The following is a 115,343-nucleotide window of genomic DNA, read 5'->3' as shown; positions in this document are numbered from 1 at the left end:
GACGTATACTCTCCCTCAACGGCAATCCGGCGTTCTTTTATCCCTGTCCTGGTGGTTATCCATTCGTCGGACGTATCCACCATTTTCTCAAGGTCAAAGTTGGTCAGCACTTTATCGGGAACTGCTGATCCGGTGCCGACAATTCTCGCTCTCAACATCCGCGTACCCCTTCTAGCCGGCAGCGACTTCCTTCACGCCGTCTCGCTGCATGTAAGCAACAAAGTCATTTTCCAGCTTCTCGACGAGACGCTGGTTGACCCCTTTGCGTGCATACTCATGAGCAAAATGGATTGCGTTCTTGATCGCCTTGACGTTGGAACCACCGTGACAAATCATTGCCACGCCATTGATTCCAAGGAGTGGTGCTCCGCCATACTCGGCGTAATCGACTTTCTTCTTGAAGCTCTTGAATGCCTTGCGTACCAGCAGATAACCGAGCTTGGAAACAACGCTCTTGACTATTTCTTCCTTGAGCATCTTCCCGATCGCCTCGGCGAGGCCTTCGGATAATTTCAACACAACGTTGCCGACAAAACCATCACAAACGACCACGTCGACCATGCCGTAAAAAATATCACGCCCTTCGACGTAGCCGCGATAATCAAACGAAATATCTTTGAGGATCGCATTGGTATCGCGGGTCAACTCGTTGCCCTTGCTGTCCTCTTCACCGTTGGAAAGGAGCCCGATCTTTGGCCGCTCCACTCCCATTACGTGCCGAGCATAGACTTCGCCCATGATCGCAAATTGCACGAGATGAATCGGCTTGCAATCGACATTGCCGCCAACATCAAGAACGAGGGTCTTTCCGCGAAGTGTAGGAAAAATCTGGGCAATCGCCGGCCGTTCGATCCCCTTGATGCGCTTGAGAACGAACATCCCTGCGGCCATGGTTGCACCGGAATTGCCAGCACTGACCACCGCATCTGCCACGCCATCCTTTACCAGTTCATACGCAACGCGAATGGAAGAATCCTTCTTGCGACGAACAGCATCAGAGGCGGCATCATGCATACCAACCACTTCACTGGCATGGTGAATGCTTATGTCAAGACCCTGAACGTTGTGCTTGGCGAGTTCCTGACTAAGACGGTCAGTATCGCCCACCAAGGTAATGGGAATGCCGTACTCGCGCGCAGCGACTACGGCTCCCTCAACCTCGATGACGGGAGCGTTGTCGCCTCCCATCGCATCTACAGCAACTCTCATGGTACCCCTGCAGAAAGGAAAATCGGCATACGGCAAAGAGATATGACTAAATCTCCTCGGACTTGATTACTTCTTTGCCTTTGTAAGTGCCGCAAGAGGCGCAGGCACGGTGGGGAAGCTTCGGCTCTTTGCACTGAGGACATACCGAGGAGGCCGGGGGAGTGAGAAAATCGTGAGCTCTTCTCATGTTCTTGCGGGATTTGGAGGTCTTTTTCTTAGGTACCGCCATCGTATTTCTCCTTTTACTTTTCTACCTTGAGATTCTTAAGCGCTGCAAATTTGATATTAAACGAGCCACGCTCGCACCCACACTCGCCCACATTAAGGTCAGCTCCACACCTGGTGCAGAGCCCCAGACAATCAACGCGACATAATGGCTTGAGAGGCAGCTCCATGACAACCTGCTCGGCTACTTCAGGCGTAAAGTCGATCTCATCACCGACATACGTTACGGAAACGAGATCCTCTTCTCCCAACTCAACCTCGTCCTCGTCCTGAAGCTCTTGCTTCCGCTCCATATAAATCATCGTAAACGCAGAACGAATATGGCTTTCAAAGGGGGTGAGGCAACGGGAGCAATTCAAGCGTACCGCAGTGGCTACGCTTCCACGAACCCGGATATGGTCATATTCACGCCAGACGGAGAGTTCCACAGTGATTGGCCCCAGAAACTCACACTCGTCCGAATCGCTCAATTCCTGCAAGACCGGAAACACCTCGGCCTTCTCCTCAAACATGAGAAGCTTTGGTTGATCCTTTATCTCGTCAATCCGTAATTTCACACTAAATTCCCTGATGGCGCTGGCGGAGCCCGAAGCCCACCAGTATATAGATGGGGTGCCAATTGTCAAGCAAAATGAGGCAAAACGAAAACCGCCCTTTCAGGCGGCTCTTGCAAAATTCATTACCTTATTCCCGTTGATTTTGCAAGCAGATTTCCCGACTGTTCTTTTGTTACCAAGCACTGGAGGTAAACAAAACATCAGATGGTCATGGTCTCTCCAGGACGCAGGATGGGGGAGTCTGGAGTACGAAACGACGCAAACAGCAGGAGAATAAATATGAATATCACCGCTCCGAGGACAATGAGGTGCGGCGCCAAACGCTCGGAAAATTCGGTGCCGTGTGGATCACCAGCAAGTAGTCCGGCAACAGCCACGACCACTCCGAAACCGCCGAATAGCCCTCCCCAAAACAGGCCGTGATAGATTACCTTGGATTCTGCGTTCCACGACAGCCCCAGCCATTCCGCAACTGCCGAATGAAAAAACGTGGTAGCGGTAATCGCGACAACCGCAGCAATTATGCAGTATATGCCAAGCCGGAGCGTCCGTTTCCTCATCGCTAGTCACCACACCAACTCACGTCACCAATTCCCCTCCGCAGCACCGTCGGAGCATCTCCGATCAGACTCACCACGGAACTGACATCAGCCGTGAGTACTCCGCCATCCACCACCATGTCAAGCCGTTTGCCCATGGCCTGATCAACCAAGAAAGGATCACCAATTGGCTCCTCCCCTGAGACGTTTGCACTTGTGGTGATGATCGGATGGCCGAGTTCTCTCACGATGGAGAGACAGATGGGGTTGTCCGGCATTCGAATCCCGACAGTCTTTTGCTTGGTCACCAGAAGGTCGGGAACGATGCTCGTGGCATCAAGAACAAACGTATAGGGACCGGGCAGATATCGCTTTATGATCTTGAATGCGTAGTTGCTCACCTTGGCATAGCGAGCGACCTCGGAGAGATCCGAGCAGATAAAGGAAAACGGCTTTTTCTTCTCTCGCTGCTTGATAAGGTAAATCCGCTCGATCCCCTTCTTGTTGAAAATACTGCAACCAATCCCATAGGTCGTGTCGGTGGGATAGGCGATAATCCCCCCCGACTTCAGGACATCAATCACCTTTGCGACAAGCCGCGGCTGGGGGTTCTCTGGGTTGATGGGAAACAGCATTCCGTTACCCCTTCGGGTTGAGATCGAGAAGATCCGTCTGAACGAACAGACCATCTTTCTGAATGAGACAATCGTCAAACCAGATCTCGCCATCTCCCCTGAGAAGCTTCACCATGTCCCAGTGTACTGCTGATCGATTCCCGTTGTCGCATTCATCATAGCACTGCCCCGGAGTGAAGTGAATGGAACCGAATATCTTCTCATCGAACAAGATGTTGCGCATCGGCTCGCGAATATTCGGATTGACCCCGATGGCAAACTCGCCGATATAGCGGGCACCTTCGTCTGTATCGAGAATGCGGTTGAGTGCCTCATCCATTCCCGTAGCGGTAGCCTTGACGACCTTCCCCTCACGGAACTCAAGACGGATACCGTTAAACTCTTTTCCCTGGTATACGGTGGGGCAGTTGTAGGTGATGTGCCCCTCGACCGAATTACGCACCGGCGCCGTAAACACCTCTCCGTCCGGGATATTGAACCGGCCGTCGCATTTTATCCCGTCGAGCCCCTTGATGCTGAATGAGAGATCCGTATCCGAAGCCTTGATTCGCACGGATTCCGTTCGATCCATGAGTCGTTTGAGTTTCTCCTGTTTGCGCGATTCCGCCTGCCAGTCGATGCAGCAGGCGGAAAAGAGATAATCTTCGTACTCCTCTAGGCTCATCTTTGCTTCCTGTGCGGCGCCATGGGTCGGATAGCGGGTGATCACCCAGCGGGTATTCTTGACGCGTCTGTCGACGATGGGTCGTGTAGTCTTGGACCAGGCAATCATGTTCGCCTGGTTCGCCTGAGCCATCACCATGGAGTTTTCCCCCGCCGAGATACCGATATAGACCGATACCTCCTTCATAAAATCGAGTTTATGTTGAGGAAAATGGGACGCTTGGGCCTTCGTGGCAGAATTGTAGAAATGGCGATCGATTTCGGGGATCTGAAAGGAGTATTCGACGTATTTTGCCCCCCGGGAAAGGCAAAGGGAATAGAGCTCTTTCACCAGTGGGATGCATTCGGTACCGGATGCATTGATGAGAACGACGTCTCCCTTTTTAACGCGGGCGGAATAGCAGACAAGAACTTCGGCAAGCTGTCGTACACGTGGATCATTCATGATAACCCCTTTTTCAGTCAGGTACCGGTATGCCCAAATCCTCCAGCGCCCCGTGCCGTATCGTCGAGCTCGGCCACCTCGGACAACTCGGCGCGCACAAACGGGGCAAAGACCATCTGGGCAATCCGCTCGCCCGGCCTTACCACAAAAGGCTCTGTACCGTGATTAATGATGATTACGCCAATTTCGCCCCGATAATCAGGGTCGATTGTTCCTGGCGAATTGACAAGTGCTATGCCGTGCTTGAGAGCAAGGCCGCTTCTGGGGCGAATCTGAGCCTCAAAGCCGTCTGGAAGCGAAATGGCGATGCCAGTAGGAATCAGCCGACGTTCTCCCGGCAGAAGCGTTATCTCTTCATCGAGAACGGCACACAGATCCATGCCGGCAGCATGCTGGGTCATGTAACAGGGGAGAGGAATACCGTGGCCGGGACGAACACGGCGAAATTTGACAAGGCAACGGTTCACGACTTACCTACAACACAAGACGCGACGGCTCGCACCTCTTTCCTTCGAGTCGTCCGGTGAGGGCAAGTGTCAGATAACGTTCGTCGAAAATCTCTTCAGCAAGGGAGAGCAGCCCCTCCGGTGTTACCGCGTCGAAACCGTCGGTGAGCTCCACCAATGGCATGTAGCGGCCGAAATAGATTTCGTTTTTGGCCAGTTTTGTCATACGGTTATCGGTGCTTTCGAGGGAAAGCAGCATGTTCCCCTTGATCTGCTCCCGGGAAGCGTTGAGTTCGAACTTGGTGACCGGTTCGGTCTTGAGACGCTTCAACTCGGTAGAGGTAATATCAAGCACATCGTCGAGCTTGGCAGGATTTGTTCCCGCGTAAATTACAAGCGAACCGGCATCAGTATGGGAAACCACATAAGAGTAAACCGAATATGCGAGGCCAAGGCGCTCCCGTATCTCCTGAAAGAGCCGGGAACTCATGCTGCCGCCAAGGATGGTGTTAATGAGGTAAACCTCGAAGCGCCGGGGATGATTCTGGGGAAGCGCCTTGGTTCCCAGACAGATATGCATCTGCTCCAGATCCTTCTCCACAATCTCCACTCGCTTCTCATAGGTCGGGAGGTGACAGAAATCCCGCCCGCTTCCCCCGGGAATAGCGCCAAAGAGCCCTTCGAGAAGGGACAGCAACTCGTCGTGTCGAACATTGCCCGCGACAGAGATGATAATGTCATCAGAGCGGTACATTGAATCTTTGTGGGCGAGGATTGCGTCGCGGGTCAGCCCCTCGATGCTGCCGGCGCTGCCAAGGATCGACATGCCCAGGGGGTGCCCCTGCCAGAAGCTGCGATGAAAGAGGTCGTGGATGAAATCATCGGGGGTGTCCTCCAGCATGCTGATTTCCTGGAGCACGACTTTCCGCTCTTTTTCGATTTCATCAGGATCAAAGGCGGAATGGAGGAAGATATCGGCGAGAAGATCGACGGTCTTCGGCAGAAACTTGTCGAGAACCTTTGCGTAATAGCAGACGTACTCACGGCTGGTAAACGCGTTGAGCACCCCGCCGACCGAATCGATCTCCCGCGCAATATCGAGAGAGGTACGACGCTCGGTCCCCTTGAACAACAGATGTTCAATGAAATGGGCGACGCCATTGAGCTCCCGCCGTTCATGGCGGGAGCCGTTGGCGACCCAAATCCCGATGGAGACGGAGTGTACATGCGGCATGTACTCGGATATGATCCGGACACCGTTATCGAGAATTGTTTTGCTGACCATGGATAAAACTATACCCTGTACAGAGGAGTTTACCAGCGGAAGTGCCGCTGGCTATTCGGGAAGAACGGCTCCCAAAGCCTCTTTCCGGGAGAGCTTTATCTTGCCCTGCTTGTCGATGCCGATGCACTTGACGAGAACCTTGTCGCCTTCCTTGAGTACATCGGTGACGTTCTTTACCCGTTCCGTGTCGAGTTCGGAGATATGGACCAGGCCGTCCGTACCGGGGAAAATCTCCACGAAAGCACCAAAGTCCATGACTTTCTTGACGGTGCCCATGTAAAGCTTCCCTTCTTCGGCTTCGGCGGTGAGATCGCGGATCATCTTGATTGCCTTGTCGCAGGCTTCCTTGCTCGTGCTGGCAATGTTGATCCGCCCCGTATCCTCGATGTCGATCGAAACGCCGGTCGCCTCGGTGATTCCCCGGACATTCTTGCCGCCGGAACCGATGACGTCGCGGATTTTGTCGGTCTTGACCCAGATGGTGGTGATGCGGGGAGCATGGGGAGAGAGTTCAGACCGCGAAGCAGCCAGGGTTTCGGCCATCTTCCCGAGAATATGGATGCGACCTTCCTTTGCTTGAGCAAGGGCAGTCCCCATGATCTCACGGGTAACACCGGTAATCTTGATATCCATCTGGATTGCGGTCACCCCTTCGGCGGTACCGGCGACCTTGAAGTCCATATCGCCCAGGTGATCTTCGTCACCAAGGATGTCAGAAAGGATGGCAACGTCATCGCCTTCCTTGATGAGCCCCATGGCAATGCCGGCAACGGGAGCCTTGATCGGCACCCCGGCGTCCATCATGGAAAGCGCACCGCCGCAGACCGACGCCATAGAGGAAGAACCATTGCTCTCCAGAATGTCGGAAACGATCCGGATCGTGTAGGGGAAATCTTCATGCTTCGGAAGCACCCGCTCCAAAGCGCGCTCGGCAAGCATCCCGTGGCCGATTTCACGGCGACCCGGGGCAAGGCGCATACTCGTTTCGCCAACGGAGAACGGCGGGAAATTGTAGTGGAGGAGGAAGCGCTTCTTGCTCTCGCCGAACAGAGAATCGATCCGCTGCTCGTCACCTGCCGTGCCGAGGGTGGCGGCAACAAGGGCCTGGGTTTCCCCGCGGGTAAAGAGCGCGGCGCCGTGGGCTCTCGGAAGAACGCTGACCTCACACGTAATCGGACGGACAGTTTTCGTGTCGCGGCCGTCGATCCGCTCTCCATCCTTGAGGATATGCTCGCGGACAAGTTCATACTCGAAGTCACCAAGAAACGCCTTGATCTCGCCTTCGCGTCCTTCAAATTCTCCGGCAAGTGCAGTCAGGGTATCTGCAGACACCGCATCAATCCGATTATGCCGCTCCTGTTTTGACTTGATGCGGACCGCTTCCTTGATGCTGGCGTGGGCAAGCTCCTTCGCACGTGCCTTGAGTGCCTCGTCGACGGGCTTTGCGACAACCTCGCGTTTGGGCACACCAGCCTTGGCGCGAAGCTGGACCTGAGCTTCGATGATCGGTTGAACCGATGCATGGCCAAAGAAAATCGCTTCGAGCAGGTCGCTTTCGGAAACCTCCGCAGCGCTCCCCTCAACCATGATCACGGCGTCGCGGCTAGCCGCCACGACCACTTCCATATCGCTCATTTTCTGCTGTTCAACGGTCGGATTGCAGACAAACTGCCCGGCGACGCGTCCAACCTTGACGCCGGCGATCGGACCGAGAAACGGAATATCGGATACTTCCAGCGCTGCAGAAGCGCCGATCATCGCAAGAATGCCGGGATCATTGTCTTCTTCGGCCGATATGACCGTGGCCATGATCTGGGTTTCATTGAGGAAGCTCTCAGGGAAAAGCGGACGGATGGGACGATCGATGAAGCGGCAGGTGAGAGTTTCGTTTTCGGTCGGGCGCCCTTCACGCTTGAAAAATCCGCCGGGAATCTTCCCCCCGGCATAGGCTTTTTCCTGGTAATTCACGGTAAGCGGAAAGAAGTCCTGTCCTTCGCGTGCGCTCTTGGCTGCCACAGCCGTCACAAGCACCATGGTGTCGCCGCAACTGACGACCACTGAACCGCTTGCCTGCTTGGCCATTTTACCCGTGGCTATGGTTATGGTCCTTCCACCCAGTTCCACATTTACTGTTTGTTCTTTCATTTCTCTCTGGCCTCCTGAGCCTGATTTGGTTCGTTGGGGCCGTCGATCGAATCACCAAGCTCCTTGGTGCCTCAATCCACGCCCCCAACAAAAATAAAAGGGCCGTTAAGCCCATGCCAATGCCAAACCTGTTAATTGACCCCCGTTCGCCGCAACCTGACGATATCAGGGCAGCAAAACGGGGATAGCGAAAAAAGGAGAGGCAATATACCCCAGAGGAGTATACTGCCCCTTCTTAACGACGAATACCGAGTTTCTCAATGATCGCCCGATACCTCTCGACATCCTTTTTCTTCAGGTAATCGAGAAGCCGCCTTCTTTGACCGACGATCTTCAAAAGGCCGCGACGGCTATGGTGATCTTTCTTGTGGATCTTGAAGTGATCCGTCAGATAAGTGATACGCTCGGTGAGAAGAGCGATCTGCACTTCCGGCGAACCGGTGTCGCCGTCGTGACGCTTATGCGAAGATATAATCTCCTTTTTCTTATCCGTTACCAGCACGTTCTGAACACCTCCTTCCATTTCTATAGTACGATCACAGACCGTTAAATTCTATGCCGCTGCAGACGCAATAGAGAGACTTTGTATCACAAAGCCAGCGATCTGTAAAGCTAAACCTCGTTAAAAACCCTGATAAGCCTGAGGTTTTTCGAATTTTCAGACCACAGCGCGCCGCGGCTTTCCGCTATGGCTAGCAGGTGACCTCCGTAGGTAAGCCGTAACTGTTCCCCCACCCGCACATTTTCAAGCATCGCCGTAAAATCACTCAACCGCGGGGCCATGCCGTGTCGAACCCGCTCTGCCCCCTCGTCCGCCAGGCATAGCATCCGGAGATGATCGAGTGCCTCGCCGGGAGCAGTGACATGTCGCTCGATATCTCCCGCTTCAGCGATCCGCCTGAATTCGTCGAGTCGAAGCGCATGGTCAATGACAAACGGACCGCTCTTTGTTCGGCGAAGTGCCGTGAGGTGGGCACCACAGCCCAGCGCCTCGCCGATGTCGCTGGCAAGTGCCCTCACATACGTCCCTCGCGAACACGAGACGGTAAAAGTTACCAGCGGCAATTCGACGAGCTCAACGGCAATCGAATATATCTCGATGTCACGGGCCGTCCGCTCGACCTCTTCTCCCTTGCGGGCAAGCTTGTAGAGCGGCACGCCGTTTCTCTTCACCGCAGAAAACATGGGGGGGAGCTGGCTCTGACGTCCGACGAACGACTGAATGGCTGCCACGATCCGCTCCGGCGCGAGATCTTCCCACTCGCTCTGACGGATTACCGTGCCGGTACAGTCCTGTGTATCGGTGACCGAACCGAGCACCATCGTAGCTTGATATTCCTTGATTCCCTCATCAAGAAATGGAATGGCCTTGGTGCCTTCTCCGATGGCTACCGGCAGAACTCCCGTAGCAAAGGGATCGAGGGTCCCCGTATGTCCGGCCTTCTTCTGGCGTAGGGTGCGGCGAACGGCCGAGACCACGTCATGGGAGGTGATACCGACGGGTTTATCCAGGACAATGAAACCGTCCATCGATCAGAGAGCCTGCTCCAAGTGCGCAAAGACCCGCTGCCTGACGTCGTTAATGGTCCCCTCAACCGTACAGCCTGCGGCATTGTGATGACCGCCTCCTCCAAACGTGGCTGCCAAACTTGAGACATCCACCGTCCCCTTGGAACGGAAACCGACTTTGAAGAGCCCTGCATTGACTTCACGGAAAAAAACCGATACTTCGACCCCACGAATGGAGCGGGGATAGTTGACGAAACCGTCGGTCAGTTCTGCACAAGCACCGGTGCGGCGGTACATATCAAGCGTAACCGTGATCGATGCAAAATCTCCCCGTTCCGAAATGGTGAGCGTGGAGAGTGCGAGCGCAAGAAGTTCAAGACGCTGCCGCGGCTGACTTTCGTAAAGTTTTTCCGCGATAGACCAAGTGCTGATGCCGGTTGCCACTAATTCGCTGGAAATGGCGAACGCCTCGGGATTGGCGTTGGAATAGCGAAAAGAACCGGTATCGGTAATAATAGCCGTATAGAGCGGCAGGGCGATTTCGTAGTCGATGAGATCACCGGTTGCTTTGATGATACGGTAAACGAGCACGCCGGTGGCGGCTGCCGAAGGATCGATGTAATTGATTGACCCAAAATTGTCGCGGGTGAGATGGTGATCGACGTTTATGAAGGAACCTACCCTCGTGCACTCCGTGACCTGGCGTCCCGCCCGACGGAATTCTCCCACATCGAGAACAAAACAGACATCGTAGTCACGGTCGGGCAAGTTCTGCACCACCGTGTCGGCAAGCGGAAGAAACGCATATAACTCGGGAACCGGATCGTTGAAATGAATCGTGACGTCTTTGCCGAGTCGCTTGAGGTAGACGGCCAGCGCCAGAGACGACCCCACCGCGTCCCCATCCGGACTCTCATGGGTGGTTACGAGAAAACTCCTGTTGGCACGAATCTCTCCGATTATGCTCTCAATCATGTTCGCCTTCCGTCGTGCCAATTTCCTTGAGAAGCTTGTCGATACGGCTTCCGTACTCGATCGACTCGTCGTACTTGAAGACGACATCGGGGACGTACTTCATGCGGAGCGACTTCCCGATTTCCTTGCGAATGAAACCGACCGCGCTGGCAAGACCGTGACGCGTCGCCTTCTTCTCGTCGTCGCTGCCGATGACCGTGTAATAAATGGTTGCCAGATGGAGATCATCGGTGACCTTCACTGCGGTTATGGTTACAAAACCGACGCGGGGATCCTTGAGCCCTTTCACGAGAAGGGCTGATACGAGCTCATGAATTGCTTCGGCTACTTTGTCAGAACGTTTATGCATGTAATTTATTCACCTGAACGGTGCGCCGTCTGACCGTGTCAACCGGCGCCTCCTGCTATCGCTACAGCGTTGCCGCCACCTTCTCGATCTCGAAGTCCTCGATGATGTCGCCGACCTTGATATCGTTGTAGTTCTCAAGGCCAATACCACACTCGTAGCCGGTTGCCACCTCCTTCACGTCATCCTTGAAGCGACGGAGGCTGGACATCTTTCCTTCGTAAATCACGACGTTGTCGCGCAGCAGACGAACCTGGGCATTGCGCTTCATGACGCCGTCCTGAACGTACGAGCCGGCCACGTTGCCGACCTTTGGCACGGAGAAGACCTCGCGGACCTCGGCACGGCCAAGGTACTTTTCACGCAGGGTCGGCTCAAGCAGGCCTTCCATCGCCTTTTTGATATCCTCGACCGCGTCATAGATGATGTTGTAAAGACGGACGTCGACCCCTTCCTTGTCCGCCAGAGCCGAGGCCTTCGGCTCGGGACGGACGTTGAAGCCGAGGATGATCGCACTGGAGGCGGTGGCGAGGTTGACGTCGGTTTCGGTAATCGCCCCGACCGACGAGTGAAGGACGTTGAGTCGTACGGCGGCAGTGGAGAGCTTGCGGAGGGATTCGGCAACCGCTTCCACTGATCCCTGTACGTCGGCCTTGACAATAACGTTGAGGTCTTTGACCTCGCCCTTCTGAATCTTGTCGTAGAGCTGCTCCAGAGACATCTTGCTGTGCTTGGCAAGCTCGGTCTCGCGCAGCTTCTGCTGGCGGTGTGAGGCTATTTCCTTGGCACGCTTCTCGTCATTCATCCCGATGAAGACGTCTCCGGCATCGGGAACTCCCGTGAAACCGATTACCTCCACCGGCATCGACGGCCCCGCCGACTGCACTTTCTCTGCACGATCGTTCTGCATGGCGCGTACCCGACCATAGTGAACGCCTGCCACGAAGAAATCGCCATTCTTGAGGGTACCTTCCTGAACGAGAACCGTAGCGACCGGTCCGCGACCACGATCCAGCTTCGCTTCAACGATGGTTCCGCGAGCTTCCTTGTCGGGATTGGCCCTGAGGTCCATGACGTCGGCCTGCAGCAGAACCATTTCCAGAAGTTCGGGAAGGTTGATCCGTTTCTTAGCCGAAACCTCAACAAAGATGGTTTCACCACCCCATTCCTCAGAAACGAGACCGAGCTCCATAAGCTCCTGCTTGACGCGCTCAGGCTTTGCTTCCGGTTTGTCAATCTTGTTGATGGCAACAATGATCGGCACGCCGGCAGCCTTCGAATGGTTCACCGCTTCACGGGTCTGAGGCATGACGCCGTCATCGGCCGCCACGACAAGGATAACGATATCGGTAACTTTTGCTCCCCGGGCGCGCATGGCAGTAAACGCCTCGTGGCCAGGTGTGTCGAGGAAGGTGATCTTGCGTCCGTTCAACTCGACGTCGTAGGCGCCGATATGCTGAGTGATCCCGCCTGCCTCACCGGCAATAACATTCGCCTCGCGAATGGCATCGAGGAGCGAGGTCTTGCCGTGGTCAACGTGACCCATGATGGTGACCACCGGGGGACGCTTCACCAGACTTTCCGGCGCATCGGGGACCGCTTCCAGGATTTCGTCCACGTCGAGGGCGACGTTTTCGATCTCGTACCCGAAATCGTTGGCAACCAGCGTAGCAGTATCAACGTCAAGAGGGTGGTTGATGGTGACCATCATCCCCATCTTCATGAGGACACGAATCAAATCGGTTGCTTTCACCCCCATCCTCTTGGCGAGCTCGCCGACGGTGATGGACTCGGAGATCTTGATGATCCGCTTAATGGCCTTCGGAACGGTAATTTCGGTTTTTCGGCCGGCGCTCACATATTCCTTGTCCCGGCGCTTCCCCTTCCCTGCTTTGGGACCGGGCTCGAACACACGCTCGCGCCGCTCGAGCATCTCGCTCTTCTTGAACGCCTCTTTCTTCTTCGCAGCCGGAGCCACTCCTTTCTTTGCACCGCGATCCGGCTCAGGCGGGGCCGCAACGAATTCCTTTTTGCGCCCCCCCTTCTTCTGGTCGGCGGAGGGAGCAGGTGCAGCAGGACGCTCGGATGGAGCGGGTGTCATGATCCGCTCCTCCATCTTGCGCTTGGGCGGGATCACGACCTCCCGTCTCTCGGCAGGCTTGGCGGCTGGTTTGGTGGTGATACCGGGAAGTTCCACCCGCCCGAGGATCCGGGCACGGTTCGCAGTCGGCATCTCAGGCTGCGGCTCCACCGCAGCGGGGGCCTCTTGAGCCGGTGCCGGCGGAACTGGCGCGACTGGTTTTTCGGGCGGAGCCGCCGGCACCGGTTCAGGTGTTACGACGGGTTCTTCAACAGGAGGCGCAATTTCCGCTGCCTCGACAACCGCTGCCGGAGCCTCAAGCGCCGGCGCCTCGGGCACTTCCGGTTGGGCTTCCACCGCTTTCGGACGGCGGCGGATAACGGTCGTCGTCACGCGAATCTCGTCCTGCTCCTTGGCTGAAACGGCCTTGGGGGGCGCAGCGGGTGCGGTCACCTTCTTCACTTCATCTTCCTCAAGAGCCGACATGTGACTCTTCACCTCGATGCCATGACTCTTGAGCCTGGCAATAAGCTCTTTATTTTCAATCCCCAACTGCTTCGCCAGTTCATACACGTGGATCTTGCTCATCCACCCCACCCCCATCAAGGAAATTACCGTATCGTTTCACTTCGTTAAGAATAGATGGAACAAAACCGCTCACCATCACTGCCAGCACACTTCTCAAACCCTTGCCGAGAAGCTCGCCGAAACGGTCCTTGTCAAGCATACGCAGACAGGGAACACCGCCTCGTTTCGCCAGACCGGCAACTTTATCTCCGATATCCCCGGAGATATCGGAAGCGAGCAGGACAAGGCCAACGCCTCCTCCCTTCCGAAGCCGCTCCATGACCATATCGCTGCCTGAAATTATCTTGCCAGCCTTGTTGGCCAAGGCAAGATAGGAGGCGACCCGCTCCGTGAGACGGGCAGCGATCTGGCTGGTGAGTTCCTCTGCAGGCGGCACCACCACATCGCAACGAAAAGCCCGGGAGAACTGTTTGCGCTCGACAGCCTTCGTCACGCAGATGCTGCTGAAACACGTATATGCGCCCCTGCCGGGAAGCTTTGCCAAGACATCGGGCACCAGCGTGCCATCGGGAGAGAGGACGAATCGGAGCAGATCTCCCTTGTCCCGCGTTTCACGACAACCGAGACATGACCTTTGGGGTGCACTTCGCGGCATCAAATATTACTCTTCGGTCTGCTCGACCGCCGCATCGCCAGGCTCTCCCGCCGGCCCCTCAACGGCATCCGCCTCAGCGGCTTCCTCTGCAGTGCCATCGTATGAAGAGAACTCTACCAACTCCGCTTCGGCAGCCCGCGTTTCGCTCTTTATGTCGATACGCCAGCCGGTCAGCCGCGCGGCAAGCCGCACATTCTGTCCGCGCTTGCCGATGGCAAGGGAAAGCTGATCGTCGGCGACGATTATCTCCATGGCGCGGTTCTCTTCGTCGATGTAAACCTTGGATACCACGGCCGGCTGGAGGGCGTTGCAGGCAAACCGCGCCGGGTCCTCGGACCAGGGAATGATGTCGATTTTCTCACCACGAAGCTCCGAAACGACATTCTGTACCCGCGAACCGCGCATGCCGACGCAGGCACCCACCGGATCTACATCCGAATCGTTGGAATAAACAGCGATCTTTGAGCGGCTCCCCGGCTCACGAACCACCGATTTGACCTCCACGATCCCCTCTGCGATCTCGGGCACCTCGGCCTCGAACAGCTTCGCGAGAACATTGGGATGGGTCCGGGACATGAGAATCTGGGGCCCCTTCGGCGTCATCCGGATATCCGTGATGAGCGCCTTTACGCGGTCGCCCTGGCGGTAAACCTCACGTTGTGCCTGCTCCTTCTGGGGAAGAAACGCTTCGGCGCGACCGAGATCAATGATCAGATCCCCCCGCTCGAAACGGCGAACGACCCCGTTCACCAGTTCTCCGATCCGATCCTTGAACTCGTTGAAGATCGTTTCGCGCTCGGCTTCACGAACCTTCTGAATGATAACCTGCTTGGCGGTCTGGGCAGCGATTCGGGAGAAACCGCTCGCATCCAGCTTCATGCCGAGGGAGTCGCCGACTTCGACATCGGGATCGATCTCCTTCGCCTCCTCAAGGTCGATCTCCTTGTAGGAATCCTGCACCTCGTCCACCACCGTGACGAATTCGAAGAGCTCGACCTCGCCGATCTCGGGATTATAGTGGGCCTCAAGATCACGGGTATTGCGAAACTTCTTGTTGGCAGCGGTAAGAACCGCCTGCTCCAGGGCCTCGACGACGACCTCGCGGTCAATACCCTTTTCCTTCACGATCTGATCGATGATGTGCTTGAGGTTGAAGGTCGTTTCCACTTCGGATTCTCCTTAACAGTCTATGATTACGACGGATCCTAAAATTCGAATTCCAGATTGGCCTTTGCAATCTTTACCAGCGGAATGCGGGCAACCTGCCCTTCGCGCAGCCTGATGACGACAACGCCATCCTGGCAACCGTCAAGGTCGCCAAGGAAGGTCTTGCGCATGTTCCCCGCCTCGTCCGCCATGAGCTCAAAGGTCTTCACCTTCACCAGGCGACCCTGATAGCGCGCATAATCGCTCTCTTTCTTCAGGGGACGATTCAATCCCGGCGACGAGACTTCCAGGGCGTACCGATCACCGATGAAATCCTCCACATCAAGCACCTCGGAGACCTCGCGGCTCACCTCGGCACAATCGTCCAGGGTAATCCCGCCCTCCTTGTCGAGAAAGAGCCGGAGCACCATCTGCCGCCCTTCCCGCTTGTACTCTACGTCGACGAGCTCCATCCCGAGGGGTGCCACGATGCCCTCGACGATACCCGCAACCCTGGACGCCACATCTTGCTGTGCCATACGAAACAAAACCTCAGAAACAAAAAAAGTGAGCTCAGGAGCTCACTTTTGAGTGAACATTAACTTGTATATAGCTGTTTATCACGAACCCCTGGCAATTGCAACTATTTTTTTATACTGAAGCCCGGCAAATTTCATTGCCTTTGATGGTTTTCACATCCCGTGATTGCCGAATTGTCAACCACGGAGCGAGACGTGGTTGACAAGCACTCTCGTTCCATGATAGATCGACGACGGGAGGTTACCAATGAGACAATTCATCGATTCGATCACCACACAGATCATTGCCGGTGTCCCGGTGCAGGAGGCGGATGCGCGGGTACTGGCAGACGCGTCAGGCAATGACCTGTTTACGCTCTTTACCGCCGCGAGCAGGATAAAGAGCCACTTCCTCGGCTCCGCCGTCCATCTCTGCTCCATCATCAACGCCAAATCAGGGCGCTGCCCAGAGAACTGCGCATTCTGTGCCCAATCGGCCCATCATGCCACCGACGCGCCGGTCTACCCGCTGGTTGACGAAGAGAAGATCGTCGCCAACGCCCGGGAGGCCGAGAAAAACGGCTCCCACTGCTACGGCATCATCACGAGCGGTACCAGCATCAGCAAAGGTGAAGAGCTTGAGCGGATCTGCCGGGCGGTTCGCCGAATCAGGCAGGAAACAAAGATTGCCCCCTCCTGCTCCCTCGGCATCATCGATTTCCCGACTGCCACCGCGCTCAGGGAAGCGGGCGTTGAAACCTATCACCACAACCTCGAGACGGCACGGAGCTTCTTCCCCAGCATCTGCACCACCCACGACTACGAAGAAGACATGGAGACGGTGCGCGTGGCTCGGCGGGCAGGACTCAAGGTCTGCTGCGGCGGGATTTTCGGTCTCGGAGAATCGGCCGCGCAGCGGATCGAGATGGCCTTGACTCTCCGGGAGCTCGACGTTGACTCGGTCCCCCTCAACTTCCTGAACCCCATCGAAGGGACGCGTCTCGCGGCAGCCGACAACCTCACACCCCTCGAATGCCTGAAGACCATCGCCCTGTACCGGTTCATTCTCCCCAGCAAAAGAATCTCGGTCTGCGGCGGCCGCGAACGGAACCTCCGCGACCTCCAGTCGTGGATGTTTTTCGCCGGCGCCGACGGAACGATGATCGGGAACTATCTCACCACCATCGGCCGGCCGGCCGAACAGGACTGGCAGATGCTTAACGATCTGGGGCTCACCGTGGAGGGATGCTGTGGCTAACCGTTCAATCTTCATAACCGGCACCGACACCGGCGTCGGCAAGACCGTCGTATCGGCGGCCCTCGCCCGGCTTTTACGCAACCGCGGCATCAACGTGGGCGTCATGAAGCCGGTGACGAGTGGCTGCATCGAACGGGACGGAGGACTCGTCTCCGAGGATGCGGAACTCCTCGCGTGGGCGGCCGGAGTCCCCCTCGACGAAGACTGCGCCCCCTACTGCCTGCGCACTCCCATCGCCCCGTCGGTGGCAGCGGCACGCGAAGGAGTAAAGATCGACTTTCCGCGGATCAGGGAATCCTACGAGCGGCTCCTGCAACGACATGACTTTGTCATTGTCGAGGGTGCGGGCGGACTTATGGTTCCGCTCACCGGGGGGATGCTCGTCGCCGATCTCGTTACGGCATTGAAACTTCCGCTCCTGGTCGTGGCCCGGCCAAACCTGGGGACCATCAACCATACCGTCCTTACCTGCTTCACGGCAAAACAGCTCGACATCGACCTGCGCGGCGTGATCGTCAATTCCTACCCTGACACCCCGGACATGGCCGAGGAATACGCCCCGCACCTGATCGATTCACTCTCCGGAGCCCCGCTCCTCGGCGTTTTCCCACTCATTCCAGGCGACAGCGCCCGTGAGCAGGTCGAACAACTCGCCGCGCGTCTGGCGACGGAGCCGACCACCAAAATTCTTCTCAGGGAGATCGGCCTTGAACAGATATGACACGAAAACTCTTCAGGAGTACGATCGGAACTACGTCTGGCACCCCTTCACCCAGATGAAGGAATGGGAGCGGGACGCTCCGGTGGTGATCGTGCGGGGCGAAGGCTCCTACCTCATCGACTCCGACGGCAACCGCTATCTGGACGGCGTCGCCGCCATCTGGACCAACGTCCACGGCCACTGTAAAAAGGAGATTAACGAGGCAATCAAGACCCAGGTCGACCTCATCGAGCATTCGACCCTTCTCGGCCTCACCAACGACAAAGCCGCCATCCTGGCGAAGCGGCTCGTCGACATCGCCCCGCCGGGCCTCTGCAAGGTCTTCTACTCCGACAACGGTTCCACCGCAGTGGAAATCGGGGTCAAAATGGCCTTCCAGTACTGGCAGCACCAGGGACGCCCCCGCAAGACAAAATTCATCTCATTCAAGAACGCCTACCACGGCGACACCATCGGTGCCGTGAGCGTCGGTGGCATCGACCTCTTCCACGGTGTTTTCCGCCCCCTCCTCTTCCCGACGATCCAGGCCCCGGCTCCGTACTGTTACCGGTGCGAATTCGGGGAGTCGGACAGCAGCAGGTGCGGACGGCGCTGTCTGCAGGAACTGGAGCGGCTTATGACCGCCCACGCCGACGAAGTCGCGGGCCTCGTGATCGAGCCACTGGTTCAGGGAGCCGGCGGCATGATCGTTCAGCCGGACGGTTTTGTCCGCGCGGTGCGCGAACTCTGCGATCGCCACGGAATCCTGATGATCGCCGACGAGGTGGCGGTAGGGTTCGGCCGGACCGGCGCCATGTTCGCCTGCCAGCGCGAGGGGGTGACCCCCGACATCATGGCCCTCTCGAAGGGGATTACCGCCGGCTACCTCCCCCTGGCCGCAACCATGGCAACCCAGGAGGTTTACAACGCGTTTCTCGGCGAATACCGGGAAATGAAAACCTTCTTCCACGGACACACCTTCACCGGCAACCCCATTGCCTGCGCGGCTGCCCTGGCAAGTCTCGCCCTGTTTGAAAGCGAGGGGCTATTGGAGTCATTGCCACCAAAAATCGGCTACATAGCAGACAGACTTCAAGTAATGATCGAACATCCATCCGTGGGAAACGTTCGCCAGTGCGGCATGGTGGCCGGTATCGAACTGGTTCGGAACAAGGAAACCAAGGAGCCGTTCCCCTGGGAAGAGCGGGTCGGCGTCCGGGTCTGCCGTGAGGCCCTGCGTCATGGCATTTTTCTGCGCCCCCTTGGCAACATCATCGTCGTCTTCCCCCCCCTTTCCTCATCCCTTGAGGAGCTGAAATTCCTGATGGACGGGATCGAAGCATCGATCGAAGCTGTCATCCTCCCGTCCGGCGCATAACGGAAACGGCAAAGGGGATGACCGCACCGCGTCATCCCCTTTGCTTACAACCGGAATTTCTGCGTCAATAGCTAGAATTTCCCCCGCAATACCTGAGCTGAAATGATTACCCCTCCCTCAGTGCGGCTTCCCCGGGCAGGGACGTAATCGGGCACGATGGTCGGCATCGCGATCTTCACCGAGCCGTTTTCCACTTCGGCCAGAGCCGTTGCCGCCCTGACGGTGCCGTATGCCGCGCCGGCCAGAATACCACCCGCAGCACCGTACCCGAGGTAGTCGAGGTGATCGGCCGGCCTGTGGGTAAACGCCAGCAGCGCTCCCCCCACCAGCGCACCGGCCAGGCCGCCGTACAGGGCATTCCTGAAAATCCCCTCAAACCCGCCTTCTTCGGCGTGGCTGGGGACGGCAGTCACCGCCAGCATTACGGCGATCAGGGCGGAAAGAATCAATGTGCGTGCAGTGTGTGTCATCAGGTATTCCTCCGATACAGGGTCTCACAGAATGAAAATTTCCTAAAGCAACGATTGGGCCAAACGCCACTAAAGCAGAAAAAACCTTTTCCTTACGGTCAGTTCCATCACGTACACACTCTGAACAACCGATTGCCCGCGATCAATCAGTTGCGCAAATGCAACACCTCTCCGCCGACCATGACGCCTTCTTGCGCATATTTTCATCAGCAATTCGGGATGTTGCCCGGTTTCAACTCCTGGCCGCCAGCCTGTGCAGATCTGCTACACTGCTGCTATTTCACCTGAAGCGATTCGAAGCTCATCATCGCGGCTGGCCGCTTCCCCGTTCAGCCGGGCAGTGAGGATGCGATCGAGGATCTCGCGATAGCGGGGACCGGCAGGGAGTCCAAGCCGCTTCAGGTCGTCTCCCGTAATGGAGGTCGTGACGCCCCGCAGCCGGGTCACGAAGAGCGAGACGAACTTCCGCACCTCGTCGCGGCGCGTTTTCGCCATGATGTAGAGGAGAACCTCGGTCGTCAGGCCGCGCAGCCAGAAATAGATGTCGCTGGGCCGGACGTCCTCCCCCCGTGCCACCTTCCGCTCCATCACCTCCAGCACCTGCTCGCCGTGGATGCGCATCTCGATGAGCCGCTCACGGTAATGCTCCGATACCGAGAGTCGTGTGCACGCCCCCCAGAAAGAGTCGTCGGAAATGGCCGTGGTAAGTGCCAAAAAGTAGACGACCCACACCTCCACCGTTTCGGCGAGGTAGAGCAGATCGAACCACGTCGTAACCTTTTTTACCTCGTCCAGGACCCGCAGGTTTTCCGCCTGGAGCACGATCTCGGGGTGAATGAAGCGCAGGAGCCCCAGTCCCGACATGCGGAGGATCGCCCGAACCGGCTCCCGTTCCTTCATGATCGCCACCAGCTCATTCAGCAGCCTCTTCCCCCCCAGCTTGTCGAGAAAGCCCATTTTAACGGCATTCTTGACGAGATTCTCGGTGTGGCGGGAGATCTGGAAGCCGAGGCGCTGCTCGAAGCGGATCGCCCGGAAGACCCGTGTCGGGTCCTCGACAAAAGAGAGATTATGCAGGACGCGGATCGATTTCTCCTGGAGGTCCCGGTAGGCGCCGAAGTAATCGAAAAGCATCCCGAAATCCGCGCCGCTCAGGCGGATTGCGAGGGTATTGATGGTGAAATCACGGCGATAGAGGTCCATCTTGAGCGAGGAGCGCTCCACCGTCGGAAGGGCGCCCGGCGTGGCGTAATACTCGAGCCGGGTGCTCGCCACATCCACCTTGAACCCGTCGGGGAAGACGATGACGGCAGTGCCGAACTTTTCGTGGCTCTTCACCCGGTATCCCATCCGAGCCGCAAAAGTCTCGGCGAAGAGGATGCCGTCTCCCTCCACCGATACGTCGATGTCGTCGTTCTCGTTGCCAAGAAGCAGATCCCGCACGAATCCGCCAACGGCATAGACCGGCAGCTCCAACTCGTCCCCCACCCTTCCGAGATCCCGAAGCAGAGAGACCACCCGTGCCGGCAGGCTCTTGTTCATCAGGTGGAGCACCTCCCGGCGCCGCACGGGGAGATTATCGCGGGCCAGATCGTAAACCGCCTCGGCGGTGCGCTGGAGCCCCGCATACATGTAGCGGAGCAGGTCGGTGCGGGTAATGACGCCGACGAGGCGTTCCTTTTCGAACACCGGGACCAGCCGCCGGTGCTGGACCACGATGTACTCCTGCAGGGCGGCGATGGGGGTGGACGGTTCGGCGCAGAGGTACTCGGTATGCATGTATTCACTGGCCGGCAGATCCCCCAGGCCGTGATAGAGGGCCTTCTCAACGATCCGGCGGGAGATGATACCGGTCATCCGCTCGCCGTCCATGACCGGCATGGCATTTACGTTGTAGCGGGTCAGGTATTCCCGCGCCTCGGCAAGCGTCGTGCCGACCGGCATGGTCATCACCGGCGACGACATCAGGTCTGCGGCGGTACGCTTGGGGTTCACCCGCTCCGGGAGAAGCCGCTGGAGTCGTTCCACCACCTGGATCACCGTTTCGCCCCGAACCGTCGCCGCTGCCGCCGTGGCATGGCCGCCGCCCCCCATCTCCCGGAGGATGGCACCCACATCCACTTCGGGGATACGGCTGCGGGCCACCAGGTAGACCCGATCCCCCATGGCCACCACCACGAAGAGCGCCTCCAGATTTTCCATATCGCGCATCATGTGGGCCAGCACGGCGATGTCTCCCACGTAATACTCGAGCGCCGCATGGGCGATGGCGACATCCACCCCGTTCACGCAGACAGTCTGGAGTGATTTGATCAGGTCGTTGAGAAGCGAAACCTGCTGGGCGGTGAGTTCCTGGGTAACGAAATCGGCGACAACGTTTAGATTCGCCCCCCGTTCCAGAAGCCAGGAGGCGGCGGCATAGTCATCGGTGGTCGTGGAGGGAAAGGTGAGGTTGCCGGTATCCTCGTAGATGCCGAGCATCATGAGGGTCGCCTCGACCGGGGTCACCTCCGTACCCCGCTCCCTCAGGATCTTTGCCAGGATGGAGGTGGAGGCTCCGCAGTCGCGGATTTCGCCGCCGCTCGGCCGGATGTCCCCCGAGGCCCCGGGATGGTGATCGTAGATATGAACCTCGACCCCGGGGCGCCCCGCCACTTCGGCAAAACGGCCAACACGGGACGAGTGCTGGCAGTCGACAAGGATGAGACGGGTAATCTGCTCGAAATCCACATCTTTCAGACGGGTAAAGGGAGGAACGTAGCTGGGTGATTTCAGGAAGAAATCCCGCATGCTTTTCTCCTGGGAGCCGGAAAAAACCATGAGGGCATCGGGGTAGAGCCGCTTCGCCGCAACCATCGCACCGAGGCAGTCAAAATCGGCGTTCACGTGGGTGGTGATGACATCCATGGGAGAGAGTGTGCCGCAGGAGCGGTAAAAGTAAAGCGCAGCCCGAACTTTCGATGCGGCTCGCGGTTGTGGCTAACGGGAGACGACGAGCGGTTTGAGCGGTGCGGACCGATATACCGGATTGGTACCGATCACCTCGACTACCGGGCCGTCTTCGAGCAGTTCCAGCTCACCGGCATCATCCTCGTATTCGTTTTCCCCCACCGCCCAATCATAGAGCTTCTTCGAATCGTGGAGCACCGCTCTGTCGGGGATGCCGTACATGCGCTTCTGCATCGGCTCGTCGTAAAGCCCGACACAGCCGTGGGATGCCGGGCGCCCCGGGAGGTCCCGCGCATGCATCCAGTACGCGACGTTGTCCTCCCCCACGTGGAAGCGTATCGCATAATCCATCGGGTACTGGGCGGTCTGGTCCTCGGTCTTGTAGAGCGACGAGGTGTGGGTCCGGTGGCGGGCGTCTACCCGAAAAACGCCGGTAGGTGTCTCGTGCCCTTCGCTGCCAGTGGCCGCTGGCATGGAAAATTTGAGCTTCCCGTTCTCGTAGGCGCCGATCCACTGCTCGGTGAGACTGATGAGGATATACTTCTCGTAATGCTTCGCCGGTTCGTACTCCCGGGGAAGCGGCGTATAGCTCCGGGCCGCGGCCATGTCCACCGGCACCTTGATGGTCATGCCGGGATAGGTATGGCGGCGGTCGATCCGGTTGAAGCGCGCCACGGTCACCCAATCGGGACCGAAGAGCGATTCGAGGCTCTCGCTGGGCTGCATGAAGTGGGGGGTCCAGTCGATGTTCCGCAGGCTGGGGTAGTCGATGCGGGAAAGGTCTTCCTTCGCCTTGTCGGCAAGGGAAGCTCCCGGCTCGGAGGTAGGAAGCGGTTCGTGAACAACGATGGCGGCAAGAATGATGAGGGCGATGAACGGCGACAGACTGCGGATCATGGGTTCAGTCCTGTGGCAAAAAAGAATGGGGCTGAAGCCCCATTGAAATACGTCCGCACCGTAGCACTTTTGCCCGCCCTGGTCAAGAGAGGGGAGTTGCTCCTGCGGCAAACCGCTCGGCAATGACCCGCTCGACGGCACTGTACGGATCGGTTCGGCGCGAGGTCATCTCCTCGACGATCTCCCGGAATCGCCCGTTCACCCTGATATGACCGTACACCTCGGCAAAGAGCCGTTCCTTGAGCAGATCCATGAAATGACGAACGCTCCGTTCTTCGCAGATCCGTTCCAGAGCTCCCGACTCCACGAGGTGCCGGCGATGGTTCCCGATCTCCTCCACCATTTCTTCGATGCCGCAGTTACGGCTCGCCTCCGTCATCAGTACCTTCGGCTGCCAGTCGCCCGGCTTGGTCTGCTTCATCTCGAGCATGGCCGCAAGCTCCCGCGCCGTCCGTTCGGCCCCGTCGCGGTCAGCCTTGTTCACGATGAAGAGGTCGCCGATCTCCAGGACTCCCGCCTTGATCGCCTGGATATCGTCGCCAAGGCCCGGCACCGAAACCACCACCGTGGTGTGGGCCATCCGGACGATGTCGATCTCGTCCTGTCCTACCCCCACCGTCTCGATGATCACCACATCCATCCCCATGGCATCCATGACGTTCACCACGTCGCCGGTGGAGCGGGAAAGCCCCCCCATGTGGCCGCGGGTGGCGAGGCTGCGGATAAAGACCCCCGCATCGTCGGCATGACGGTTCATCCTGATCCGGTCGCCAAGGATGGCACCGCCGGTGAACGGGCTGGTCGGGTCGATCGCCACCACCCCCACCGTATTCCCCCTCCGCCGGTACGCGGCGGTGAGCTGATCGACAAGGGTCGATTTCCCGGCGCCAGGAGGACCGGTAATGCCGAGGATGAATGCCCTCCCCGTGCGGGGGAAAAGCTGCTTCATCTCATCGGCGGCACTCCGAAAGCCGTCGTCGAGATCCCGCATGAGGCGGGCTGCCGCCCGAAGATCGCCCTCAAGTATTCTGCCAGCTAAAGACATGCTCGGTTCCTTCCGAAAATCCCCCATCCGCCCATGGGAACGTCTCTCCGGATACGGCGGTTTGACGCTACGCCCGCGGCGTCACGTTCTCCCGGACCCACTTGACGATATCCTCGGTGGAGGTTCCCGGCGTGAAGACTTCGCTGATGCCGGCAGCCTTGAGGCCGGGGATATCATCCTCCGGGATGACTCCGCCGCCGAAGACGACGATGTCATCGGCGGATTTTTCCCTGAACAGCTCGCAGACCCGCGGCAGGAGTGAATTGTGGGCACCCGAAAGGATCGAAAGCCCCACGGCGTCCACATCCTCCTGGATAGAGGCGGACACGATCTGCTCCGGCGTCTGGTGGAGTCCCGTGTAGATAACCTCGAAACCAGCATCGCGGAAGGCGCGGGCAATAATCTTGGCTCCCCGGTCGTGGCCGTCGAGGCCCGGCTTCCCGACGAGAATACGCAGCGTTCTTTCAGTCATGGCACACTCCTTGGCTGTATTCACTTCTCGATTCCCACCCGGGCCGGCACTCCGGCCCGGTAATAATGTTTCACTTCCCGCATCTCCGTCACCAGGTCCGCCGCGGCAATAACCCGCTCGTCGACGTTTCGCCCGGTCAGTATCAGCTCAACCTGCGAAGGCTTGTCAGCCATGAATTCAAGAACATTCTCGACGCCCAGAAGGCCGAAAGAGACCGATCCGTTGATCTCGTCGAGAATGACCATATCGTACCGGCCGCTCACCATCGCATCATGGGCCATTTCGAGAGCGGCACGGGCAAGTCGGACATCTTCCGGGTCGGGATTCTCCCGATTGACCCAGCCGGGCCGGCCGGTCGGAATAATCGTCAGTTCGGGGGCGAGGCGCTCGGCAGCGGCGTGCTCACCATAGGGCCCGCCACCCTTCATGAATTGAATCATGATGACCTTGAGCCCTCTCCCCACCGCCCGGAACGCCAGACCGAGAGCTGCCGTGGTCTTTCCCTTGCCATTGCCGGTGTACACCTGAATGAGCCCCTGCTCAAGTTTCACGCTGCGCCTCCCAGTCAAACTTCAGGTCAAAACCGTCTCCCGTTTTAGTCTCGGTAAAAACGATGAGGACGGACTATAACAACTGTCCCGACAAGCTGTCAAGCCGTATTCACGGCTTTATAACGTTTGTTTATCGAGACTTAAACACCGTCTGGGAAGTCTGGGCCGCCCCCGCCAAAATCAGCGCTTGACATGAACGGCCGCATTTGTTATCTAGAAGGTCCACTTTACGGGCGATTAGCTCAGCGGGAGAGCACTGCCTTCACACGGCAGGGGTCGTAGGTTCGAACCCTACATCGCCCACCAGAAACCATGACGGGCCAGATCGATGATCTGGCCCGTTTTTATTGTCACTTTGGCAATCCAGCCCCAGAAAACACAACTCACAATCCATTCCCGTCCATAGTAGAAACGGCAAACCGCTTAATCTTCCGCGTCGTGGTTTTCGGAAATTCGTCCGTGCGTATGGTGACTTTCTTCACCCGTTTGTAGGGCGCAAGCTTTTCGCAGGCAGCATGCACCTCGGCGCGAACGAGCACTTCAACCTCTTCCCCCGACAGGGAATCCCTGCCTTGCCTCCTCCGATAGTCGTCGAGGGCATCGCCATCGGGGTAGACCATCGCGTGGATCTCTTCGGTCACTGTGCCGACGCGGTGGCCGTGGACGATGGCCTCCGCTATGTACGGGCTCTTGAGAATTTCGTTTTCCACCTCCTCCGGGTAGACGTTTCTTCCGTTGGCGGTGACGATCAGATTCTTGACCCGCCCGCAGATCGAGAGAAATCCATCCCCATCGAGAAACCCAAGGTCGCCGGTGTGATACCAGCCGTCGACCAGAACCTCAGCCGTTGCCCGATCATTCCGGTAGTACCCCTGCATGACGTTTGGCCCCTTGACGAGGATCTCCCCCACCTTATCCTCATTGGGATTTTCCAGCTTCACCTCGACGCCGTCAAGCACCCGCCCTGCCGTCCCCGGTCGCATGGCACCGGGGCGTTCAGCCGAAATAACCGGCGACGTCTCCGTGATTCCGTATCCCTGGCAGATCGTCACCCCGAGACGGGCGAGCCCGGCGGCGATATCCGGGTCGAGCGCCGCCCCGCCACTGACGAAAATGGTACCCTCCCCCAGGGTCTTTCGGACCCGCGCCCTGATCAGCGGGCGGGTTAGGGAAAAAGCGCAGAGGAGACGAGATAACACCCTCGATTCGATGTTCCGGGTGATCCGGTCAAGGATCATCCGGTAGACCGCCGGCACACCCAGGAGAAACGTCGGCCTCACCTCGGCCAGGTTCTCGCCGAGCTTTTTAAGGGACTCGACAAAGGAGACCGTTCCCCCCAGCGAGAGCGGCAGGAGGATGCCGCAGACCTGCTCGAACACATGATTGATGGGAAGAAACGACAGGGTATGAATCCGCTCGTCCAGTTCGAAATGGAGGGTGACCGCCCGGATGTTCGAGGTGATGTTGGCGTGGCTCAGCATGGCACCTTTCGAACGGCCGGTGGTCCCCGAGGTGTACAGGATGACGGCGGTATCCAGGGGGTGGCGGCGTTCGCAAGGTCCCGAGGTCTCGCCAAGGAGCTTCTCGTAGGTGAGAATGCCCATCCGCCCGGCACGCTCCCGTTTCATGGCGCCGTCCGGGAGGTTCCTGCCGCCGGATACTCCGTCTGCACCATCTCCGGAGGCTTCGGCATCGAGGAGCTCGTTGAACTGCACGGCCAGGGTCCCCATCATGGGACCCTTCTCCAGATGGAGAGGGGAACCCTCATCCCGGTGGCGCCCCCCTTCCGAATCATGGTCCGCGTTCGTATCCCCCCTCCCCCCTTCGAGCGTCACGATGAGGCCGAGAGAGGGGATCTCCTCCCCCATGGCGGTGACGGTTTCGAGGAAAGAGCGTTCCGTGAAGAGAACCCGTGCCTCGCTGTCGGAAAGGATGTGCTGCAGTTCGAGGCTCTTCAGCTCCTTGTCGATGGGGACAACGACCCCCCCCGCCTTAAGAATCCCCAGGTAGCCCATTATCCAGCGGGGAGACGAAGGGGCCAGAAGCGCCGCATGGTCGCCTGCCCTGAAACCACTGTTCGCAAGCCCTGCGGCAATCCTGTCGGACGCGCTCCAAAGGGCTCCGTACGAAACATCCCGCCATCGGCCTCCGCTTTTGTGCCGCAGGGCCGTTCTGTCAGGAAATCTGCGACAGCTCTCATCAAGTAAATCCACGATTGTCTGCATGATAAAAAACACCCTCAGGAGTATGAGATGCCGGCCAGATGGTCGCCGTCAGTGGTGACAGCATAACGGCGCGGTACTTCGGGAATGTGTATTTTCTGCCACGACTTGGTGACTGTGGGGAAAAGCGCTGCGCGGGAGGAGAGGAGATACGTTCATCAATAGCGGGAGGCCATCTGCACCACCGTGTGGATCGCGTCGACGACCGCCAGGGCGTGCTGGCGATGGGTAACGAGGGTGACGTGGTCGGCCCCTTCGACCGTGAGATGGGTGCTGCGGGAAGAGAGGGCGGCGAGTTCCGTCTGCAGTTCATGGGCCCCCGGCAGCACATCCTTCCCGGCACTGACCACCGCCAGCGGCCTGTCGCCAAGGCTTCTGGTGCCCCGAACCTCGTCGCACACCGCATCCCAGGCGAGGGACTCGTCGCGGGTGGTTTTCAGATGGGTATACGACGAGAGAAATGCCCCCGCCTCCGCAGCGGGGCGTTCAGGCAAGCCCACGGGCCAGGAGCTGAAAAAACCGGTCGCGCGGACATATCCGAGCCTTGCCAGCAGAGGGACCGTTCTCAGCATGCGGAACCCGGAGCTCATATGCCGGCGGATTGCCGGGCTCCTTTTGTGTTGATCCGGGTGGGCCGCGTCGATCAGCACCATCCCGGCTACCTCCTCGGGATACTGATCGGCGAAAACCCGCAGGTACAGCCCTCCCATGGAGTGGCCGGCCAACACGTAGGGCCCCTCCATGCCTCCATCGTGAAGAAGCGCGCGAAGACGCCGGGCCACGTTGAGCGCCGTCCGGGGGAGGTCATCGGTGGCACTCCAGCCAAGGCCGGGGCGGTCATAGGAGACGACCCGGGTGAATTTGGCAACCTCGGGCTGAATCCATCCCCATGCAGAGGACATTCCCCCCAGTCCTGTCTCGAGAATCACTGCGGGCGCACCGCGATTGTCGGTCGCGTGCACATGCAGGTCGGTCCCCTGAATCTTCAGCAGTCGTCCGGGGGGTGGATACCTGCGCCGGTCAATGGCCGTGGCAATGGCCTGGTAGAGGCAGCCGACGCCGGTCAGACAGGGAAGCAGCGCGGAAACCATGCGGGCATACCCCGTGATGCCGGGGGCAATGTTCAGAATCCTGCGGGCAGCATAGAGCAGCTCATCCCCCCGGGCACACAACGGCGGCGCGGACGGTCTTGCCATGGCTCACCTCCGGAAACGCGGGGGATTCGGGTTCGTGGTCGGCAGCGTTCGATTGCGAACCGGTTACGGCGTCTCTCAGATGTAACTGGTATCAGAGGTGACGCGATTATCAAGGGGAGCGCGGCAATTGTAACAATCGGCGGGAATCCATCAGCTCGGCCCGCACACCCCGGCCAGGTCCAGGAGGAGCGCCGCGGTCGCACGGCAGACCTGGGCCGCGAAACCGAGGTTCAGCGTCTCAAGGGTGTCGCCCGGTTGATGATAGTGGGGATTGCGGAAATTCGTGGTGTCGGTCAGCATGATCGCTCTGTACCCGTGGTCCCAGAAGGGCGCATGGTCGGAGCGGCGCGAATCGGGAATGAGTTCTCCGTTTCCCGGGACAACCAGCGGCGCCCAAGGGAGCCCGTCTTCACAGCGACGAACCGCCCGCTCGAAACGGAGCACCATCTCCCGGGACGCTTCATTGCCAATCACCGCGATGAAGTTACCCGTCGTTGGCACCGCTACCGGGATGCCCGCAGGAACTCTCTGGACGATGCGGTCACCGGCATAGGCCACCGATTCGAGCACCACCGCTCCCTCAACCTCCCACCCCTCCCTTCGCGCCTGGGCCGCCAGCGCCCTGCTCCCCCGGGTCCCCAGGTCCTGCGGGTCCCCCTCATGCTCATTTTCCTCAAGGTTGACAGCCGCAAACTGAAGAGCGTGCTCAAACCCCAACGACTTCAGAATGGTGGCGAGTTCCAGGAGCACCGCCACACCGCTGGCATTGTCATCGGCCCCTGGAGTGGTGGAGACCGTGTCGAAGTGGGCGACAGCCAGCACCCGCCGTCCTGGTGGAGAGCTCCCGGGGTGCGTGGCGATAATATTGGCGAACTCACGACCACGGTCCGTAAACGGATGATCTGCAACAGGGTATCCGAGGGAACCGAAGACGCCCCGGATGTAGCCGGCTGCCCGCTCCAGGGCCTCGGGCGCGGCCACGGGGTGGCGGACTCCTTCGAGTGCCTTGATATGGCTGCGGATGCGATCGACGGAAACCGCCCTGAGGCATTTTTCGACACATTCAGACATGGTTTATGACTCCTTTACCGCTGGTCAAATGAGCTTCCAGCAACCACAAACTCGGCGCTGAGTAGACTTTCTCATCTGAAATTTTCTTGCCAGGGCACTAAAAAGCCTGCGACGAAGCTCGCCGCAGGCTTTCGGGATACTGCATTTTCAAACGGAGATCAGTGCGTCCCCCCCTCGCCCTCTTGCTGAGAACGCATGGCGGCCTTGTGCTGCTCGATGGCTTCCATCTCCCTCACCTTCTCCCCCAGCCAGTGGTGGAGTTCGAGAGCGGTATGATAGTTGAGAACAACGCCGGTGGGGACAAAGCGCACCAGGCTCTGGGCGAAGTCCTCGGGTTCGACTGCCGTCTCCGCACCGACGGTGCCGTTGGAGTTGATTTCGTGGGTAATCTCGTTGGGAAGCGGCGGGCGCTCCAGATAGAAATTCACCACCAGATCGCCGCGGGGTGAAACGCCGCCATGGGCGCCATTCACGTAAACCGGGTTGTAGTCGTAGGTGAAGATGTACTTGAAGGTTACCTGAGGTTTATCTGACACTTGAGTATTCCTTTCGTTATCGATTTGAGTCGATGTCTACCGTCACACGGCAACTAATTCTCGTTGACCGCTTTCTGCCGCCCCTTGTGCCGATTCAGAACAAGACCGATAATCTTCTCCCGTGGAAGGAGCTTGAGGGCTTTTTGCACATCCGCTGACTGCGTTTCCTCCGCCTTGACCGCCACGAGGATGTAGTCGACGAGCGGTGCGAACGTCAGTGCGTCGGCGCCGACAAGCACCGGCGGCATGTCAAAGATGACCGTCCGATCCGGATAGCGGTGCTTCATGTCGTGGACCAGGTTGCGCATTCCCGGCGAACCGAGCAGTTCACTCCCATCCTTGAGCAGGCGCCCGCCGGAGATCACGGTCAGCTTCTCGACCCCCGGCCAGACGAAAAGTTCTTCCACGGGGGTTGCATGGAGCAGGTAATCCACCAGTCCCTTGTTGCCGGGGTACCCCAGCAGCTGGTGGACACGCTGCTGCCGCAGATCGCAGTCCACGAGCAACGCCGTCTGCTTGAACTCCCGCGCGAACGTGAGGGCAAGGTTGATGGCGGTCAGGGTTTTCCCCTCCCCCGGCAGGGCGCTCGTCACCATAATCGTCGCACCCTGCTGATTTCCGACCTGCTGCTGGATTCTCGTCCGGAGCACGCGATACTGCTCAACCTCCGGGGCATCCGAATGGAAGGCAATGCAGCGGTTTTCCTCCATCGTCCTCGGATTGAGGGCAACGGAGCGGGAAAGGGAATAGTTGGGCGAGACCCACCCTGCCCTCTCATGGGCCTCCTGCACCACCGGCCTCACCGAGGCGACGAGGGGTGAATGAGCTTCTTGCGGCTCAGACGGGGCCTGAAGTCTCGACGACTGCGCCGGAGCGTTACGCTGTCCACCCTCCTCAACCGACGGGGTCGGTGCTGCCTCACTGACAGAAGTCTCCGCCAGCCCGCAGCATGCAGTCGGTGAAGAGCTGTCCGTAGGCGATGTACCGACGCCGGCTTGCACCTCTTCAGTACGGTCGACAGGAGTTTTCCTCCGTAGCCTCGACAAAGCTCCGCTGCGCTGTTCCATGTTCAGTACTCCTTCTTCGCTTCCGGGCCGCGGACACGGTGAAACTGTCCCAAAGACCCATGATTTCTGTATGAGGTTGCGCCTCTCTTACCCCATTCGGGCTACATTGCGTAACATCTTTGCCCAGACGATATCCAGATCCATGATGAAGAAGTGGACAACGAGGGTGGTCGCCACCAGCACCCCAACCAGACCGACGGCAAACATTCCTCGCCTGCCGAAGCCTCGGGGCGCCTCTGCACCGTTGCCGATCTCCGGAATTGTGGCGAGAACCGGAAACGAGGTAACTCTGCTGAGGGCCTCGGCAGTCCTGAAGGTCTGGTCACTCTGTTCACGAAGGGCAGTCAGGCCGACGCCACTGCCGATTCCAAGCACGAGCCCGATGAGCAGTATGGCGGGAATATTGGGACTGATCGGCTTCTCCGGCAGCCGGGCGGAATCGATGAGCGTGAAACGCTCCCCTTTCTGTTCCTGCTCCAGGCCGTGGGCAACCTTGGCCTCCATGTATTTCTTCGAAAGGTCATCGTACTTGCTCTGGAGATTGTTCCGTTCCACCACCAGATTCTTGTATCCCTCTTCGACTCCCGGTGTCGCGGCAACCCGCTGGCGGTAGCTGTCGCGCTTCCTGATGAAACTGTCTATCTGCCGCTTTGTGGATGCAATTTCGGACTTGATGCTCGCCAACTGGGACGAAAGGGTCACGTAGGCAGGATTGTCAGGCTTGCTGTCCGCCGTGTCCCGGCCGCTGGAACGAAGCTGCTTGACCAGTTCGGCAATTTCCCCTTTTACCTTTATCACGTCGGGATGCTCATCGGTAAACCGGGTCTTCAGGTCCACCATCCGGACCCTCAGCTCGTTGAGGCGGGTCTTGTCCTGACTGGCGGAGTCGGTTGGCATGCTGGCCAACTGGGCCTGAAGGTAACTCTCGCGCTCCCGCAGGTTGCCGAGCTGGCTGTTGAGCGACATGATTTCGCGGTCGGTCGTTTCAACCGCCTGCATATTGACCTGCGCCAGTTCCGGCAGCGCATTGATATTGCGCTGTTTGTAAGCAGCAATTTTTCCTTCGATGTCCTCCAGCTGCTTCTGCACCCCCTTCATCTCTTCCTCGATGAACGTGGTCGTACCGAGGGACTGTTTTTCCCGAACCTTGAGATTCTCATTCAGGTAGAGGGTGGTCAGTTCGTTGGCAACCTGCTGGACCACGGAGGGATTCTTCCCCTGGTAGGAGAGGCTGAAAGCGATGGTTGCCGGCCGGGGCTGACCCGACCGGGGGTCGATAACGTCGGCGCTGATGGTGTTGAACTTGATATCCTTGCGCATCTTCGCGACGATCTCTTCCGTGGTCCACTTGTTCTTGAGATCAGCGTAGAGGTTAAATTTTCCGATAATATCAAGGAGCTTGCTCGTTCCCATGATCCGCTGGTTTATCGATTGGAGGCGCTGGTCGGCAAAGCTCGTCACCGTGGTGTTGACGTACTCGCGGGGAACCTCCTGCTCCTCGATCAGGATCGTGGACGTGGAGCTGTAGATCGAGGGGAGCAGGAAGGCGATAACGGCCGCAACAAGAAAAATGGAGACGGTAGGGACCACGAGGGTCCATTTCCTTCGTTTGGCGATAGCGAGAACATCGTTCAGGGATTTGATTTCATGCTCCATGCGACAGCCTCATTTCGTTGGTAATTGAATTTCTTCGCAAGCAGCGATAACCACGGGGGCACGGGGCTATCGGCCCATCTCGTAGCTCAGATTCACGCGGAGCATCACAAGATTCTGGACCGCAGCCCCTCCCTCACCACCGGAATCAACATGGGTGTACTGGTAGAGAGCCTCGGCGTCCAGATACCGGGTCATGGTGTAACGGAGCGAGCCCCGTGCCGTCAGAGTCTTCTCGTTTATCTCCACGGCCGAGAACTGGTTCTGTCTGGTCCTGTTGTAAGCAAAGGAGCTTGCCACCTCTCCCCGCAGCTCTTCGGTCAGGCGTCTGCCGAGCGAAAGGTTGAGGGATGTGCGCTCCGTAACGCTCGAACCGCCTGAGGCAGTGGCAAGGTCCCGGGTGAAGCTGAGGGTACCGTCGTTCCGATCATCGGCATACCCCAGGGAAAGACTTCCGATAAGGCCGGTATCGTCGGTTCTGAAGGTGTGGCCGGATGATTCGAAAGTGGAATGGGTGAAGCGCCCACCGACCGAACCCGACATCTTCCAGAGTTCGCGGGGGGTGTACGACATTACCAGTGAAGCAGCGTAGTTATCGACCTGTGAACTGACCACATCGTCGTTTGAATACAGGAACGTTACCCCGGACCGCGTCCTTGGGAGAACCTTGTCGAGATCATGATCAAGGGCAAGGGTCACGGAATGGGTCGTTGTGGGAAGTTGCAGCGCGTTGTCGAACTTCTGTCGGTCATACCCGTAGGTGAGCGATGTGTTCGTCAGCTCATCCACCGCGAGATTCGCCCCTCCTTGGGCATTGTATCTGTCGCTCCCGGCGTTCAGCGCGATACCCGTCGCACTGAGCTGGTCGGGCCGCGAGTTACGGACGTAGCCCCCTCCTGCCGAAACACTGAGGCGTGGCGTCACGCGATACGCCAGCGAATTCCGCCCGAAGAAATCAAGGCCGTCCAGCAAGTTATGCCGCAGATAGTCGAGATAGTTGAACCCGACCGTGAGGTCGCCGTCAAAGCGCTCCGTTCTGGCGCGTCCCCGAACCCCCGGGACGATGGTGGTGATAAAATCGCTCGTGGCATTTTGAGCCGTGAGAAAGATGTTGTCGTTGTGCTCTTCCTTGAGAGTAATGCTCGGAACCAGCAAAAGCTCCGCTCCCTTCGCCACGCCAGCAAGAGCGGTCCACCCTGCGGTCATGCACACCATCAACAGGGAGAGGCGGTTACGGAACGACAATGACGTCCCCTCTCATCAGTTCGATATTCGATTCGAGGCGCTTCCCCTCTACTACCTCGCCGTACGCGAAGGAGTACATCTTGGTAGCGCCGCCATCGTTGCGGAATATCCGGATATCGTTCTTGCTGGCGAACGGGTTGAGCCCGCCTGCCATTGCCAGCGCCTGAAGGACATTGGTCCGCGCCAGCAGAACATGCCGGCCGGGGGAGTTCACCCTCCCGATAACATACACCAGCATGCTGTTCGACTGCTTCACATCCACCGACAACTGTGCGTCGGAGATGTACCGTGAAAGTTTCTTCTCCAGCTCTTCCTTCAGTTGCGCGACGGTCTTGCCACCGGCAACGACCTCACCGACGAGGGGGAAGTCGAATTTCCCGTCCGGGAGAACCACGACGGATTTTGTCAGCGCATCGTCACGCCAGACCGAGATGCCGATCACATCGCCGGCGCCGATCACGTAGTTGGAAGGAACGGCCTCCTGAATCGGGGGCAACGACTCGACTGCGGCGACTACCGACGCTTCCATGGCTGCCGGGCTGCCCTCCCCCATGCCGACGAGGGACTTGAGCGATCCCCAGAGAGACTTACGCGTACCGGCCGCAATCACTCCCCCCTTATCTCCAGATGCCGGCGCCGAAGAATCGTTCGCAGAAATCGTTTCTGTTGCTGTCTGCCGCGACGGCTGGGCGTTAATCGCCTGCGGGGCTCGCTCCGGGTTTTCGGGGCTTCCGGTCCTGGTGGGCGCCGCTGAAGTCGATTCCACAACAGGGAGTTGCCGGCCCTCGAAACGCCTCCTCCGAAGTCGCTCCTTCACCGGATCCTCCAGTGAATTGGCGCTGACCGCCGGCATGGAATCAAAACCCGCTTCCCGGTATTCCGCGGACATATCCGCATGAAGTCGCCCCACATCGGCGCAGAACAGTATCATGAGGGCCACTGCCGCAACCAACCAACGTGAATATGTCATCCTCGTCACACCTTTCATCCTGCTTTCCGTTTCCTCTTTTCCGAACATTGCGACAATTCGGCAAAATACCAGCAGACGGTTACAGCTCTGTCACGGCCCCATGAAGATTAATGGAATTAATCATTAGATTTTTGCCAGTACCCTGGCGGCTTCATCCCTGCCGGGAAACGAGGAGTTCCCTGCAAGCGCTTTCTTGAAATGCTCCCGGGCCTTGTCGTTCTTTCCCACCTTGTAAAGAACCATACCGAGGTGGTAATTGACGACCGGGGCCGCCGGGGTCTTGCTCAGTGCCTTGACGAGGAGCTCCTCGGCCTTTGCATAGTCACCCTTCCTGTAGTAGACCCAACCGAGGGTGTCACCGACGAGGAAGTCGTCGGGACGCTCCTTCTGGGCTTTCTGAGCCAGCGAAAGGGCCCGGTCCAGATCCTTTCCCATGTCGGCCAGAAGGAACGCGAGGTCGTTGCTCACCCGCCAGGAATCCGGATTGGCCTTGAACGCCAGTTCGTACTCCGCAAGGGCCTTCCCGCTGTTGTGCTGGGCCACATACAGCTCTCCCATTTTGACATGCCCCAGCGGGAGGGCTGGCACACGGCGCCTGATTTCGCTGAATTCGACTTCGGCCTTGCGATACTCCTTTTTCGCCAAAAGGATGTTGCCAAGCTCGGCCCGGGCTTCTATGTCATTGGCGTTTGCCTTGAGTATCGCCTGGAGCGTCTGCTCCGCCCCGTTTGCATCCTTCTTCAGGACGTCAAACCGGGCCATCGCCAGAAGAAGGTCACGCGACTTCGGTTCGGCCTTGAGAGCTCCCTTGAGGGTGTCCTCAGCCAGATTGAGTTCCTTGTTCATGACGTGAGCTTCGGCAAGACGGATATGTCCCTCGATGAGCTGGGGATTCTCGGAAACCACGCTCCTGAACTCTGCCACGGCCTTGGCCCCTTCCCCCTTACGGAGGTGCAGATTCCCCTTGATGAACCGGGCATCGACGTTTTTCGGGCTCTCCTTGAGGACCTCGTCCACATACTGCGCTGCCTTGTCGTTCTCGTTCCGGGCGAAAAAAATCCGGGCCAGGGCATTTTTCGTCTGAATGATACCCGGATTGGACTGCTTGCCTTCGAGGGTGAGACACTCCTTGAGAACAGCGATCGCCTGATCTTCCTTGCCGGTATTGAGATAGAGGTCACTCAGGGCGAAGCGAAGCCTGAAGCTCTTGGGGTTTTTCCCGAAACCCTCCTTGAGAAGCCGCTCACCGTCGTCGCTCCGGCCCTTGCCGAGGTAGAATCCGCTCGCCGTCAACCACCGCTCCTCATCGGTCGGCGCGGCGGCGATCATACCTTTCAGCACCTCAGCGGCCTCCTTTTCCTTGCCCGCAGCCCACTGGAGGCCCGCCAGATTAACGCGATGCGCTGGATTGTTCGGCTCCAGGTCACCGGCCTGCTTCAACAGCCCGGCAGCCTCGACGATGCGACTGGTACGGGCACAGAGCTCCGCAAGGGCAAGGACAATCGGCACTGCTTTCGGATTATCGGCGATCCCCTTCCTGAGAACCGCTTCCGCATTCCGTTGATCGTTCCGCGCGAAGTGCAGCTGGGCCAGGAGCAGGTAGAGGTCGGTCTTCCTGCACCCCTTGGCCAGAAGCCCTTCCAGGTGAGCGAGCGCCTCGGGGTTCTTCTTCTCCGCCAGAAGCGTCGCCCCCTTCAGGAGCAGCGCATCCTCGTAATTCGGGTCAATCCTGAGGATGGCATCGGCCTTTTCCATTGCCTTGTCGGTCATCCGTGCGCCGAGAAAGATCTTGCCGAGCTGGTACTGGGCATCCTTGAGGGCAGGGTTGAGCTCCACCGCTTTGGTGAAATCACCGTAGGCCTCCTTCAGATTGCCGCCCCTCAGCTCCGCATGCCCGAGCATGTAATAGGCATCCGCATACTTCGGGTCGATCTGGAGCGCGTTCTTGAACTCGAGTTTCGCCTTGACCAGGTCCCCCTTGTCGTAGAGTTCCTTCCCCTTGGTATAGAACTTCATCTTCTTGGCCTCGGGACCGCTGCACCCAAACACCAGCAGTGCGCAGCAGAACATGCTTGCCCCATTGATCCACGTGCGAATTTTCATCACGACTCCTCTCGTTGTAATTTCAGGTGATCGACAACTATAGCGCCAGCAGCGTCAAGGCTCCCGCCACGGCATAGGAGAGCCTGACGAAATTCCCTCTCATTTCCGCCATCAGCACCTCAAAACTGAAGTAGAGCATTATGATTTTTGCGGCGATCAAACCTGGCTGGTATGCGTGATTGTCGCCGCCATAGGGGAGATTGGGGAGCACCACCGCCAGGATGATGATCAGAAAATCGAGCGGGGTACTCTGGAACCCCTTGCTTCGTCGCGACAACTTGGAAATGACGATGATGCATACTGCCAATACGCCAAAGGAGGCATTGTAGATCCTTACAGGAAGCGCGGGGTGGTGGCCGACAAGGATCATGTCGCTGAAATAGACGGCAAAGGGAATTGCCAGATAGAGCGAAAATCTGATTACCGCGCCGAGGTGTCCTGGTCTGATGAATCTGACGACAAGAATGACAAGCGCCAGGAACGGCCCGATAAAAGACGCGGCGCGCCAGGGCACTACGGCAATCATGCAGGTAAGGGCGAGCAGTAACGGTATCCCGTACTCGAAGATGCGGAATGCGTGACGGATTATCGTGCCTTCCCTGCGCCAGAGCCTGAGCAGGGAGCCGACACGGAAACGGAAGTGTCCGAGAATCCTGAACCCCATTTTGTTATTCGCTGCAAGGGAAAACCCTGCGATCAGCATGAGAGAAAAGAGCAGATAGCCGAGAAGCAGTACCCAGTCCGAGTAATAGCGAAAGAGTATCGCCGCTATGATCAGAACCGTCTGGAATATGTAGATGACCAGCACCGACTCGGCGTGAGTGAAACCCAGCCGCATGAGATGGTGATGGAAATGGTTCTTGTCGGCTGAAAAGGGGGAGACCCCCCGGGAGATGCGCAGGCTCATCACCACAAGGGTATCCAGAACCGGAAAGCCGACCATGACGAGGGGCAGCAGGGGGCTCAGGGCGGTATTCCCCTGGCTCAGGCGCAACAGGAGCGCTATGGCCGAGTAGCCGAGGAACTGGCTCCCCGCGTCCCCCATGAAGATGGAGGCGGGGTGGGTGTTGAAACGGAGAAAGCCGTAGATGACGCCGCTCAGGGCCAGGGCGATGAAACCGGTCACGGGTTGATCAACCAGATAGGCAAGGTACCCGATGGCGGCAAAGATCAGGAGACAGATCCCCCCTGCCAGACCGTCGAGGCCGTCGGCGAGGTTGATGGCGTTGGTCACCCCCACGATCGTCACCAGGGTCAACGGAACGGATAGCCACGGGGCGAGTGCAAAACCGTCGGGTGCCAGAGTCCCGACCCTCGTGATCTCCACGCCGCCGAACAGAACCAGCATGAGGGCGGCGGCAAACTGCCCCGCAAACTTGACGCGGGGAGAAAGATCGCGAAAGTCGTCCACAAGGCCGATCAGCACCAGGATTGCGGAACCGCAGAGATAGGCCCGGACAAACGAATCGACCATGTGCCACAGTACAATCGGCACGAAGGCGCCGATTGCCATGGCAACGCCGCCGATCCGCGGAATCGGCTGCTGGTGCACCTTGCGTTCATTCGGCAGGTCCACCACCTGGTACCGGATGGCGACGCTGCAGAATGCCGGTGTCAGCACTATGGTGATCAGCACCGAAAGGAGCAACGTTGAAAGAAACATGAAACCCTCCAACCGGATGCAGGTTAGTTGGGGATGTATCGGGCCAGCACCGGCTCTATCTGCCTGGTAAAAGCCTGCAGGCGTGCTTCGGCGGCGCTGACGGGCTCTGACCGGTAGACGGGGGTTATGACCCTGACCAGGGCCCCGTCGGTCCGTTGCCGCGTCAGGGCGTCCCAAAAACCGTACAGCTTGAGTTGATAGATATTGGTGAGGGTCCTTCCCCGCTGGGGAAACCAGTAATAGGTCAGTTCCTGGTCATCTCCCTTCTTCATGAAGGCGCGACTCACCCTCATGGGCTGGCCGTCGGATGCATTGAAGGGGAGCCTGGTTTCTCCCGATTCCTCGAAGGCCCACCCGCTTCCGGGGAGACAGGTCGAGGGGGAATGGATCGACTCTCCCTTGCGCTGGCTGCCGTAGTACGCGGTATAGAAGCTGACCGTCTTTCCCGTGGGGGCACGGTAGTCCACCATGGCGTAACTGTCGAACTTGAGGGCATCAAGGTATATCTGCTCCATGGAGGTTCTGGTCCCCTGCCACTCCCCCACGGAAAGGGGGAACTGGTCGAGAGCGCGACTCGGCGGCACATGCTCACGGAAATTGATCCCTTGGGAGAAGGCGAGGGTTGTACCGAGCAGCAGCACCGCCGTGGCGAACTGAACCGGCATCAGGAGACCGCGCAACGGCGATCCGGCCGGCAGGGGGGTAACGGGATGGAGCGCGACACGGTCACTGTCGGGAGAATGCACGGGTCCGCCCACTGCGCCCTCGGGGAAAAAGCGCTTCAGGAGCCACATCTCCGCAAGGAGAATGGCAATGCTTGCCATGAAGATGAACCAGCCGGAGAAATCGTGGAAAAAGCCCTCCGCCACCATCGGGCCCCAGAACTGGTAGAGAATGCCGACCGACGCGATCCGGAGTCCATTGGTAAGCACTGAAACGGGAACGGCCGAGATAATGACCAGAGCGCGCTTCCATCGGGCAGCCCGGTAATAATAGGCAAGGAGGGCAGCCAGCATGAGCAGGGGGATAAAGTAGCGGAGTCCGCTGCAGGCATCGACCACCTGGAGCTTGGTGAAACCGACGTCGATGACGTTCCCCTCACGGTAGGCGGACAGACCGTAGAGCCTCATCATCTCGACCCCCAGCCGGGACGAGATGAGCTTGAGTTTCAGGGTAAGAAAGCCGTTCACCGCATTGGGAAGAGGGAACATGCCGAGGAGAAACAGGAGCGGAAATGCGGCCTTCCTGAGCTTCGCCCACCCCCAGTGCATCCAGAGAATCCCGACGAACACCATCCAGGACGAGAGGTAGAGGGTGAAGTACTCCCCCGACAGCTCCCCGAGCCAGAAGAAAACGATGCCCGGCACAATCATGAAGAACCCCCGCCAGGTGACGACTGAGGGCGTGGCGAACATCTCCGCCCGTTTCTCCCAGAGCAGATAGAGGACTATGATCGGCACCAAGAAGCAGGAGCTGTAATCGTCCCGAATCCAGTCCTTCGTGACCAGCCACTCGTAGGCGGAAGCGTAGATACCAGCACAGAGCGCGATATAGAGCGCTCCTTTCAGAAATCGGGACGGGGAAAGAACTGTCAAAGATTGCGTCATCAATTACCTCAGGTATGCGAAACGATTGGCAGATCAGTCGTCAGGGCATCCCAGATTCTCAGCGATGCCTTGCCGTCCCAGTAGAGGGGGACCGGATAGTCGCGGCCGGCCCTGCCACGCACCTTTTCGTATGCCTGGATAATGGTATCCTTCCGCGTGCCGGCAAGGGTATTGCTCCCCTGATCGATGGTGATCGGCCGCTCGGTGTTCTCCCGAAGGGTGAGGCAGGGAATTTGGAGGGCCGTGGTCTCTTCCTGGAGACCGCCGCTGTCGGTGAGAACCAGTGCCGAGTCCTTCCAGAGGTAGAGGGCCTCCCGGAATCCGAGGGGGGGAAGCAATGAGATACGGGACGAGAGGCGGATGTCGTGCTTCTCCAGCATCGAACGGGTGCGGGGGTGGACCGGGAAGACGATCGGAAGCTCCGCGGCGATTTCGTTCAGGGCTGACGCGATTTCGTTCAGGGCCTCCCGGCTGTCGACATTGCTCGGCCGGTGCAGGGTCAGGAACGCATAGTCGGACAGCCCCTCGCGCGCCATTCTCACCCTGTCGAAACGGGGATCGTTCTCCTGAAGCCGCACGATCTGGTGGAACAGATTGTCAACCATCACGTGCCCGACCTCGAAGATCCGCTCCCGGCTCTTCCCCTCATGTATCAGATTCGCCTTTCCGCTCTCCTCGGTGACAAAGAACCAGTCGGAGATACTGTCGGTGACCATCCGGTTGATCTCCTCCGGCATGGAGGGGTCGAAGCTCCTGAGCCCCGCCTCCACATGGGCGACCTCGATCTGGAGTTTCTTCGCCACGATGCTGCACGCAAGCGTGGAGTTCACGTCCCCCACCACGATGACCAGGTCGGGACGCTCATTCAGGCAGACCTCCTCGAAGGCGGTCATGATCCGGGCAGTCTGGACGGCATGGGACCCGGAACCGGCATTGAGCCGGTAGTCGGGCTCGGGGATCTCCAACTCCTCGAAAAACGCCTCGGACATCTCGTGGTCGTAGTGCTGACCGGTATGAACGATCCGGCAGGCAACCCCCTCCCGCCCGCTTCCCTCGCGGTAGAGGGGGGCGATCTTCATGAAATTGGGCCGCGCACCGGCAACAAGAAAGACTTTCATGGTCTGCTCCTTGTCTGATTATTGAAATGCCGGCGCATCGCGTCGAATTCCCGCGATACGTCTCACTTTTTCCCTGATCACCAGCAGGGCGAAGAGGGGGAGGACTTTCTGGCGCCTGATCCTCCCCGGCTCCTCCAGCAGCCGGTAAAGCCATTCCAGATTGAAGCGGCACCAGAATTCGGGCGCCCGGCGCACCGTTCCCGCGATGGTGTCGAGGGTTCCACCGATTCCCTGGCAGACCCTGACCGTGGTCAACTGGTCCCGGTGGGTGGCGAACCATTTTTCCTGGCGCGGCGAACCGAGCGCAAGGAAGAGGACCTGGGCCTGCGATTCGTTGATCCGGTTGACGAGATCGGGCATCTCCCCTTCCTTGACGAAGCCGTTGGATCTCCCGACAATCTGCAAGGATGGATAGCGCACCTGGAGCACCTCCGCCGACCGGCGGCTCACCTCCTCCGAGGCGCCGTAGATGAATACCCGGTATCCCTTGCGCGCCGACAGGCGACAGATCTCCTCCATCAGCTCGACCCCCGGCACCCTGCCGAGACGTGCCCGGTAGAGGAGGCGGGCGGCCATGACCACGCCGATTCCGTCCGGTATCAGCATGTCCGCCGCGGCAAAATGCCCGTGCAGCTCGCGGTCGCGGGGGACTGAAAAGTTCTTCTCCGGATTCACCGCGAAAATGCAGTGGGGCCGCGTCCCCTGCTCCACAAAGTGCTCGACGCGCTCCACGGCACCCTTCATGTCCACCGGATCGACCCACACATTCAGGATTTTCATTCGTATCGGGCCATGCTGCATAGCATCTCCTCCCCGTTCATCTGCCTTGTTTCTTCGCCAATGCTGACCGCGGTAACAAAGGAGACATTTCGCGGTCTCCCCTCTTCAACCCGACGAAGCACCCACGTTGGCCGCAGCACGCCGTAAGCGGGCGAATGCCACCCGAGGAGTGGCTCCTCGCCGCCGTGCACGCAGTCGAACTCACCGCCGCCAACCGTTGTCAGCACGAGCGTAATCCCGCCGACGCGGACCCGTGCCGTCGCGCCATTGAGTGTCACCTCGGCATCGGGATTGAGATGGAAATTGAGCTCGTACCGGTGCTCTCCCTCCCCCGCGAAGGTATCCCTGATGAGGAAATCGCCGCTGTCGCGGAAGAGGATCGATCGACGATGGGTTACACCTCCGGGAAGCCGGCGGTAGCCGTCGTGTTCCGCCTCGACGAGGTGGCCGTCCGGGGTTGCGACACTCCTGAGAAGCCGGCTCCGGAAGGGACGGCTCCAGATGAAGCCCGTGACCTGCAGCGCCTGGTCCTCACCGTCAATAGCCACCGTGTTGTGGGCCCGGGTTCCCTTGAAGTAGCGGCGGAACTGGTCGGCGCCGTTATAGCGGTAGGTCCCCGGGTCCACCAGAATGTGTGCCCCCCCCACGGAAAAGGTCACGGAAAGGGCGTCGGCGTGGCCGTGGTTATAAAGGGGAGCCATCCCCAGCGGCCCGTGATCGAAGGCGAGGAGTTTCCCCCCCTTTCCGCCCAAGACCGTATATCCCGAGGCGGGAAAGGTGCGGACCGGCTCCGGTGCCTTGGTGACGGGCATCCGCTTCGGCGCCAGTCCCGGCGCCAGGGCGAAGCCATCATCGGAGTCCCCCACCGGCGGAATATGCCCGCTGCCGTCCGTGAAGCAGGAGAGAAATTCCTCCCCGGCCCAGAGCCGTACCTTGAAATCATGGCATTCGCCGAGGTTGTTCTTCTCGATGAAATCGATCACGAACCAGTACAGATCGAGTACGAATCGATGGTAGGAGAACGACTGCTCCACCGGTCCGCCGTCGGCAACGACCTGATGATCGAGTTCCTGCCGCAGGAGTTCGATCCCCCGCCCGAGCCACCGCTTCCCCTCTTCCGTTTTCCGGAAGACCGCCCCGGCAAAGACGAGCCCCACGCACTCGCACACCGTGTGGTTGCCGAGGGACGAATGGAGCGAGAGACGCCTCTCGATCCACCAGGCATGGTGGTAGATGGCCTCCATGAGGCGTTGCCAGTCGTTGCCGACTGTGGTTCCGAGACACTTGAGGGCAAGAAAGAAGACCGGCACCCGGAGCCCGCACTCCATGGCGGACATGTAGTGGGGACCGGTGAACGAGGGATTTGCGTCGAGCCAGTTACCAAGGGCATCGCGGATGAACTCCCTGATTTCATCCCCCCTCTCCTCTATTCCATCAGAGACAAAGTGGGCCATGAGCAGCGTCAGATGCTGCAGACGCGCCGGTTCCCAGAGTGCCCGCACGTCGCAGCCGAGACGGTCCCTGCCGATGTCCGGCGAGTAGGTTCCCCGTGCTCCCTGTTCGCACTCCAGCAGACGGGAAGGCTCCTCGTTGAGGGTAAAGATTCTGCCGCCGAGAATCTCCTCCACCGTTGCAGCGGTGGCCATAATCCTCATGGTCGGCGCGGCAAGAGTACGCACGTCCGCCATATCCAGCTGCGGCAGCCGGGCCGGAATTCTCCGGCGCATTACCGCGCTCCTCGTCCGCCTGACGAAGAGCATCTCCCTCGTGCGGTAGGCAAGCTCCGACAGCGTCGCATTGCGAAGCCTTGAAAGGTAGAAGAGTCCGCGGCTCACGTATCCCCATTCACCGCCAGGCACCTGCCGGAGCGGATCGATTCGAGGGCGCGGAAGACCGCCAGGGGCGTGCTCCGGATCTCCTCAAAGGGGATGGGCGCCTGCCTCCCTTCGCCAATTGCGGCGATGAACGCCTCGACTTCCGCCTTCTGTCCCTTGTCCTGGGCCATGAGCTTTTTCTCTCGTTTTTTCCCCCCGGCGTAGATGGTCAGGGATCGGAAATCGTCGAGAACCGCGGAGCAGCCGTTGGCAAAGACCTCCACCCGCTCCTTCGGCAGCCCCTTGTCGCCGTTGGCGAAATAGCCGATGGTCCCGATGGAGCCGTTGGCGAAGGTAAAGGTCAGGTTGACCGTATCGAGCAGCTGCGGGGTCGCCCTCAGGGCCGTGGCATGCACCGTGATCGGCAACGATCCGTTGAGGTAGGTGAGAAAATCCACGAAGTGGCATACCTCACCGATGATCCGCCCTCCCCCCCGCTCCGGGTCCTGTATCCACGATTCAACCGGGATCGCACCGGCGTTCACCCGGTAGGTCATCGCCATCGGACCGGTGCCGAAGGCATCTCGCAGCATCCGCGCAAGAGGGGAAAACCGGCGGTTGTATCCCACCATGAGCACGCAGTGGGGGGCCTGCTCCGCGTGGATTGCCGCAATGGCGCACAGCTCCTCTTCCGACAGACAGAGGGGCTTTTCCACGAACACGTGCTTGCCGGCCCGGAGGGCCTTCGTCACATACGCCGCGTGGCTGTCATGGCGCGTCGCTATGAACAGGGTGTTGATGGTTTCATCCGCAAGGAGGCTCTCCCCGCTCCCGGCGCAGTAGTCAAAACCGAACCGCTCCGCCACCGACCGGGTGCCGGTACCGCTGGCATTCACGATCCCGGCGAGACGCACCCCGCCGCACTCCCTCAAATTAGGCAGGAGATGACTCTGGGCGTAGGACCCGGCACCGATGAAACCGACGGAGGCCGATGAGCCCCCTCGCACGGGAACGGGTTTGCCGACCGACAGACGTTCCACTGCCCCGAGATCCTTCTCCCTGTCGTACTCGATGAGAATGCCGATGAACGGCTCGGACCGCTCGATAAGCATGTCGTAGGCCCGCGGAGCCTCCTCCAGACGGTAGGTATGGGTCGTCAGGTAGCCGAGGTCGATTCTCCGGCTTCGGATAAGCTCCTGGAAGGCTTGCATGTTCCGGTTTTCCGTCCAGCGCACATAGGCCGCGGGGTAGTCGTGCCCCTTCTCCTCGTAGGACGGGTCGTAGCGACCGGGACCGTAGGAGCACGACATCTTTACCTGGAGCTCTTTCCGGTAGTAGTGCGGCTCCCGGTCGAACCCGGTCGGAACGGCGCCGACGATGACCACCGACCCGCGCTTCCGGGCGATGGCACCGGCAAAATTGATCGGGTCGAGGGAATTCGTGGCCGCGGTGATAATCACCGCATCGCAGCCAATTCCGCCGGTGAACGCGGCGATTTTCCCTTCGATGCCGTCTTCGTCGCGGCCCAATGCCAGGTCGACACCCCCCTGCCTCGCCGTCTCCACCATTGCCCGGTCGACGTCGATGCCGATGATCCTGACTCCTGAAGCCCCGAGAATGAGTGAGACAAGCTGACCGAGGAGCCCGAGGCCGATGACGGCACACGTTTCCCCCAAGCGAAGGTCCGCCTGGCGCACCCCCTGGAGGGCAATGGCGCCAAGGGTGTTGTAGGCAGCCTGCTTCAGGTCGGCATCCGGCTCCAGCCGCACGCAGAGATTCAGCGGAACGCTCACCATCTCGGCGTGGGAAGCGGAAAGTCCTCCGCACGCCACCAGGTCGCCGATCGTGATCGACGTCACGTCCGGGGCCACGGCAATGACCTCCCCCGTGCAGGAGTATCCGAGGGGAGAGTAGGCATCGAGTTTCTTCATCACCGCCCGGTAGGTCTGGGTGATCCCCTGGGAGCGGATCGTCTCGATCACCTGCCTCACCTGCTGGGGGCGCTCCTTGGCCTTGCCGATGTAACCCGAGCGGGCCGTCTTGACCGTGCTCCCCTCGGTACCGGCGCTGATGAGAGAGTAATGGGTGCGGACAAGCAGGTGCCCGGCCGGCAGCGCCGGCAGTGGCACTTCGAGCACCTTCATCTCACCGCTTCCGAGTTTCTGGGTCAGCTGCAGCATCGTTTCTCCTGCTTTGTTTGCCGTTATTAACCAACGAGCAGGAGATTAGCCCGGCTGTTTGTACGATGTGCTACAGCAAGGCTACGATTGCGCAACCTGCGCTTTTTTGCACGATAGACATCTCTCCGTTACCTTGTGTCCATAAGACCCCGCTACGCTTATGTACGGACAAGCTCTAATTCACACGGAAGGGATCAAGCACGACAATGGAAAGTCAGAACGTCACGGAAACAACAAAGACCCTGTCGGGACTGGGTGTCATCCCGCAAGGCACGGAGAGAAAGGGTGCTGTCGTAACGGTTATTGAACGGAAAATCGTCACAGCGGAGAATATCGTTGAAATCTCGGGGCTTGTGGTCCGCGAGCTCCAGGATCGCATAATGCCGGGAGACATCATCAGCATCATCTGTTTCGCCAATGCTGCGGAGCAGAGCAAGGGGATCATCACCATCTGGCACAACCACCGCAAGGCGGCACTGACAAGAGAGAACGGATCAATATTCGGCACATGGGACGAGAACCGTCACATTGTCGTCACCGCAATCACCGATGACGCCTGGACCACGGCCGGAGAGGAAATCATGGGGAAGATTGCCTATGACCTGCACGGCAAGGAGGGAATATTATCGTGCGGAGAGTTTTACCGCTGGAATTGCGAACTGCTGCTCAGGGCTGGCACGTAGTCAACTGATGAATCGAATCATCGCGGCCATTGGTCGCACGCCTGCCCCTATGGCGTCACTGTATTGTTAAGCACCTGATTGCTGACGCCACCGGTGAAGTCGATGATTGCACTTCCTCCAACGGGAAGCGCAATTGAGTTACCCTGGACGACATTCTGTGTAGCGCCGTTACCCAGCAGAATCCCTGTTCCGTTTGGCTGCTCGACGGTAAACGAATTGCCTGAAACCGTGGCATTCGAGATATTGGTCAGGTCTAGGAACGTTGAAGGGCCATTTTGCGTTTTGCCTTTAAACGTATTGTTGCGAATAACCGCGTAATCGGCTGAATCGATCCGCATCAGCTGCGAGAGGTCGGGTATGCCGTTGCCGTCTGCATCGACTCCCGTAATGGTGGTGTTTTCTACCAGTATCTTACTGTCCGTACCATGCGGAACTCCCCCAAAGAGGCTCACCCCCTGGCTATCGTTGCCGCCAAGCTTGATGCCAACCGCCTCCAGGGTGAGACCACGTAACGTTATATTGCGTCCGGGACCATTGGCAGCAAGATTGTAGCTGCTGATCCCGCTTCCCGCGACATTCCTGACCGTCCCGCCATCGATGATCACACCATTTATGTAGCATTTGTCGGTCAGGGGACCAAGATGCTGGCCGCCGACATTCTGGGCATCCCATTTACAGTCAGCATCAGAAAACGCAATTCCCATTGCCGGGAATGCCGCCCATTCGGGACGGCGCATGCCGATACCCTGTATATCGACATTCCTGATGGTCACATTGGCTACGCCGCCGCCACCCAGTGCATTGATAGAGAGGCCCCGGTAATTGTCCCGGCAGGTGTACCCGTCCAGCAGGAGATTTTCAAGTTTGAGCGGCTGGGGAAGCCCCTGACCGTCCCTCTCCGACTCGATGTTCAGACCTGCCTCGGTGAGGGTGCTCTGCGAGCTGCTGGCAAAAAGGTTGGTGATTACAGCATCCTTGATACTGGAAATATTGAAACCGGTAGCACCATAGTTTTGTGCAATCAGATTGTCGGCCCTGACATTTTGCCAGTTGGATATGATAAATCCCAGGTAATCAACCTGGGCAACCTTGATGTTTCTTACCGTAAGGTTGTGTTTGTAATCACTGCCCGATGTGGCGTACAGATTGATGCCCGTCTGAGAGTTACGGGGGCCGGGATCCCATTGGTTCGGCGGTTCACCATGGCCGCTGCAGTCGGTCTTGCTTCCCCACGTTCTTCCCGGCAGACCCACATAGGTGAAATCTGACAATTCGATGTTATCCTGCGGATCAAACAGGAATACCCCTCCTCCTGCTATTCCATGGTGGTTCAAACAGTAATCCGCCCTCGAATAACGGACGGTGAACGTGGTAGCGTCAATCCCGCTTCCTTTAAGTGCAAATTTGCGCGGTCGATAAACGTATATCTGATCATCAGTGAGATCGTTCACATCAGGGTCAAGCGTGGTTCTGCTGAGCCAGTTGCCCCGCGGTATGTAGAGAGTCCCACAAAACGGCTTGCCATCACTGTCCAGCTTGTTCGGGTCACAAAGCAACGGGATCACGGCGTTGATATCATCCCATTCGAGCACCCCATTCTGATTGTAATCCCCGACGATGATCGCGTGGATCTTGCCATCCCCTACGGTATCGAATGTCCGGTAACGGAAGGCCAGAGGGTTGACGGAGCCGACAATGGAGGCGGGATCAACGCCGGTTTCCAGGGGGGGGGTGCCGGAAGCGCTGCCCCCATGCGGATTAATGCCACTCTGTGTATCACCGGGTGTGCTTGACTGACCAGAGCTGCTGCAGCCCGATACAGACATGGCCAGGGCCAGGAGCCCAAGGCAACTGCCGATACGCAACCGCATCATACCCACTCTCCCACGCTGCTCATAATATGAACAAACTTGCCGTTCGGTTTCCGCACCAACCGATCCACATATCGGATCTCGACCCGTGTCTCCCTGGCCAGTTTACCCCTGAAATGCGAAATAAGCGCCTCTTCATGGCGCTCAGTGTAAACCGGAGACTTGACGATGAGGACGATCAGCTCTCCCTTTCTCTCCTGCAGATACTGCATGCCGTTGATCACCTGATAGAGCTCGTTGTGCAGGTTGAGCGCCGTGGTTGTCACAAACGTCCCGTCCCCGTTGTAGACCCGGTCTCCGCTCCAGCGCCCCCGGACATTCCGAATCAGCGGCAGGTGGCGGTTGCAGCAAGGGCAGTAATCACCGACATACTCCGCAAAATCTCCCGTTCGGTACCTGATGAACGGCATGCCGGGATTGTGGAAGGATGTGCCGACAATCTCCCCGACCTCGCCCGGCGTCCGGATAGGCCGCCCTTCATCATCGACCAGCTCGAAATAGCCGTAGGTCGGCTCCACGTGATAGTGGTCGGTGCCGGAACAGTACCCCGCCAGGACCAGCTTTTCACTGTGGCCGAACCAGTTGTAGAAGCGGATGCCTAGTTCTCCCTGTATCAGAGTGCGCTGGTAGTCGAAGATGTTTTCCGAGCCGGAAAGAAATGCCGTGATCCGCGGTATATCCCCCTGTTTCCTGAGAAAGGTGGAAAACTCGTAGGCCGTTGACGGATAGCAGTGCACGAAGCGGATTCCCATCCGTTCGATTGTCCTGCTGATCATTGCAAAATGATCGTCAGTCAGATTGAAGCCGTCGAAGATCACCTCACGCATCAAGGGATTAATCAGATAATCGATTCCTGCCCCGAGGCGATGATTGCGGATGACCGCACGCACGTCGAAGCGATACCCGGCACGCTCCCAGAGCGAATGCATGGTCGCCAGTTCGACGACATAACGGTTCTTCGGAGCGATGAAGGTCAGCGGCTTGCCGCTTGTCCCGCCGGTGGTGCCGGTGTCGTATCCGGCCAGACTGATGCCGGGATTGATGAACGCATCGTAGTTGCCGAGGATCGTGTCCTTGTCGATGAAGGAAATCGTATCCAGAAACTCCTCGACAGAGTCGATTGTTCTCCCACCGTAGCGCTCCCTGTAGTAAGGGACGTCCCGGATTGCACTATTGACCGAATCGAGCAGCAGTGGACGGTTGTCGAAAGCATGGCCGTTGCGGGCCAGGTATTCGCGATACTCACGATACCCTTTACCGAAGATCCGGTCAGGGTTCCGGTTCAACTGCATGGCGCCATGTCCCACCCGGCGTGGCAACCGGGTGATGTTCTTCAGCAGGTAGCTCTTAGTCCTGTGGAGCATGCGCCTCGTCCTGTCGTTCGATATGCCCCTTCCAACCGAATTGCGGTTCGCAGGGGACAATGAGCTCAGCGGGAAGATTGGCGAGGGGAAACTCTCCCTCCCCGACGGTTACCCGTACGTCGTCGAGGTTGAAGTCGCAAAGAGGATACTGACTTACCTGGAAGGCCCGTGAAATGGAGGGGATCTTCAGCGGATCGAACCCCATGAAGCTGGCGCAGACCGCGTCGATTGCCACCGGGTTGGTGCCGCAGAACAGATATCCCATCTCCACCGGATCCGGCGCCAGCGGGCCGTGTCCTTCCCCGGCGAGAATCCCGTCAACTATGCCGATGTAGCGTTTTGCATTCACCAGCGTTCCTTCGCGCAGGGAGCCATCGGGATTGGCGTAGAACAGCACCTTGTTCAGATCGAGGATCATCCGCCAGATGGTATCATTGCCGTACCAGTTGCCGCTCCGGACCACCTGCCGGGTATCGCCGAAGATTTGTTTCCCCAGTGTGTTGAACGGGCTCAACAGACGGGCAAGCAGTGGATTCCTCAGAACATGCCTTTTCAGAAAGGCCATCAACGGTCCTTCTATCCGCGCATTGACATTGTCCACCGGAAATTGGTCTCCCCCCTCGGACGGACCTCCCTCCGAGTGGTGCGGCAGGTAGTTCTTGTATGTGTTGATCCCCACCAGGTTCTTGAGACAGCAGGTGATCCCGGCCTTGCGGTGGGTCTTCAACTTCGGCAGGTTAATGAAGACATCGCCCTCGATGACCGTCCGGGAGACCCGGTAAAGATTGTGGTGCCCGTCGTGGGCGCGGTTTGTCTCAGATCGGTCATAATCGGCGCCATGATAGCCCCTGTTTGATTTTTGATGCCCCCAGAACTCGCTTGAAGCGTCCCGCAGGTTGACTTCTGTCTTACCCCGCGGATCGCCGGGTAACTCGTGGCGTTTCACTATAATATCGTTGCGGGTTTCCCATTCATGCTCTCGCAGGTCTATCACCTCAAGAGTTACATGGGAAGCTTTGGCGATCTCATGCCACATGCTGACCGGATAATGTGCGATCAATTTACTGAATGACGCCTCTGTCGTGGGACCGTCGATAATGACAACACGGCCTGATCCGCAAAGCCGTTTCAGGACATGACGCAGGACTGCGGTAATGACCGCTGGGTGTGTAATGACGTATTCCCATTCATCCGGGCGATACTTGTGGCCTTCCATGACCCAGTTCGGCTTAAGGATGACCGTATCACCCGGTTTGACCAGATTAAAGACGGACTCGGGCAAAAGGGCCTCGATTGCAGTGACTTCATATCCAGAAACCTTCTCCGCATAAACACGATTCAGCACGGCAGCTCTCCCCTCCCCAAAGTGCTCTGCGGTTCTGTTTCAGCAGCAATTTCCAGCGTCACCTCTCCAGGAGCAGAAAGTCCTTCAACGCCCCGCAGTGCCAGCCCTACGAATCCCCAGACGAAAATCTGGTAGCCGGGATACGCACCGGGCACCAGCCCCATGGCATCGATAAGCCACATACCCATTAACATGAGAGCCATGGTGTTAAGCGGTGAGGGAACACGCCAGCAATTGAGCAACACCCGCCATCCGATTGCTCCAAGCAGCATGAGATAGAGGAACAAACCGACGAAACCGGTACCGAGGAGTGCCCGGAGGAAATCGTTGTGGGCACCGGTATGCGGTGAACCGTCCCCCACGATCTGCATATAGAGGGGAAGCTCGGAATACTCTTTCATCGCCACCTTCCAGGTGCCGACCCGACCCTGAAAGAGACGGTCGGACTTCTCCTTCCCGTGAAACGCACCAACCTCCTTGGAGTAGACCGTATCCAGCGTTTCCAGAACCACCAGCTTCTCTTGAAAGACCACTGCTGCACAGACCATGACTAAAGCGATTGCCGCTATCTTTACAAACTTCCTCTGGACCGTGTACCACACCATCAGCCACTCAAGGAGAACGAGATAACCTGCTTTGGAAAAAATCTTGTAAATGGTGAATCCGGCGATTCCTCCCATCACCACAAGAAGAGAGCGCGTAAGGAACTTTATGCCTGAAAGGAAATATGACCAGTACAAAATCCCGGCCGCAAGGGTCTGAAAACAATAGAGCCGCAGAGTATAAGCGTCATGGTAGAAACCTATGTTTCTGACCAAACCGCCGATAGTGGCTTCAGAGCGGATTGTGCCGCCAAGGATGTTCTGGTATACCGACATCCCCAGCGGCACCAGACCAGCCGCCAGATGGACGAGCAGCAACACGCGGAACTCATCTCTGGATTTGAAGAACTCCTGAAAAATGAAGAAACCGATAAATCCGTTAAAAGCTCGATAATAATAATTCAGCCCCAGCATTGCATCGTCACCGACGGTTACAATCAATACGGTTCCAAACAATTGGACAAAAATGAAAACAATCCAAAGAAACGAAAATTTGCTCCTGGTAAAGCTGTGGTTGCGAGACAGCAGAATCTTCGCACAAACAAGAGTTGGCAACAAAAATCCAAGAAACTCAGTCGGTTTTATCCCTGCAAATGCGTATTTTGCCTCATAGAAACAATCAATTACCGGTCTGATCATTACAGCTACCAGAATAGCCTTCTTTGTATCTATCAGGAAAAAGACGAGAAATAGAAGAAGCAGGGAATATGGCAATAAGATCATGGAATGAAGATCCCCTTCATTGTGATGGCTTGTTGACTAACGACAGCAGGCCTCGAATATGGCCGTCAGATTCGCCTCGAAAACCGTAGACGTAAAACCCTCGAGATAACGTTGACGTCCTGCCCTGCCCATACGATCGCGGAGATCGGCATCATTGAGGAGCAGGGCCAGACGGTCGGCAACCAGATGCGGATTCTGGGTCGGGACGAGAAAGCCGGTCACTCCATCCTGAATCATGTCCGGAATCGCCCCCTCATACGTGGAGACCACCGGCAGTCCATGGCTCATCGCCTCCAGTACGACAACGGGGTAGGCATCGTTGTGGGTAGGGAATGCCATGATATCCGCAGCGGCGAATGTATGCCTCTTGTCGTCGCCGTAGCGTGGGCCGCACATCTCGATCAGTCGGTCGAGTCCCCGTTCGGCTGCGATCCGATTGAATTCCGCCTCCACTGCGGGTGATTCCCAGGCGCCTGCAAAGGATGCCCGGAACGGGACGCCGTTCTCCTTCAGGAGCGCGAGCGCTTCCAGGAGAACAAACAGACCCTTGCTCACCACGAGGTTCGAAAAAAAGAGGATACGCGGCACCCCGTTCCCGGGAACCGAGGGCTTGCCGTTCCCAGACCACGGGTCAGCTATGCCGTTTGCGAGAAAATGGCACTGGGACCGCTTCAGTACCACGGAAGCATCATCGTAAAGCAAGGGCGAAAGCAGGATCACCTCTGAGCGGGCGAATGCAAGTCTGTAGAGCACTCTGGACACCGGACCATTCAGCGATTTTGAAATCCCCTTGCCGTGCAGGTGATAGAGCCTGCGTACCCCCAATAGCCTCATAATTCCCACGTAAAGCAGATCGCGATAAAATGCCTTACCATTGGGGGTAAGGGTAAAATAGACAAGTGCCGGACGTTGCAGCAGACATCGCCACGCCAGCCCCAGGGCCTGGGTGGCAATCCGCAGCGCTTTGCCCGGTCTCAGCCTGCCGATGTCGGCAATGGATGCGGAACTCCTCAGGGGAAGCACACTCAATCTGAAACGATCTCGAATGCGGGCAGAATGAACCACCTGCTCCCCCATGACAGTTACGCCGTTGACCGGCGGAGGGAGATGCACCATGCAGAGGATCCGGGGTCTTTCGGTAAATTTCGTGCCCGATCCGGCCATTTACACCGCCCGTTCACAGCATTCGGTGCTATTCCCGCGGATTGCGGCCAGGAAACCATCCACGCTCCTCGCCACTGAGAAGTCATGGGCAATATCGAGAGAATTGCAGGCCATCCCGAGCAATTCGGCACGGGGCAGTGTCACCAGCCGCTCCAGCGCCTGTGCGAGTTCATCGGCGGAACCCGACGACACGACGCTTCCGTTGCCGTGCACCGCCTCGGGATGGTTCCCCACACCGGCGGTCACGACGATCACGTTGCCGGCAAAGAGCCCCTCGACAACGGTTAAGGGGTTGTTGTCATGAAGCGACGGGAGCACGAAAATGTGACTCTCCCGGAGATGGGCGGCATAGGCATCCTGCTCGCAAAAACCGACTACTTCGATGTTTTCATCGTTGAAATCCGATATATCGAGAGGGCCGGTGCCCAGCACTCTCAACTGACAGGTCTCCCGCAGTTCCGGATGCTCCCGCAGCACGCGGATGAATGCTTCGAGGAGCAGCAGTATCCCTTTTCGTTCGATCAGCGAACCACTGAACGTTACGATAAGGCGCTCACCGGCAAATTTGGCGTGCACACCTTCCCTGTCCAGCGAAAAGCGCTCCTCCTCCACCGTGTTCGGTGCATGGTGGAACTGCGCCGTGGGGCAGAAAGCACGAATGTAGGTTTCAGAAAGGCTCCCCGGCACAATGAAACTTTCGGCGTTGCGGTACAGACGCTGCCTGAGCTTCTTCTTCCAGAGGGACACCCTCCCCTCCGTTGCCGGAATGGCCTCACTCCAGATGGCATAGCGCGTTTCGTGTTTCCAGGAATAGATGCCCGTGGCAATGCCTCCCATGTCGGGAGCGCAAATGACGAAATCCGGTCGCAGCCGTACCAGATCGGCGTACAGAGAATGGGGGAACTCCATGTTTCGCTCGTAGCCGCTGTTGACGCTGACGCAGCGGGCCTGCACTTCGGAAAACTCGCGGCCGGCAAAAAAACTCCAGCGCCGGCGGGCCTCCGGCTTGCCATAGTACACCAGCGTCAGTTCCACGTCGGGATGGCGGGCAATGCCGTTAAAGAGAGGTATGCGGTATGGAGCAATGTACTTTTGCAGAATAACAACCTTTTTCACCACGTCACTCCTCGGCTCGCGTTGCGTAATCAGGTACCCGGCTCGGGCGACTGAACGGCCCGCGGGCAAACGCTGCCATCTGTTCGTCGTCCAGCATGGAATAGAGATAGATACCCACGCCCCTTCCCCAGCGCTCCCGAACATAGTCAACCGTGTGTGCCAGCTTGTCAGGCTGCTTCGGCACGGGTCGCCCGGTTGCCCAGTCGTGATTCGAGATCAGCAGAACCAGCTTGCGGGGATCGCGAAACTGAGACGAGACGAGGTGATGCCGTTCCGCATCGGGAGGATTGGCGTATTCCATATCGAATACCAAGTCCGCTAATCCCGCATTGAGCCAGCGCGCTTCCTGGCGCCCTTCCTGATTTGGATAGGGCTGCGGCTGGCCTGAGATGCTGATGACGATATTCGGTCTGAGTTTCCGTGCCTGTGTGGACACCTCGCGAACAATCGACTCAACGGCGCCGTCCTGCCAACTCTGCAGATGCGGCTCCAGCGTTCCGTCGGCTTTCGGGTGGGCCAGGTCGCCCAGCAGTTCCCGGCCATGGGTCTTCCGGTATTCGTCAGCACAAAATTTGCACCGGCAGGTACCCATTGTCCGGATATAGTCGAGATTGATCCCATCAACCGGATAACGCCTCACCACATCTGTAATCATGCCAGTAATAAAGCGCTGAAAATCAGGACGGTGCAAATCGAATGCATTGTCGGGAGTCTTGTTGTCGAAGAATTCCGGATGCCGGAGGGAAAAATCCTTTTCCCGGAGGGCAACGGTAAACCAGGGATAGACCTTGATGCCGTTCTCGTGGGCAATGGCAATTAGACGAGCAAGCGGGTCCCGCCCGTAAAACCGCTGTTTTCGCTCTGACTCCGTGAAGGTGGTAGGATAGCGGGCACCGTTACCGTGCCAGACACAAGGGAGATAGACGTTGAAACCGGCTTTTTTGATCCGTCGGATAGTCTCCCGCGCCCCGCTCTCGCTCTGCCAGCCAATTCCTTCGTCAAAGATCGCGCGCATCTCGACGGCCACGCCGTCCGCATGCTTCGGAACCGGCGTGCGGACCGGTTTCTGCCGTTCGTAAAGGTCCCGAACCTCTGTCTCAGACAGCGCACGGCGATAAAGAGAGATCTCATCGAAATCAGCATCGGCCCAGCGTCTGTTCGCATGGGGAGTACCTTCGTCCGAGCCGATGTAAAGACGCCGACGGCCCGGCTTCACTGTGCCGACGTATCGTTTGTTTTCCGAGGAGAGGAGTCCATTCACATACAGCCTGATGCGACCGGGATTTCCTTCCTCCCAGGCAGCGACCAGATGAGTCCATTCCCCTTTTTCATACCGGATGTCCCGGGCGAGGTTCGCGTATTCATTATTGTTCGCTACCAGATAGGTGAGCCTGGCGCCGGCGGGCTCCCACCACCCCCGTGACAACACGAAGTAAGAACCACCGGGTTCCCATGAAAATGAGACGAACGTGTGAGAAGCTTTGTCACTGCCGGACCAGTGGGGGCGCACCCACAGGGAAATGCTCCCTTCCCTGGGGTTGATAAGCCTTCCGGCGTCAAGTTCAAGCACTTCTCCCTGACCCAGGCTTAGTGCCTTTCCGACAACGCCGGTGGCAACGATCTTCCCTCCTCTGCGGACGACAGGAATTCCATCTGAACTCTTCGGCCAGTTCCCGTCAAAAGAGACGACGGAGACCGCCTTATCCGCAGCGACATTACTCACCCCGCCCGCCCACCCTGACCCAAACGGCAGGATCAGGTGGAAGGCCATGGCGGCAATGAACCATATGAAGGTTGAACGTTTCATCCCGTCGAACACGACGTTATTTTCGCCTCGTTACCCTGCATTTTACCAGGCGCCCCGCTGAGACGACGCAACGCGGAAAAGCGGGGCAGGTATGCCTTCACGTATTCCCTCCCCTTGATTGCCATACAGAAGAGCGGCCAACAGAACCGTCCGAATCGCAGCCCCGTCCGTAGGACCTTTCCGAGCCCCTGATCCATCGATTCACGATACCGGCCGGTGAGCAGCCACGCGTTCCGGTAGAATCCGGAATAGGCATTGGCAATGGCGATGGCAGTTCCCATCCTCGCCACAACCGCATTGAAAGAATCTTCATCTCCAACCGCAACCCGAGGCCGGATCCGCCTCTCCCACACCTCGGTGCTCATGTCGCTGAACAGCCTGTACCGCTTTGAAATTTTCGAAAGTCTTTGAGATGTGGTTACAGCCCGTTCATCGGTAACAAAGAGGTGTTGCGGTATAAACCCCCACGCTCCAAACGTGGCCAGATATCCCCAGAATTCCAGATCTTCGGTGAGCCGCAACTCTTCACGCTGGCCGCCGGTCTGCATGACTACGGAAGTCCTCATCAGGGCCGTACCGGTAAGAACGTGCATATAACGGTTCCAGAAGCCAAAAAAATCCCCTATGAGCGCACCTTTCATGGTGAACTGAGCAGCATCGTCTTCCTTCAGAACCGGGAAAAGCAATTCCCGTCCATCCCATCGATGAGAGCGATACGCCGTGCTCACCGCCACCGCCGACGGGTGCGCGTTCATGAAGCCGGTCGTCACCGCGACGAATTCAGGCAACCAGTAATCATCAGCATCAATGATCGCCGCAAACTCTCCCCGGCATTGAAACAGGCCAACCGTCCGGGCATACGCAGGACCTCTATTCCTGTCAAGCCGGATACACTCGATGCTTTTTCCAAATCCCCTCACCACTTCTGACGTAGCATCAGAAGAAGCATCATCCACGACAATGACCTGCAGATCTTTATAACTTTGGGCAAAGATGCTTTCGAGGCAGCGCTCAATATGCTCGGCGGCATTATACGCGGCAATGACCACGGAAACCGTGCCCTGCACGATGTCATGCCGTTCGTCAGCTACGGCATGTTCGTTTATACAGCCATTTCCCGGTGTCATACTTTCTGACTCGCCTTGAGGTCAGTCCCCGCCGATGCCAGCACCGTTCTTTCGTTCAGCAGGCCGATTGACCAGAGAAGAACCCTGAAAATATCGGATCTCCATGCACGTAGCTTCCCATCATTCGGAGAAGCGACCGATTTGAACAGAAAGGCCATCCAGTATGTCAGCGTATAAATGATAATTACCGCCGACATCAGCAGTGCCCCCCAATATCCGCCATGCTTGCGGGCCAACTGCCGCGACGATTTGATCCAATTCACAAAATGGAATCTGCTCTGACCATCTCCGGAACCGACATGATGGAATATGCTCCACCCGGGATAGTAGATCAATTTGAGGCCGGCATTGAAATAACGCATGCACAGGTCTCGCTCTTCCCCCGTGAAAAAGAACTGCTCGTCAAAAAGCCCCAGTCTCTGATATGCCTGCCGATCTATCACCATGGCCGACCCGACGAGAAATGCAACCGGCAGAGGCTGGCTTGGCTCAGAAGGAGACGTATCGGATGTTATGAATCGATCAACAAAGAAGGCGCCCGCCAGTATGCTTCCAATATATTGCACGAGCGAATTCCGACTGTCCCATGTCTTCAGAACGGTCCCGGCGAGCCCTATCGTCTTGGGCCCAAGCACGGCGACGGAATGATCCCGGGCATACCGGAGAGCATTGGCAATGTCGTCATCCAGAAGTCTGGTATCCACATTGAGCAGAAAGAGATATTCACCTTGTGCAACAGCTGCCGCCTGGTTGTTTGCACGGCCAAATCCGACATTTTCTTTGTTTTCGATGAGGCAGACCGAGGGGTAGTAACTCCGTATCAACTCGCAGGTGTTGTCTCCAGAACAATTATCGATAACAATAATCTCGTACGTCACTCCCTTCACATGCGCCTGAAGGGAATCGAAGCAGGCACGAATGAACCGTTCGCTGTTGTAGGTGACAATGATGATCGAAATGTCCATGGCTACCTGGCAGGGGTCAGCTTGAAATAGAACTGCATGCAATAAAAGTTTGGATACCGGACTGCCAGCTTATGTTCCCATGAGTTCACCACAGCACCCGTGAGGCTGAAGTTCCTCAGGCCAAGCCGCCCCACTAGGGGTGCCTGATAACTGAGAGGCTTCCACTGCTCGATATGATATGCCGTTCCCTCAAGAAGCTCCCTGGCTGTCTGAAAGGTATAGAATCGGAAATGACTCCTGTCGAGGATGCCGACGTCACCGTATCTGAAGACCCCATTCAAGAGCATCTTGCGGATACCCCAGAACGCGATGTTCGGCAGAGTTACAATGACAAAACCTTCCGGCTTGAGACGGCTGAGAACGTGCTTCAGCAGATTCTCGGGCGCTACAAGATGTTCCAGAACGTCCATCATAAGAACTCTGTCAAAACATCTCCCCTGCAGCGGACCATTGAATAGCTCCCCTGGTTTGTTCAGGTCAAACCGATATGCTGCGGTACAAACATCCGCCGCTTTCAATACCGCATCCGCATCGTAGTCGACGCCGATCACCCGATTCTGCCGTGCTGACAGGTACCGTGAAAAAGAACCGTCATAGCATCCCAACTCCAACACATCACAATCGGACCCAACTTCATCGAGCACCAGTCGATATTTGTCGCTCAGCGCGGATTCCTCATCCTCAATCAGGTAACGTGGTTCAGACGGCACTCTCAACGGCCCCCCTCCGGCAAGACGGCAGCCGAATAAACAGCAGCACCATGAACAGCATCTGTAACAGGTAGGCAAGCAGCCTGGCCGAAACCAGCCCACGTGCTCCCCATTTAATCATTAATACATTCAGGACAATAAAGGCAGCAGCCCATCCCAGATTCAGAAAAAATGCAGTCCAGACTCTTCCCTCGGCGTTGAAAGCCTGACTAAGGGGAGTCTGCACTGCCAGTATGCCGGCGGTCACCAGCGATAAAACAAGCACCGGCCATTCCGAACCGAAATCAGCCCCATATAACGACATCAGCCAGGGGCTCACCAATGAAGCAAGCAGGACCAGCGGCACAACCACGATCGCGTTGGCCAGGAAGGTCAACTGAATGATTCGAAGCGAACGTCGCCCGTTGCCTGCACCGGACGATTCCGCCAGCATCGGCAGGATAACCTGACCGAGCAGGCCGGGGAGGAACATGACCATTGCGAACCATTGGTTCGTGGCATTGAAAACCCCCATCTGGGCGTAACCATTGTGCTCATTCACGAGCATTGCGCTGCAGACCCATCCCACGGGGCCGTACAACGCACTCGCCAGTATTGCCGGAAGACTGAAGCTCTTGAGAATCGGCATTTCGCGACATATACCGTGCCACGAAAGAGGAACCCCAAACCTGACTGCCTCCCGACGCACCGCACGATGGCCAACCAGCCAACCAACTGCCGTACTCGCCACCAGCCCCCAGACGGCTCCTGCAAGACCGCTGGCGACTACTCCGCCGACCATGCAGACAAAGGTAACGATGCCGACAATAAGATTCATCCGTGCAATTGAGCGAAACGCCTCAAAACCAGCCAGAGCACCGGTTTGAGCCCCATTCAGGGCGGTCAGAAAAAGGTACAGGGATCCGACTCTCAGCAAACCGGTGAGTTGTGGTGCTGCCAGCGTCCGTTCAGCCAGTATGGGGGCTCCAACAGCCAACGAACCCGCCAGAACTGCCCCGGCGAATGCTGCAGTAAACCCGGAAAGGGAAAGAATTCTCCCGGCCTTTTCAGGATCACCCGATCGGAATTCGGCAATATGCTTTGTTGCGGTCATCCCCAGAGCGTAAGAGACAAATATACTGATATTCAGAACCGTGCTCTGAATTATGCCGAGGGCACCAAACTCTTCCCGACCCAGCTGCCGTGCAACGACTATTGACGCCAGAACCGAAAGGCCACGGGCGAACACTGTTCCTACAAGGCTCCAAAAGGTACCATGCGCCAGCCGGGACGCTATCGATGATGCTTCAATGCGCTGAACAAGGGGAAGGAAGGGAGGCGGCAGGTATCGCAGAATCATTGTCTTCATTATGCTGATACCTGCTTATGGTAAATGAGATACCATCCGATTTTTGCACATTCCGTGATAACCCACCTGAAATCCGGCCGGCTCAACATCCAGAGCTGAAAGCTCCGGGCGTGATCTTCATAGGGGACGCATTGTGCCGTCATCCCTGCCTTGCCCAACTCCTCGTCCGCCATCATCCTGATTCTGCGCATATGATAAGGAGAACTTACAAACAAAGCCGACCTGAATCCCCGCTCAGTCATGAACTCTTTTGCCAGGAGTACTTCCAGGTGAGTCTCTTCATAATGGTCAGGATAGAATTTCCTTTTATTCCGCTTCAGCCAGCTATCCCGATCAGTCGCTGCTATCATGACTCGGACATCCGTTGTCCCTGCCCGACTGACGACGGTTCGATAAGCCGGAATATAGAGGGTATCCGCATATCCCGCCCGCAGGAGACTTTCTGCCCTTTCCCGCCGTTGGGCAACTTCCGGGCCCACGAAAAGAACTATCACATCGGCGGACCGGGGTCGGTCAGCGTACCGGAGATAGCGTGGAACAATGGCGAGAGCTACTGCAAGAAACAGGACTGCAATACAAATTGGTACAATTAAACGCTGCTGGAACCACCTCTCCCGTTTACTCACGCGGTCATCCGTTTCAACAAACGCTTCTCCCACGCCCACGCCGTCCCGATGATGAATTCGAGATCGTCATGGCGGGGCGTCCACCCGGTCAGGCTCCGCAGTTTGCTGCTATCGGCCACAAGCGCCGGCGGGTCCCCGTCTCTCCGGTCGGTCTCGAAGGCCTGAAAGTCGATTCCCGTCACCCGTTTGGCGGTTTCCACCACCTCCCGCACCGAGTAGCCCCGGCCATAGCCGCAGTTCATGATTTCGCTCCCCCCGCCCGACGCCAGGTGGTCGAGGGCAGCCAGATGGGCCGAGGCGAGGTCGCTCACATGGATGTAGTCTCTGATGCACGTCCCGTCGAACGTCGGATAGTCGGTGCCGTAGATCGCCAGGCGCTCGAATTCCCCCCGAGCGGTTTTCAACGCCCGGGTAATGAGGTGGGTCGATGCCTGGTAGGCCTGCCCGAGCTCTCCGTCGGGATCGGCGCCGGCAACGTTGAAGTAGCGAAGCGCCACGAACCGGAAATCCGACGAATCAGCCAGGTGGCCGAGGACCCTCTCCCCCATGGCCTTGGAGGCACCGTAGGGATTGATCGGTTCGATGGGAGCGCTCTCGTCGACGGGAATCGTTTCGGGAATGCCGTAGACAGCTGCCGTGGACGAGTAGACGAACCGCGACACCCCGAAAGCGGAAGCCACCTTGAGAAGGTTCAGGGTGTTCCCCACGTTGTTGCGGTAGTACTTCAGGGGATTGCGCATCGATTCTTCCACTTGGATCGAGGCGGCGAAATGGATTATCGCGTCGGGCCTGAATGTATCGACGACCCGCTCGATCATCTGCTCGTCCGCCAGGTCTCCGACGATGAGGGATCCGTACTTGACAGCCCAGGAGTTGCCGGTGGAAAGGTCATCCAGAACAGCAACATCATGCCCCGCTCTCCCGAGTTCCTTCACCACATGGCTGCCGATATATCCCGCTCCACCCGTTACCAGGATTCTCATGCCATTCCCTTTTACAGTCGCCAGACGTTGTAGCCGCGATCCCTCAGGGCAACCGGATCGAGCATGCTCTTCACATCGATGAAACAGCCGCCATCGCCGATCTTGTCGCAGAAGTCGGCAAGGGGACGGCAGACCAGTTCGTCGTGGGGGACCGCCAGGATCACCGCATCCGCCTCGGGGAGTTCATCCCACTCCAGCAGGTGGATACCGTACTCCGCCAGTGCCTCCTTCGGGTTGGCCACCGGATCGTGGACGAGCACATCGATGCCGTACGACCGGAGCTCTTCCACCAGATCGACTACCCGCGTGTTCCGCAGGTCGGGGCAGTTCTCCTTGAAAGTGAGGCCCAGGAGGTTGACCCTCGCATTCCGCACCTGGCACCCCGAGCGGATCATCATCTTCAGGGTCTGCTCCGCCACGTGCTTTCCCATGCCGTCGTTGATGCGGCGTCCGGCAAGGATCACCTGCGGATGGTAGCCGGTCATCTCCGCCTTGTGGGTCAGGTAGTAGGGGTCGACGCCGATGCAGTGCCCTCCCACCAGGCCGGGGCGAAAGGGGAGGAAATTCCACTTGGTGCCGGCTGCCTCCAGCACCTCCAGGGTATCAATGCCGAGGCGGTTGAAAATCAGCGACAACTCGTTCATCAGCGCTATGTTCAGGTCGCGCTGGGTATTCTCGATGACCTTTGCCGCTTCGGCCACCACAATGGATGGTGCCCGGTGAACCCCGGCGTCGACGATGGCTCCGTAGAGGCCGGCCACCAGGTCGAGGGTTTCGGGGCTGTCGCCGGCCACAACCTTCACGATCCTGTTCAGGGTATGCTCGCGATCCCCCGGATTGATCCGCTCCGGCGAATAGCCGACATGAAAATCCCGTTTCCAGACCAGGCCGGACTCCCTCTCGATGGTCGGCACACAGACTTCCTCGGTGGCCCCCGGGTAGACGGTCGACTCGAAGATCACCGTCGTGCCAGGTTTCAGTACCTTCCCGACCGTTCGCGATGCGGAGATGAGCGGGCCGAAGTCCGGCTTGTGGGCGTCGTCCACCGGCGTCGGCACGGCAACGACAAAGTAGTCGGCCGAAGAGAGGTCTTCAGGGTCGGTGGTGAACCTAAGCCGTTCCGCTGCCCGGAACTCCCCCGGTTCCACCTCCCCTGCCGGGTCGATTCCGTTGCGGTAGGAGTTGATCTTCTCGGAAGAGAGGTCGTATCCGATGGTCTCGAACTTCTTGCCAAAACCGATAGCCAAGGGAAGCCCCACGTAGCCGAGCCCTACAACCGCCACAATATCCATGATCTCAGTCATCCTCGGATTGATCTGCTGTCCGGCAACCTGAACCGGAGCGCACCCCACGTTAGCAGTCCACGGTTAACGTGCTGTCTCAGGTATGTTACGATTCGGCGCCCCTACTCCACGGTCACCGATTTCGCCAGATTCCTCGGCTGGTCCACGTCGGTCCCCTTCAGGACGGCAACATGGTAGGCAAGGAGCTGGAGGGGTACCGCCAGCAGAATCGGCATCAGGTCAGGGCCGGCAGCGGGGAGCTCGATCGTCGCCGTCGCCCGGGAACGGACCTCCTTGTCCCCTTCGGTGCAGAGCCCGATCACCCGCCCACCCCGGGCAATGACCTCCTCCATGTTGGCAAGGACCTTTTCGTAGGAGTGATCGCGGGTGACGAGCATCACCACCGGCACTCCCTCGTCGATGAGGGCAATGGGGCCGTGCTTCATCTCGCCAGCCGCGTACCCTTCGGCGTGGATGTAGGAAATCTCCTTCAGCTTGAGCGCCCCTTCGAGGGCGATGGGATAGTTGATCCCCCGGGCAAGATAGAGGACGTCCCGGGCCTTCAGAAGGTCATGGGCAATCTCCTCGATCAGGGACCCAAGGCCCAGAACCTCCTCCACCAAAGAGGGAAGCCTGACCAGATCTGCGATCATGGTGCGTCGCTCCCCCCGGTCGATGGTGTCGAGGGTCTGAGAGAGACGGATCGTGAAGAGATAGAGGGCGGCAAGTTGGGTAACGAACGCCTTGGTGGAGGCGACGCCAATCTCCGGACCGGCATGGGTGAAGATAATCCCGTCGGCCTCCCGGTCCATGGATGAGCCAACCACATTGCAGATGGCGATTCCCCGCGCCCCCCTGGCCCGTCCCTCCCGCAGCGCCCCCAGTGTGTCGGCGGTCTCCCCCGACTGGGAAATGGCGATCAAGAGGGTTTCCTGCGTGATCACCGGGTTCCGGTAGCGGAATTCCGAGGCAATATCCACCTCCACCGGGATGCGGCAATGCTTCTCGATGAGATACTTCCCCACCATGGCCGCGTGCCATGAGGTGCCGCAGGCAATGATGTATATCCGCTCGAAGGAGGCCAGCTCCCGGTCGCTCAGACGAAGGTCGTCGAGACAGACCGCGTGTTCCCCCTCCGTAAGGGTGCCGGCAATGGTGTCGCGCAGCGCCGTCGGCTGCTCGTGAATCTCCTTGAGCATGAAATGGCGGTACCCCCCCTTTTCCGCGGCCAGGGGAGACCAGTCGATCTGGCGGGCCCGCTTTTCCACCAGGTTTCCACCGACCGTGGAAAACGAGACGAACCCCTGACGAAAGACCGCAAGCTCCTCGTCATCGAGATAAACCACCTGCCGGGTATGCTCCAGCATCGCCGGGATGTCGGAGGCGACGAAGAACTCGCCGGTGCCGAGACCAACCACGAGCGGCGACCCTTTCCGCGCCGCAATGAGTACGTCGGGTTCGCTCTCGCAGACGATGCAGAGCGCGTACGCCCCCTTGAGCTTCCGGAGAACCCGCCGGACTGCGGCTTCAAAATCATGACCGCCCCGCATCGTCTGTTCGATCAAGTGCGCGATCACTTCCGTGTCGGTTTCGCTCCTGAACCTGTGCCCATCCTCACGGAGGGCGTTCCTCAACTCGGGATGATTCTCGATGATGCCGTTATGGACCAGCACCACCGGACCGGCCTTGTGGGGATGGGCATTGTTTTCGGCAGGCCGGCCGTGGGTCGCCCAGCGGGTATGGCCGATGCCGATCGCCCCCCTGACGGGTTCATCCGCCACCAGGCGTTCCAGGTTCGCCAGCTTCCCCTCGCAACGCCGGATCTGGACTCCTCCCCCGTCGAACGTGCAGATCCCGGCCGAATCATACCCCCGGTATTCCAGCCGCCTGAGCCCCCCCAGGATTATCGGCGCAGCATCACGATTCCCGATATATCCGACTATTCCGCACATATAATTACCCCGCTGATTGTGGCGGACCTGATCGTTGCCGCGGAATCCGGCAGGCCCGACCTGTTCAGACAGCCTGACGACTGTCGGCACGCGAACGGAAATAAATCAACGAGTAGGATGATAGAGGAGGACTGTTACAATATGAGGGAATGTTAGTGAAAGGTTTATGAATTGTGCAGCGATCAAAAACAGTACTCTAAAGCCGTCATTTAAGCACATTTCAGGCTGTTACGCGAACTCACTCCTCGTCCTTGAGCAGGAGCTCCACCGTGGCCTTTTCCCGCAGCTTCCTGACGTGGCGCGCCACCTCGTCAGCAGTGCGGCGGCGTCTCAGATCTTCCCGGATCCGGTCGCTCACTTCGGTGTACGGCAAATCCCGCTCCGGCTGGATGTCGGTTACCTTCACCAGGTGCAGGCCGAACCGGTCTTCCACCACGTCGCTCACGCCGTTCTTCGGGAGCGAGAAGGTTGCCTTCTCCATCTCGCCCTTCAGTTCGCCGGGAGAAAAGTAGCCCAGGTCTCCCCCCCGGTCACGGCTGAAGCACTGGGAGAACTCCCGCGCCAGCGCGGCAAAATCCTCCCCGACGACCGCTCTTGAACGGAGCCTTTTCAGGGTTTCCTCAGCCTGCGTCCTGGAATCTCCCTCCTTCAGACGGATGAGGATATGACTCATCCGTACCTTCAGGGGCGCGTGAAACTCCTTGCGGTGCGATTCGTAGTATTCCTCGACGTCGTCGTCAGTCACCTTCACCTGCGGAGCGAACTCCCGGGTGATGTAACGCTGGAGTGTCATCCCCCTGACCAGCTGCCGCCGCAGTGACTCCTCGTCAAGCTTGGCGGTGGCCAGTGCCTCGCTGAATTCCTTTTCTCCGGCAAACTGTTTCCTTAGTTGGGCTAGTTGAGCATCCACCTCGGACCGGGGAACCACGATACCCTTCACAACACACTCGCTGTAAAGAAGCTGCCGGCCGATCAGGTCGTCAAGGGTCTCCCGCTTGAGCTCGGCTATGCGGGATTCGGAAATCTTTGCCTGATCAGTCCCCAGAGTCCTCAGGGCGCGATCAAGCTCCTGCCGATACTCCGCGACGGCGATAGTGACGCCATTGACTGTTGCGGCCGGCCGGTCGCCGGCATTTGTCGCCAATGCCGGCAGCGGTATCAAGAGGCTTCCGAGATATACCAGGGTGGCTACTGATTTCAGGTTCATTGCATCTCCCGGGGAATTTTAAATGCTGATCTGCAAAGGGAACAGGCCCGCGAAAGTTTCGAGATGGTACCACCGTAACGTTTACTTGACGTGGAGGAGATGTCACAACTTGATTGCATTCTCGCCGTTACGACACCATTGATCCCGACCGCGAGAGGCGCCGTCAGGCAGCTCTTACCTGACGGTAACAGCCCTGCAATATCGGCATGATTTACTATGCGTCACTCCGGCTCCTGCCCCGAACGGAAAGCCCCATGACAACCAACGACGAGCCCACATCGCATCCGGCCTCCCGCAATCCTCTCCCCCCCCATGCCGACATCGGCAACGGGCGTACCCGCCGGCTGCAAACCGCCATCTTCACGCTACTCGTCACCCTCCTCTGCACCGCTTCGGTACTGCTGCCGGAGCGGGTTTTCGCTCCCCTCGAACGGCAGACCGCCCGGACTGCCGCCATGATCCTCACCCTTTCCGGCTTCGCTCCCCAGGTATCGGGACCGCTCATCACCGACGGCGGTTTCAGCGTCCGGGTCGTCACCGAATGCACCGCGCTCTATATGGCGATCGTGTACGCATCGTTCATTCTGGCGTTCCAGACGACCTTCCGGGAGAGAGTCGCGGGGCTCCTCTGCGGCATCCCCCTCCTCCACCTCCTCAATTGTCTGCGGATCGCGGCGGTCTTCGCCGTGGGTGCAATGCGGCCGGCACTGTTCGAGGCCATCCACGTCTACCTCGGCCAGACCGCCATGGTTCTCGCCGTCTGTGCCGTCTCCCTTTTCTGGCTCGGCGAATCGGCCGCCATCCCGGCAGAGGGGGGGAGGCGTTTCGTGCTCCGGGCGATTGCCTGGTCGGCAATCCCGTTTCTCTTCTGGCTCTTCCTGAACAGATCCTACGTCATTGCAAGCGACCGGCTGCTCGCCGGCATCTTCGCCGCGGCCGGGCACCCGCTTCTGTTTCCCCATGAGCATCTGCTCTATTTCCAGACCTTCAATGTGGTCACCTTCTGCGCCCTGATCCTTGCCGGCCGCACCGTCACGGTGAAACGGAAATTCGCGTGGCTTGCCGTCGGACTGCCGCTCCTTGCTGCCGGCCATCTTGCGGTCCGCCTCGCCAACGTCCTTTTCAGCGCTTTCGGCATGAACAGCGCCATCATTGCCGCCACCGGAGTCGGCATCCTCGGGCAATACCTCCTGCCGGTGCTTCTCTGGCTCTATTTTGCGCGGAAATACCGCCACGATTCACCGCTCTGCGGACCATGAAACACCCATCACCATTGAAAGGAGCACCCCCCATGAAGTGTCCCAAATGCAGCGCCAACATCGGAATCCACTACCAGGAGCTTCCGCTCAACGCCCTCAGCGATGCCTTCGGAGTCCATTGCTACATCTGCGGTTTCTGGAAACAGTTGATTCCCGGCGCGGACCGGAAAGCGAGAGCATAGCCCCAAAAGAAAGAGGGGCGGCCATCGAGCCGCCCCTCCCCTCCGTAATGCCGTTCGCTTGAACGGCGCGTCAGAACTTGGCGTTCAGATCCAGATGAAAGACATCGATGGAGAGCGGACCGGGCCCTGATGGTCCCAAAAGCTCGTGGTCCTGGGAAATCTCGTTGGCAGTCAGCCAGCGTGTCGACAGCCAGACGTTCTTGGCGAGCCCGAAGCTCCCGCCGACAATCCACCCCTTCGCGTTGGTCCCCCCCAGGTTGAAATCGGAGTCGGTGAAGGCATCGACAACGGCATCCCGCTCCAGGTATTTATAGGAGCCGAATATCTTCCACGTGCCGAAGTCGGTCGTATCGGAATGCCCCACGGAGAGGCCGATCTGATACCCCGTCGTCTGGGCATCCCGCACAGGGTCCGCAGGGTCCAGCAGGGTGGAGACCTCCTTCGCATCGTACCCGAGGTTCTTCACGTAATCGCCGTAGACAACGAGGTGCAGCGGATGCCAGATGCCGAGATCAAACGAGCCGTTGACGTTGAGCTCCTTGAACTTTGAAGCGTAGGCATACTTTGCAGTCCTCCCATTCAAGCTGTTAATGTTGAAGATAGTATTCCCCTTCTGCATGAACAGCGGAGCGGTGTAATCATTATCGGTGTTTGCTGGATTTGAAGAGTTCATCTTCCCCTGTATGTTTTCAAAGGTGTAATAGGCAACGGCCGCTTTGGCGATGAAGTTCTGGTACTGGATGTACCGTACCCCCGCCTGCCCCCCCAGGAGCCATTTGTCGTGCTGGGAGAGCTCCACCTCCTGGATCGGGAACGCGCCGCCATTGAAGAACAGCGAGAACGAATCGCTCAGCTTGGGCTGGTAGGTCACCGCGAAACCGTCGAAGTTGATGTCCGGGTCCCAGACAAGGTCGGTGCTGAAGAAGGGGTTCGGGAAGCGTCCGAACCAGACATCGGCCGATTTGGCGGCACTCCACTTCAGATAGGCCTTGTCCAGGGTGATCGTCTTCTTGTTGAGGGAGTCGCCGAGGGTCTGGTTGGTGGAAACCGGGTCGGTCGTATTGCCGGTGGCCAGGCTTACCTCCGCCTGGACATCATCGTTGACCTTTGCGATAACACCGAGGCGCGCCCTGATCCGGAAGCGCTGCCGATCGTTGGTGGTATTCATCAGCTGGCCAGGGGAAAAGGGCTGCTGGTTGGAATCCAGCTTCTCAATTTGCGCATTGTTCTTGTCGAAGAAGTCCCCTTCGTACCGGACCCTCAGATCGCCGGTGAGCTTGACGTTCTTCCACCACTGCCCCTTGAACTGGGAGCCGATCTTCTCATCGATGTCAGCCGATACGGCGCTCCTCACAAGCGGGAGGGACTCCTTTTCCTTCTCTTCGAGCATCTGGCCCACGGCGCCGGAGAGGTAGTTGCTCCGGTACTCGCGCTCAAGGGCATCGGCATCGTCACCGGAAACGGCACCCATCACGCGCATCCTGCCGATGGTCGCTGCCACATCCGGCTTTTCGCTCACCATCTGATCGAATTCCTCGCCCGAGTAGCCACCCTTGACCCACTGGCCCCGGAGACGCTCGATAAAGCCCTTGTCGTCGCGGAGCAGCGGCGTCGCCTCGGGCCGGGCAGCCGCAGCCACCTCTTTCTGTGCGGCATCGGTTCCCGCGGACGGCACCAGGGCTTTTTGCAGGCTGACGGCCTCATCGTTGCTGATGAGCGCCTTGCCGCGAAGCATGCCGATCAACCCGGCCAGGGTCTTCTCCAGATCGGCTCCCTCGCCTTTGCCCACGAGCCGTGCCGCCTCCTGGGCGGAAATGATCTGCTTGGCCTTCAGCAGCTCTATCAACTGCGCGGCAGCCTGGCTGCCCCCATTTTCTGCCCCGAGAACGGGGCTGATCGCACCAAATACCGTCGACGTGCAGAGCACCGCGGCAAGCGCCTTGAAGCGCTTCTTCATACATTCCCTCCGATTGCGTTAGTATCTTTGCGACTCATCCACCCGGGAAAGGATGCCCTCACCCTATCCCTGTGATGAAATCCTGAAAGTCATCCCCTTGGGCATCCCTTCCGGCGGGGGTTCGCTGACCCTGATCTGACCGAGGATCGTCCTGACCGCGGAATCCATCTTGTCGTTTCCCGATGGGGTCAGAATCTGGTACTTGACGACGGTTCCGCCCCCATCGAGAACGATCCTGACGACAGCTTCGAACTTGCCTTTATGGACACCGTCCTGTTCGAGCTGCTTCCTCACCTTGTACTTGATCTCATCCTGAACCTTCCGGCTGTACCAGCCATACTTGGAAAGGAGCGACAGGCGACTGGGACCGCCGCCACCACCTCCGCCGCCGAGGGTGATCGCCCGCCCCCCTTTCCTGCCGACCAGGCCGAACCCGTCGCCGCCGGCGCCTCCATCGGCATCCACCCCCAGATCGGCACCGGCAGGGGGGCCCGGGTCCGCCGACTGGTTGGGCTGGGCCGCCTGCTGGGGGGTGTCGATCGGCGTCTCGATGGTCTGCTTCGGCACCTCCTTCGGCATTTCGGGCTCGGGAGGCTTCTCCTTCGGCTGCTCCGGTGGCGGCTTCACCAGGGTGACGGAGGTCATCTTCTCCTGGCGCCGGGGGCCGTCGTCGGAAAGCATGACCTTGACGACAAACCCCACGAGACCGGCCAGGACGACGACAACCATCCCGGGGACCACCCAGGCTGCCACGAGCTTCTGTTTCTTGTGTTTCTTCGTCGCCATCATTTGACCAGTTTCTGCGTAACCAGACCGAGTTGGGTGATCTCCAGTTTTGACAGGAGATCGAGCACGGCGATTACGTTCTTGTATTCCACCTTCTCGTCACCCCGCACCACCACCGGCAGATTGGGGTCGCTGGACTTTGCCTGCCGCAGCCGTGCCTCCAGTTCGGGGAGGGTCACGGGAAAGCTGTCCAGATAGATGGTCCCTTCCGCGGCAATGGTGATCGCCTTGGTGGACGGCTTGATCTTCCCGGCGGCGGCGCTCGCCTTGGGGAGGTTGACGTTGATCCCCTGCACCGACGCGGTCACCACGATCATGAAGACCACCAGGAGGTTCCAGGCGAGGTCGAGGAGCGGAACGACGTTGATCTCGGGAAGCGCCTCGCCGTCATCAGCCGGAGCTTTCATTGCGTCCCCCCGTAAGCGCCTTCGACCTTGATGGCGTACTCCTCGGTGAAGTGCCGGTTGGCGGCGTTGATGTACTTCATCTGGTTGGCAAGGTAGGTGTAGGCAAAGAGACACGGAATCGCGACGAAGAGGCCGAACAGCGTACAGGCCAGCGCCGAGGCGACCCCCGGCGCGATGGCCGAGAGGTTTGCCTCGCCCGATTCCGCCAGGCTGGCAAAGGTGTTCATAACCCCCCACACCGTACCGAGGAGCCCCCAGAACGGACCGCCGGAGATGCCAAGGGTCAGGACCAGCATCCAGGCGCTCAGTTTGTGGCTCTCAGTGGTGCTCGCCCGGTCGAGGGTGGCCCGGAAGTTGTGCAGGATCGAACGCGGCAGCACCGCCAGATCCTTTTCCGGGTCCTGTCTGTCCACCCACCGCTGGATCTCGTCAAACCCCGCCTGGTAGACGCGGAAGAGCGACGAGTCGCTGAACCCCTCGTCCTCCTCCAGGGCAAGCGGGTCCTCCAGCTCGCCGAAGCTCTCCATGAAGTATTTATTGCTCTTGCTGATCTTCTGCAGCATGAAGAACTTGCGGATGAAGATCAGAATCCCCCAGACGAGCATGAACGAGCAGAGGCCGATGACCAGCCAGCCGTCCAGGGTGATGGAGCGGGCGATCACTTTCATGAGGTGGATGGTCAGGTCTTCGCTGCCCCCCCCACCCTTCTCCTCCTGCTGGTAGGCCGTCAGCTTCCCCCCCTCGCCCTGGCCGGCCACCGCGGCCGTAAACCAGGCAGCCGGGCGGGCGACGGAGGAGATCTCCACCTCGTCCATCTCGCCGGCGAACAGTGCTCCTCCCGTCTGGGTTCCACCTACCACGAGGTCTGCCGTCGGCGACGGCATCGAGGCGCCAAGGTTCGCCGTGGCGGCTTCCCTGCCGTCAAGGTAGACCACGAGCCGCTTTCCCGGTTCCGCGGTCACTGCCACGTGATGCCAGCTCTGGGGGTTGATGGCGGGAGTCCGGCCGGTCGTCGCGCCGTCGACCCGGGCATAGACGCTCCCCTGGGCGATACCGACCTCGATCCCCTGCTTCCCGTCGCTGAAGGAGAAGAGGCGGGCATCGGGCTGGGCCGACGCCGGCTTGGCCCAGGCGGAGAAGGTGAACCCCTTGGCGAAGTTGAGCGACGGCGACCGCTTGATCACCAGCCGGTCGCTGGTTCCGTTGAAGGTGGCGCCGCTGCCGATGACGGCGGGATTTCCGAGCTTGCCGGCGAAGTCGGCCCCGTGGTTCCCGTAGGCGGTGGCATCGTGGGGCGCCCCTTCCTTCTCTCCGAAGTGGAAGACCGCCACCTGGCCGGTGTCATAGGTTCCGCCGGCATCCGCCGCCGCGGGTGCCCCCTTGTTGCCGTAGTAGAGCAGAATGGAATCCTGGGTTCCTCCGCCGGCCAGTTGCGGGACCCTGACCCAGATCAGGGCAATGGCCTGTTTGGGGTCGTATTTCTCGATGTGGAACTTGAGGGGCGACTTGTCATCGGCCGCCATGAACCGCAGATCGGACCCGTCGTCCTTCGCCTTGGTGAAATCGAAGTTCCCCGCGTGCAGCCGGACCAGCACCGGCACGTCGGCCAGGTTTTCCTTGATGCCGGCCCCCTTGTCGCTCAGGTCGAAGGCAATCTTCTTGCGGAATTCCCACTTCTTTTCCCACCAGGCGTGGGCACTGACGGCATGCAGCATCGTAAGCGCCGCAACCGCTGCCATCAACGGTCTGCTCCATCTCACCTTCATCACGTTCTTCATTAAGCGCACCTCTTCCCTCATATCTGGAATTACCGGCCTTCGCCTTCCTGCTGCTCCTGATCGAAACTGATGAATTTCACGTCGATCCAGGAAGAGAGGAACTTGTCGACCTTCTTTGCTTCATTATTTGTGGAACGGTCCCCTTCTCCGCCGAGAGAAGAAACCTTCTCGACCATCCGGCTGCTCTGGGCCAGTGAGTTCGACCCGCTCATGGAGCCGAGGCTGACCGCCCCGGAGGCCTTGGGCGCACCGACCACGGAAAGCAGGGCACCAATGGCCTGGCGGTTAAGAACCTCCCGGGCACCGAGGGTGACCCGTCTTCCCACGATACCCGCTTCGCCGGCGTCGATCGCGCCGTTGGGAGCAACGAGCGCGATGTCCCCCGTCTCCGGCGCCTTGAGGGGACCCAGCACCCCGTCAGGATCGTAGGTGAGCGTTCTGATGCCGCTGCCGACCGCCGGCGCGGTGAACTTGTATTCGTACTGATTGGTACTGGCATTGAAGACGGTCTTCGGGGCCTCGGCGCTGATGGCCGTCCGCGAACCGCGGCCGGCGTTGATATCGCCATGATCGCTCCAGACGGTGATGTTGCCGCCGAAGAACGTCATGATCCGGGACTCGTTGACGTTGATGTTTCCGCGGGCCAGCACCCCGATGTCCCCCCCCGCCGCAGTGGTCACCCCTGTTGGCGGAATCGAGCTCTTGTCCATATCCTTGTCGACAAAGGCCGACTTGCCGACGTTGACATCACCGGAGGCAATGAGGTAGACATCCGACCCCCCCTTGCTCGAAACCTCGGAAGAAACCATGCTGATGGAGCCGGAAGGACGGCCGCTGAACAGGGGATCGATAGAGTTCTGGCGGGCCTTTGCCAGGACCGCGTCAGCTCCTGCCCCGTCGCCGGTCGCCTTCAGGTTGCTGTACTCCTCGCCGCTCTTCTTTATGGACCCCATCAAGGCGGTTGTCCCGTCACCCGAGAGCTGCTGTCCCACACCCGCCGCCAGAACGATCGTGCTCGCCTTTTTCGGAAGCAGATAGTTCAGGCCGTTGCCGTTGGTGTCGATCCCGTCCGAGTCGCCCAGGTCGATGCTGCCTCCGGCCTGCATCACAAAGGAACCCGGACCGTCAATCTTGATGCCGGTATTATTCTGATTCTTCTGTATGCTCTTTTTGTTGTTGGCACCGACGGAAATCGTCTTGATCTTGCGGGTCGCAAGTTCGATATCCCCCCCCGCCTTGACGAGGGTCGTGTCGCCCTCGTTGAGGTTCTCACCGGCAAGGATCAGGTTGCGGACGTCCGCACCCGCTGTTATCGCGGCGCTCTTCGGAATCAGCAGCTCCAGGTTCGTCACGTTGCCTGCGGCAGTGATCTTCACCGGCTGCGAATCGTTCTTGTGGAGCAGAGAGGCCTCCCTGGTCCTCAGCCACAGGCTGTTCGGATCGAAGCGGCTTGCCTCGCCATACATCGTGGAGAGATCGGGATCGGTTTCCAGCATCTTGATGAAGGTTGTCTGCAGAACGTTGTCGGGTATGCCCGACGGAACAACCCCCGAAATATCGCCGGCGGCGGCAAGTCTCAAATTGCCCGACTTGTACGGTGAAAGCATCAGGGATGCGGTTTCAAGGCGGATGGCGCGTCCCGCGTAGGCCTCAAGGGTGGAGGGGAGCACACTCGACCCATTGGAACTGGCTGAGGTAACCGTATAGAACGAGCGGGTCGACAGGGCCACATCCCCCCCGAGGGACGCCAGCCGTATCGCGGCGGATTGCCCGTAAAGGTTGCGCAGCCGCAGGTTGTTGCCGGAACCGATCTCCATGCCGGGCCGGGCCAGGCCGGGGTTGACCACCCCGCCGACCAGCGTATCTCCCGCCGCGGTTACCCGCAGGTCGGCGTCGAACATTTCGAAGACCGGCCGGTCATTCGTGCTTCCCAGGTTTCCGGTCGAACGAAGTTTGCCCTCCCCCTGCCTCACCAGGAACCGCCCCTTCATGTCGCCTCCCGTCGTGAGACGGAGATTTCCGGCGCCGAACGTTCCCGCCTGGCCGATGAACGCCCCTCCCGCACGGATATCGAGGCTCCCCCCGCCGAGGGTGGCCAGGCCGCTGGTCGTCAGGGTATTTGCCCGGGTATCGGTCTGGTAGCTCGCCCCCCACACCTTGGGGAGAGAACGACAGGAGGGGTCGGAACAGCGTGCATAGGTCTTGTCCCAGGCATTGGTGATGATGACATTGCTGCTGGTGTCGGCGGGGTTGTTGATGTTCCGGCCGACCCGGAGCGCGATGCTGCCGCCATTGCCGTATTCCCAGAAATTACCCATTTTGTTTGCGAAGTCGGCGTGCTCGCCAAGGGTGCGGATCGCGCCGAGCTTGTGAAGTGAGTCGGTCTGCGTGTACAGATCGTTCCCGACATTGATCCTGATATTCCCGGTGGCGGTCTGGATGGCTCCCGCCATTTTGAGATCGTTCCCCACGGCTCCCCGGATGGGGCCGGCATAGCTCCCGATCACAAAGGGGGTGGTGCTGTCGATCATGGTTCCCGTGCCACCTTGGTTGATGGTCATGTTATTGCCGGCCGCGAAGTCGATGCCTCCCCGCTCGGTATAGACGCGTTTCTTGTCCGCTACGGTAATGTCCCCCACGTTCCTGACCGTAGCCATCCGGTCCGCGGCGTTCCGGTCCGCGCCGGCAACCAGCCCGATCCGCCACGACTCCGCGGCGGTGGAACTGTGGAGCGCCGGTACCGCCGTCGGATTGTCCATGATGTCCTGGCTCACGGTGAGGTTGCCGGTCGCCCGCAGCCCCAGCACCCCCGCTTCGCCGCCGTAGCGGTATCCGGTCAGGGCAACCGGCCCTGCCACGTTGATCGCCCCGTCATTCTCGATCTGGACCCCCGGACGGAAATGGAATGACTCCGCCTTCCCCCCCCCGGCGACGAATGCGTCCCGCAGGCGGGCGGCGGCAGAGGCGGCATTGGCCACGAAGGCCTGGTTTTCCGCATCCTTCGCCGCAATCATGGTCCCGTCCACGGCAAGGATCTGCTGCGCCTGCCGGTCCGTCCTGGTTGCCACCACGTCAAGCCGGTCGGCACCGGTGACCGATCCGGAAAGGACAACCATCACATCGTTGTCGGCAGCGGACCCGCCGGTTGCGGTACGGCCTGCATCAAGCGTGACGGTCCCCCCCCTGCCCCCTGTCGAGCCGCCCGCATCGATGGTTCCGGCGACCTGAACCGCCCCGTTGACGGAACGCAGGGAGACGTCGCCGCCATTCCCCGTGCCGGTCCCTCCCGCCTTCGCCAGAATCTGACCGGTGGTGCCCACCACCACGGCATTGGCGGCGGCAAGGTCCACCACCCCGCCCGTTGCACCCGAAGCGTCCACCGTTCCGTTCACGGTGATGGCACCGGCGTCGGCGGCAAGACGGACGTCCGATCCCTTCAGGGTCTTGCCGCCATCGAGCGTCAGGTCCCCGGTCCGGGCCCTGACCGCTATGGAATCGGTAAACCCTCCGCCAGCGACTTTTCCGGCAAGGGTGGAAAGGTCCGCGACCGACTGGGTGTCCAGCGAGAAACTTCCCCCCCGGTTCCCCGCTCCGGCTGTTCCGCTCAGGGTACCGGAGAGCTCCGCGGCCTTATTGACGGCCGCAACGGCTATGCGACCGGCATCGCCACCCGCCTCGGCCGAGACATCGATGACAGCGCCCGCCTCCTGCCGGAAGGTGCCTGCCCCGGCATTGAGTTCCACGCTCCCCCCGTCGAAGGGGATGCTCACGTCGCTGGCAGCGGTTGCGAAATTCTTCCCCTTGGCCGCAATGCTGCTTCCCGCTTTCAGATAGATCCCGTCATCGGCACCGGTTCCCGTGGCTTTCATGGAAACCGTTCCCGACGGAAGGTCAATGGCCCCGGAGTGGGTGATACTGCGGGCCTCGAAGGCAAGCTTCCCGCCGGGCACGGCCGAGGTTCCCGCCGTTCCGGTCGTCCCCTCCGTGGTGAGAACGCCGCCGGCGCTGACCGCGTAGTCACCCTTCTGGTACACATCCTGGGAGGTTCGATATCCCGCCCCGGTGATGCGTCCCCCTTGCAGATCCATATCCCCGGCCGTCGCGAGAGTTCCGACGCCGGTAAAGGTGAGGTCGTTCTTCGCCCGGATATTCACGGAGGCGAAGCCGTCCAGGACCTGGCTTCCCGGCCCGACGGCGATCGAATCGGCAGAGGCGGTGAAAACCCCGTTCCCGCTCTGGGGGGCACTCCTCGGATTCGAGCCGACACCCTTCATGGTGAAACTCTTCAGGCGATTCGTATCCGAACCGACCGTGACGGTGGCGCCGTTGACGCTGCCGATCCGGGAGGCTTCCAGCGTGAACCGGCCGCCGTTGTCGAGGGCGAAATTGCTGCGGAAAAGCATGTCGGAGCGCGACGCCAGACGCATGACCGGATTAGCCGAGAGGGTTCTCCAGAGACTGTCGGTCACGTACAGTGCCCGGGCGCTCCGGTCCGTATCGGCGTCGCTGGTATAGATGATCCTGTCGCTCTTGAGGGCAACCTCTCCTTTGCTGCTCTGTACCGTTCCCTTCAGGTCAAGGGCCGTTGTGTCGAGAACAACCCCGTTCACGCCGGAAACCGCCCCGTTCTGGCCGATGGAGAGTGTTCCCCCGGTGACCAGGCTTACCGTTCCGCTCTGCGCGCCGGTCCCGGTGGCGTTCACCGTGGCCCCGTCCTTGAGGGTGATGGCATCGGCCGCGCCGACCGTGATCGCACCCGCATTCACCGTACTCCCCGTCTCGATGGTAACAGTCGAGGTGGTGCCCGGGTCGGTGGGGGCGGCGGCATTGTAGCTCCCCAGCCGGACCTCTCTGAACCCCTTGTCGGATATGGACGAATCGGCAATCTGGAAGGTCCCCTTGAACCGGTCCTCCAGGGGCGTCGTGACGCCGAATCCCGCGGGAAGGGGGAGCGGCGTCTTGAGAATCGTCATGTTCCTGCCACTGAGGTTGACCACGCCACCCTGGAAGCCCGTCCCTCCCGGAAGGGCAGCCGCGGCCAGCGTTCCCTCGATGATCGTCGTGGCCCCGCTCACGGTCATGTCGCCGCCGTTTCCGGCAACGAGGATATGGGGATTGAAGCTCCCCTCCTTGAGAACATCCGCCGCCCGCCTGATCTCGAACCCTTTCCAGAGCGACGCGGTCGTGCCGCTCCCCTGGGTCGTCCGGTACCCGGCAGCTACCACGTATCCCTCACTGGTCGTTCTCGCCTCGTTCGGCGCGACGGTGACCCCCAGGTCGGTCACGACCAGGGCGCCGGGGAGAAATGCATACTCCTCGGGGAGGAGGCTGTACACCCCCGGTGCCAGCCCGTTCCCCCCGGACAGATAGACCGCGTCACCCGGAATCCGGACGGAATTGTCCGGCATGATGACGTAGCGCCCCTTTTTCTTCAGCGGATCATTGGTGCCGGTGATGCCGGGCTGGAACTGGTAGCTGAAAATCCCTCCCCCTCCCGACGCATCGACGGTGGCGCCGCCGCGGACGATCACCTCACCCTTGCCGGCGCTCAGGGTAATCCCCTTGGCGGGTTCGGCGGTCACATCCCGGTCGTTGGCGCTGGCCCTGTCCGTGATCGTCCAGCTCACCTCGTCGGAGGAGCCATATTTCGCCAGGGCCTGCCCCGTTACCGAGATGCGGGCACCCTTCTCGACGTAGATCCTTTTGTCCTGGCCCGTTGTCTTCAGATCGACCGTCCCCATCGGCGCGGCAATGGAGCCGCTGACGGTTATGGAGCCGGGCGTTTCGAAAGCGAGCCTCCCCCCTGCCGAGGCCAGGAGGGGGGCCTGGCTTCCCGAAGGTGCCACCGAAATGTCGCCGCCGGCAGAGAAGGTGAAGTTGGAGAGGGAGGTCGGATACACGACGCTGGAGACCAGCGAGAGCGCACCGGGAGTCGCCAGGCGGCCCAGCCAGATCCCCGGGATGGTGTTGTTGTTGTACTTCCGGTCCGTTGCCCGGATCGTTTCCTGTGCGGAAAGCTCCACCTTCCCGGCCCCGGAGATCGCCACGTCGCCTTCCAGATCGATCCAGCTCCCCTTCAGCGAGAGAGAACCGTTACCGGCCACGGGACTCCGCCCCGTGGTTTCCACCTGTGAAGAGCCGTTTAACAGGCGGATCCAGGGAGCGGCGAGGGTTGCATTGTCGGTCACCAGCAGCTCGGGGGTGTTCAGGGCGATGCTCCTGCCGGCTGTGGCCGCGATCGGGCCGGCAAGGGTCATGGTTCCCGGGACGATGAACGACAGGCTGTCAAAGCCGTTTGTCGTCAGCCGCGAGAAGAGTGCCTGGTCGAGGCTGATACCGGCCGGATTCCGCGACGTGAGGGAAAAGCTCCCTCCCGGCATCCCCGGCAGGTATGAGAAGGCCGTCAGTCGGGAGTTGTCCGCGAGCATGCCGCTGTCGAACGACACCGCTCCGGGGGCACCCGCCACCACCGCCTGGCTGATCCGGCCGTCGGCCCTCTTCAGGTATGCCGTTGCGGGGGCAGAGCCCGAGACATCGATGGCGGAACCGCCTTCGAGGGTCAGGGTGCCGGGGGTCTTGAGCGAGACGGTTCCGCCGTTCAAGGGAGTGATCCCCAGCGGAACATAGCTGGCAACCGGGGCGATATCGTTCAGGTTGTAGGCTGAGGCGGTGATCTTCGCGCCGCCTTTGACCGTGAGATCGCCATTTTTTGCCTCGATGCCGACGGTGCTTGCCGGGGCGATGATGCTTCCGGCGATGTTCACCTGCTGCCCGGTCAGGGTAACTTCCCCGCCGGGGGCAACGTTCACCGTGGCCCCGGGGCGAATCGACAAGGTGGCGGCGGTGTTGTCGTTGAGCCCTTCGGCGTTGCGGTCAAGCTGCATGCCGGCAGTTCCCCGGACCCACGTCTGACCCGCAAGCTCGGGGGGGGCATCCTGCAACTGCCTGTGGAACACCCTCCCCGCAAGCGGCACCACCTGACGCGTCAGGGACGGAGCGAGCACGGCCCCGTCGGTCACGGTAAGATCGCCGGCCGATCTGAGTTCGATGCGCGAGAAACCGGAACAGTCCAGCGCCCCCGTCCAGAGGTTGAGTTTCCCCTTGAGGGGGTCGGGGACCGCCGTATCCTTCCCGAACGATGCCGGCATGGCGTCACGCTCCCGGGAAACGGTGACGTCACCCCCGTGAAGCAGAATGCTTCCCCCCTTCTTGCCGAGGAGGGCATCGCCGCGCATCTCCCCGTGGAGGATCATGGTCTCTCCCTGGATCTGCAGGGTCCCCGCGTCGCCACCGGTCACCTTCCGGTTGGCATCGGCATAATATCCGCCGCTGACGTCGATGAGCGCGCCATCCGTCACCCCGACCCCGAGCCCCCCCTCCCGCGCCCGGTCCTTGATCTCGACCGAGCCTCCGGCAGTCCGGGCAAAGCCGCGCCATACGCCGGAAGGCAGGGCCTCGTCCAGCCGTTCGCCCGCTACGGACGTCACGCTATGCTCGCCGAGGAAAATGCGCTGGGTGACGGGAGCATCGAGCGGCTTCACGCTGTCGATCGTCTGGAGCTTGATCGTCCCCCCCGCCGCCGCCAGCTCACCGTCATGCACGATCCTCTCGGCAACGGCGTTGATGGTTCCGGTGGGCTGGACGGCAATCCGGGCCCCCTTTTCGATACTCAGGGTCCCGTTGCCGGAAACGAACAGGGTGTTCAGCCCCGCACCGGAAAGGAGATCGGCGGAGATGCGGGACGGACCGGCAAGCTGGACATCGGAGTCGGCGGTGATGTCGGCCGATTCATTCAGCGCTCCCCCCTTGATGGTGATGTCGCCGGTAACGAGGTCGAGACTTCGCACGGACGAGTTGAGCCGGTCCGCGACAATCACGTCCCCGATTTCAAGGGTGCCACCCTTGGGCTCCCTGAGACCTCTCGCGTATTGCCTTCCGATGGCATCCGTCGGCTCCGCGGTTTTCGTCTGATAGAGCCCCCTGGTGACGGAGGAGTCGATGGCGCCGTCCAGATAGATCTTCCGACCGAGCAATGTCAGCGTGCCGGCATCCCCCCCTTCGTCATGCTCGGGGCGGTAGAGGCGGCGCTCGCCTATCCTGTCGTACGCGAGGTTTGTGGGCGCTTCGTGGATGAAATACGACTTCCCTCCGGAAACGAGGGTGGTAATGGCGTAGGAACCGGCATTGTAGTGGGTCTTCCCGCCCCCCATAAGGATCTGGGCACCCTTCTTCATCACAATGTCGCCGGATTTGCTGGTAACCCTGACCATTCCGCCCGATATGCTCCTGTCCTGGGCCGTCACGTCGCGCTGCAGCAGGTAGTCGGAAACGTTGCCGATCGTCGAGCCGAGGTGGGCGTCGAATTTGATGGAGGCGTTGAACAGCAGGCCGTTTTTCTGGAGGAAATCGTCGCTGAGCTTCTGGCTCGTCAGTTTTGCCTCCAGGAGATTCGCCTCGGCCGGCTTGGCTTTTTGCTGGATGACGCCGCTCACGTCGAGGAGGCTGCCGGCCCCCATGAAAACGCGGTCCGTAGCCGACAGGTACACATTCCCCGATTGGGAGCGCATAACGCCATTGAGCTCGATGCGCCCGGTCTGGACGCCATCCACCACCACCGGCCGGCTGGGGTCGAGCCCCCCGAGGGTGATGATCCCCTTCTGCTCCGGAAAGGTTTCGTTCACCGTCTCCGGGTCATCGGAGACGGGGGTGCTGGTCTCGCTTCCGGCACCGGTGATTATCCGGTTGCTGGCCTTGAGTTCGATCTGCCCGTTCTTCTTGACCGCGGTAACCGCCCGGATAATGCCGTTCTGGGTCACCGTCCCGCCATACATCCCCACCAGGCCCGTTTCCGCGGTCATGACGCCGCTCGGGTGGTTGATCACGTCATAGGAGAGCGTGGGCGAAGCCGGCATGGTCACCGCCACCGCGTTCGGTCCCCTGTCGTCGGGCCTGATCTCCACGGTGTCGCCGGCGGCCAGGCCGATCTGCCCCACCGGTGCGGTGATGGTCCCGCTGTTTTCGACGCTCCCCCCCACGAGGTAGACCGAATTGCCGGGGAGGATTTTCGCCGAGCCGTCGGGATTCGTCACAATGCTGCCGTCGGCATTTCTGACCAATGCCGGCCCCATGGTCCCCGCGTTAATTATGGGACCGGGGGTGTAGGCGGTTCCGCTCTCGTCGGTGGACCGGAACTTCATGACCCCCTTGTCGAAATCCGCTTTCCAGAGGGAGAGCGACGACGCGGTCAGGGACTGGCTGTTGAACTGGGAGCCCTTATCGAAGTAGATGCCGTTCCTGTTGACGAGGATGACCCGCTGGTCCGCGAGAACCTTGCCGAAAATGAGGCTCGGCTTTACGTCATCGATCCGGTTGAGAACGCTCCAGTTCTGCTGCCCCGTGAAACTGACGGTGGCTTGCGAACCGACATCGAACGATTGCCAGTCGACGACGGCCTTGTCCTGGGTCTGGGTCACCGTCATGGTGTTCCTGGCCCCATCGGTGACCGGTGTCAGCACCCCGGAGACGACGTTTTTGAGTACCGGCAACTGAGTGACGGACGGAGGCAGGGGGACCGCGGACATGGACTTGAAACGGGGCGACTGCCCCGCATCGGAAAGCGCAGGGAACGAAATCATGTTCACCGTCAGGGTAATGGCGCTTATCTTTTTCAGCATGGTACGTTCTCCTCACGCCGCACAGGCAGCGCATGCGCAGCGTGGATTGCGTCCGCCGGCCGGCGGCATTCCGTCAGAACTGGTATTTAACCTTGAACAGCACCCGGGAGGTACCTTCGCGGGTGTTGTCCGGCGAGCCCTTCATGTCGCGCAGGGCATAGGCCCAGTCGAGCTGGTAGTCCAGCGCCTTGAGCACCGTGCCGCGGATGCCGACGCCGGTCCCCATGAGCGTGAAATTGGCGGCCTGCTCCGGCAGAGGCTCTTTGAGACTGAGGGAGGCGTAGTCGAAGAAGAGATAGGGAATTGCGGTGAAACGCTCACCGTAACCGGTCACGGCACCGAGCTCAGGTGCCATCAGCTCGGCGGTCCCATGGATGCCGTTGTCGCCGGATGCTTCTCCTTCGCGGTAGCCGCGGACGGTATCGAGGCCGCCGGCCACATATTGTTCGTTAGAGATGAGAGGCTGGTCGGTAAGCTGGCCGTCCACCTTGAGGTCGAGCATCATCTTTGCGGGGAGGTGCTGCGTGCGCTCCAGGCCGGCAGTCAGGATCACGTAATTGCCCCGCGCCTTGGCACGCTTCTTATCGAACTCTTCACTGCTGGTCACGGCGCCGCGAAACGAAACGCCCAGGCTGGAGTTAAAGATGGTGCTGCCGGTCGAGTCGGGAACCGAGGCGTTATAGGCAACGGAAACCGGCAGATAGCTGACCACCAGCTCCTTGTCCGACACATCCCGAAAACGCTTGTAATCGACCCCCAGAGCGAGGTTGTGGCTGTACGAATCAAGCGGCGGCAGGGGAATGAGGTAGCGGAGTCCGCCGACCTCTCCCTTTCCCTTGGTCTTGAATCCTTCGCCGAAGCCGCTTTCGCTGTCGGAATAGAGCCCGTAGAGGACCACCTTGTGCTCCTTCTCCCACGGGGCCGGCATCAGGTAGGAACCGGAGACTACCTGGACCTCCGACGGCTTCTCCGGTGCGGTCTGGTACTGCAGGGTCAGGGCATGGAGCCTCTGCCACAGGTTGGTGTAGCTGAGCGTCGCGTTGACCCTCAGGGGTGTCGTATTGAGGCTGTTGCGGTTGTTGAGTTCGATACTGCCGTGCAACGGGATCGAATCCTCGACCTTCAGCTCGAAATCGACCGTGCCCGGCGCCTTCCCCGGCACCATGGACGGAACGACCTTCAGATCGGGGATTTCGGCGAGTTTCCCGAGATCCTTCTCGACCTCCGGCACATAGACGATCTCCCCCTTCCTCAGGGAGGGGAGCTCGCGCAGAATGAGCCCGGGAGAGTACCACCGCCCCCCCGTGACCGTCACGTCGCCAATCAGGTTCTCGATGGCTTCGAGGGAAATGTAGCCGCTTTCCACCTTCTGCTCGGGGATGTTGACGACCACCGTCGGAAACCCTTCCTTGTGGTAATACTGCTCAAGGGCGTCCCGGCCCTTTTCCACGTCGGCCGCGGTCTTGCCGGTACCGACAAAGGGGGCAAGAACCTGGGCGATCTCGTCCTCGCCAAGGACCGTATTCCCCCTCACACTGAAACGGCTGATGGCAAACTTCACCTCTTCTTCCCCAGCGGGTTGGGCAGCGGGCGCGGACTCTCCGGTGGCCGTCTCGGCAGCCGGGGCCCTCTCCACGCCGGAGATCAGGAGCGCGAACGCAAACAGCGAAGGTGCGGCGTAACGACGGAAGCCGGCGGCACGTTCAGTCAACAGGGACATCGGAAATACATCTCCTCTCATAACCACAAGATTCATGCGTCCCGCTACAGGATCGCCGCAAGTTCGTCACGCAATGCACGCGCGTCCCGGAAACCGTCGATCCGCCGGATGACGGAACCTTCCCGGTCGAGGACTATGACCAGCGGGAAACCGTTCTGGCCGTACTTGTCCTTGTAGGACGTTTCTTTGTCGGAATTGACCTTCGCCCAGACAAAAGAGTCACGCAGAGTGAGGACCCGCGGGTCAACGAGCGATTCGGTGAGGAGCCGCTTGCACCACTGGCACCAGTCGGCATAGAGAACCAGAACGGTCGGCTTGCCGTCGCGGCGTGCGGCGGTGAGCGCCCCGTCGTAATTCTCCTGCCAGGGGATCGTCACGCCCGCAAAGGACGCCGCATCGGCGCGACCAGTAACCTCAAGTTCCGCAACGACCGTTTTGCCCGCCAGCGGCCCGTTGAAGTCGACGGTAAACGTGGCCCCGTCACCGGAGACGATGGTCCCCGCCTTCCCCCCCATCTCGAATGGCGCGCCCATGCGCGGCTGAAGCGTAATCGTTATTTCGTCGCCCTTCACCGCAACGACGGTCTGACCGAACTTTTCCTCGAACCGTGTGCCGTCGACGGCCGAGAATTCGAGCTCCGCCTCCTTCTCGTCCACCTTCGTGACACGGGCGGGGAAATAGGGAACCAGCGTGACATCCTTGCCGACGACCGGCAGCGAATCGAAACGGCTCACATACTCGCGGGCCGGCATGGTAATGATCCGCGGGATGGTGTGCTTTATAGGAAGCTGAACCCGCTTTTGGGTATCGGTAAGACCGAACGCCTTTTCCGGCGGCAGCACCACCTTTGCCCGCCGGCCGACTTCCATCCCCACCACCGCCTCGCCGATGCCGGGCACCGACGCCGGCGAACCGGCCAGTACCTGCTCGGGCCGGAAGTCGGCATCGCTCGGGAACTCCCCGATCCGTTTCCGCCCCTGATCCTCGGCCACGGCACGGTCGGTGGTTGCCACCAGAGTCCCGTCTTCCAGCGTCATCGTATAGTTGACCGTAGCGAGATCACCCTTTCCGACGGCAATCCGTTCAGCGGAAGGAGCGCCATTGCGGGAAGCCTGCCCGGCGGGACGCTGCTCCGCCGCAGGGACGGCGGCGGCGAAGAACAGAACTGCCCCGACAATGGCAACGGGAACGAGAATATTGACGCGATTCTTCATGGGTTCAGTTCCTTTCCTTGCCAAGCTGCGTGTTTCCCTTCTCCACCGACAGTATCGTCAGGTCGCACTGCAGAGGCTCCCCACCAAGGGGGTCACGGTAGTCAACCAGGAAGGTCCGCTCGTTCACGTCGGTGATACGCCCCACCAGCGCGCCGGAGCGGACCAGTTGCCCCGGCGCCACCTGAAGCTCCAGTGCGTAGTGGTCCCCTTCCTCACGCACAAGGGCGGAACCGAAAGGAGTCGTGACCGACGGTCCCGCCGGGGCAAACGTTACGACCACTTCCTCGGCGCTGACGGCGGTGACTTTCCCCGGCACTGCCGGATCGACGACGAACGGCACGTCCATTTCGGCTTTTTTCCCGGTCCCCTTCGTGAACTCCTCGGGGGTCATCCGCATCTCCCGGGGGCGAACCCGCACGCGCGCCATCGAGATGGTCCCGCCGCTTTTCTCCTCCCGGTTCCACGAAACATCCACGGTATGCCGGGAGCCCTCTTCCATGCCGACGATCTCTCCGCCGAGCACCCGGGCAATGGCGCCTTCGTAGCCGATGGCGCGCGCCGCACCGCTCTGCTGCCCCTCCTCCTTTCCGGCAACCAGAACGAGGGGATCGTCCGAATTGGCCGGAAGGAACCGGGACGCCTTTTTCAGCGAATGGTCATCGGCAACACTCTTATAGGTAGAGGAGGCAATCTCTCCCTCTGCCGTGCGGCAGACGAAGTGGACTCCCACCCGGTCGCCCGGCTGGGCCACCCGGACCTCCCGGGTGCCGGCGCACCCCGAGAGCCCCCCCATAACGGAGAGCGAAAGTAAACCGCAGGAAATATGCAGGCAGGTTCTCGTTCTCATGCATCCCCCTTAATCAACCTGTGTGCAGAACCCGACAACAATAGATGAGAGATGTTACAGAACGTCTTCAGAATTATGAATTTTCGACGACAATGAATACGATCCCGCCTCGGCCAGGCCGCTCTCATATTCGGATAACACCATGATATTTCAGCACAAAAACATCAAAGCAAACCATTGTGCTAAATAAACTTCAATGAGGGTTCAAGCGTTCGCCGCATTTTCCATCTCCCTCCTCCCCATTGTCCTTAAATAAATTTTGGCCAAACAATATTCATGAATGCGTTTTTTCAGGTTAAGCATATTTATTCATCGTTTTTTCAAGAATCTGTTCATTCCCTGTAACAGAGCGCTGCTAGAGTGACGTCGTTCGCTGAGGAACGGAGTGACCGGCAGGCGGAAAAAAATCGGGCGGTCAACAAAATCTTAAGATGACCTTTAACGAACTGTAACACTGCCATGTCTACTATCACGACGCAGCAAGGAACACCGGAGAGAAACGGACCCACTTCCATGAAAGTAGTCGTCAAGGGCGCACAAGAAAACAAGGCGGGTAAACAGGACGAAAAACTGGTCCGGCTCGTTTCGGAGCTGACCAAGCTGGTGAACGAGGAATTCACCGGCCACATCAAGATCAATTTCTCCCAGGGGGGGATCGGCCGGATCGAGAAGTTCGAGGAGATCCTCAGGGGAAGGTAGGAACGCGCCGGAGCAGAAACGGCGCACGGTGAAAACAGAATAAAGGCAAGGGTACTTTGCCGGCCTGAATGTCAGGTCCCGGAAAGCCCGGTTCGAGAGCAGTGACCCGCGGAATCAGTCGCGGAGTTTCTCACGAACCGGGCTTTCGTCGTTTTGAATCGCACTATCGACCGTTATCGAAAGGAGGCTTACGGCAGTAACGCAGCATACAATTGAATAGAACACGTTTGTGCAATCGGGCAACGACCCGACAGAAAGGGCCAGCGGGCCCACCGCAGAACGACTCAGATAAAGCCAAAACCCGGGCAACCGGGTGACGGAAAGCCACAGATCCGGAGATATCCACCACTCCAGGGACGGAGGACAACGTAACGGGACGACGGATGGACCGGATGGCTGGGCCGCCTGGGTGATGAATCGGCAGTAATTTACGGAAGCTGAACATCACACACAGGAACAGGAAGAAAAGGAGAACAGGAAGATGAAAAAGAAAATGATCGCACTTATCGCCGGCGCCATGATGAGCATCGCCATGGCCGGCAGCGCAATGGCTGCCTTCACCGACCAGAGCCTCGTACAGGTCATCTATGACACCACCAGCAGCACGGAAATCGCCACCAACCTCGGCACCATCAGCTCCCTGGTCGGCACCACCAACAACACTATCACCGCCAACCCCTTCGTGCTGAGCGACTTCGGCGCCACCGCCTCCCTCGCAAACCTGAGAGTCGGTTACTTTGTAACTGGAACCGCCAGTGTCAGCGGCTATGCCGCGAACGCCCCCTCGACTACCACCTATCTGGCTGCTGGTAGATTAACCAACTTTCAGAGCCTCGGAAACCTTGTTACTACCTATTACAACTCCCTTGGAACCACTGACAAGATAGTTGCCTCGCAGTCCTTTGCAAACTCCTACGTCTCTGCTTATGATAAGCCTAACGTTGCTTCATATGGTAGTAACATTACCACTACAACTTTCGGGTTTAACTACACGACCACTGGCGAAGCATCTCTTGCCACTCTCGCTGCAAATTCGCCGGTCTCGATGAGCCTTTATCAGTACACTGGAGCCGCCCGCGCCTACTCACAGGGCGTTCAGGCACTGACGGTCGCCCTTAACGCAGACGGTACGACCACCATCAATGCGCAGTCTGCCCCTGCCGCCACCCCCATTCCTGCCGCCGCCTACCTCCTCGGCTCGGGCCTCCTGGGCATGGTCGGCATCCGCCGCAAGATGAACAAGTAAGCCGCACCTCGCCATGATCACCGTCTCTCCCCGGCATTCCGGGGAGAGCGACCACTACGAAAAAGGAGCAACACCATGAAAAAGAGCATCAAGCAGTCCCTCGTGGTTGCCGCCGGGGTCCTCTCCGTTGCCGGCATCGCCCAGGCAGCCACCATCGACGTGAACCTCTACGGCGCCTCCGCCGAGGCCACTCTCTGGTCCGCCCTCTCCGGTCCCTTCCTCCAGGCTGCCGCCCCGGCCGGCCCGGGCTGCACCAACGTCGTCGTGAAGAACAGCGGCGGCTCCGCCGGCGGCATCGCCACCGGCACCGGCTGCAACGGCGCCGCCAACGACACCATCAACTTCCGCTACACCGGCAAGAACTCCATCGACGGCATCCTGTCGGTAAAGGGGCAGGTTGACCCCAACGTCACCACCGGCTGCACCAACAACACCGACCGCAAACTCTTCGGCACCACCGCCAGCGCCGCCCCCGACACCTGCCTCCCCATCGATGTGGGCGCTTCCGACGTCCACGGCGACGCCTTCATTCAGCGGACCTACGGCCAGTTGAAGGGCCCCCTGGCTGCCGCCGCCGATCCGTACGTGACCCGTTCCTACACCGGGATCTCCACCACCGGCCTCAACTTCTACCGCCCGGTGGTCGTCCCCTTCGCCTTCTTCGTGGATAACTCGGTCTCCGTCAGCAAGTGCTCCGGCGGTGCCCACGACGGCAACCTCTGCACCACCGCCACCGCTGCCACGGACTGCGGCGCCGGCATCAGCTGCGTCTCCGCCCAACTCGACAACATCAACCGCGAGATGGCGGTCAACATCTTCTCCGGCAACGCCATGTTTTGGTCCGACTTCGGGGCCTCCTACACCGTCACCGGCAAGACCTCACAGGTTAACGACAACATCACGGCCTGCTTCCGGGCCGCCGGCTCCGGCACCCACGCCACCCTCGATGCCGCTGTCATGAACAAGGGCTGGGGCGCTCCGCTCCTGCAGAATCAGACCGTGTACGCCTTCTTCAACGACGCCACCAGCGACCTCATGAACTGCCTCGGCGCCCGGACCGGCTCCATCGGCTACGCCGATGCCGACGCCACCCCGCCGGCAACGGCCCACGTGGTGAAGTACAACGGTATTCCCGCACGCCGCAACACCATCCGGAACGGCAACTACGACTTCTGGTCGGCCCAGACGCTCTTTGAGTCCTCCGCCGCCGCCGGCAACGCTGCCAAGCACAACCTGATCGTGCAACTCAACAACTACGCCTCCAACCCGGCCAACCTGAACAGCACCACCCTTGCCAGTAAGGCTCCCTACTGGGCCACCGCCAACGAGATGGTCTACGGCAAAGGGACCGACTTCACCTACCCGGCCTGGCAGCTCCCGGCCAGCCCGATGACCCCCTAATCTGCCACACTGTTTTGTCTCACCAGAAGGCCGCCCCCCGGGGCGGCCTTTTTTCGTGGGAGCTTCCCCCTTACGCTTTCAACCGGGTAAAAGCTAATCTTCCGCCTGCAGTTACCCCCCTTTGAGAAAGGGGGGCCGGGGGGATTTGGTTGTCAAGGTTAAAGGCAAATCCCCCTAAATCCCCCTTTGTCAAAGGGGGACTTGGTCTTACGGAAGATTGGTACCAATCGGCTTCTGAATAGTTTTTCAGGTAGATGGGTGGGACGACGTAGAAGGAGAGGACGCTCCAAGGGGGAGCAGGTGAGAAGATTGGCAGGCCTTAGCGGCTGCCAGCGGGAACGCTCGCCCGTAACGGCGTGACCAGTCCGCGGGCAAGGCAGTTGGCGGTGTGGACATAGGCGGCCGCCATCCCCCCCTCCCCGGCCTCGGCCAAAGGGAGGATGTCGGACGGAGGATCGACCGCGACCTGGTGGCCGGTCAACACCTCGGCGTCGGCGGCACAGGACTCCGGGCCGACCTCCAGCGGAGGAGCGACGGTGACGGGGAATTCGGCCACGACGCTCCGGTCGGTTACGACCATGAGGCTCGCCCTGCTCGAACCTTTGCGGGGAACTGCCCGTATCTGCCAGTGGCGGTCGTCGGAGCGCTGCAGGGCAAGAAAGTGCAGGCCGATCAGGACGAATTTCAGGCCGGGGGTGTCGGCCGGCTCGACGGAGACCGTCATGAGCAGTTCGGTCGTGCCATCCGACAGGGCCACCACCGGCTCTTGCCGCATTTCCCGATCATCCCGTCCGGCCTCAAAGAGGGGCACCAGCGCGCCTATGGTCCGCTTCCCCGAATAGCTCAGGAAACGGTCGAGGACGCTGGGGCGGGATGCGCCGGCCGCCGGTGAGCGAATCCCCGCCAGCGGTACGGTCAGCTGTCTCCCCTCGCCGGCGGAAATTATCACTTCAGTCCCCGCAGGAGGGCTTTCATTGGTGGCTGACGGGAGCGTTGCCGGCCCCGGAAGCGCGGCCGGGGAGGACCCCCCCCGCCCCGCCCCGCCGTGGCGGGGTCCCCCTCCCGACCGGTGCCCGACTGGTCCGGCGGCGGGTTCGTGATGGAGACCTGGGCACTCATCGGCACCCCCTGGTCGTTGTAAATCACGCCGTCCATCGAGTCGACCGTGCCGGGGCTGGGGCCGGTACGGTCGAAATGCAGGGACGCCACCGTACCGCTGCCGGTGAAGGCAGGGTTCCTGCTGGCTTTTATGGTGACTACGCCTGAGTCGGATGTGTCGGAGCTCTGGACGAGCCGGGGTATGCCGCCGGCCCGGTCCACCCGGGGGTGGGCAAGGGTGCTCGGATCATACCGGATGACGATCTCCATCCGGGCCATATCCTTGAGGTCATCGGCTGTCAGGAGATAGTTTCCCGGCGCTGAAGAACTGACCGCAAGGGATGGAGTCCCCCATGCCGGGGATACCCATCCGCCGGCAAGGGAGAAGACGCCGACCGCCCCGAGGGCTGCCTGCCCCGCACGAGCGAGGTTTATTCCACGGGCCCTCGCCGGGCCGCTTCTGGATTTCCGCTTCATAGTCTTTCTTTTGTAGAGGATGGAACGCGGCAAGACAAGTTAAAGCTGGGTAGGAATTGTGTTACGGTTTCATGGGATGGACGAAGGTGAAACTATATTCATCTCCTTTCCATACAGTTGCACAATTTCTGTAACATTAGGCTGCTATAAATCATTGCGTGCAATTCTCACCTTCCCCTATCCAGACGATAGCAAAGCGCTGCTATGTCAAACGCGGAGAACGAACATGAAAATTCCCCATTACCTCACGGCGGCAGCTCTGCTCTCTCTCTGCATCACCGCCCCGTCCCACGCCGCCAGATCGGCCGATGCAGAAGGTGCAGACGGTCACGGCAGGCTGGAATCGATCGAGATGGCCGATGGCCTCATGAGCGGCCGGGAGAGTGCCGCAAATTCCCGGATTCAGAGCATGCTGGACCGTATTTCCGGCGGCGTCTCGGAAGCCCTCGGCTCCGGCGCGGCGGGCCGGGTTGGGAATAAAGCGGACAAGGAATCCCAACTTGCTTCCAGCATCAGGATGTCCACCTTCACCCGCGCCCTCTCTCCCATGGGGGGGTATTACACCCGCTACGGCAACGGTGAACAGGTTGTCGCTCGCGAGTTAAGCCTTGCTGCGGCGTATGTAAGTTCCCAGGCAGAGGCGGTGGCAAGCGGAGCATCCCCCGCCAGTATCATGCCGTCAGGGGTCAACATCGCCGGGTCTGAAGGAGAAGGAAGCGTGAGCGTAATCTCGGTCGCTTCCGCCACTCCTGTCTCTCTTGCCGGCACAATGGTTCCCAATACGACCCCCACCCCGCTTCCCGCCGCCATCTACCTGGCCGGCTCCGGCTTCTTGGGAATTGCCGGCTTCAGGAAAAAGCTCGCCGGAGATATCCGGTGACAATTTCTGAAAAGGTTGTAGTGCCCTGCTGTCGCACCGTCGCCCTGCTGCTGCTCGCGGCAGGGCTCTGTGCGCCCATGGCCCGTGCCGCGTCGGCGCCGATTCCGGAGATCCCCCTTGTCCATGTGACGGGGGGATGCTTCGAGATGGGGGACACGTTCTCCGACGGCGGCTCAGACGAGAAGCCGGTCCACCGGGTCTGTGTCGACGACTTTTATCTGGGCAAATACGAGGTCACGAGGGAAATCTGGCAGGCCGTGACCGGTGACAAGCCCGAGAGCGTTGCCGGCGGCGGTTCCTATCCGGTGGAAAAGGTGAGCTGGAACGACGTGCGGACGTTCATCACGCTGCTGCGCGACCGGACCGGGAAAAACTGGCGGCTGCCGACCGAGGCGGAATGGGAGTATGCGGCCCGCAGTGGCGGCAAAAAGGAGCGTTTTTCCGGCACCGACAATCAGGAGCGGCTCGCCGACTATGCCTGGAGTGCGGAGAATTCGGACGGTCATGTCCATCCGGTGGGGGAAAAGACCCCCAATGCCCTGGGGATCCACGACATGGGCGGGAATGTATGGGAATGGGTGCAGGACCGCTATGACCGCGACTACTACCGTCAGAGCCCGGTGAGCAATCCGACCGGCGACCCGTTCGGCGTGAACCGGATAATCCGGGGGGGATCAGCCCTTGCCAGCGCCGGTTTTCTCAGGTGTTCCTACCGCGATTACCTTGCTCCCGATGTGAAAAGGCCCGCCGTTGGCTTCCGTCTCGCCATCGACTCCCCATGACCGGTATATGGTGACAGTGCTTTCCGGACAGATCCGCACCATCCTCGAACGCTTGCGGCAGATGATCGCCAGGGTGGCACAGGCGAACCTTTCGCCCCGTAAGCTGGCCCTCACGGTCGCTCTTGGGGTAACGCTGGGAATCATCCCCGTCATATGGGGTTCGAGCCTGCTGTGCATAGCGGTGGCTTGGCTCTTCCGCCTCAACCACGCCTGCATCCAGATCGTCAATTATCTCTCCTACCCGCTTCAGATCGCTCTGTTTCTGGCATTCTACCGGCTGGGGGACCGGTTCTTCCCCTCCTTCGCCATGGTTCACTCCGCTGCCGGAGGCGGAACCATCATGGAGGGCATCGTCCATGCCGGCAGCGCGACCCTCAAGGCAGTGGGGGCCTGGCTCGCAGTCGCCCCTCTCACGACCCTGTTCCTCTATCTGATCCTGGTGCCGGTGTTCCAGAAGATGCAACGGCGGCACCTGGCTGGAGCAGCGGCTCAAGCATAAAACACCTATTGTCCGATGTTCACAGACGGGCTCGGGATTATCGGGACGAGCCGGCACCGCGTGACTCCATCAACGAACCGAACCAGTGGAGCAGGTCGAGGAGCGCGAAAATTACCGCCTGGACGGTATACCGTGTGGGCGGATACTTGAGGCTCGCGTAAGGGGTATGGGCTCCGTTGTCGCTCGAAATCTTGTAGACCAGTTCGGCAAAGCGGTCGATGATCCGGTAGCGTTCCACTACCCCCTTCTCCGTAAGGTGTTTGTAGGCGGATATCACGTTCACCTCCCCCTGAACGAACGCGGTCGGCACCAGCGATTCGTCCAGGCGGTTGAGGGCCAGGTATATCTTCTCCTGAAGCCGGCGGACACAACCGAGCGTGTTCTTGATTACCGTAAAGTCGTCACTTTCCCGGGCGGCAAGGCAGTTCAGGAGTTCTTCCTCGGCCTCGCGGCCAAGAAAACGGGAGCAGACGGAGAAGGCGTCCCGATAGGCAGCCTGAAGCTTTACCCGATCCGTATTTCTGGCCTGCGCGGCAAGCGTGGCCAGCATCTCGTCCTCGTCCCGCCCTTTCGAGTAGATCGTCAGCGTTCCGGCAAAGAGTTCCGCGATGCTTCCGTAGAGGCCCGATTCGCCGGTAATGGCCGCCATCGGCATGTGCGGGGCCTTTGCCCCGAAGTATTTTACCGCAGCCACGATAAAGCTGTTGTCCGGCACCGGCTGGTTCTTCTCCTTGTGGCACTTGACGTCGAGAATCAGGCCGGCCAGGGAACTCCCCGCGGGGCCCTCGAAAACCTCCCGGGCCTCTTCGAGGCTCAACGCGTGATGGATAACGATTCCATGACGTCGGGCGTCGCGAAACAGCGCCTCGGCATAGCGCCGGTTATCGTCCACCAGCAGCATCGGAATGACAGTGGTGTCGTCAGTCCTCATCAACTCCCCCCCTTCGGTAGAAAAATCCGGAAATGGACCGGATAATGGTCACGGATGATCTCGAATCGCCCGCTGTGGGCCTCTATAACTTTGCCGATCCAGGCCCCGCCGAGTCCTTCGCCGGGGCTTTCAGCGCTCTTGATGCCGAACGAGAGGAAGTCACGGACCGAGAGGTTGGCCGGAAACGGTCTGCCGTTGTTTGTGTAGTCGATGACGATCCGCTTCCGGGTCTCCGAGATGCGAAAGCACAGTTCCGCCCCGGCGGCGCCGTCAGGGTAGCCGTGCACGGCGGCGTTGCGGATGATGTTGTTCATCGCCTCCACGAACGAGCCCCGGTGAATGCGGGCAACGAGCTGCGGGGGGCAGTCGAGTCCGACGGCAAAGGTCCGCGAATGGCCGGGGAGTATCTCGTCGGTAAACAGCTGCCGCAGATCGGTCTTCTCGAACTCCTCCCGCCGGATCTCCTGGGTGACCAGCTTCCGGGTACTGTCAAGGATGTCGTTTATCCGGGCCAGGCTGGAAAGCGCATTCCGGAGGGCTTCGCCAACGGTCTCCACGGTGCCGTCGAGCCGCATCGCCAGGGCCTCGTCCAGCATCTTCCGTTCGGCGAGGTAGTCGGTTACCGCAACGATGGGCGAACGGGCGATCTGGATGTTCGGCTTCACGTTGTGGGTGAGGTGCCGGATGATGCTGAACTCGGCGTCCTGCTTCTCGTTGAGGAGGCGGGAGCGGAACCGGCGGACGGCGAAATCGACGACCCCTTCCACCATGATGACGAAGGCGATGCCCAGCACCACCAGCAGCGTGCTGACCAGTATCCCCTGGTACCGGAAGATGAGCAGCGTCACCGGCACGAGCAGGGCCGAGAGCCCCAGAACGGCCAGGAGCCGGGTCGAGAAACGCCGGACATAGGTCCAGAGGAGGGCGGTACCGACGAGCATTACCCCGTCCAGGACCGTTCCCAGGTAGGAGGGGGCGTAGTGGATCTTGTTCTTGATGAGGGTGACGTTGAAGGCGAACAGCAGGGCTATGAGGTACGATATCCCGTTTTCGAGGATGGTCGTCCCCTTGAGGAAATAGACGAACAGCGCTACGGAAGCCCCGACGATGATGTTCGCCACGAGCGGACGACGGTTGGGTATCCTCATGAATGGAATCGATGCGGCAAAGCGCGCCGTGCGGGTGCCGAAGGACGCCAGTGGCGACGGGATGATGGGGATGGATTTTCGTAAGTTCACGAACGTCTGGAGGCTCTTTTCAGGCTGTCGATTCCCTTGAGCAGTTCGGTGGTGCCGGTGTAGGTTTCGCGTTTGCCGCCACGGTAGATGACCAGTGTCGGCGTGGTGGTTATCCGGTCTTCCTTGAGAAGCCCGTTGTACGACCGGAGGGTCTGACCGGCGTCGAAGGGGGCAAGGGAGAGGCCGTTTTTACGGAGGAACGCCTCCAGTTTTTCGCGATCGGCAATCTTCTCCCGGGCGGCGTCGAAGAGGAGCGAGCGGGCACGGAGCGCATGATTGATGTCGCTGGAGCCGTTCACCGCGTAGAGGAAATAGGCGGCGTACAGCGACGTCTCCTTATGGAGCGGCGTATCCACGAAGGTCACCCTCACATCGTTACCCCTGGCAAGAACGGCCAGGGCCTCTTCCACCGCCTTCTCGACGGAACTGCACGGCCCGCAGTAATAGTCGGTATAGAGCCGCACCGTCACCGGACCGCTCCCGAAGGTGGGAATGGGGGTCGTCGCGGCGTAGGCAGGGATCGGGTCGGCGGTGAAGCCGAAAAAGAGCATCAGGAAGCCGACCGGCACCGCCACAAGGAGCATGCGCGCCCGCCGCAGGCTGAAATTGGTCAGGAAGAGGGCCGCGACGGTGGCGGCGAAGAGGAGACAATAGACGCAGTACTCGCCCGTGCGGACCTGGTAGCCGACCAGAAACGCCTCAACACCGATTCCAACCGAAGAGAGGAGAAACACGAGGGATTCGCGCCGCAGCGCCCCCACTGCCGCAACCAGCCCCATGAACGCGATGCCGGCCCAGGAGAGCTTTACCCCGGCCACCTCCCCCGACACCCGGCCGCAGGCATCGGTGCACCAGGTGTAGAACACCACCAGCACGATGCCGATCAGAGCGAGCAAAATGGTGACAATCCGTTTCCTCTCACCCGCGGCTTTCGGCATTTCGCTTGATTTCAGCATACATACGCTCCCCAAAACGGTTGTCGCACGACTTGACGGGAGGATCACCCGCCGGCGCAGCCGCCTTCCGCCAGGCCGTTCGCCCTCCCCCGCCCCATTCTGCACCGTGCTCCCATCCGTGGTATCATTGTCGGGACGAGGCCCGACACGTCAGAACTGAATCGTGACGACCATGAGAATCAGGAAAAGAAGCGTTATGAAGATCCAGGCAATCCGTTCGGAAACAATGGGCATGTGCGGCTCCTTTTCCGGTGATTCGTCCGCGGGAAGGCGGCAGGAATCGCGAGGCCGTGTCGGACGAGAGTGTATGGTAGACCTCTTCTGTTACATCATGACGACAGAATGATTAATTTTTCACCAATTCAAGGATGCTCTCGGGGGTGATTCCAATGGTGAGATGGCCGGCAATTCAAACCGTTTTGCTGCTGAAAGACATAAAGGCTGCCGCGGGGCGCCTCTGGCGGATCGTGGCACTGGCGGCGCTGGTGGCGCATCTTGCGTCTCCGGCAGGTGCCGATTTCGCCTCCGGCGATGCCGCCTACCGCCGCGGCGACTTTGAGGCGGCTTTCCGTGAAATGCTTCCCTTGGCGGAAAAGGGAGACGTCCGGGCCCGGCACAACCTGGGGGTCATGTATGAAAAGGGCCAAGGGGTCCGACAGGACCACCGCGAGGCGGCGAAATGGTATCGGCTGGCCGCGGAGCAGGGTTTCACCCCGGCCCAGAGCAACCTCGGCACCCTGTACGCCGGCGGCCAGGGGCTGCCGCAGAATTTTGCGGAGGCGGCCGGATGGTACCGGCAGGCCGCCCTTCGGGGCGACGGCGGAGCCGCGTACAATCTGGGACTGCTGCATGTGGCAGGAAACGGGGTGACACGCGATTATGCCGAGGCGCAGATGTGGTTCCGTCAGGCGGCCGAACAGGGACACGTCGGGGCGCAAACCGAACTCGGAAAGCTCTGCGAACAGGGGGCAGCCTCTCTCGAGGCGGCACGCTGGTATCGCCTGGCGGCCGACGGGGGAGATGCGGAGGCCCAGTACCGGCTCGGCTTCCTCTACGACAACGGCCTGGGGGTTCCCCTCGACTACGGGGAAGCGTTCGGATGGTACCGCCGCGCCGCTCTCCAGGGACACACCGTTGCCCAGTATTATCTGGCCACGCTCTATGCCAATGGTCAGGGAACCCCGCAGGACCTGAAGGAGGCGCTCCGGTGGTTCAGCGCCGTGGCCCGGCAAGGCGATGTGGCAGCCCAGTACCGGGTCGGTCTGATGTACGGCAACGGCGAAGGGGTTTCCGGTGAGGATTTCGAGGAATCCGCAAAATGGTTCCGCCTGGCGGCGGAGCAGGGATACGCCGCGGCCCAGTACAACCTGGGACTCCAGTACGCCCGGGGAGAAGGGGTGCTCAGGGACCCGGTCCAGGCACTGTTCTGGTTTTCACTGGCAGCAGACCAGGGAGACCCGGAGGCGCAGGAAAACAAGGCGAGACTCACGAAAAAAATGAACGCACGGCAGATCACGGCGGCAAAGCGTCTGCTGGCGGACCGGCAGCCCTCCAAAAAACAGCCTGAATGAATTGCTTCACGAATTCTTCAGCAATTCTCCATCCCGTTGTGAAATAGCCGTGCGATGCTGTGGCAGCATCGATGATTGAGTATCTACCATCCTTCGACTGCATGACGGTTGGGATGGCGGGTCCTTTGCTGATCCGGAACTGCAGAACCGGCACCACGAGTTGAATGACCGGTCTACTCTCTGGCAACCAGAAAGCCCGAAGTTGGAGCGAACGCTCCCCTTCGGGCTTTTTTTTGTGCCGCATCCCGAACTGTCAGAACCAGTTCGTAGATGACATCATCAACAATTATGACTCCCATTGGCAGTCTGGAGAACATCCATGCCGGCAGCTTCCAACCTTTGCCATCCCTCCGGGGCGAGCAGCACCCTTCGAACAGCGATACTGCTCATGGCTCTCGGGCTGATCCTGGCACCCTTCGCCGCCCATGCCGGCTCCGCCGCCGCTCTCAGACAGAAACTGCCCCGCGAGGTTATCTCCCGACTTGAGGCCGGCGAGGCCCAGACGCTCATCGTCCACTTCGACGACACCGCCATCGAGGAGGAGCTGGACGCCCGCCGCAGGCAGCTGGGCATCAGCCGGGACGACGACGAGGCGCTGTCGATCCGCCAGAGCCGGTACCACAGCCTGAAAGAGCGTGCCCTTGCGCGGTTTCGGAGGGGCGACGGGGAGGTTTTTCGGGACTTCAGTCACCTGCCGATGGCCGTCCTGAAGGTCAGGTCAGCGGCCGCTCTGGATCGGCTGAGCGCGCAACCGGAAGTAACTGCCGTCTACGAGGACCGGCCGATCCACCTTCATCTCGCCGAAAGCCTCCCCCTCATCAGGCAGCCCCAGGCCGCCGCCATCGGGATGACCGGGACCGGATCTACGGTGGCGGTGATCGATACCGGCGTCGACTATACCCGGGCCGCCTTCGGTTCGTGCACCGCTCCGGGGGTCCCTGCCGGCTGCAAGGTGGTCTCGTCAGTAGACATCGCCACCCCGAGCGCTCTTCCCGACAGTAACGGCCACGGGAGCAACGTCGCGGGGATAACCGTCGGCACGGCCCCTGGAGCCAAAATCGCGTCCCTCAACGTCTTCAACCCGGACGGGAGCTCGAACAGCTCCCTCCTCATCTCGGCAATCAATTGGGCCATCGCCAACCGTTCCGCCTACGGCATCACCGCCATCAACATGAGCCTGGGGGACGGGACCAAGAACACCACCGCCTGCGGCAACAGTGCGTTAAACCCCTTCGTCACCCCTCTGGCCAACGCCCGTGCCGCCGGGATCATTCCGGTGGCATCCGCCGGCAATGATGGATACCTCAATGCCCTGGAACGTCCGGCATGCACACCGGGGGTGGTTTCCGTCGGAGCGGTCTACGACTCGAACCTGGGGACCCAAGCCTGGACCACCTGCACAGATACGGTCACCGCGGCCGACAAGGTTGTCTGCTTTTCCAACAGCGCGTCATTCCTCACCATGCTCGCCCCCGGCGCAGTCATCACCGCCGCCGGCAGCAGTTATGCCGGCACTTCCCAGGCATCTCCCTTCGTTGCCGGCGCCGTGGCGGTCCTGCGCGCGGCGTTTCCTGCCGAGACCCTCGACCGGACCGTCAGCCGGCTGACGACCAGCGGGGTCCCGATTACCGACAGCCGCAACGGGATCGTCACCCCCCGCCTGGACCTTCTCGCTTCCATCGGGGCTCCCGCCAACGACCTCTTTTCCCAACCCTTCATTCTGACGGGGAACTCGGGACAGGCGACGGGATCCAACTACAATGCCACCAAGGAGACCGGAGAACCGAACCACGCCGGCAATCCCGGCGGCGCATCCGTCTGGTGGAGCTGGAACGCCCCCATCACCGGCCGGGCAACCATCAACACCCACGGCAGCAGCTTCGACACCCTCCTGGCGGTTTACACGGGGAGTTCGGTAGGAAGTCTCACCACGATTGCCGCCAACGACAACGACGGCACACCCGGCGGCACCAGCAGCGTCAGCTTCATCGCCCAGGCCGGTACCACCTACCGGATCGCCGTGGACGGTGCGGGCGGGGCCACGGGCACCATCAACCTCGCCTGGAACCTCGCCCCCGAAGCGGACCTCTCTGTAACCCTGTCGTGCACGCCTTTGGCGATCACCGTCGGAGACACCCTCTCCTGCACCGCCACCATCGCCAATAACGGTCCTTCGGCGGCGAGCAGCCCAACGGTGACCGTCACGCTCCCCAGCGGCGCCGCGTTCCTGTCCGCCTCTTCCGGATGTTCCTACGCCTCCGGCGCCGTGACATGTTCGGTCACCACCCTCGCCTCGGGCGGCTCAACCCTCTTCACCATCAATTCACGGCCTGCGGCAGCCGGCACGGCCACCACCAGCGCCACCGTGACCTCCGCCACCACCGATCCGGTTCCGAGCAACAACAGCGCCACAACGTCGACGCAGGTGGCGGCGGCGCCGACGCAACCCGTTCCCGCTCTGCCGCTTCAGGCAGTTCCTCTCCTCGCTCTGATGGTTGCGCTCCTCCGCAAGAGTGGCCGATGGAGCAGATGACCCTCTCCCCCCCGACGATCCTGCCGGCAATCCGAAGGGATCACCGTAATTTTCCACAATAACGAATCATCACGCCTGTTTTCTCCGGAATTCCGCCAGCGCCTTTCGCATCCGCCCCAGCGCCTCCACGAGCAAGGGGCGGCTGCAGCCGAAGTTGAGCCGCACGAAGCCGGGGGCGCCGAAGTCGGCGCCGTCGGAGAGACCGACCCCGGCCTCTTCGAAGAAGCGCGCCGGCTCCGGGATGCCGGTGGCCCGGGCGTCGATCCAGGCCAGATAGGTCGCTTCCGCGGGGGTTAGGGAGAGTCCGGGCATGGTGCTGATTTCCGCCGTTACCAGATCGCGGTTCCCGCGCAGGTATGCGACGAGCTCCTGCCGCCACTCTTCCCCGTCCCGGTAGGCGGCCAGGGCGGCGGTATAGCCGAGGGTGTTGACGTGGGGGACGATGCGCCCCATGGCCGTTCTGAAGTCCCGGCGGAGGGTGGGATCACCGATGACGGCGAAGGAGCACCCCAGCCCCGGAATGTTGTAGGTCTTGCTGGGGGCCAGGAGGGTGATGGTGCGGCGGGCCGCCTCCGGCGACAGGGTGGCGATGGGGATGTGGCGCTTCTCGTCGTCCAGCACCAGACCGGCATGGATGTCGTCGGAGCCGATGACCAGGTTGTGGCGCTCGGCCACCGCGACGAACTGCGCCAGCTCCTCCGCCGACCAGACCCGGCCCACCGGATTGTGGGGCGAACAGAGGAGAAGCAGCCGGCTGCGCGGCGTAATGGCCCGCTCCAGGGCCTCCAGGTCGGGCACCCAGCGGCCGTCGCGGAGCTGCAGGGGGACCTTCACCAGAGAGCGGTCCGACAGTCCCGGCGACGACATGAAGGGGGGATAGATGGGGGTAAAGGTGACTACCTCGTCGCCAGCCCCGCCCACGGCCCGGCAGAGGACGTTCAGCCCGCAGACCAGACCGGGGAGCCAGACGATCCACTCCGGCGGTACCTCCCAGCCATAATCGCTTCGCAGTGCATCCCGAACCGCCTCCACCAGCTCGGCAGGGGGATGGGTGTAGCCGAAGACCCCGTGCTCGACCCGCTCGTGCAGGGCCTGGATCACGGCCGGCGGCGACCGGAAGTCCATGTCGGCCACCCAGAGGGGGATGATGTCCCGTCCGCGGTATTTGTCCCACTTTTCGCTGGCGGTATTGCTGCGGTCGATGATGGTGTCGAAGTCGAAGCGGTACTGTGTCATCTGCCTTCCTTTGCGTGAAATATCAATGTGCCACGGCCTCACCGCCGCTCCCAGGCGGTAATCTCGGCGATGCTGTGCTGGAACTTGCGCCGGGTCTCGCGGATCACGAAGGGGATGTCCCGGGGCTCGCCAATCTGGCGAAAATGGGGTGCCAGCGCCTCCTTCAGCCCCTCCAGGGTGGTGACGTTCTCTCCCGCATCCTTGTATCCCCCGAGCCACTCTTCCTTCTTGGTGAACTCCTCCCGCCAGGTGTAGGGCGACGTAATCACCAGCAGCCCGCCGGGGTTGATCCGCTCGTGGATGGTGGTGAGGAAGCGGCGCGGCGAGTAGAGCCGGTCGATGAGGTTGGCCGCCAGTACCAGGTCATAGCCGGTGAACTTCTCCGGCAGGTTGCAGGCGTCGGCCTGGAAGAATTCGACCCGCTCGCGGATGCCGTCGAGCCCCAGGTCGACCAGGCCGATCTCGTGGAACGAGAGGATCTCACCCTCCTCGGGGAAGGCGTAGCGCAGGTACCCTTCCTCCTGCATCCGGGCCGCCAGGCGGAAGAACCGGGTGGAAAAATCGAGGCCGGTGACCCGCTCGAAGCCTCCCCGGGCCAGCTCGAAGGCGGCCCGTCCCACGGCGCACCCCAGATCCAGGGCGCGCCCTTTTGGCCGACCGTCCATCAGACTGAGACATATCGCCGCGCAGGCCGCCGCGAAGTTGGGAACGCCGAAATGCTCCGCACCGTAGTGGGCGTCGCAGTACTCGGCCGCCAGGGTGTCGGTTTCGTACTGGTCCTGGTGGACCTCCACCGGGGCGGCGCTCTCCACGTAGCGGAACCCGGCGTGCTGGAAGAAGTGACGGCGGAAGGCGTAGCGGGAGTCGCGGGTCGCCTCGTTGCCGGTGGAAATCCACGAGCCCCCCTTGATCAGGTTGTGGCGGGTGTCGAAGGTCGGCGTGGAGAAGTCGTCGTACCACGGGTGGATCTCGAAGCCGTGGAAGGGGTAGATGGGGGTCTCGGTCCACTGCCAGACGTTGCCGATCACGTCGTAGAAATCGCCGAAACGGAAGCGGTCCACCGGGCAGGAGGAGGACCAGTGCTCCAGGTTGATGTTCCCCGGTGCCCTCTCCCACCACGGCTGATCCGGGATGGCGGAGACGTCCCTCAACCGGTTCCACTCGTCCTCGGTGGGGAGGCGGATCGGCAGCCCCGTCCGGGCGGACTTCCAGGCGCAGAACGCCTTGGCCTCCAGGTAGTTCACCTCCACCGGCCAGTTCCAGGGGAGGTCGATGACCGATGCCATGGTTCGCAGCTTCCAGCCGCCGTCCCCCTTCACCCAGAAGAGTGGATGCTCCGCCTCGCGGAATGTCCGCCAGTTCCACCCCTCCTCGGTCCACCACTGCCGGTCCCGGTAGCCGCCGGCCTCCACAAATTCCAGATACTCACGGTTTGAGGTAAGGCAGCGGGCGGCCCTGAAACCGGCCACCTCAGCCTCGTGGCGGCCGTACTCGTTGTCCCAGCCGTAGAGCGGATGATCCTTCGGCTTGCCGAGGACCACCGTCCCCGCCGGCACCGGCAGCAGGGCGTTGGCCGGCGGCTCCCCCGCCTCGCGGCAGATGTCCCAGAAGGGGAGCTGCACCACCTGGTCGATGGGGAGCTGACGGATCAGCACCGACGAGGTTTCCAGGTGGATCCGCTCGTGTTCGATCCCCATCATGATCGCCCAGAACGGGTCTTCCCATGTTACGGGGAGCTTCAGCGGCAGGCGGCGGATCAGGCCGTCCACCAGCTCGCGGGCCTTGTCGCGGTACTCCTTCACCGCCTGGCGGGTCGGCCAGTCGTAATGGGTGGCATCCAGGTCGTCCCACGACATCTCGTCCACCCCCACCGCGAACATCGACTCGAAGCGGGGGTTGATGCGGGTGTCGATCACCCGGGCGATGGTCAGTTTGTTGATGAAAAAGGTGGCGGTGTGGCCGAAGTAGAAGATGAGCGGGTGCCGCAGCCGGTCGGCCCGCAGGTAGAAGGTTTCGTCGTATTTGAGGGTTTCGTAGAGCTTTTCGTCGATGTCGAAGGTGCGGTGAAAGTACTCCAGGATCTCGGCACGCTTCTGTTCGGGGTCGCCTTCGGTGAGAATGGTGGTGCGGGTATTGCACAGTTCCATGGTCTGCTCCTCCGCCTGTGGTCTGACGTCACCCCATAAGGATGCCAGAGCCTCCCCCGGGGTCAAGGCGCCCCTCCCCGTTTCAGAGGATGTAGTCGGTGGAGAGGAAATGGGACTTCCGCTCCTCGACGATGGTGGTGATGATCTGCCGGTTGGCGTCGGTCTCCCGGGCAGCCACCACGGTCCGGATGGAGAAGACCCGCAGGGCGTCCACGACGGACTGGGTCCCCTCGGCGGAGTTCTTCCGTCCGTTGAACGGGAAGGTGTCGGGGCTCCGCTGGCACTGGCTGTTGATGTTGATGCGGCAGACCTGGTTCACCAGCGCATCCATCACCCGGGCGATCAGGTCCGGGTCCTGGCCGAAGATGCTCGCCTGCTGGCCGTAGTCCGACGAGACCACGTAGTCGACGACCTCCCGGATGTCATCGTAGGGAACCACCGGCACCACCGGGCCGAACTGCTCCTCGTGGTAGACCCGCATGGCGGGGGTCACCGGATAGAGGAGCGCCGGCGTGAAAAACGATTCCGCGCGCTCCCCCCCGCCGGGGTTCACGACCCGCGCGCCGAGCCCCTCGGCATCCCGCACCAGCCCCTGCAGATAGGCCGGCTTCTCCGGCTCCGGCAGCGGGGTGATGGTCACCCCCACCTCCCACGGCATGCCGCGGCGCAGCCTGCCGATTCCCCGGGACAGCCTCTGCAAGAAAGGTTCGGCGACGGAGCGGTGGACGAAGAGGATCTTCAGGGCGGTGCAGCGCTGGCCGTTGAAGGTGAGGCTCCCCTTGAGGCATTCGGCCGCGGCCAGGTCAAGGTCAGCGTCGGGGAGGATCACGGCCGGGTTCTTGGCATCAAGCCCGAGGACGCAGCGGAGCCGGTGCGGACGGGGATGGGCGGCGCGGAGCCGGTCGGCGACCCTGCTGGTGCCGATGAAGGCGAGCACGTCCACGTCTCCCGAAGCAAGGAGCGGCGGGACGACCACCTCGCCATCGCCATAGACCGTATTGACCACGCCGGCGGGGAACGAATCGCGGAACGCCTCCAGCAGCGGCTGAAACAGGAGGATGCCGAACCGGGGGGGCTTCAGCACGACGGTGTTCCCCATGACCAGGGCCGGCACCAGGGTCGAGAAGGTCTCGTAGAGGGGAAAGTTGTACGGCCCCATGCAGAGCACCACCCCCAGTGGCGCCCGGCGGATCTGGCCGATGATCCCCTGCTGGATCTGGAACCGTGAGGAGGCGCGGTCAAGCTCCTTCAGCGCCTCCACCGTGTCGTGGATGTAGGACCGGGCCCGGTCGAACTCCGCGTCCGCCTCCCGCCGCGGCTTGCCGATCTCCAGCATCAGGAGCCGGACGATCTCGGCACGCCGCTGCTCCATGGCGGCCACGAAACGCCGCAGGCAGGCGATCCGTTCCGTCACGGGCATGGCCGGCCAGACGCCGCGACCGTTGGCGTAGGCCCGCTTCGCGGCCTCCAGGGCCTCAAGGGACGCCTCCGGCGAGAGGAGCGGCGCCTCCCCGATCTTCAGCGGGGCGCTCGACTCGCCGCTCCGGACACGGACCGGGGAAAGAACCTCCTGCAGCGCCCCGCGCCACCGGCGGAGCTCGCCGTCTATCAGGTAGCATTCCTGGCGGATCGGGATGTCCAGGCGGAATGGTTCGGGAATATCGTCGGTCTTCGGAAAAATGATGGGCATGCTGCACCTCTGAAAAGCATCGGCGGAATGAGGATGGACCGGCAAAACAAGAGACCGCACACGGATGCATGCGGTCTCTTGCGGTGACGTTCGGACACAGTGTAACGGGTAAGGGAGTCTGGTGGCAACCGGGAATTAATTCTACTTTGTCACTTTGTGTCGGCGCATGGTGCCGGGAGGGTGCGGAGCTCCGGCAGGCGGTTGCCGAGGCAACTGCCATTTCTGTTGACACCCCGCGCCGCGGCACGCTATTACACTGAAATCCACGCAATCATTTCCCTGCAAGGAGGCGCACGCATAACCATGATTCAGATAGATTTTCAGAAGATGGGTGGCCTGATTCCGGCAATCATCCAGGACCATGCCAGCGGCGAGGTGCTGATGGTGGCGTTCATGGACGAGAAGACCCTGAACCTCACCCTGGAGACGGGGAAGACCTGGTTCTTCAGCCGGAGCCGCAACAAGTACTGGATGAAGGGGGAGGAGTCGGGAAACACCCAGGAGGTGGTGGAGGTGCTGACCGACTGCGACGCCGACTCGGTGGTGATCAGGGTGAAGCAGAACGGTCCGGCGGCCTGCCACACCGGCAACCGGAGCTGTTTCTTCGCGCGGTGGGAAAACGGCCAGTGGGTGGAGCACTCGAACCCCCTCTTTGATCCGCAGGAGGTTTACAAGAAATGAACACCCCCAACGGCCGGGTGGAGGCGATCACGACGATCCTCCCGCGCCTCAACGGCCCGACGAAGGCCTGCCTCTCCAACGCGGACGGGGTCTTCATCGAGAGCACCCTCCGGTAGCCGCTCATGCGTTTTCTGCTCGCACTGCTCATCACCCTTTCCCTGGCGCTTCCCGCCCATGCCGGCATCTGCGACGACTGGGACCTGCTGGAAAAGAAGGTCCGCGACGGGGCCATTGGGAAGGAAGCGGCACGGGAGGAGATCGTCGGCCTCCACGGCCGGCTCCTCGCCACCTACCGTGACGGCGACGCCCGCCCCGCTCCCCTCGTCTTTCCGGTGCAGGGGTACGGCCCCAGGGCCATCGGCGGGAGGCGGGGCAACGGCTACCAGCCGGCGGGATACCGCTTCTACGATGGCAACCGGCACGGCGGCCACCCGGCCCACGACATCTTCATCCGCGACCGGAATCAGGACGGGCGCGACGACGCCACGGGAGAGCCGGTGTCGATCGTCTCGGCGAGCGCCGGGGTGGTGGTGGCGACCAATCCCCAATGGGAACGGCCGAGCCGGATCAGGGGTGGAAAGTACGTCTGGGTCCTCGATCCGGCCACGGAACGCTATTACTACTATGCCCACCTGGCGGAGGTGAAGGTTGCCCCCGGTCAGCGAGTGGAGGCGGGAACGGTGGTCGGCATCCTCGGCCGGACCGGCAGGAACGCCTATCCGCGGCGCTCCCCCACCCATCTCCACTTCATGTGCCTCGACTTTGACGGCGGGCGGATGACGCCCCGCAACACCTACCGAGAGCTCCTGCCCGCTCTGCATTGACGGCGGCTGAGCCGCCTTTCAAAGGTGATGGTCCAGTACGAGACGAAGGCGAAGAGTGTGGATGTGGTGGAAGAGAAGAAAAAGGGTGAGAAGAAAGGGGATAACAAGAAGAAATAGGCCTCGGCAGCTGCCGTCGGGCGAAAAAAAGGGTCGCGGCATCTGCCGCGACCCTTTTTGCTTTTCTTATCCCCCTCGGGCTACTTTCCCTGGCGGGCCAGGTTCACGTAGGCGCTGCTCCGCTGCTCGGCAAAGGTGAGATGGGCCAGCATCGCGTCCCGGGCCCGCTCGGGGGCGCGATCCCGAACCGCATCAAAGATTGCCTTGTGGTGCTCGTAAAGGACCTGGTGATCCTCTTCGGTGAGGTAGACCGCCCGCCATACCCCCTGCTGGAACTCCTGCATGGCGTCGAAGATGGTCTGCATCAGGTGAAGCCAGACGATGTTATGGGTGGAGCGGGCAATGACGATGTGGAAATTGGCGTCGAGGTCCTCGGAGGAACTCATGCCGTTGAGGTTCTGCTCCATCCCCACCACGATCGCCTCCAGCTTGCGGATATCCTCGGGGAGGGCCCGCTGCGCGGCGTAGTAGGCGGTCCACGCCTCCATGCTCTTGCGAACCTCGATGACGTCCAGGGCGCGCTCGCTCTCCCCCTTGATCAGTTCCGAGAGCGGTGGCCCCGAAGCCGACTCCACCAGGGACTTGACGATGGTTCCTCCACCCTGGTACGACTCAACGAAGCCGGAGGCGGAGAGCATGTTGAGGGCCTCGCGCACCGACGGGCGGGAGACGCCGAACATCTCGGCCAGTTCCCGCTCGGGAGGGAGCTTCTGGCCGGGGGCAAACTCGCCGGCCAGGATGGAGGAGCGGATCTGCTCGGCGATCTGGGTCGAGATCTTTTTCGGCTTGATCGGCTTGAAATTCATTGCGGTCCCGGATGAGAAAATAGTCATGCGCCGCGGTTATGAATACACTATGAGGCGGGGGAAGGCAACAGTATTAATGGACCGCCGTTCAGCGGGGTGAGAGGCTGCGGTGGAGCACTTCCGTGAGGTGCATGACCCGCACCGGCGGCGTCTCCTCCGCAAGGGCCTTTTTGAGCTGCAGCAGGCACCCGGGGTTGGAGGTGACGAGGACCTCGGCGCCGGTCGCCTTGATGGTGGCGATCTTGCGGCTCAGGACCCGGTCGGACATCTCGGGCTTCTCAATATTGTAGGTGCCGGCGCTGCCGCAGCAGGCGTCCGCCTCGGCCAGTTCGCGGCAGTCGAGGCCGGGAACGAGCTTCAGGAGCGACCGCGGCTCCTGGCGTATCCCCTGGCAGTGGGCGATGTGGCACGGGTCGTGGTAGGTGACCGTGAGGGGGAGCGGCGTGAGCTTCTCCCGCAGTTCGTCGCCGTGGAGGGAGAGGACCTGCGAGATGTCGCGCACCCGGTTGCCGAAGGCCGCAGCCGCCTCGTCACCCGCCAGGTGGTGGCCGTACTTCTTGAGCTCGGCGCCGCAGCCGCCGCAGTCGGTGACGATGAAGTCGAGGTCGTGTCCGGCGAAGAGATCGACGTTGAACCGGGCCGCCTCCAGGAGCCCTTCCCGGTCGCCGGCGAGCATATTGGGGGCACCGCAGCACTTCTGCGCCTTGGGGGTCACCACCGTGTAGCCGAGGGCCGAGAGGAGCTGCACCGTGGCGTAGCTCGCTTCGGAGAAGACGAGGCTCATGACGCAGCCGAGGAAGAAGCCGACCCGTCCCCGCTCCTCCCCCACCGCCGGGGTGACTTCATCGATGGTCCGGCGCAGGGGACGGGCCGGCAGCTCGGGGAGCAGCCCCTCCATCCTCCCGATGGCCGGGGGGAACATCTTCAGGATGCCGAGGGAGCGGACGATCTTCTGCAGGCCGCTCCGCTGGTAGGCCCGCATGGGTGCCACCGCCGCCTCCAGCCGGTCGGGGTGCGGCAGGAGCTTCCGCAGCACCAGATCCTCCATGACGGAGAGCCCCCGCCCCTCGTGCCGCTCGCACTTGAACTCGGCCACCATCTCGCCGGCGTTCACCCCGCAGGGACAGGCCGTGGCGCACGCCTGGCAGTCGAGGCAGAGTGAAAGGTATTCGAGGAGCCGTTCGCTCGCCTCCAGTTCCCCCTCCTCGATCTTGCGCATGAGCGCCACTCTCCCCCGGGGGGAGGCGGTTTCGAGGAACGTTTCCTTATAGGTCGGGCAGTGCGGCAGGCACATGCCGCAGCGCATGCAGTTGATCAGCTTTACGTATTCCATGGATGCCTCAACGCTCAGTAACCAGGTTCCGGAAATCCGCGCCCGCCCGTCAGAACACCTTTCCCGGGTTCAGAATCCCCTTCGGATCGAACGCCCCCTTGATCCCCCGCATCACCCGGAGCCCCGACTCCCCCACGAGCCGCGGCAGGTACTTCTTCTTGGCGAGTCCGACGCCGTGCTCACCGGTGATGGTCCCCCCCATGGCGATGGCGGCTTCGAAGATCTCCGCGAAGGCCTGGTGGGCCCGGGCGATCTCGTCGGTGTCCCGCTCGTCGGTGAGGCAGGTGGGGTGGAGGTTGCCGTCGCCGGCGTGGCCGAAGGTGCCGATGGTGAGGTCGTACTTCCTGGCGGTCTCCTGGATCAGCTTCACCATGGGGGCGATGCAGCTGCGGGGTACGGTGGCGTCCTCCAGAATGGTGGTGGGCTTCATCCGCGCCAGCGACGAGAGTGCCACCCGCCGGGCGGTGGCGAGCTTCAGGGCCTCGTCGGCGGTGGCAGCGGTCTGGAAGAAGGAACAGCGGTGCTTTTCGCAGACCGCCCGCACGGCGGCCGCCTCCTCCTCCACCTGGGCCGGATGGCCGTCCACCTCGATGAGGAGCACGGCGTCCACATCCAGCGGCAGCCCCACCTTGGCGTACTCCTCGATGCAGCGGATCGTCACCCGGTCCATGAACTCCAGGGTGGCCGGGATGACCCGGGCGGCGATGATGCGGGAAACCGCCAGGGCGGCATCCTCAAGCTGGGGGAAGTGGACGAGCATCGTCTTCTTCACCGGCGGCCTGGGGATCAGCTTGACGGTGACCTCGGTAAAGAGCCCCAGGGTCCCTTCGGAGGAGACGAGAAGCTGGTTCAGGTTGTAGCCGGCCACATCCTTCACCACCTTGCCGCCGCTTCTGAGGAGGCTTCCGTCGGGAAGCGCCGTCCGCAGCCCCATGACGTAGTCGGCGGTGACGCCGTACTTGAGCCCGCGAAGGCCGCCGGCGTTCTCGGCCACGTTGCCGCCGATGGTGGAGATGTTCATGCTCCCGGGATCGGGGGGATAGAAGAGCCCCTGGGCCTCCACCGCCTTGTGGAGGGTGCTGGTGATGACCCCCGGCTGGACGGTGGCGGTGAGGTTTTCCTCGTCGATCTCGACGATCCGGTTGAGGCGGCTCGTCTGGATGACAACCCCCTCGGGGCGCCCCAGCGATCCGCCGGAGAGGTTCGTCCCCGACCCCCGGGGGGTCACCGGTACGCCGGCGCCGTGGCAGAGCGCCAAGATCCGGCAGATCTCCTCCTCCGACCCCGGCAGGACCACGGCGCCGGGACGGCTCTCGTGCTCGGGGGTGGAATCGTAGCCGTAGCAGGCGAGGCTCTCGGTGTCGATGAGGGTCTGGTCGGTGCCGACAATCCCGCTCAGTTCCTTGATGAATGATGGTTCCATGACTGCTCTCCCGATCTGAACGTTAGGGTACCATCCACTGCAGCACGTAGGCCTGGAGGTAGACGATGATCCCGACGACCACCGTCAGGAAGAGGGAGTGCTTCAGGGTGAAGCGGAAGAGTGTTCCCTCCTCCCCCACCATCCCGGTGGCGGCGGTGGCCACGGCCAGGGACTGGGGCGAGATCATCTTACCCATGACCCCGCCGCTGGTGTTGGCGGCGCCGGTGAGGATCGGGCTGATGCCGAGCTGCTCGGCGGTCGCCTTCTGCAGGCCGCCGAAGAGGACGTTGGACGAGGTGTCGGAGCCGGTGAGGAAGACGCCGAGCCAGCCGAGGACCGGGGCGAGGAAGGGGAAGATGTGGCCGGTCTTGGTGAAGGCGAGGCCGAGGCAGTTGGTCATGCCGGAGGCGTTCATGACGTAGGCGAGGCCGAGCACCGACGCGACGGTGAGGGCCGGATAGCGCATGTCGTAGAGGGTCTTGCCGAGGATCCGCACGGTATCCCCCATCCCGACGCCGCAGATGAGGGCGGAGAGGAAGGCGGCGATGAGGATGGCGGTGCCCGCAGCGGACATGAAGTTGAACTTGTACTTGGCGGCGACCTTGACCGGAAGCTGGTCGGCCAGGGCCTTGTCGAGGGGCTTGAACTGGTCCTTGGCAAGGGCCGGCGCAGCAGCGGCCGCGGCCAGGGCACTGCCGGAAGCGGCCGGAGAGAGGCCCGCCACGGCGCTACCGGCCTGCGACGCCTCCTTGACCAGCTTCTGCACCTCATCCTTCTTCTTGGCCACCGCGTCGAACGCCTTGAGACGTTCGTCGGTCAGCATCGTCCCCTGACCGGCCAGCGCCTGCTCGACGGCCAGAAGCTGCGTCTCGGCCCCCTTGAGCTCCTGAAGCTTTGTCGCCAGTGCCGTCTGCTTCGGGTCCGCCGGCGCCAGCAGGGCCAGCTGCTTGTCGATCTCTCCGCAGACCGTGCCTACCTTCGTGGCGCCATCCTCGGGCTTGGATACTTTCTTCACGATGGCGTTGTGAAGACCGGCCACCGGGAACTCCACGGCGCTCTTGTCGAGGGCGGTCTTGATGGAAGGGATCCCCCAGAGGAGCACCATGACCGTGAGGGCCAGGTACGGAGCCCAGGCGCGTGCCACCTCCCCCGCCGTGTAGTGATGCTCTTCCTTGCCGGCGAAATCCGGCTCGTGGTCGAAGGTCCAGATCGTTTTCGGGTGCCAGACGCGGAGCAGCAGCACCAGGGCGACGATGGAGAGGAGCGACGCCGTGACGTCGGGGAGGTAGGGGCCGAGGTAACTGGCGGTGGCCCACTGGGAGAGGGAGAAGGTGACCCCGCAAACAATGATGGCCGGCAGGACCTCGATGGTCTTTTTCCAGCCGACCATGATCATGATGACGTAGAACGGGATGAAGACCGAGATGAAGGGGAGCTGGCGGCCGACCATGGTGGAGAGCTTCATCATCCCGTCGTCGCCGTACCCCATGACCCCGGCCAGGGCCACCACCGGGATGCCGATGGCACCGAAGGCGACGGGGGCGGTGTTGGCCACGAGGCAGACGCCGGCGGCGTAGAGGGGGCGGAAGCCGAGCCCCACCAAAGTGGCGCCGGCGATGGCCACCGGCGTTCCGAAGCCGGCCGCCCCCTCGATGAAGGCACCGAAACAGAAGGCGATCAGCAGCGCCTGGAGGCGGCGGTCGCCGGTGACACCCGCCAGCGAGGCACGGATGATCTCGAACTGCCCCCCCTTGACCGTGATGTTATAGAGGAAAAGGGTCGTGATGACGATGTAGAAGACCGGAAAGAGACCGAAGCCCGCTCCCTGCAGCGCGGCAAGCCCGGCCAGCTTCCCCGGCATCCCCCAGACGCCGATGGCCAGGGCGGCAGCCGAGCCGACGGCAAGGAGACCCGCCTTGTGGGCCTTCATTCGAAGGACGGCAAGGCAGATGAAGATGACGACGAGGGGGACGGCGGCGACCAGGGCCGAAAGCCCGAGGCTCCCTCCCACGGGGGTGTAGGTCTGGATCCACGGCATACACTGACTCCTTTCGCTGCAGGTTCTAAAATAAAATACAGTTTTGCTTGTTTGTCTTACCAATTACCAAATTGACAATTTTGTGTCAACACGATTTTTCATTCTGCTGCATATAGCCTTGACACTTATATTTAGCGTCGGTTATCCTCAAAACATCTGTTGGTATTACATCTTACGAGGTACCCTCCCATGGTCGAGCAGTTTACGACGGCAGCCGAGGCGGTTGGTGCAGAGGTAAAACGATTTCCCACCATGAGTGATGCCGTGGCGGCGCTCCGTTCCCATGCCGCCGGCCGGCCGGCGGCGGCATCGGCGCTCCCCGACCGGGTCCGGTCAGAGCTTGCCGGCCTCGCCTTCGTCTCCGCCGACGCCGGGGAGACGGCGGAGGTCGGCATCAGCTTCGCCCAGGCCGGCATCGCCCAGACCGGCAGCCTCCTTCTGGAGCTCTCCGACCCTCTGGGCCGCAGCGCCACCGCCCTTCCCCCGGTCCACCTGGTGCTGCTTCCCGCGTCGGCCATCGTTGCCGACCTCGCCGCCCTCGGCTCCACGCTGCACGACCTCCTCTCCACGCCGGACGCTGCCTACCTCTCCCTCATCACCGGGCCAAGCCGGACCGCCGACATCGAGCGGGTCCTCACCATCGGCGTCCACGGGCCGAAGGAGCTCCGGATCATGATCGTGGAGGGAGAATAACCATGGCAAAGGAAATCATCCGGCAGAAGATCAACGACGCGTTTCTCCGCCGCGCCCTCAAGAACTTCGCAGCGGCCTATCCGGTGGCCCGGGCCAAGGCCTTCGAGGGAATCGACTTCGAGGAGCTGCGGGGGCGGATCTCCGCCTTCAAGCAGGAAGGGCTCCGGAGCCTTCCCGACCTGGTGGCGCGGTTCACCGCCAGCGCCGAAAAGGCCGGTGCCACGGTCCACCTCTGTGCCACTCCGGAGGAGGCGAACCGGACCATCCATGAGATCATCCGCGGCAAAGGGGCCGACTTCCTTGTGAAGTCAAAGGCGATGACCTCTGAAGAGATCGAACTGAACCACTATCTTGAGGAGCGGGGGGTCCGGTGCCTTGAGACCGATCTCGGCGAGTGGATCATCCAGCTTGCCGGCGAGCGCCCCTCCCACATGGTGATGCCGGCCATCCACAAGAACCGCGAGGACGTGGCCGAGCTCTTCAGCCGTGCCAC

The 115,343-nt window shown here is 60.4% G+C and carries 93 protein-coding genes, 1 tRNA gene and 1 riboswitch (2 of these 95 running past the window's edge); of the genes, 19 read left to right on the top strand and 75 right to left on the bottom strand.

Annotation, left to right across the window (positions count from 1 at the left end):
• The 18 genes from GPICK_RS07925 to rimP all read right to left on the bottom strand — a co-directional run.
• Nucleotides 1-158, bottom strand: the 5' end (the start) of a protein-coding gene (locus GPICK_RS07925) for a beta-ketoacyl-ACP synthase III (RefSeq protein ID WP_039741949.1). 823 nt of this gene lie to the left of the window's left edge; 158 of the gene's 981 nt are visible here — the first part of the coding sequence; its start codon is at nt 156-158; its stop codon lies off the left edge, out of view.
• A gap of 13 nt (nt 159-171) precedes the next feature.
• Nucleotides 172-1,209 carry a phosphate acyltransferase PlsX gene (gene plsX, locus GPICK_RS07920; protein WP_039741946.1) on the bottom strand — a complete coding sequence of 346 codons (1,038 nt, stop codon included), beginning with the start codon at nt 1,207-1,209 and terminating at the stop codon, nt 172-174.
• Between the two features lie 46 nt (nt 1,210-1,255).
• Nucleotides 1,256-1,438 (bottom strand): 50S ribosomal protein L32, encoded by a 183-nt coding sequence (gene rpmF / locus GPICK_RS16960; RefSeq protein ID WP_084201382.1) that lies wholly within the window; start codon nt 1,436-1,438, stop codon nt 1,256-1,258.
• 13 nt (nt 1,439-1,451) lie between these two features.
• Entirely contained in the window at nt 1,452-1,991 is a 540-nt protein-coding gene (locus GPICK_RS07915) for a YceD family protein (protein WP_039741943.1), read from the bottom strand.
• Nucleotides 1,992-2,191: 200 nt separating this feature from the next.
• Entirely contained in the window at nt 2,192-2,551 is a 360-nt protein-coding gene (locus tag GPICK_RS07910; RefSeq protein WP_039741941.1) for a hypothetical protein, read from the bottom strand.
• Between the two features lie 2 nt (nt 2,552-2,553).
• Nucleotides 2,554-3,165 (bottom strand): L-threonylcarbamoyladenylate synthase, encoded by a 612-nt coding sequence (locus tag GPICK_RS07905; RefSeq protein WP_039741939.1) that lies wholly within the window; start codon nt 3,163-3,165, stop codon nt 2,554-2,556.
• 4 nt (nt 3,166-3,169) lie between these two features.
• Entirely contained in the window at nt 3,170-4,273 is a 1,104-nt protein-coding gene (locus GPICK_RS07900; RefSeq protein WP_039741937.1) for an aminopeptidase, read from the bottom strand.
• 17 nt (nt 4,274-4,290) lie between these two features.
• A complete protein-coding gene (dut, locus tag GPICK_RS07895; RefSeq protein WP_039741936.1) occupies nt 4,291-4,740 on the bottom strand; it encodes a dUTP diphosphatase in 450 nt (149 codons plus the stop codon).
• A gap of 7 nt (nt 4,741-4,747) precedes the next feature.
• The gene (locus GPICK_RS07890) at nt 4,748-6,004 is read right to left on the bottom strand and encodes a M16 family metallopeptidase (protein WP_039741933.1); all 1,257 of its coding nucleotides are present in this window, start codon (nt 6,002-6,004) and stop codon (nt 4,748-4,750) included.
• 51 nt (nt 6,005-6,055) lie between these two features.
• Nucleotides 6,056-8,149 (bottom strand): polyribonucleotide nucleotidyltransferase, encoded by a 2,094-nt coding sequence (gene pnp / locus GPICK_RS07885; protein ID WP_039741931.1) that lies wholly within the window; start codon nt 8,147-8,149, stop codon nt 6,056-6,058.
• A 235-nt stretch (nt 8,150-8,384) separates the two neighbouring features.
• Nucleotides 8,385-8,651, bottom strand: coding sequence for a 30S ribosomal protein S15 (rpsO, locus tag GPICK_RS07880; RefSeq protein ID WP_084201381.1), 267 nt, complete (start codon nt 8,649-8,651; stop codon nt 8,385-8,387).
• Nucleotides 8,652-8,761: 110 nt separating this feature from the next.
• Complete coding sequence (gene truB, locus GPICK_RS07875) at nt 8,762-9,679, bottom strand: tRNA pseudouridine(55) synthase TruB (RefSeq protein WP_039741928.1); 918 nt, start codon at nt 9,677-9,679, stop codon at nt 8,762-8,764.
• Between the two features lie 3 nt (nt 9,680-9,682).
• On the bottom strand, nt 9,683-10,633 hold the full coding sequence (locus GPICK_RS07870) for a DHH family phosphoesterase (RefSeq protein WP_039741926.1): 951 nt from the start codon (nt 10,631-10,633) through the stop codon (nt 9,683-9,685).
• Entirely contained in the window at nt 10,626-10,982 is a 357-nt protein-coding gene (locus GPICK_RS07865) for a ribosome-binding factor A (protein ID WP_039741924.1), read from the bottom strand. The genes GPICK_RS07870 and GPICK_RS07865 overlap by 8 nt, the downstream gene beginning before the upstream one ends.
• 61 nt (nt 10,983-11,043) lie before the next feature.
• On the bottom strand, nt 11,044-13,647 hold the full coding sequence (infB, locus tag GPICK_RS07860; protein ID WP_039745510.1) for a translation initiation factor IF-2: 2,604 nt from the start codon (nt 13,645-13,647) through the stop codon (nt 11,044-11,046).
• Nucleotides 13,625-14,242 (bottom strand): DUF448 domain-containing protein, encoded by a 618-nt coding sequence (locus GPICK_RS07855; RefSeq protein WP_039741922.1) that lies wholly within the window; start codon nt 14,240-14,242, stop codon nt 13,625-13,627. The genes infB and GPICK_RS07855 overlap by 23 nt, the downstream gene beginning before the upstream one ends.
• A gap of 6 nt (nt 14,243-14,248) precedes the next feature.
• Nucleotides 14,249-15,409: a transcription termination factor NusA gene (nusA, locus tag GPICK_RS07850; protein ID WP_039741920.1), complete on the bottom strand. Its 1,161-nt coding sequence runs from the start codon at nt 15,407-15,409 to the stop codon at nt 14,249-14,251.
• Between the two features lie 38 nt (nt 15,410-15,447).
• Nucleotides 15,448-15,927, bottom strand: coding sequence for a ribosome maturation factor RimP (rimP, locus tag GPICK_RS07845; protein WP_039741918.1), 480 nt, complete (start codon nt 15,925-15,927; stop codon nt 15,448-15,450).
• Between the two features lie 247 nt (nt 15,928-16,174).
• Here rimP and bioB point away from each other — a divergent pair, with 247 nt between their 5' ends.
• From bioB to bioA, 3 genes are read left to right on the top strand one after another with little or no spacing between them, the layout of a single operon-like run.
• The gene (bioB, locus tag GPICK_RS07840) at nt 16,175-17,164 is read left to right on the top strand and encodes a biotin synthase BioB (RefSeq protein ID WP_039741917.1); all 990 of its coding nucleotides are present in this window, start codon (nt 16,175-16,177) and stop codon (nt 17,162-17,164) included.
• Complete coding sequence (bioD, locus tag GPICK_RS07835) at nt 17,157-17,885, top strand: dethiobiotin synthase (RefSeq protein ID WP_039741915.1); 729 nt, start codon at nt 17,157-17,159, stop codon at nt 17,883-17,885. Before bioB ends, bioD begins: the two co-directional genes overlap by 8 nt.
• Entirely contained in the window at nt 17,872-19,242 is a 1,371-nt protein-coding gene (gene bioA, locus GPICK_RS07830) for an adenosylmethionine--8-amino-7-oxononanoate transaminase (RefSeq protein ID WP_039741912.1), read from the top strand. Before bioD ends, bioA begins: the two co-directional genes overlap by 14 nt.
• Before the next feature lie 71 nt (nt 19,243-19,313).
• Here bioA and GPICK_RS07825 read toward each other — a convergent pair whose 3' ends face one another.
• The 6 genes from GPICK_RS07825 to cobO all read right to left on the bottom strand — a co-directional run bounded on the left by GPICK_RS07825 (nt 19,314) and on the right by cobO (nt 25,626).
• Nucleotides 19,314-19,712: a hypothetical protein gene (locus GPICK_RS07825; RefSeq protein ID WP_236685683.1), complete on the bottom strand. Its 399-nt coding sequence runs from the start codon at nt 19,710-19,712 to the stop codon at nt 19,314-19,316.
• A 264-nt stretch (nt 19,713-19,976) separates the two neighbouring features.
• On the bottom strand, nt 19,977-22,619 hold the full coding sequence (locus GPICK_RS07820; protein ID WP_039741908.1) for an A-adding tRNA nucleotidyltransferase: 2,643 nt from the start codon (nt 22,617-22,619) through the stop codon (nt 19,977-19,979).
• A 72-nt stretch (nt 22,620-22,691) separates the two neighbouring features.
• Nucleotides 22,692-23,558 (bottom strand): L,D-transpeptidase, encoded by an 867-nt coding sequence (locus GPICK_RS07815; protein ID WP_039741906.1) that lies wholly within the window; start codon nt 23,556-23,558, stop codon nt 22,692-22,694.
• A gap of 82 nt (nt 23,559-23,640) precedes the next feature.
• Nucleotides 23,641-24,603 carry a methylmalonyl Co-A mutase-associated GTPase MeaB gene (gene meaB, locus GPICK_RS07810; protein WP_039741904.1) on the bottom strand — a complete coding sequence of 321 codons (963 nt, stop codon included), beginning with the start codon at nt 24,601-24,603 and terminating at the stop codon, nt 23,641-23,643.
• A 67-nt stretch (nt 24,604-24,670) separates the two neighbouring features.
• Entirely contained in the window at nt 24,671-25,075 is a 405-nt protein-coding gene (locus GPICK_RS07805) for a cobalamin B12-binding domain-containing protein (protein WP_039741902.1), read from the bottom strand.
• A gap of 20 nt (nt 25,076-25,095) precedes the next feature.
• Nucleotides 25,096-25,626, bottom strand: coding sequence for a cob(I)yrinic acid a,c-diamide adenosyltransferase (gene cobO / locus GPICK_RS07800; protein ID WP_039741900.1), 531 nt, complete (start codon nt 25,624-25,626; stop codon nt 25,096-25,098).
• A 231-nt stretch (nt 25,627-25,857) separates the two neighbouring features.
• Here cobO and GPICK_RS07795 point away from each other — a divergent pair.
• Nucleotides 25,858-25,932 (top strand) — tRNA-Val (locus tag GPICK_RS07795).
• 77 nt (nt 25,933-26,009) lie between these two features.
• Here the strand turns inward: GPICK_RS07795 and GPICK_RS07790 are convergent.
• The 15 genes from GPICK_RS07790 to GPICK_RS07720 all read right to left on the bottom strand — a co-directional run bounded on the left by GPICK_RS07790 (nt 26,010) and on the right by GPICK_RS07720 (nt 46,851).
• A complete protein-coding gene (locus GPICK_RS07790) occupies nt 26,010-27,851 on the bottom strand; it encodes an AMP-dependent synthetase/ligase (protein WP_039741898.1) in 1,842 nt (613 codons plus the stop codon).
• Nucleotides 27,852-28,006: 155 nt separating this feature from the next.
• Nucleotides 28,007-29,044 (bottom strand): alpha/beta fold hydrolase, encoded by a 1,038-nt coding sequence (locus tag GPICK_RS07785; RefSeq protein WP_039741897.1) that lies wholly within the window; start codon nt 29,042-29,044, stop codon nt 28,007-28,009.
• A gap of 150 nt (nt 29,045-29,194) precedes the next feature.
• Entirely contained in the window at nt 29,195-30,115 is a 921-nt protein-coding gene (locus GPICK_RS07780) for a M28 family peptidase (protein ID WP_039741895.1), read from the bottom strand.
• A gap of 158 nt (nt 30,116-30,273) precedes the next feature.
• Nucleotides 30,274-30,651, bottom strand: coding sequence for a hypothetical protein (locus GPICK_RS07775; RefSeq protein WP_039741892.1), 378 nt, complete (start codon nt 30,649-30,651; stop codon nt 30,274-30,276).
• A 53-nt stretch (nt 30,652-30,704) separates the two neighbouring features.
• Nucleotides 30,705-31,445: a nucleotide-binding protein gene (locus GPICK_RS07770; RefSeq protein WP_236685682.1), complete on the bottom strand. Its 741-nt coding sequence runs from the start codon at nt 31,443-31,445 to the stop codon at nt 30,705-30,707.
• A gap of 360 nt (nt 31,446-31,805) precedes the next feature.
• The gene (locus GPICK_RS07765; RefSeq protein WP_039741891.1) at nt 31,806-33,374 is read right to left on the bottom strand and encodes a GumC family protein; all 1,569 of its coding nucleotides are present in this window, start codon (nt 33,372-33,374) and stop codon (nt 31,806-31,808) included.
• Nucleotides 33,375-33,440: 66 nt separating this feature from the next.
• A complete protein-coding gene (locus tag GPICK_RS07760; protein WP_144400069.1) occupies nt 33,441-34,616 on the bottom strand; it encodes an outer membrane beta-barrel protein in 1,176 nt (391 codons plus the stop codon).
• Nucleotides 34,603-35,226, bottom strand: coding sequence for a polysaccharide biosynthesis/export family protein (locus GPICK_RS16955; RefSeq protein WP_236685681.1), 624 nt, complete (start codon nt 35,224-35,226; stop codon nt 34,603-34,605). Before GPICK_RS16955 ends, GPICK_RS07760 begins: the two co-directional genes overlap by 14 nt.
• Nucleotides 35,227-35,709: 483 nt before the next feature.
• The gene (locus GPICK_RS07750) at nt 35,710-37,689 is read right to left on the bottom strand and encodes a tetratricopeptide repeat protein (RefSeq protein ID WP_039741887.1); all 1,980 of its coding nucleotides are present in this window, start codon (nt 37,687-37,689) and stop codon (nt 35,710-35,712) included.
• Nucleotides 37,690-37,726: 37 nt separating this feature from the next.
• The gene (locus tag GPICK_RS07745) at nt 37,727-39,352 is read right to left on the bottom strand and encodes a glycosyltransferase family 4 protein (RefSeq protein WP_039741885.1); all 1,626 of its coding nucleotides are present in this window, start codon (nt 39,350-39,352) and stop codon (nt 37,727-37,729) included.
• A gap of 23 nt (nt 39,353-39,375) precedes the next feature.
• Nucleotides 39,376-40,947 carry a VPLPA-CTERM-specific exosortase XrtD gene (gene xrtD / locus GPICK_RS07740; protein WP_236685680.1) on the bottom strand — a complete coding sequence of 524 codons (1,572 nt, stop codon included), beginning with the start codon at nt 40,945-40,947 and terminating at the stop codon, nt 39,376-39,378.
• A 20-nt stretch (nt 40,948-40,967) separates the two neighbouring features.
• Nucleotides 40,968-42,077, bottom strand: a complete 1,110-nt coding sequence (gene wecB / locus GPICK_RS07735) for a non-hydrolyzing UDP-N-acetylglucosamine 2-epimerase (protein ID WP_039741882.1) — start codon at nt 42,075-42,077, stop codon at nt 40,968-40,970.
• A gap of 18 nt (nt 42,078-42,095) precedes the next feature.
• Nucleotides 42,096-42,857, bottom strand: a complete 762-nt coding sequence (locus GPICK_RS07730; protein ID WP_236685679.1) for a WecB/TagA/CpsF family glycosyltransferase — start codon at nt 42,855-42,857, stop codon at nt 42,096-42,098.
• Nucleotides 42,854-44,692 carry an alginate lyase family protein gene (locus tag GPICK_RS07725; protein ID WP_201773205.1) on the bottom strand — a complete coding sequence of 613 codons (1,839 nt, stop codon included), beginning with the start codon at nt 44,690-44,692 and terminating at the stop codon, nt 42,854-42,856. Before GPICK_RS07725 ends, GPICK_RS07730 begins: the two co-directional genes overlap by 4 nt.
• Nucleotides 44,689-46,851, bottom strand: a complete 2,163-nt coding sequence (locus GPICK_RS07720) for a bi-domain-containing oxidoreductase (RefSeq protein ID WP_039741879.1) — start codon at nt 46,849-46,851, stop codon at nt 44,689-44,691. The genes GPICK_RS07725 and GPICK_RS07720 overlap by 4 nt, the downstream gene beginning before the upstream one ends.
• 380 nt (nt 46,852-47,231) lie before the next feature.
• Here GPICK_RS07720 and GPICK_RS17335 point away from each other — a divergent pair, with 380 nt between their 5' ends.
• Complete coding sequence (locus GPICK_RS17335) at nt 47,232-47,534, top strand: hypothetical protein (protein WP_144400068.1); 303 nt, start codon at nt 47,232-47,234, stop codon at nt 47,532-47,534.
• Nucleotides 47,535-47,581: 47 nt separating this feature from the next.
• On the opposite strand, the gene GPICK_RS07710 is transcribed toward GPICK_RS17335, so the two are convergent.
• From GPICK_RS07710 to GPICK_RS07635, 16 genes are all read right to left on the bottom strand, one after another.
• Nucleotides 47,582-49,408 carry a right-handed parallel beta-helix repeat-containing protein gene (locus GPICK_RS07710; protein ID WP_039741875.1) on the bottom strand — a complete coding sequence of 609 codons (1,827 nt, stop codon included), beginning with the start codon at nt 49,406-49,408 and terminating at the stop codon, nt 47,582-47,584.
• A complete protein-coding gene (locus tag GPICK_RS07705; RefSeq protein ID WP_052263356.1) occupies nt 49,405-50,769 on the bottom strand; it encodes a phenylacetate--CoA ligase family protein in 1,365 nt (454 codons plus the stop codon). Before GPICK_RS07705 ends, GPICK_RS07710 begins: the two co-directional genes overlap by 4 nt.
• Nucleotides 50,753-52,114, bottom strand: a complete 1,362-nt coding sequence (locus GPICK_RS07700; protein WP_052263355.1) for a DUF362 domain-containing protein — start codon at nt 52,112-52,114, stop codon at nt 50,753-50,755. The genes GPICK_RS07705 and GPICK_RS07700 overlap by 17 nt, the downstream gene beginning before the upstream one ends.
• Nucleotides 52,108-53,439, bottom strand: coding sequence for an O-antigen ligase family protein (locus GPICK_RS07695; RefSeq protein WP_039741874.1), 1,332 nt, complete (start codon nt 53,437-53,439; stop codon nt 52,108-52,110). Before GPICK_RS07695 ends, GPICK_RS07700 begins: the two co-directional genes overlap by 7 nt.
• A gap of 36 nt (nt 53,440-53,475) precedes the next feature.
• Nucleotides 53,476-54,555 carry a glycosyltransferase gene (locus GPICK_RS07690; protein ID WP_236685678.1) on the bottom strand — a complete coding sequence of 360 codons (1,080 nt, stop codon included), beginning with the start codon at nt 54,553-54,555 and terminating at the stop codon, nt 53,476-53,478.
• 48 nt (nt 54,556-54,603) lie between these two features.
• Nucleotides 54,604-55,719 carry a glycosyltransferase family 4 protein gene (locus tag GPICK_RS07685; protein WP_158414163.1) on the bottom strand — a complete coding sequence of 372 codons (1,116 nt, stop codon included), beginning with the start codon at nt 55,717-55,719 and terminating at the stop codon, nt 54,604-54,606.
• A gap of 4 nt (nt 55,720-55,723) precedes the next feature.
• Entirely contained in the window at nt 55,724-57,526 is a 1,803-nt protein-coding gene (locus GPICK_RS07680) for a family 10 glycosylhydrolase (protein ID WP_039741868.1), read from the bottom strand.
• A complete protein-coding gene (locus GPICK_RS07675; RefSeq protein ID WP_039741866.1) occupies nt 57,523-58,653 on the bottom strand; it encodes a glycosyltransferase family 2 protein in 1,131 nt (376 codons plus the stop codon). Before GPICK_RS07675 ends, GPICK_RS07680 begins: the two co-directional genes overlap by 4 nt.
• Nucleotides 58,650-59,618, bottom strand: coding sequence for a glycosyltransferase family 2 protein (locus tag GPICK_RS07670; RefSeq protein ID WP_039741865.1), 969 nt, complete (start codon nt 59,616-59,618; stop codon nt 58,650-58,652). Before GPICK_RS07670 ends, GPICK_RS07675 begins: the two co-directional genes overlap by 4 nt.
• A 2-nt stretch (nt 59,619-59,620) precedes the next feature.
• On the bottom strand, nt 59,621-60,328 hold the full coding sequence (locus tag GPICK_RS16665; protein ID WP_052263354.1) for a class I SAM-dependent methyltransferase: 708 nt from the start codon (nt 60,326-60,328) through the stop codon (nt 59,621-59,623).
• On the bottom strand, nt 60,318-61,676 hold the full coding sequence (locus GPICK_RS07660; protein WP_052263353.1) for an oligosaccharide flippase family protein: 1,359 nt from the start codon (nt 61,674-61,676) through the stop codon (nt 60,318-60,320). The genes GPICK_RS16665 and GPICK_RS07660 overlap by 11 nt, the downstream gene beginning before the upstream one ends.
• Nucleotides 61,676-62,302, bottom strand: a complete 627-nt coding sequence (locus tag GPICK_RS16950) for a YdcF family protein (RefSeq protein WP_158414162.1) — start codon at nt 62,300-62,302, stop codon at nt 61,676-61,678. Before GPICK_RS16950 ends, GPICK_RS07660 begins: the two co-directional genes overlap by 1 nt.
• On the bottom strand, nt 62,299-63,285 hold the full coding sequence (gene galE, locus GPICK_RS07650; RefSeq protein WP_039741860.1) for a UDP-glucose 4-epimerase GalE: 987 nt from the start codon (nt 63,283-63,285) through the stop codon (nt 62,299-62,301). Before galE ends, GPICK_RS16950 begins: the two co-directional genes overlap by 4 nt.
• 11 nt (nt 63,286-63,296) lie before the next feature.
• Nucleotides 63,297-64,589, bottom strand: a complete 1,293-nt coding sequence (locus GPICK_RS07645) for a nucleotide sugar dehydrogenase (RefSeq protein WP_201773204.1) — start codon at nt 64,587-64,589, stop codon at nt 63,297-63,299.
• 101 nt (nt 64,590-64,690) lie between these two features.
• Complete coding sequence (gene glmS / locus GPICK_RS07640) at nt 64,691-66,520, bottom strand: glutamine--fructose-6-phosphate transaminase (isomerizing) (protein WP_039741855.1); 1,830 nt, start codon at nt 66,518-66,520, stop codon at nt 64,691-64,693.
• Nucleotides 66,521-66,758: 238 nt separating this feature from the next.
• A complete protein-coding gene (locus tag GPICK_RS07635; protein ID WP_039741852.1) occupies nt 66,759-67,727 on the bottom strand; it encodes a peptidylprolyl isomerase in 969 nt (322 codons plus the stop codon).
• Between the two features lie 254 nt (nt 67,728-67,981).
• Between GPICK_RS07635 and xrtH the strand changes: the two genes are divergently transcribed.
• Nucleotides 67,982-68,986 carry an exosortase H gene (gene xrtH / locus GPICK_RS07630; protein ID WP_052263352.1) on the top strand — a complete coding sequence of 335 codons (1,005 nt, stop codon included), beginning with the start codon at nt 67,982-67,984 and terminating at the stop codon, nt 68,984-68,986.
• A 32-nt stretch (nt 68,987-69,018) separates the two neighbouring features.
• Complete coding sequence (locus GPICK_RS17575; protein ID WP_169745366.1) at nt 69,019-69,168, top strand: hypothetical protein; 150 nt, start codon at nt 69,019-69,021, stop codon at nt 69,166-69,168.
• A 70-nt stretch (nt 69,169-69,238) separates the two neighbouring features.
• On the opposite strand, the gene GPICK_RS16660 is transcribed toward GPICK_RS17575, so the two are convergent.
• The 8 genes from GPICK_RS16660 to GPICK_RS07590 all read right to left on the bottom strand — a co-directional run bounded on the left by GPICK_RS16660 (nt 69,239) and on the right by GPICK_RS07590 (nt 87,551).
• On the bottom strand, nt 69,239-71,125 hold the full coding sequence (locus GPICK_RS16660; protein ID WP_052263351.1) for a putative porin: 1,887 nt from the start codon (nt 71,123-71,125) through the stop codon (nt 69,239-69,241).
• 63 nt (nt 71,126-71,188) lie between these two features.
• On the bottom strand, nt 71,189-71,911 hold the full coding sequence (locus GPICK_RS07620) for a TonB C-terminal domain-containing protein (protein ID WP_039745487.1): 723 nt from the start codon (nt 71,909-71,911) through the stop codon (nt 71,189-71,191).
• On the bottom strand, nt 71,911-72,318 hold the full coding sequence (locus tag GPICK_RS07615) for an ExbD/TolR family protein (RefSeq protein ID WP_039741850.1): 408 nt from the start codon (nt 72,316-72,318) through the stop codon (nt 71,911-71,913). The genes GPICK_RS07620 and GPICK_RS07615 overlap by 1 nt, the downstream gene beginning before the upstream one ends.
• A complete protein-coding gene (locus GPICK_RS07610) occupies nt 72,315-74,096 on the bottom strand; it encodes a DUF2341 domain-containing protein (protein ID WP_236685677.1) in 1,782 nt (593 codons plus the stop codon). The genes GPICK_RS07615 and GPICK_RS07610 overlap by 4 nt, the downstream gene beginning before the upstream one ends.
• A gap of 29 nt (nt 74,097-74,125) precedes the next feature.
• Nucleotides 74,126-83,770, bottom strand: coding sequence for a filamentous haemagglutinin family protein (locus tag GPICK_RS07605; protein WP_039741845.1), 9,645 nt, complete (start codon nt 83,768-83,770; stop codon nt 74,126-74,128).
• A gap of 73 nt (nt 83,771-83,843) precedes the next feature.
• Nucleotides 83,844-85,490: a ShlB/FhaC/HecB family hemolysin secretion/activation protein gene (locus tag GPICK_RS07600; RefSeq protein WP_052263350.1), complete on the bottom strand. Its 1,647-nt coding sequence runs from the start codon at nt 85,488-85,490 to the stop codon at nt 83,844-83,846.
• A gap of 44 nt (nt 85,491-85,534) precedes the next feature.
• The gene (locus GPICK_RS07595; RefSeq protein WP_052263349.1) at nt 85,535-86,704 is read right to left on the bottom strand and encodes a thioredoxin family protein; all 1,170 of its coding nucleotides are present in this window, start codon (nt 86,702-86,704) and stop codon (nt 85,535-85,537) included.
• 4 nt (nt 86,705-86,708) lie between these two features.
• Entirely contained in the window at nt 86,709-87,551 is an 843-nt protein-coding gene (locus GPICK_RS07590; RefSeq protein ID WP_144400066.1) for a hypothetical protein, read from the bottom strand.
• A 513-nt stretch (nt 87,552-88,064) separates the two neighbouring features.
• On the opposite strand from GPICK_RS07590, the gene GPICK_RS07585 reads away from it, so the two are divergent.
• From GPICK_RS07585 to GPICK_RS07575, 3 genes are all read left to right on the top strand, one after another.
• Entirely contained in the window at nt 88,065-88,250 is a 186-nt protein-coding gene (locus tag GPICK_RS07585) for a hypothetical protein (protein ID WP_052263348.1), read from the top strand.
• Between the two features lie 283 nt (nt 88,251-88,533).
• Nucleotides 88,534-88,659, top strand: a riboswitch (cyclic di-GMP riboswitch).
• Between the two features lie 72 nt (nt 88,660-88,731).
• Nucleotides 88,732-89,496 carry a hypothetical protein gene (locus GPICK_RS07580; protein WP_039741838.1) on the top strand — a complete coding sequence of 255 codons (765 nt, stop codon included), beginning with the start codon at nt 88,732-88,734 and terminating at the stop codon, nt 89,494-89,496.
• Nucleotides 89,497-89,571: 75 nt separating this feature from the next.
• On the top strand, nt 89,572-90,897 hold the full coding sequence (locus tag GPICK_RS07575; RefSeq protein ID WP_052263347.1) for a type 2 periplasmic-binding domain-containing protein: 1,326 nt from the start codon (nt 89,572-89,574) through the stop codon (nt 90,895-90,897).
• Nucleotides 90,898-91,216: 319 nt separating this feature from the next.
• Here the strand turns inward: GPICK_RS07575 and GPICK_RS07570 are convergent, their stop codons facing one another.
• Both GPICK_RS07570 and GPICK_RS07565 read right to left on the bottom strand, forming a co-directional pair.
• A complete protein-coding gene (locus GPICK_RS07570) occupies nt 91,217-91,846 on the bottom strand; it encodes a hypothetical protein (RefSeq protein WP_039741837.1) in 630 nt (209 codons plus the stop codon).
• Complete coding sequence (locus tag GPICK_RS07565) at nt 91,843-92,472, bottom strand: hypothetical protein (protein WP_144400065.1); 630 nt, start codon at nt 92,470-92,472, stop codon at nt 91,843-91,845. Before GPICK_RS07565 ends, GPICK_RS07570 begins: the two co-directional genes overlap by 4 nt.
• A gap of 226 nt (nt 92,473-92,698) precedes the next feature.
• On the opposite strand from GPICK_RS07565, the gene GPICK_RS07560 reads away from it, so the two are divergent.
• From GPICK_RS07560 to GPICK_RS16655, 3 genes are read left to right on the top strand one after another with little or no spacing between them, the layout of a single operon-like run.
• Nucleotides 92,699-93,352, top strand: a complete 654-nt coding sequence (locus GPICK_RS07560) for a hypothetical protein (RefSeq protein ID WP_039741833.1) — start codon at nt 92,699-92,701, stop codon at nt 93,350-93,352.
• Nucleotides 93,349-94,134 carry a formylglycine-generating enzyme family protein gene (locus GPICK_RS07555; protein WP_144400064.1) on the top strand — a complete coding sequence of 262 codons (786 nt, stop codon included), beginning with the start codon at nt 93,349-93,351 and terminating at the stop codon, nt 94,132-94,134. The genes GPICK_RS07560 and GPICK_RS07555 overlap by 4 nt, the downstream gene beginning before the upstream one ends.
• A 7-nt stretch (nt 94,135-94,141) precedes the next feature.
• On the top strand, nt 94,142-94,633 hold the full coding sequence (locus tag GPICK_RS16655; protein WP_084201373.1) for a DUF2062 domain-containing protein: 492 nt from the start codon (nt 94,142-94,144) through the stop codon (nt 94,631-94,633).
• A gap of 37 nt (nt 94,634-94,670) precedes the next feature.
• Here the strand turns inward: GPICK_RS16655 and GPICK_RS07545 are convergent, their stop codons facing one another.
• The 3 genes from GPICK_RS07545 to GPICK_RS07535 are packed head-to-tail and all read right to left on the bottom strand — an operon-like array spanning nt 94,671 to nt 97,758.
• Nucleotides 94,671-95,564 carry a response regulator gene (locus GPICK_RS07545; RefSeq protein ID WP_039741829.1) on the bottom strand — a complete coding sequence of 298 codons (894 nt, stop codon included), beginning with the start codon at nt 95,562-95,564 and terminating at the stop codon, nt 94,671-94,673.
• Nucleotides 95,564-96,802 (bottom strand): histidine kinase, encoded by a 1,239-nt coding sequence (locus tag GPICK_RS07540; protein WP_144400063.1) that lies wholly within the window; start codon nt 96,800-96,802, stop codon nt 95,564-95,566. The genes GPICK_RS07545 and GPICK_RS07540 overlap by 1 nt, the downstream gene beginning before the upstream one ends.
• Nucleotides 96,799-97,758, bottom strand: a complete 960-nt coding sequence (locus GPICK_RS07535) for a vitamin K epoxide reductase family protein (protein ID WP_039741825.1) — start codon at nt 97,756-97,758, stop codon at nt 96,799-96,801. Before GPICK_RS07535 ends, GPICK_RS07540 begins: the two co-directional genes overlap by 4 nt.
• A 419-nt stretch (nt 97,759-98,177) precedes the next feature.
• On the opposite strand from GPICK_RS07535, the gene GPICK_RS07530 reads away from it, so the two are divergent.
• Together GPICK_RS07530 and GPICK_RS16650 are read left to right on the top strand one after the other, a co-directional pair.
• The gene (locus tag GPICK_RS07530; protein WP_052263345.1) at nt 98,178-99,329 is read left to right on the top strand and encodes an SEL1-like repeat protein; all 1,152 of its coding nucleotides are present in this window, start codon (nt 98,178-98,180) and stop codon (nt 99,327-99,329) included.
• Nucleotides 99,330-99,648: 319 nt separating this feature from the next.
• Nucleotides 99,649-101,862, top strand: a complete 2,214-nt coding sequence (locus GPICK_RS16650; RefSeq protein WP_144400062.1) for a S8 family serine peptidase — start codon at nt 99,649-99,651, stop codon at nt 101,860-101,862.
• 69 nt (nt 101,863-101,931) lie between these two features.
• Here the strand turns inward: GPICK_RS16650 and GPICK_RS07520 are convergent, their stop codons facing one another.
• From GPICK_RS07520 to GPICK_RS07510, 3 genes are all read right to left on the bottom strand, one after another.
• Nucleotides 101,932-103,098: a MalY/PatB family protein gene (locus tag GPICK_RS07520; RefSeq protein ID WP_039741823.1), complete on the bottom strand. Its 1,167-nt coding sequence runs from the start codon at nt 103,096-103,098 to the stop codon at nt 101,932-101,934.
• Nucleotides 103,099-103,136: 38 nt separating this feature from the next.
• Nucleotides 103,137-105,245 (bottom strand): 5-histidylcysteine sulfoxide synthase, encoded by a 2,109-nt coding sequence (gene ovoA, locus GPICK_RS07515; protein WP_039741821.1) that lies wholly within the window; start codon nt 105,243-105,245, stop codon nt 103,137-103,139.
• An 82-nt stretch (nt 105,246-105,327) separates the two neighbouring features.
• Nucleotides 105,328-106,935 (bottom strand): NADP-dependent glyceraldehyde-3-phosphate dehydrogenase, encoded by a 1,608-nt coding sequence (locus tag GPICK_RS07510; RefSeq protein WP_039741819.1) that lies wholly within the window; start codon nt 106,933-106,935, stop codon nt 105,328-105,330.
• A 303-nt stretch (nt 106,936-107,238) separates the two neighbouring features.
• Here GPICK_RS07510 and hisI point away from each other — a divergent pair, with 303 nt between their 5' ends.
• The gene (hisI, locus tag GPICK_RS07505; protein ID WP_039741818.1) at nt 107,239-107,616 is read left to right on the top strand and encodes a phosphoribosyl-AMP cyclohydrolase; all 378 of its coding nucleotides are present in this window, start codon (nt 107,239-107,241) and stop codon (nt 107,614-107,616) included.
• A 122-nt stretch (nt 107,617-107,738) separates the two neighbouring features.
• Nucleotides 107,739-108,440: a M23 family metallopeptidase gene (locus GPICK_RS07500; RefSeq protein WP_039741816.1), complete on the top strand. Its 702-nt coding sequence runs from the start codon at nt 107,739-107,741 to the stop codon at nt 108,438-108,440.
• A 197-nt stretch (nt 108,441-108,637) separates the two neighbouring features.
• Here the strand turns inward: GPICK_RS07500 and GPICK_RS07495 are convergent, their stop codons facing one another.
• The 4 genes from GPICK_RS07495 to GPICK_RS16645 all read right to left on the bottom strand — a co-directional run bounded on the left by GPICK_RS07495 (nt 108,638) and on the right by GPICK_RS16645 (nt 114,157).
• Nucleotides 108,638-109,363: a FadR/GntR family transcriptional regulator gene (locus GPICK_RS07495; protein WP_039741814.1), complete on the bottom strand. Its 726-nt coding sequence runs from the start codon at nt 109,361-109,363 to the stop codon at nt 108,638-108,640.
• Between the two features lie 88 nt (nt 109,364-109,451).
• Complete coding sequence (locus GPICK_RS07490; protein ID WP_039741812.1) at nt 109,452-110,696, bottom strand: (Fe-S)-binding protein; 1,245 nt, start codon at nt 110,694-110,696, stop codon at nt 109,452-109,454.
• Between the two features lie 49 nt (nt 110,697-110,745).
• On the bottom strand, nt 110,746-112,119 hold the full coding sequence (locus GPICK_RS07485) for an FAD-binding oxidoreductase (RefSeq protein ID WP_039741811.1): 1,374 nt from the start codon (nt 112,117-112,119) through the stop codon (nt 110,746-110,748).
• A 22-nt stretch (nt 112,120-112,141) separates the two neighbouring features.
• A complete protein-coding gene (locus GPICK_RS16645; RefSeq protein WP_052263343.1) occupies nt 112,142-114,157 on the bottom strand; it encodes an L-lactate permease in 2,016 nt (671 codons plus the stop codon).
• Nucleotides 114,158-114,346: 189 nt separating this feature from the next.
• Here GPICK_RS16645 and GPICK_RS07470 point away from each other — a divergent pair, with 189 nt between their 5' ends.
• Together GPICK_RS07470 and ldhH are read left to right on the top strand one after the other, a co-directional pair.
• Nucleotides 114,347-114,850 (top strand): LutC/YkgG family protein, encoded by a 504-nt coding sequence (locus tag GPICK_RS07470; RefSeq protein ID WP_039741809.1) that lies wholly within the window; start codon nt 114,347-114,349, stop codon nt 114,848-114,850.
• 2 nt (nt 114,851-114,852) lie between these two features.
• Nucleotides 114,853-115,343, top strand: the 5' portion of a protein-coding gene (gene ldhH / locus GPICK_RS07465; RefSeq protein ID WP_039741807.1) for an L-lactate dehydrogenase (quinone) large subunit LdhH. Its footprint extends 1,639 nt past the window's final position; the window shows 491 of its 2,130 coding nt (coding positions 1-491); its start codon is at nt 114,853-114,855; its stop codon lies off the right edge, out of view.

It is taken from the genome of Geobacter pickeringii (assembly GCF_000817955.1).
Taxonomy (GTDB): domain Bacteria; phylum Desulfobacterota; class Desulfuromonadia; order Geobacterales; family Geobacteraceae; genus Geobacter; species Geobacter pickeringii.
This window is presented reverse-complemented; position numbering and strand designations above follow the sequence as displayed.

Excerpts from the sequence above, each read along its gene's own strand:
- GPICK_RS07675 (WP_039741866.1), bottom strand. The coding sequence starts at position 58,653 with ATGACACCGGGAAATGGCTGTATAAACGAACATGCCGTAGCTGACGAA.
- meaB (WP_039741904.1), bottom strand. The coding sequence starts at position 24,603 with ATGTCTTTAGCTGGCAGAATACTTGAGGGCGATCTTCGGGCGGCAGCC.
- GPICK_RS07670 (WP_039741865.1), bottom strand. The coding sequence starts at position 59,618 with ATGGACATTTCGATCATCATTGTCACCTACAACAGCGAACGGTTCATT.
- GPICK_RS07560 (WP_039741833.1), top strand. The coding sequence starts at position 92,699 with ATGAAAATTCCCCATTACCTCACGGCGGCAGCTCTGCTCTCTCTCTGC.
- GPICK_RS07870 (WP_039741926.1), bottom strand. The coding sequence starts at position 10,633 with ATGATTGAGAGCATAATCGGAGAGATTCGTGCCAACAGGAGTTTTCTC.
- GPICK_RS07585 (WP_052263348.1), top strand. The coding sequence starts at position 88,065 with ATGAAAGTAGTCGTCAAGGGCGCACAAGAAAACAAGGCGGGTAAACAG.
- GPICK_RS07900 (WP_039741937.1), bottom strand. The coding sequence starts at position 4,273 with ATGAATGATCCACGTGTACGACAGCTTGCCGAAGTTCTTGTCTGCTAT.
- GPICK_RS07545 (WP_039741829.1), bottom strand. The coding sequence starts at position 95,564 with ATGAGGACTGACGACACCACTGTCATTCCGATGCTGCTGGTGGACGAT.
- pnp (WP_039741931.1), bottom strand. The coding sequence starts at position 8,149 with ATGAAAGAACAAACAGTAAATGTGGAACTGGGTGGAAGGACCATAACC.
- GPICK_RS07820 (WP_039741908.1), bottom strand. The coding sequence starts at position 22,619 with ATGGATGTCATCACCACCCACGTGAACGCCGATTTTGACTGCCTCGGT.
- truB (WP_039741928.1), bottom strand. The coding sequence starts at position 9,679 with ATGGACGGTTTCATTGTCCTGGATAAACCCGTCGGTATCACCTCCCAT.
- GPICK_RS07730 (WP_236685679.1), bottom strand. The coding sequence starts at position 42,857 with ATGAAAATCCTGAATGTGTGGGTCGATCCGGTGGACATGAAGGGTGCC.
- GPICK_RS07645 (WP_201773204.1), bottom strand. The coding sequence starts at position 64,589 with ATGACTGAGATCATGGATATTGTGGCGGTTGTAGGGCTCGGCTACGTG.
- GPICK_RS07580 (WP_039741838.1), top strand. The coding sequence starts at position 88,732 with ATGAAAAAGAAAATGATCGCACTTATCGCCGGCGCCATGATGAGCATC.
- GPICK_RS07825 (WP_236685683.1), bottom strand. The coding sequence starts at position 19,712 with ATGACACACACTGCACGCACATTGATTCTTTCCGCCCTGATCGCCGTA.
- GPICK_RS07790 (WP_039741898.1), bottom strand. The coding sequence starts at position 27,851 with ATGCAGACAATCGTGGATTTACTTGATGAGAGCTGTCGCAGATTTCCT.
- GPICK_RS07470 (WP_039741809.1), top strand. The coding sequence starts at position 114,347 with ATGGTCGAGCAGTTTACGACGGCAGCCGAGGCGGTTGGTGCAGAGGTA.
- GPICK_RS07720 (WP_039741879.1), bottom strand. The coding sequence starts at position 46,851 with ATGCTGCAGCTGACCCAGAAACTCGGAAGCGGTGAGATGAAGGTGCTC.
- GPICK_RS16655 (WP_084201373.1), top strand. The coding sequence starts at position 94,142 with ATGGTGACAGTGCTTTCCGGACAGATCCGCACCATCCTCGAACGCTTG.
- GPICK_RS07865 (WP_039741924.1), bottom strand. The coding sequence starts at position 10,982 with ATGCATAAACGTTCTGACAAAGTAGCCGAAGCAATTCATGAGCTCGTA.
- GPICK_RS17575 (WP_169745366.1), top strand. The coding sequence starts at position 69,019 with ATGAAGTGTCCCAAATGCAGCGCCAACATCGGAATCCACTACCAGGAG.
- plsX (WP_039741946.1), bottom strand. The coding sequence starts at position 1,209 with ATGAGAGTTGCTGTAGATGCGATGGGAGGCGACAACGCTCCCGTCATC.
- GPICK_RS07495 (WP_039741814.1), bottom strand. The coding sequence starts at position 109,363 with ATGAATTTCAAGCCGATCAAGCCGAAAAAGATCTCGACCCAGATCGCC.
- GPICK_RS07855 (WP_039741922.1), bottom strand. The coding sequence starts at position 14,242 with ATGCCGCGAAGTGCACCCCAAAGGTCATGTCTCGGTTGTCGTGAAACG.
- GPICK_RS07605 (WP_039741845.1), bottom strand. The coding sequence starts at position 83,770 with ATGCTGAAAAAGATAAGCGCCATTACCCTGACGGTGAACATGATTTCG.
- GPICK_RS07490 (WP_039741812.1), bottom strand. The coding sequence starts at position 110,696 with ATGGAATACGTAAAGCTGATCAACTGCATGCGCTGCGGCATGTGCCTG.
- GPICK_RS07890 (WP_039741933.1), bottom strand. The coding sequence starts at position 6,004 with ATGGTCAGCAAAACAATTCTCGATAACGGTGTCCGGATCATATCCGAG.
- GPICK_RS07485 (WP_039741811.1), bottom strand. The coding sequence starts at position 112,119 with ATGGAACCATCATTCATCAAGGAACTGAGCGGGATTGTCGGCACCGAC.
- GPICK_RS07620 (WP_039745487.1), bottom strand. The coding sequence starts at position 71,911 with ATGGCGACGAAGAAACACAAGAAACAGAAGCTCGTGGCAGCCTGGGTG.
- infB (WP_039745510.1), bottom strand. The coding sequence starts at position 13,647 with ATGAGCAAGATCCACGTGTATGAACTGGCGAAGCAGTTGGGGATTGAA.
- GPICK_RS07710 (WP_039741875.1), bottom strand. The coding sequence starts at position 49,408 with ATGATGCGGTTGCGTATCGGCAGTTGCCTTGGGCTCCTGGCCCTGGCC.
- rimP (WP_039741918.1), bottom strand. The coding sequence starts at position 15,927 with ATGGCACAGCAAGATGTGGCGTCCAGGGTTGCGGGTATCGTCGAGGGC.
- GPICK_RS16645 (WP_052263343.1), bottom strand. The coding sequence starts at position 114,157 with ATGCCGTGGATCCAGACCTACACCCCCGTGGGAGGGAGCCTCGGGCTT.
- rpmF (WP_084201382.1), bottom strand. The coding sequence starts at position 1,438 with ATGGCGGTACCTAAGAAAAAGACCTCCAAATCCCGCAAGAACATGAGA.
- GPICK_RS07635 (WP_039741852.1), bottom strand. The coding sequence starts at position 67,727 with ATGAACCTGAAATCAGTAGCCACCCTGGTATATCTCGGAAGCCTCTTG.
- GPICK_RS07520 (WP_039741823.1), bottom strand. The coding sequence starts at position 103,098 with ATGACACAGTACCGCTTCGACTTCGACACCATCATCGACCGCAGCAAT.
- xrtH (WP_052263352.1), top strand. The coding sequence starts at position 67,982 with ATGACAACCAACGACGAGCCCACATCGCATCCGGCCTCCCGCAATCCT.
- GPICK_RS07750 (WP_039741887.1), bottom strand. The coding sequence starts at position 37,689 with ATGAAAATTCGCACGTGGATCAATGGGGCAAGCATGTTCTGCTGCGCA.
- GPICK_RS07910 (WP_039741941.1), bottom strand. The coding sequence starts at position 2,551 with ATGAGGAAACGGACGCTCCGGCTTGGCATATACTGCATAATTGCTGCG.
- GPICK_RS07595 (WP_052263349.1), bottom strand. The coding sequence starts at position 86,704 with ATGAAGAATCGCGTCAATATTCTCGTTCCCGTTGCCATTGTCGGGGCA.
- galE (WP_039741860.1), bottom strand. The coding sequence starts at position 63,285 with ATGAGAATCCTGGTAACGGGTGGAGCGGGATATATCGGCAGCCATGTG.
- GPICK_RS07600 (WP_052263350.1), bottom strand. The coding sequence starts at position 85,490 with ATGTCCCTGTTGACTGAACGTGCCGCCGGCTTCCGTCGTTACGCCGCA.
- glmS (WP_039741855.1), bottom strand. The coding sequence starts at position 66,520 with ATGTGCGGAATAGTCGGATATATCGGGAATCGTGATGCTGCGCCGATA.
- GPICK_RS07510 (WP_039741819.1), bottom strand. The coding sequence starts at position 106,935 with ATGCCCATCATTTTTCCGAAGACCGACGATATTCCCGAACCATTCCGC.
- ovoA (WP_039741821.1), bottom strand. The coding sequence starts at position 105,245 with ATGGAACTGTGCAATACCCGCACCACCATTCTCACCGAAGGCGACCCC.
- bioB (WP_039741917.1), top strand. The coding sequence starts at position 16,175 with ATGAGACAATTCATCGATTCGATCACCACACAGATCATTGCCGGTGTC.
- GPICK_RS16660 (WP_052263351.1), bottom strand. The coding sequence starts at position 71,125 with ATGAAGAAGCGCTTCAAGGCGCTTGCCGCGGTGCTCTGCACGTCGACG.
- GPICK_RS07745 (WP_039741885.1), bottom strand. The coding sequence starts at position 39,352 with ATGTTTCTTTCAACGTTGCTCCTTTCGGTGCTGATCACCATAGTGCTG.
- GPICK_RS07765 (WP_039741891.1), bottom strand. The coding sequence starts at position 33,374 with ATGGAGCATGAAATCAAATCCCTGAACGATGTTCTCGCTATCGCCAAA.
- GPICK_RS17335 (WP_144400068.1), top strand. The coding sequence starts at position 47,232 with ATGCCGGGAGACATCATCAGCATCATCTGTTTCGCCAATGCTGCGGAG.
- GPICK_RS07695 (WP_039741874.1), bottom strand. The coding sequence starts at position 53,439 with ATGATCTTATTGCCATATTCCCTGCTTCTTCTATTTCTCGTCTTTTTC.
- GPICK_RS07615 (WP_039741850.1), bottom strand. The coding sequence starts at position 72,318 with ATGAAAGCTCCGGCTGATGACGGCGAGGCGCTTCCCGAGATCAACGTC.
- GPICK_RS07705 (WP_052263356.1), bottom strand. The coding sequence starts at position 50,769 with ATGCTCCACAGGACTAAGAGCTACCTGCTGAAGAACATCACCCGGTTG.
- GPICK_RS07500 (WP_039741816.1), top strand. The coding sequence starts at position 107,739 with ATGCGTTTTCTGCTCGCACTGCTCATCACCCTTTCCCTGGCGCTTCCC.
- GPICK_RS07565 (WP_144400065.1), bottom strand. The coding sequence starts at position 92,472 with ATGAAGCGGAAATCCAGAAGCGGCCCGGCGAGGGCCCGTGGAATAAAC.
- GPICK_RS07660 (WP_052263353.1), bottom strand. The coding sequence starts at position 61,676 with ATGAAGACAATGATTCTGCGATACCTGCCGCCTCCCTTCCTTCCCCTT.
- GPICK_RS07680 (WP_039741868.1), bottom strand. The coding sequence starts at position 57,526 with ATGAAACGTTCAACCTTCATATGGTTCATTGCCGCCATGGCCTTCCAC.
- GPICK_RS07780 (WP_039741895.1), bottom strand. The coding sequence starts at position 30,115 with ATGTCTGAATGTGTCGAAAAATGCCTCAGGGCGGTTTCCGTCGATCGC.
- GPICK_RS07905 (WP_039741939.1), bottom strand. The coding sequence starts at position 3,165 with ATGCTGTTTCCCATCAACCCAGAGAACCCCCAGCCGCGGCTTGTCGCA.
- GPICK_RS16650 (WP_144400062.1), top strand. The coding sequence starts at position 99,649 with ATGCCGGCAGCTTCCAACCTTTGCCATCCCTCCGGGGCGAGCAGCACC.
- GPICK_RS07805 (WP_039741902.1), bottom strand. The coding sequence starts at position 25,075 with ATGACTGAAAGAACGCTGCGTATTCTCGTCGGGAAGCCGGGCCTCGAC.
- GPICK_RS07535 (WP_039741825.1), bottom strand. The coding sequence starts at position 97,758 with ATGCTGAAATCAAGCGAAATGCCGAAAGCCGCGGGTGAGAGGAAACGG.
- GPICK_RS07785 (WP_039741897.1), bottom strand. The coding sequence starts at position 29,044 with ATGGCAAGACCGTCCGCGCCGCCGTTGTGTGCCCGGGGGGATGAGCTG.
- GPICK_RS07575 (WP_052263347.1), top strand. The coding sequence starts at position 89,572 with ATGAAAAAGAGCATCAAGCAGTCCCTCGTGGTTGCCGCCGGGGTCCTC.
- wecB (WP_039741882.1), bottom strand. The coding sequence starts at position 42,077 with ATGAAAGTCTTTCTTGTTGCCGGTGCGCGGCCCAATTTCATGAAGATC.
- hisI (WP_039741818.1), top strand. The coding sequence starts at position 107,239 with ATGATTCAGATAGATTTTCAGAAGATGGGTGGCCTGATTCCGGCAATC.
- GPICK_RS07590 (WP_144400066.1), bottom strand. The coding sequence starts at position 87,551 with ATGAGAACGAGAACCTGCCTGCATATTTCCTGCGGTTTACTTTCGCTC.
- GPICK_RS07690 (WP_236685678.1), bottom strand. The coding sequence starts at position 54,555 with ATGGTGCATCTCCCTCCGCCGGTCAACGGCGTAACTGTCATGGGGGAG.
- GPICK_RS07610 (WP_236685677.1), bottom strand. The coding sequence starts at position 74,096 with ATGAAGAACGTGATGAAGGTGAGATGGAGCAGACCGTTGATGGCAGCG.
- GPICK_RS07815 (WP_039741906.1), bottom strand. The coding sequence starts at position 23,558 with ATGATCCGCAGTCTGTCGCCGTTCATCGCCCTCATCATTCTTGCCGCC.